Here is a 115343-nt window from a genome sequence, read left to right as displayed (position 1 = left end):
TAAGTACGCAAAAAGTATTTTTTATAAAAAAAGCAACCTAGCTAGGTCGCAATTTTTAATTACTTGATAATATTAAAATATTCACTATCTACCCACTGATTCTTACCTACTTGATAGAAGGTTTTTTTACCAGTATAAGCTTTAGCTGTTACTTTCCATTTTGTTCCATTCATCAGACGTTTACCAGTGAAGTGTTTACCCGCCGGATCAGACCAAACATTAATTCCATAACGCGGTCGATACTTAACAATACCTAAGCCAGAAAATTTAACTTGCTTTGTCTCGTGACTTAAGACAGCATAATCAGCAGAAATCCACTGATCCTTGCCAATATTATAAAATGTCTTAGCGCCATCTACTATTACCTTATATCCAACTTTCCAGCTAGTGCCGTCTGCTAGACGCTTACCAGTAAATTTTTGACCATAAGGGTCAGCCCAAACATTAATTTTATATCCTTTAACATATCTAATAGTTGCGACATCTTTGACATCTACTAAATGAAGTCGATTTTCTGAACTTAAGCTGAAATCATGAATATCAATTGCGGATCCGGGATCTACTACTAGACGGAGTCCATCAATTTTGGAAGCATTGGTATTAAAACTATGGATATAATTATCATCATTAATTGATCCTAACTTTTTCCAAGAATTATTAGTGTGAACAAAAACTTTTCCTTTTACTTTACCAACTAAAACTGCACTACCGATGTTATTAGCTGGTGTTTTTGTTGTTTGCTGGATAATACCAGATTGTGAATTATCTTTCAGTTTGCCAATGAACTCCGTTTTTAGCGACCCATCAAACACCGATTGTAAAGTATTACTGCCAGTGCTCTCAATATTAGTGCTATAAAGGCCTGAATTATGATAAACTGAAAATTCTCGGATTTGCAGCCAGTTGCTGGTATCTTGATCAGCAACGATTCGGACATATTTTGCTTTAACCGGCTGAGCTAAATCAAGCTGGAAATGTCCATTAGATGAAACTGTACCGACATTGGTCCATGTTTTATTATCAGTTGATACCTCTGCATGGGCTCCAACAAAAACATCACCACTATCTACCTGGTCATCAGCTCCTTGTCTTAAAATAATGCGCTGAACGTTGCTTTCTTCCTTTAAAGTCAGCTCAACATACTGACCTTTTTTAACACTATCATTGCTCCAATATCTGGTATCTAACTTACCATCTGCCATTTTGGCAACTGCATTATCTCCATAAACGCCCATTGTTGTTGCAACAGAAGGCGTTGGATCAGCGATTAATTGAGCATCATCGGTTAGAGGGATTAGTTCTGACGCTTGACCAAAAGCTTTATAAGCATCGTCAATTAGTGAATCAAAAGCACCATCACCAACAGTCGGAGTTATTGTTAAATCAGGTTTCCCGGTCCGACTATCTGGCAATAGTTTGGTCTGTGCCAAAGATTTTTCATCTTTCATTGTCTGAATAGTTTTGGTAATTAAATCATCGCCGGCATTACCATATTTCGAAATACCCATCAACATAATTGCTGCTTTATCTGCTTTTGCCCAGTGAGAGGCTGCTTTAATCCAAGGAAGAGCATCATTATAAAAACCTTTGACATCAATATTCTGCATCAAAGTTTCGCCGTTTTCGATTAAGTCTAAACGGTTGGTTAATCTTTCTTCTGCCTTTAAGTATTCCCCTTTATTTGGTTTATCAGACTCAAAATCTTTGATTAATGCTGCAAGTTCTGGTGCATGGCGCGTATTTTCTGGTGCAGCATAATTCCAATACTGATTTAAATCGACAAAAGCATTTAAAGCTTCCGCCGCTTTTTGATCTGAACCAGCAATTTCAGCTAAAACATTTTTCTGGGCAGTTTGAGCATTATAATTTTCTGGATTCCACAAATAATCACCAAATCCGGCAATTGCAATCCAAGAAGCATATGGCTGGATCATTGGATTAGCCGTAATCCCATCAGTTACTGTGTCAAGGTTATTTTGTCTTCCCTCAACCGGGTTTAGAAAAAGGCGATCTTGATTCGAGTCATTAACTGGGAAATTGTCCCAAATAAACATATGATCTGAATGATAGCTTGCTTTTGCCTTACTGATTGAATCAGAAGTGATATTAGCCGAAAATACCCCTTCTCCTGTCCATTGCATCCGGATATCTTTATCTAAAGCAATCCCTTGAGCTTCTTTAAAAGGATCTTGGGCAGAGCCGTTATAATTAGTCGGTACTAACCAAAGGTCAGGCAATTTATTAGCTTTCACATAATCCTTTTGGATCTTATTTAAATATGCTGCTTGAGCGTCTGCCAGCGCACTCCATTTGTTATCTGGATAACTAGGAGTTGCGTGGTTTTTATAAACCGCCTGATCGGCTTCATTAAGTTTAGTTGGAATATCATCTAATGCGATATAAAATTGACTGACTCCAATTGAGCGTAATTGATCAAATTTAGCAACTGTTGCGTCATAATCTGCTTGTTTTGAATAAGTAATATCATTTCCAGGCGACAATGCAAAAGCAAAACTAACATGATTATCATTAGCTGATTTGACAAGAGATTTAAGTTCAGCTAACTTATCGGCTGGATATAAATCGCGCCAATTTTTTCGCAGATAAGTATCATCTTTTGGAGTATAAATGTACGTGTTTAAGCGATGTTCTGCCATAAAAGCAAAAAGATCTTTACGAGCTTGATCAGACCATGGAGCACCATAAAATCCTTCAATCACTCCTCGAATTGGCATTTTAGGTGAATCATAAACGTCAGATTTGGTTAAATCTGCCTTTTTCTGAATTAAATTCACTAATTGATGAACTGCATAAAACAAACCCGTTGCATCTTTTCCTTCTAAGACAATTGTCTTTTTACCATCAATTTGACCTGACTTAACCAAAAATCCATTTGCTTTTAACGCACCAGCATCTTTTGCACCTAGTGTTTTGGCTGCCGTGTCAGATTCCGAATCACCCGCAACTCCTGCAATAATCTGATCAACCTGATTACTTGTTCCTAACAATTTAACAGCTTGGTCAATTAAATCACTAGTAGATGCGTCTACATTTTTTGATTTAACGATATTGATGGGTGAAGTATCAGCCGCTTTAACTGTAACTGGAGTATTTGCAAACGACACAATCGAAGGTATTGCACTAGACCCCAGCAAAATTAACGATCCACCTAAAACAAATACTGACATTTGTTTCCTTTTTCTCATAATTTTCTCCTCCTAATAAAATAGGATATTTTCTGATTTGTTGTTTGGTGAAAACAGAAAATATCCATAATTTTTAATTTACCTCTGCAAACGCTTCGGTCTTACCCAAGACAATAGTAGCGCTTTCATTGCTTTGATTCAAGGAAAAATAATTCGTTATAAACAAAAAACTGACTAATTCGTCAGCTTTTTAAATTATTTGTCTAATGACAAATGTAAAATTGTATATATTTTTTTATCGGTGTTTTGAGGTCGATTTCCAAAAAATGAGAAGGTTACGTATTTCCATTTATCTGGATTATAGATCGTTACTTGACCAAGCAGATCATCATAGCTTTCAGACTTGAATTCAAATCCATTCAATGATGCAGCTTCTGTAATATCGTGATATTCTTCAAGAATATATTTACTCTTGGGAAATGATTCGCTTAAATTAACCGTTTGAGTTACTCCAATTTCAATATTTTGCCAACCAAATGATCCGATGATGTTGTCGAAGAAGCCGTCAAAAATGAATTTAGTCATTCCCTCAGTCTGTTTCCAAACATATAGTGGTGAGTAGCTGTTTTCGAGATCTCCTGCAGATTTGTCATTTATTAAATATGCCTTGAAAAGCAGATCAGTAAATCCATCTGTCTTATTTCCATTGTTGCGGATGCGATTCCTAATAATTTCCATGTCGTAGTCAGCGGGTAATCCCACTTTATATTGCATTGCTTGCATTTGTTGTTCTCCTTTGTTTGGTATGAAGCTAGTATAGATTCGCGTGCACCTATAGCATAATCCTAGTTTGTGATATGCTTATCACTATTAATGATAAGGCAGGTCACAAATGAACTTTAACGATCTAATCGTCTTCAAGACTATTTATGAGAAAAAAACAATTAACAAAGCTGCAAAAGAATTGGGATATACCCAATCTAATTTAACTGCTCGGCTGCATGCCCTTGAAAATGAATGCAATACAAGCTTTTTTGTTCGCAGTTATAATGGCGTCTCGGCGACTGAAAATGGAGAGAAGTTTTACTCTTTTGTACGTCAAACCTTGTCCCAATTTGACGAATTAAAAAATTCTTTTTCCAAAAAAATACCAGAATTACTAACGTCAGAGCTTTTATTTAAGTGCCTCGTCGTTGATGACCAAGAATTCTCGATTGTTTCAACTAAAATTACCTGCAAAAAGACCAGCAAAATCGCCTCTGAATTAAACAAAAATCATTACGATTATGTTGTTACCTTCAACAAGTTAAACCGAAATGATTTTAAATTGGTTGCGACCGAAGACCTTCCTGTCAGTTTTCTTTCGGGCAAAGAAAACATTAATGACTTACCAGTCTTAATTAACAGCGATCATTTATGCCCACTTCGAAAACTCACGATTCAATTAATCGAGGACCCAGCACGCTTGGTCGAAATTGATTCTTTAGAGAACATCTCACAGTTAGTTTTAGATGGTCAAGCCACTGCACTTTTGCCTAATTATTTGACTAAAGATGGATATCGAACAATCGACAATCAATTATTTAGTGTCAATTATTATAGTTATAAGTATTGTGCTTAATCATTCAATTTTATTATTTTGAACTTTTCCTGTCGTTCATTAAATTTTCTACCCGCTTAACTACTAATTCGGCAATTTCTTTTTTGGACAATAATGCCGTTGTTTCTGGCTTTGAATCTTTTGTGATAAAGGTTACTTGATTGGTATCCCCATTAAATCCAACTCCTGGTTTTGACACATCATTTGCCACTACTAAATCTAAACTTTTATCCATTAATTTTTTAGTCGCATTAATGATTATGTTTTCAGTTTCCGCTGCAAAACCAACAATAATTTGGTTGGTTGATTTTATTTTAGCAATTGATTTTAAAATATCTGGAGTTTTTTCTAATTTAATTTCCCAAAGATCATTTCTTGGATCTTTCTTGATTTTTTGCTTGGAAGTTTTAACTGGCTTAAAATCAGCAACTGCTGCAGCCATCACCAATATATCGCAACTTTTAAATCCTAACTCTACTTCTTCTTTTAATTGTTTAACATTCGTAACTGGTACTATATTAATCCCGACGAGCGGATCCAACTTAGTCGGCCCACTAATTAAAGTAACATCTGCTCCTAGTTCATAAAACGCTTTGGCAATTGAATATCCCATTTTACCTGATGAATCGTTTCCAATAAAACGAACTGGATCAATTCTTTCTCGCGTGCCTCCTGCCGTGACAATTACTTTTTTACCCTCAAGTATCGAGTGTTCTACAAACATTGATTCGATTGAATTGATAATCTCATCCGGTTCTGCCATTCTGCCGGTACCTTCATATCCTTCGGCTAAAAAACCAGTTCCAGGGTTAATGATCCTAATCCCATCATCTTGTAAAATTTTTATATTTCGTTGAACTGCTGAATTTGTCCACATTTGATCATTCATTGCCGGTGCAATAATTTTTGGTGCACTAGTTGCAAGTAAAGATGAACTTGCAAAATCATCAGCTAATCCATTAGCAATTTTGCCGATAAAATCAGCAGTTATTGGTGCAATAATTGCTAAATCAGTCCATTGAGCTAACTCTATATGATCGATTTTTGAAAAATTAGATCCAGAATTTTGATCTGTCAGCACAGAATTTTTAGATAAAGTTTGAAAACTTAAGGGCGTGACAAATTTCTGAGCTGATGTAGTCATCACAACTCGAACATTAGCTTTTCGTTTCATTAAAAAACGGGTCAGAATTAAAGCCTTATAAGCTGCAATACTGCCCGTTACATAAAGTGTGATATTTTTACCTTCTAACATTTTAACGGCTCCTTATTCTGAGAACCATTATCGCACATTTAAATTCCATTGTTTTGGATCACTTTGCGATACCAATCAAAATATTTCTTTGGAATTCTTTCCCTGCTCCCGTGTCCTTCATTATCCAAATCAACGTAAATAAAATTTCAATATTCCAAATTTTAGATTATCATCCCTTTTAATTAAAATAGCCGGGATCGTTTGTCTCGGCTTTGTATATCTTATAGAGTAATATTTGCAACTAATTGAAACTTATTAACTTTTTAGATATAGATAATGTTTCTACTTTAAATTTTCAATCTCTTCGACACTTAAATCGGTGACTACACTGATCTCTTCAACTTTCATTCCCATTTTTAGCATCTTTTTCGCTGTATCTATTTTAGTCTGTTTAATACCTTGTTCTAGTCCTTGCTCTAAACCTTCACGTTCGCCTCTTTTTCTGCCTTCTTCTTCGGCATACAACATCTGTGCATCCAGTTTTGATCTTGCTCTCTCTACTGCATCCAACATCTCTCGTTCCTCCATCTCTAAATTCTCATAAGTATCAGATAAATAATATGATTATGAGTCACTTAAGTTATGTCGTGACTTTTAATAAAAGAACAAACAGCTACTTTAATTTTTCAATCTCTTCGACACTTAAATCGGTGACAGCATGGATCTCTTCAACTTTCATTCCCATTTTTAGCATCTTTTTCGCTGTATCTATTTTAGTCTGTTTAACGCCTTGCTCTTCGCCTCTTTTTCTGCCTTCTTCTTCGGCATACAACATCTGTGCATCAAGCTTTGATCTCGCTCTCTCTACTGCATCCAACATCTCTCGTTCCTCCATCTCTAAATTCTCATAACTTGTTACTTTATATGCATCCTGCAGGTATTCCGGTGCTTCTTTGACCTTTTTATTGCTCTTTAGATAATCGTACCAATACGGCATCTCTCCTTCAAGCGTGTCTCGGGGCTTTGTTAAATCAAAATATACCACACTCAACAGCGGTAAGCCATCTTCATTCTTTAACTCTATTTTATTCTTTACATCATACATCGTAAATCGATGATACGCTTTGTTGTCTTCTTTAAATAAATCAAAGTACACGATGTTGATCCCATACACTGGTCTCAATGACCCATATTTATCCTCTTTAATATCATCCTTTAATTTCTCTAGATCTCTTCTCGCATAATTTGACACATATTTCTCTGACAGGTAATGCAGTGAACGTTCGATAAAATGCGCTTCTCTTCTTACCTGCAGTTCGATGGTTACCAGACTCCCGTCATCAAGCCGGGCTAATACATCAACCTCTGTTTCTAAGAATTCCTGCTGATCTTCCGTCACTTTAAAGGTTCTAATATTATATGGATTTTCGATTATTACATCTACAACGTTTAAACCGATCATATCATGAATGAAGCCGATTAAGATATGACGGTTCTTGGGTGAGGCAAATAGTTTCTTAAATAATAAATCATTTGATGGTAAGATTTCTCTTTTGCGCAATTATATATATCCTTCCTTTTTTAGGCTTATATAAAAGATTACGCATAAATTCAAAGAGTGAACTTGAGATATATTTTTTAAAAATGCTTGAAACTAGACGAATAATTAATGACATTTAATTTAGCAGCCAAAGATTTCTTAACTTTGTCTAAACTTTCATCATCATTAACCTGCGTAATCCGATACCCTACAAAATAAGGAGATGTTATGTGACGCAGCATTACTTTAACTGCTATTGTCTTGTCAAATTGATAAAAAAACAAGTTATATGAATCATAACGTCCGTCCATATAATCATCCATTAAATATTGAACAACTATCTGAACGGCATCAGCAAATAGAGCCAAATCTTCTCTATTATCTAATAAAATGTTGAGCTCAAGAAAACCAACCAGCGGTTCAGTCGAAATATTCACTTCAACCTTTTCTCGCTGCCAGACAGTTAATCCAGTAACATTTTGAAATGATACCTGGTCTAAAACATTAATTTGATTGAGACCAACGATCTGCATATGCGGATGAGCTAAACTCCCTCCTGAACGGGGGCCAAAATTCTTAAATAGTAAAACACTCTGATACTTATTGCTGTTAATTACTTCTTGCCATTTATCAATTGCAAAATTAAAAATTTTTCGATTTTGGATCTTCGTGTAATTAATAATATCGCCATCGTGCTGACTTGACTCGATAATAATCGTCTGCCAGGCCTCTTTAATCGTTCGATATTTATTAACCAACCAAATTCGATCATCATCTTGAGCCAAAATATTCTGCAGATTATTAACATCACAAAATGGACAGACACTATTTCGATTAGGTTTTTCTTTAGCAATTTGTGGTTGAAAAACTAAATTCATTTTATCTCCTACTATTCATGTAATTGTTATTTTCAATATATTTTGGTATGATTCTGGTTAGTGATTAATCACTCTCAGAGGAAAGTTATGGATAATCAATTAGTTACAAATATAGATTACTGGTATAAAACTGATAAAATGCCTGCAAGCCAGCGCAAAGTTTTAGCTTCCGCAATTAAATTGTTTTCGACTCAAGGGTATGACAAGACCAGCACTTCATCAATTTCCCAAGATGCTCATGTTAGTCAAGCAATTATCTTTAAATATTTTCATAGTAAAGAAGAATTACTAAAAAGTATCTTAAAGCCAATCATTAATAACGTCGTGCCGGTCTATGCTGAACAATTTTTGGATCATCTCAAAAGCATTAAGTTTAATCAAGAAGAAGCAGAAGACGGAATCTACTACTTATTTCGCGAACGCTTTAATTTTATGTATCAAAACAAGGAAGTCATCATGATTTTAATCTCCCAAGCTCTGATCAATGATGACATTAAAAATGATGTTATTAAAGCTCTAAACAAGAAGCAAGATAAGCTAATGCGGCTCATGTGGCTTAAATTTAAAGATTTAACCGGATCTAAAAACAAAGAGGAATTCAAAAACTTCGTTGAATTATTTGTTACTCAAGTCATGGCATATTTTCTTCAAGTTGTAAAAATCGCCCCTAATGAGAAATATGATTTTGAAAAGGATCTTCGGAGGTTTGCACGTAATGTGTATCTCACGATCTAAAGAAATCAAATTTTACCATTCATTTGAAGATGATGTCGTAACTTTAAAACACCAAGATTATGAACTATCTCCTAAATATAATTATTCCACAGATACACTTCATTATAAACTATTATCCCCACCTGTGAGTTTAATGGCTTGGCTAATTGGATGGTTTTATGGGACCTTCTTCCTTCATTTAAAAATCAAAAACAAAGATTTGTTAAAAGATGTTCGTGATCAAGGATACTTTATTTATGGAAATCACACGATGCCTGAAGGCGACGGATTTACAATTTTTTTATTAGTTCCTTTAACTAAGGTCTCGGCAATCGTTGCTCCTGAAAATCTAGCAATCCCTGTCATTGGCCCATTACTTCCTTACGGCGGTGTAGTCCCAATTCCGACCGACCGACATCGGATCATTGATTTTAACAACGCAATTAAAGATAAAATCAAAAAGAAAAAAGCAATGTTTATCTATCCCGAAGCTCATGTTTGGCCTTACTACACGAAAATTCGCCCGCTTACTTTAGGTTCATTTCACTATCCGGTAGAAACTAATGCTCCTGTCTACTGCAAAACTACCACTTTTCAAAAAAGAAAATTTGGTAAAAAGCCAAAAGTTACGATCTATGTTGACGGTCCAATTGAATGGAATCATGATCAATCAAAAGTAGCGCAAGAAAAAGAAATCCGTGACAAAGTTCAAGCATTAATGGAAAAACGAAGCAAATTAAGCACTTACGAATACATTCAATATAAACCGAGGAATAATAACTGATGAACATTCTGTATTGTGGCGATAACAACATCCGAAGTGGTGTAATGACCTCCATTCTATCACTAGTAAAATACAATAAAGAGGCACTAAATATTTTTGTGCTGACCGCTAAAATTAAATACAAAACTAAGACTTACTATCCAATTGAAGATCAAATCATTAAGATCTTAGAACAAGTTGTTAAAAAAGAAAATCCCGAAAGCTCTGTCACAAAAATAGATATTACTTACCTCTTTAATCGTGAACCGCCAACGATTAATATGGGAACCGTTTTTACGCCTAACTGTATGCTGCGACTTTATGCTGACGAAGTGCCGCAAATTCCTGGTCGAGTTTTGTATTTAGATACTGATGTAATGTGTCACCAAAATATCAGTGATTATTATTATCAGAACCTTGACAGCCACGAAATTGTCGGCACTCTCGATCATTATGGAAAATGGTGGTTTCACCATGAAGTAAAGCCTTTTGATTATTTAAACTCGGGGGTTTTACTTTTAAATCTTGACTTGATTCGAAGAAATGGACTATTCGCTAAATGTCGCAAGATGTGTAGCAAACACTGGATGTTTATGCCAGATCAATCAGCAATTAATAAGCTTTGCCATACCAAAAAAATTGTTGGCGATCGCTACAATGAACAGCATGAACTGCAGCCAGATACCGTTTTTCGTCACTACTCAACCAGTCTCCATCTCTGGCCAGTTTTTCATCTTCAAACCGTTAAACCATGGCAGATTAACTTAATGCACGAAAAATTAAACGATCATCATTATGATGACGTTTTAGAAGAATACTTAAAATTAAAGGAAAAACTTACTAATGAATAAAACAATTCCGATTTTTTATGGCATCAACGACATTTACTCACCTTACTTAGCTGCTGCTATGAATTCTTTGATAAAACACACTACACCCAATCATAACTACGTGATTACTGTTATTCATCAAGATGTATCCGCAGAAAATCAAAGTAAGCTTAAGGAATTAGAGCAAAATAACGTCAAGATCAACTTTAAAAAATTAGAGAATGATTTACGCAGTGATCTTAATGACGATCAAAATCCTCTTCGTGCTGATTTTGTAACTTTTACAATTTATTACCGATTATTTATTGCCGATATGTTTCCAGAATACGATAAGGGAATTTATCTTGATTCTGACACCATTGTTAATGATGATATTGCTAAATTATACGAACAAGAGCTTGATGAGAACTTGATGGGAGCGATTCCTGACGCGTTTATTACCCACGATCCAGTAGGAAGACGTTATTCTAAAGATGCCCTTAACATTCATGAAAACTTTTATGTCAACTCTGGCGTTTTGTTAATGAATCTAAAAGAATTACGCAATCAGCATTTTAGCGAAAAGTTTTTAGACTTGCTTAATCAGTATCACTTCAAGTTAATTGCCCCTGATCAAGATTATATTAATGCTATGTGCTTTGGTAAAACTCTTTACCTTGATCCTCGCTGGAATATTCAGCCGGAAAATATGATTTGTGATGATTTCAAGCCTAAAATTGTCCATTACAATTTATTCGGTAAACCTTGGAATTACGACAATATTCCATTTGAAGAACTATTTTGGAATTCTAGTAAAGAAACTAACTACTATGAATCAGTTCTTAAAAATAAAAAAGAATATACTGCTGAACAGAGAAAGCACGATCAAGAGCGTAAAGATCTTTTAGTTCAGCGAATTATTGACACGCCAGATCTTGATGTTACTTTTAAGAAAATTGAAGACCAAGGGGTTAAAATCCGCGTATGATCATCGGGGGAGATAAGAAACCGGCCATTGATAACATTAAAAAAAATGCTAACAACGGCCTCTACAATGATAAAGTTGAGGTTGCCGACCCCACTTTAAGCACTGAAGAAGAACATCAGCTAATTGACGGATATCTTACTCATCGTCATAAATTTGATTATAAAGTCAAAAATATGCTTGCTCGTTTTTCAATGCGTGCATTAACAGATTATGTGAATTTTCAAACTAAGATTGTACCTACTGATGCGATTAAAGAACTGCCTACGGGGGGTATTATCACCAGCAATCATTTTAATCCGCTTGATAACACGGCAATTAGGAAATTAGTGGCTAAAAAACACAAACGGCTTTTCGTGATTAGCCAGCCAACTAATTTAAAAATGACCGGCAAACTAGGCTTCTTTATGAATTACGATGATATTGTTCCGCTTAGTAAAAGCCTCCATTATCTTGGCAAGACTTTTCCTAAACTTCTGCAGGAAATTTTTGACAAAGGAGATTACGTGTTAATCTATCCGGAACAGGAAATGTGGTTTAACTACCGCAAGCCTCGTCCCCCGATGCGCGGTGCTTATTACTATGCTGCCAAAATGAACGTCCCAATTATTTCTTGTTTTATCGAAATGAAAGACTTAGAAAAAAATGACAACGACCAGTTCAAAAAAGTTCAGTACATCGTTCACGTTCTAGACACAATCTATCCTGATCCTAAGCAGAACATTGAACGAAACACCAATTGGATGATGCAAAAAGATTATGGGCAAAAAATTGAAGCTTACGAAAAAGCTTATGGCAAAAAATTGGATTATAAATTTGAACCAGCTGACATTGCCGGCTGGCTTGGAAACTAAATAATCATTTTTATCTAAAACATTTTACTTATAAAAAAATTGAAACGGCACACTTGTGCCTTTTTTTTTGAAATAAAATCTAAATACCCCCTAAAAAAACCGTTCTCAAGCGCTTTTACCCTCTTACTCTACAATTATGCTTCTCGCCATTTGTATGGTGTAAGCGCTATAACCGATTTAAGATAATAGTCATCAAAATAAGCGAGGAGTTAAATACGTTGAAAAGTATTGGAATTGATATTGGAGGAACTCAATTAAGAGTCGGAATTTTTGATGAAGATTTTAAAATGATCGATAGTTTTAAAACAGAAAATGATAAAGAATTATCAGTAAAAGAAAACTTAAATAAACTGATCGCATACATCCAAAATCATGACTACGAATACCGAAGCATCGGAGTTGGATGTCCTGGACCACTAAATATTCGAGCTGGAAAGATTTTAACTCCACCAAATATGCCAAATTGGTGGAATTTTGACATTGTTGAATATATCGAAAGCAAAACTCATTTAAAAACAACTTTAAACAATGATGCTAATCTAGCTGGACTTGCCGAAGCAAAATTGGGAGCCGGTCGTCTGTATAAAGCTGTCTACTATATTACGATGTCCACAGGAATTGGCGGTGGTTATATTCGAGAAGGCGAGATTGTTAATGGTTCTAATTCAGCGGCTGGTGAAATTTACAACATGATCATTAATGAAAAGTCTCCTGCACGAGAAGGAGTTAATGCTGGAGCTGTAAATGAACAGTGCAGTGGATCAGGAGCCTCTAGAATTGCTAAAACTATCTACACTAAGCCAATTGACTGTAAAGAGCTATTTGACCTAAGGGATACCGGAGATAGTAAAGCAACTGAAATTATAGAAAATTACATTATTGATGGAATGGCAAAGTGTATCGCAAATATTTCAACGGTTTGCGATCCTGATGTATTTGTAATTGGTGGATCGCTAGCTATTTTTCACCCTGATTTATTACAGGATATTGATCGAAAGACGCGTGAATACTTGATATTTCCTGACAATTTAAGAATCTTGCCTGCAACTTTTAAAGATGATGCCGGATTAGTCGGCGCAGCCTTACTTCCGTAAAGGAGTTTTAATTTGGAAAAAACTAAACAAAAGTCATTTTTAGATCATATTATGGATGGAATAGGTTACATGCTGCCTTTAGTTGTTGCCGGCGGAATCTTAATGGGAATCGGCTATATGCTTGATAATCCATCAGTCAATCCTGCTCACTATGGATATAATAACCCCCTAGCTAAATTTTTCAGTACTATTGGAAGTAAAACTTTTGGCTTTATGCTGCCAGTTTTAAGTGCTGGCATTTCTTATAGTATTGCAGGAGTCGCAACTATTCCTGCTGCCTTAATGGCAGGAGCAATTGTAAAAGATGGTACTTCCGGATTTTTAGGAGCTCTTTTTGTTGGATTTATCGCAGGTTATATCACGATTTTAATCCAACGAACTTTTCGTAAGATTCCTGACACCCTCGATGGACTAAGAAGCTTACTGTTAATTCCTTTAATTTCAGTAATGCTAGTTGGATTAATCTCATTATTTGCAGTTGAACCTATTATTGGTCAAATAAATACAATGCTTAATTCATTACTTAAGAGTATGAATGGATCCAGTCAAATTCTACTAGGAAGTATTTTAGGTGGGATGGAATCAGTTGATATGGGCGGTCCTGTTAATAAAACCGCCTATCTATTTGCTACTTCTTCTTTAGCCAACGGACAATACGCTTTAATGTCTGCCGTTTTAGCCGGAGGAATTGTGCCACCTTACGTAACTGCTTTTGCGAGCACCATTTTTAAAAATAAATTTTCTAAAGAAGAGCGTGAACGAGGAATCACCAATTATATTGTCGGATTGGCTGGAATCACCGAGACAGGAATCCCGTTTTTAGTATCCGATCCAATTAGAGTGATGGCCGCATGTATCCCAGGGTCTGCAATTGCCGGAGGACTTTCCATCTATCTTCACTGCTCAGTCATGGCTCCATTTGGCGGAATTTTTATTCTACCTTTAAATTCTAATCCTTTAGGGTTTCTAATCTCAATGATTACAGGAATTGCCGTTGGTACTGTTATTTTAGGATTGTTGAAAAAGCCGATTGAAGAAAAATAATAGTGATAACATCTCCTTTTATTTTAAATTATCGATAATTGTTTAACTTTATAAAAATTAAAGATTTGAAATTTATCTAATATCAATAACTTCATCGTCTAAATTCCAAATGATTAGATTATGTGTCGCTAGAATTATGATTAGTTTCTCAGCTAACAGAGATTTTCCTTTGAAGTTTTGGATCAAAAGCAGCTGAGGTCTCGTCAGTCAAAATAAAGGACTGATTCTTTAACATTACCTTGGCGATTGCAACTCGTTGAGATTCACCACAGACAAAGCAAAAATATTCTGTTTCAGATCAAGATATGATAAAATTACTCTTTCTATGACTTTCTTTTCAAGCAAAATCCTTTCGTTTTTATTTATCTTGTTCCTGATCAGCTCTAAACTAAATATTAATATAAAAACTAGCAAGTAAAGTTTTCTTGCTAGCTTAAGTGGAGTTTTTTTTTATTTTGATGTTTAACGAAAAATTCTTTAAAAGACGGATTCAATTAAGCTCTCGTCAAAACTACAATTTTATTTTCCATTTGGCTTACCTTCTTCCATGATAACTTTCTGTCCATTTTTTTCAGCATTTTTCTTAAACTCCTCGAACTCACCCTCACTCTTAAATTCTAACTTATCTCCCGGTTTTGGATGTTTTATCTTGTCTTCTTGACTACGTGGTCGAAGCGTTGTTACTCCGACAAATATTGCTACCACCAAAATTACAGCCATAATTGCACTAATAATAATTGTTTTTTTACTATTTTTTTTCTTTTTCATTTTATCCTCCAAATAATTGATTTATTTTTAAAATATTTTTCTTAACTCTTCCACAGAAGCCTCAAACATCGATCTTATTTAACTTTTTTCATTTGTCCTTTAAAACCTTATTTAATCAAATCGACAACGTTCTTTTGGGCTGCGTTCTTTGACGGAATATAACTGAACACTAATCCGACTAACATCGAGATGCCCATTGCCAGAACTGCCACAAAAGGGTCGAACGTGAAGTCGATCTCCATAAATCGACTAGTCATAAAGGCGAACAATTCACCAAAGATATAGCCAACAAAACCACCAAATAAGGTTAGAATTAAACCCTCTAGTAAAAACTGACTCTGAATTGATTTGCCCGTTGCCCCGAGAGCCCGGCGAATTCCAATTTCTTTGACCCGTTCGGAAATTGAAGTGTAAACCATATTCATCACACCCACGCCCGAAATGAACAACGAAATTCCCGCAATGAACGAAACAAGCCAAGTTAACATTCGAAGATTAGAACTAATCTTATCAGTCATCGCAGAACTATTAGGAAATTCATACATTCCAAGGTTCTTCATACTTCCCTGTTTGCTCAACTTTTTAACGACATTACCTGCAACGGTCGTGATATTCTCTTCACTGGGAACCGTAATCTGAATATTTTTCTGATTGGCGCCCGGGAAAAAATGATTGTAGGTTGTGTTATTCATTTCAATTTGGGTCATTGTCGTAAAATCAGACGGAAATACTCCTTTAATCAGAAAAGCTTCGTTAGAAATCTCTAGGGTTTTCCCGACAACTTCACTGGTTTTCAAATTAGGAAACTGTTCTTTTGCCAAGCGCTCCGATACAGTCACAACTTTATTGCCCAGATCGGCAGAACTAAGATTCTTTCCGAACTGGACTGCCTCTCCTGCTCCCTTAACAAGGCGAAGCCGTTTACTTTGACCATCAACCGATTGCTCCCGATAAACCCTATCAGGCTTTTCAACCGCATATTTAACTGCACTAACCCCTTTTACACTACGGACCAAATCTAAATCATACTGGTTGAAATAACTAAAACTACTCTTGGCAAAATTATCACTATCTTCTGGCGAAAACTTAATTGCAATCTCATTGTTTTTGATGTCATCGCTATCTAACAACTGCTTCACTGAATATTTCTCATAACCGCGCCCAACCGTCACAATCGTGATAACCGCAGCAATTCCCACAATAATTCCAATAACGGTAAGAAAACTGCGGCGTTTATTCTTTAAGATTGCTTTGATTGCTGTTTCAATGCTAATTGAAATTCTCATCCGATCACCTGCCCGTCTTTCACTTCAATGACTCGTTTACAATATTTGGCGGCTTCTGGATCGTGGGTGACCATTAAGATGGTGACGTCATGTTCCGCGTTTAACTCCTGGAAAAGTGTCATGATCTCATCCGAGGTCATACTGTCAAGCGCACCGGTTGGTTCATCAGCAACAATGAATTTGGGCTTATTAGCTAATGCTCTCGCAATGGCCACCCTTTGCTTCTGTCCGCCTGACAGTTGGCTGGGCAATTGATCTTTCTTTGCAAGGAGTCCGACTTTGTCCAGCTGTTCTAGGACAATCGACTTAGCACTGCGATGCGTGCCGCCTCGATATAGTAATGGCAGTTCCACATTTTCATAAATCGTATCAGTTTCGATCAAATTAAATGACTGAAACACAAAACCGACATTCTGATTTCGCATCGTTGACAGATCATTGTCTTTAAACTCTTTCACGTCTTCATCTGAAAAGTAATATTCACCTTCAAAATCCCGATCGAGAAAGCTAATGATATTAATTAACGTCGACTTCCCTGAACCACTTGGTCCCATAATTGCCGTAAACTCTTTTTCTTCAATGTTAAGATTGATATCTCTCAAGACGTAAAGAGGCGTATCATCATCATTAAAGATATAAGATTTACTAATACTATTTATCTTAATCATTGGCTAGTCCGCATCTTTATAGTTCTTAACAATCGATTCGTTGTTTTTAAGCCCTCCGGTAACCACAAAGTAACTATCTTGCTTTGCCCCTTGAATTTCCTTCTTAGTATACTTGGAACCATTGGCCTTATAGACATAGAACTTCTTGTCTTCTTCCTTCACCGCTGAGTTTGGCACCTTGATCTCTTTCAGCGATACTGTCACTTGGACATGACTGCCGTTTTTAAGTTCTTCGGAGGGCTTAATCTGCGCTGTATAAGTGGAAATCTTACTTGTGGTATTTTCGGGACGAGTTGCAATACTGGTAATTGTTCCTTTAATCTTAGTTCCTGAATCAACAGGAGCCAGTTTCACTTCCTGATCTTGAGAGAGATGACTCAAGTCATATTCACTGACTGAAATTGCAACACTCGCCTCATTACTGCTGATTTCAGCCAATGGCTTCATGCCGTCGCTACTGCTCGTCGACATTGTCAACACCCCATCAAATTGCGCATAGACCTTATTAGGGGCAGCATCACGCATTTTTGTGATTTCTTTATTCAACTGGTTAACTTCATTAGTTAAAGCTGTAATTTTAGCTGAGTTGCTTTGAACATCTTTTTTAAGATTATCAATCTCAGCTTTCTTCTGCCGCACTCGGCTCTGCTTATCAAGGAGAGTGTTGTAATCTTTAAAACTGTAGTAAGTAGCTATCAGTTCACCTTGCATTACTGATTCTCCGTCTTGTTTCTCTAAGTACAAGTTCTCCCCCAGTGCTTGATTGAGGGTGATACTTTGGGTCTTTTTTGACTTGGAAATGCCGTTAAAACTAAGCGGGTCACTCTTTTGAACTTGAATGGTTTGAGTGATCTTTTCTGGGATTTTCGCTTTTGTTTTGTTGCGGCCAGTGAGAATTACCACACCGACTGCCAGTGCTGCTGCTCCAATTAATGCAATTATGATCCAACGTTTTTTCATCATTTACTCCTATTTTTTTAATTATTTTTTCCCATTATCTTGGAGGAGATTTAAAAACTTTTTCTAAAATATAATTTGGTGTCTTTTCATTGTATTTACCTTGTAAATCTAAAAACATTATTCCAGAATCCTTTACTAACATCACCGCATCATAAGGTGCAATAATGTGTTCATTGGTAATTTTTTTTCCTTCCTCTGTGTCGATGTTAACGACATATAATTTGGTGCCAGCTTTACGACAAATTGAAGTAATGTTTTTTAATTCTTTATCAGAATCTTTATTGCCGGGGGTTTCAAAGAAAACGACTTCGTCATTAAACTTGCTGAAGTCGGTGGTCTCTGTCTTTTTCCTGTATTCTTCAGCCGAAATTTTTTTAATTTCAAAATTAGATTTAGATTTTTTGACCTGACCCTTTTTTACTGGTGAGCTTTGGCTATCTTTTGAACTTGTAGTAGAACTAGAACTGTCTTTCTTCTGGCACCCAGCTGTCAGCAATACAACTCCCAGAAGCAAAACTAATCCTTTTAAATTTTTCGCCATTTCTTAGTCATCCTTAAATTTTTTAACGGTTTAACTATACCGGCTTAAAGAGTTCAATTATGCAAATCTGTGCGAATTACCATCTTCGCTACGTGAATTACATTTTTTGAAATTCGTAAATTACGCAAAATAAAAAAGTCAAGTATTAAAACTTAGCTTTTCTTAAATTTTTCTAAGATTGGTTTAAACTTGTTAATTTGCCAGCGCGAGCATGAGATGGTAAAACCGTTTGACATCGTAATCATTTCTTCCTTAACAGAGCATGTCACAACCTCATTTAAGTTTACCAACATATCACGGCGACAGCGGATAAAGTGATTGGGAAGTTCATCTTCAAATTGGCCAAGTGAACCATTACAGTTAAAAACTTGATGTTTGGAAACAATTTCTAGCTTATGATTTCCGACCAATTCCAATGCAATCAGATCTGAAATTAAAATATATTTATCTCCTCGACCAGACGCAAATTTTATTTCTTGTTCATGCTGGTTGACGCTATTTTGAGTTCGCTCACAAATCGTATCGATCGTGGAATTGATCTTAGATTTTAGAAGTTCTGGATCTGCGGTTTTTACGATATAATTCAAAGCCCCAATCTTATATTCAAAGATCAGCATCCCAAATTCAAGATGGGAAGTAATAAAAATAATAAAACCATTGGGATCACTCTCTCTAATTTTGAGTGCCAAATTTAACCCATCGTACTGCTCATCTGATAAATCAATATCCAAAAAATAGACATTTATCTCCTGAGAATTGAATCTTTCCAGCAATTCTGAAGGATTAGTAGTCGCGAGTACTAATTCCATCGAAATTTCTTCAAATGCAATTCTATTTTCAATAATTTGTGTAATTGCCTGGAGGTGGACTTCCTGATCGTCGCAGACATATATTTTAATCATATTTTATAGCCCTTTTATTTTTTGATAAAAATCTTTTGCGTGAAAGTATAGTTAGAACAAGTGGTTTCAAGATCTAAATAATCGGAATTGCGGACAATATCTCTTAAGTTCTGCAACCCAAACCCTCGATTTGCTCCTTTACTCGATTCCCCAACTTTCAAACTGATAGTGGGCTCAACGCAAGAATTAGCCACCATAATTAAGATCTGCTGCTGCTCGTTAAGGATCATTATCTCTATTTTTGGGTGATCTTGCTCGACGCACGCTTCAATTGCATTATCTAAAATTATCCCAATTATCCGCGATAAATCAAAAGGATCGACTTTATTAATCTCAATATCCTCGCTACATTTTATTTTCACGTCAATTCCTGCCTGAACGGCTTCAATTATTTTGGTCGATAATAATCCTTTAACCGCTGGCAAATTGATGCCTTTCAGTTGATTCAAAGTGCCAGATTTGAGCTGAACTTCATTATGGATTAACTGATTTTTCACCAAGAAATCTTCCAACCCTTCGGTATCAACCCCTTCTTTATTCATGAACCCTCTAATTCCCAACAAGATGTTTTTATAATCGTGCTGATTTTTCTGGATTTCCAACTGCATTTTCTCTAAGGTGTCAATGTAGCCTTCCATCATCATTTTCTCCGTTGCCAGTTGAGTTTGCCTCCGATTGCGCTTTACCTCATAGTTTACATAAATGCCGATTGCAAAAACAAAAATTACCAAAAGGGTAAAAACTTGGTTACCAATTTGAACTTTTTGATTAATATCGTCTAAAGTAGGCTTTAGCCTCACGCTTTCCTGTTTTTGGGGACTATCCTCGTAATAGACGGTTACCTTTTTTCTAGACATTTCTGTATTTTGCCAAATAAAAAATAACCCTAAAATAAGTGCGAGGACCCCCGTTATTACAATGGTTTCCCGCTTGGAATTAAAAAAAAGTGAAATTGTTTTCTTGAATTTCGAACGCATTATTAAAGTCAAAAAAATCTGAAAAATAAAATTAATTATCCCAATATATGAATCCATTTTTAAAGGGAATAATAATGCCCCCAAAATTATTCTCATTAAGATATTTTCCAGCACAAAAAATAAAAGCAGCGGCAGAAAATCTCGCATTTTGGGCAAGAAAATAAGATAAAATAGTCCAATTACCAAAGCGGTCAGATAGAAATAATGATCATCCCTCGACATCATTAATGATCCGCTTACTTTCCTTGAAATAAAGTAAAACGCGATGCTCACCAATAAATCGATGAAAAGAATGACAATTTTGCTTTTCCAAATAAAAAGCTGTTTGAAATACAAAAACATATTTAACATTAAAGTAAGCGAAAAAATAAAGGTGGGAATTAATAAAATAGCAATCAAAACGAAAATCCTTTTTTAAATCAGTTTAGCATATTTTTTAACTATCTCAGAAAATGTGTAATAACTAAGAAAAGCAAAATTATCCATTATTATACTTTACAGAATAATTTTGCTTTTAGGTTAATAATTACGCGAATTGCATGATTCTTTACGCGAATTACAAAATTTAGCAAAGAAAAAACAGCTGCTCTATAAGCAACTGCCTTTTTATTCAAGTCCGCTCACGATTGCTGTAATATGCTGTGATTCAAAGTAATCATGGATATTGTCAACTTCTTCTTGGGTTAAAAGCGGTGTATCTTCCATTGTATAATTTCGACCAAGGTATTTGTATTTCTGACTTCCATATTGGTGGAATGGCAGAATATGAACTTCCTTAACTCCAATTTCATTAACGTAAGCTGCAATTTGCCGGATATTTTCGGGCTTTGTCGTATATCCGGGGATTAGCGGAATTCTCGGAGTTACCTCAACTGTTGGAGTGTTGAGAAATGCTTCAAAACTTGCCTTAACCATTCTCACGTCATCTCCAATCACTTGTCTAGCCTGAAGAGGAGCCATAATCTTTAGATCAAATAAAGCATGATCTACATACGGTAAAACCTTTTTGATTTCACGCATCGGGACTGCCCCAGTGGTTTCAATTGCCGTATTAATTCCTAAGGTTTTGACCTCATGCATTAAATTGGCTGCAAAATCTGCTTGAACTAAACATTCACCCCCAGATAAAGTCAGTCCGCCGCCAGACGAACGATAAAAAATATCATCTTTCTCAACTTCTTTGACTACTTCATCAACGGTGTACCATTTAGTAATGGTTTCTTTCTTCCATTTTTCACCCACGTTAGCGGGACTACTGCTCCCTGTGATTCAGGATTACTGCACCAAGGACAGCGAAGTGGACAGCCTTGAAGAAATACAATTGTCCGAATACCAGGTCCATCATGAATGGAGTAACGCTGGATATTAAAAATTAATCCTTGATCCCCTTTTGCCACTTTTATCTCCTACAATACGTGTTCTGCTCGGCGAATAATATCGTCTTGAATTTGTTTATTCAAATCGACAAAGAATGCACTGTAGCCCGCAACTCTAACTACTAAACCAGCATAGTTCTCTGGGTGCTTTTGAGCGTCGATTAAAGTTTCTCTTGATTGAACATTAAATTGGACGTGACGAATTTTTAACTGCGTGAAAGCCATTAAGAAATCTGCAAATTTTTTAATTCCATTTTCACCTTTTAAAGTGTTCGGCGAAAACTTAACGTTTAACAAACTGCCATTGACGGCCAAAGTATTATCAATCTTACTAACTGATTTCAATACAGCAGTCGGTCCTAAATGATCGCGTCCAACCATTGGCGATAATCCACCGTCAGCTAATTGATCGTGATCTTTACGGCCATCCGGCGTTGCCCCAACATCTTCACCCAATGGAATATGAGCCGAAACTGTATAAGCACCAGCAATAAATTCACCGCCACGAATGTTTTTATATTTGCCCAATTCTAACGCGTAGTGACGGAAAATCTTTGCACATTCTAAATCAATTTCTTCGTTATCATTACCATACTTGTCAAAGTCGTGAATTAAATGCTGACGTAAAGCTTCTCCATCTTCGCCAGCAAAATTATCAGCAAGATGTTCAACTAAAGCTTTAAAAGTCATTTCGTGATTTTCAAATACCAACTTTTTAATTGCATAAAGTGAATCTGCCAGATTTGGCTCCCCGATGCCTTGAACGCCAGAAAAGTTATAGCGTGCTCCTCCTTGAGTTACGTCTTTTCCGTTTTCAATACAATCTTCAACAAGTGCAGATAGGAATGGGATTGGCGCAAATTCACGGTGTCCAAGATCAACAATGTCTGATCCTTTAGTCACAATCTCAACATAGTCATCAATCTTATTTAAAATGTGCTGTCGAAGTTTTTCGTACGTAACATTTGGATCATCTTTAAAGTCATACAATGATATTTCCATGATCTTCATCAAATTGAATAAGGCAATATCATGAAGGCCGTAAGTCCTTCCTGGAATCGTTGTTTCAACACAGCCAACTACTGCATAATCACGAGCATCATCGAGTGATACTCCTTTACTTAGAAATCCTGGCTCGCAAACGTCATCGTTAAATAACATTGGAATCCCTGTTCCTAAACGAATGGTTTCACAAGTCTTATTTAAAAATGTCCGAGGAATCTTCTCATTGATCCGCACTGAAAGATTTGGCTGTGGCAGCTGAATTTCGTGATAAATGTCTAACATTTTATAGGACAATTCATTCACCGCATACTGACCATATTTATCGTCTCCACCAAGTGAGATTGTGTAACCCGTTGGAAAACCTGCAAAGCACTTTGCACTGTCAGCACTTCTTAAGAGAACTACATCATTAGTTTTTAAGTAAAAGTCGCCTAATACTTCGTGCATGAATTCTTCTGGCACGCCAGCCTCTTTAGAAGCCTCATAAAAAGGAGCTGTATATTGATCCATCCGGCCTAAAGATAAAGAAGACGCATTAGATTCATACTGTCCGACAATACTGGTCATCCAAATCAATTGCAAAGCTTCATAAAAGCTTGTTGGTGCTTCGGTTTCTAACCGTCTGCACATTGCGCTGATCTCTTTCAATTCAATTTTACGATAAGCGGGCGTATCCTCATTTTCTGCCATTTCGTCAGCCAGTTCAGCATAACGTTCAAAATGGCGCTGCATCCCTTCAAAAATAATCAAAGCCGCTTCATAAAAATCATTATCTGGATGAATCGCAGCTTGTTCTTTAAGTAATGATACATATAATCCAACACCACGATTTAAAATTGCTGGGAAGTCCATAATAATATGGCCTTGCCCCTTATCAGTTTGATTTAACTTAATTACCTTTTCATTCATTGCCGCTTTAACTTCAGGCGTAATCTTAGCGTTAATAAAATCTTTCATTGAACGATCAGTCCAATATGGGAGTAATTCTTCTTGATAAATCTTTTTATCTTCTTCAGTAAATTCAAATTGATCTTGCGGCCTTGTCGCAATCGTATCAATTTCGTTCATAATCCAATAAGGATCCATTTCAGGTGATAAAATTCCGCTGCGGGGACGAACTGTTCGATTTCCAACTAATAATTCTCCCGGTCTAATACTAATCTTTACATGGTCAAGAATATGCGCCGTTGCTTTTGCTCGACGGATAATTGTTGGTTCATTTTCTGTTGATTGATAACTTTCAGTATAAAGCAAAGCTCTTTCTAACGAGATTCTTCTCTTAGTCTTAAACAAATTGAGTTTCATATTCTGAATTTGTGAAGCAGGTCTTGCTGTCATATAAGTGTCTGTAATTTCTGCATTAATCATGATTTAAACCCCTTTCTTTTTCTTAAGTGTATCTGCTTACAAAGACGAATTCAACAAAAAACTTGGATTTAATTTGTTTTAAATTGGAATTGCACAAAGATTCAAACTTTTTTAATTGTTTTTTTGGAATTAAGTTAGTATAGTAGTATCAGAGGGTTAAAATGAAAGCAGTTGAAATCCAACAAAGACGTGAAAAAATTCTTTCGTTACTAAAACAGCAGCAAAAAATAACAGTCCAATCACTGGTTGAACTGTTAAATGTTTCTGACGAAACCATTCGAAAAGACTTAGCAATTTTGACTGAACAAGGAATGATCAAAAAAAGCTATGGTGTTGCCGAATTAATTCCTACTACCCCAGTTATTCCAGTTGGCTATCGTGACAAAAAAGAGGCTGACGCAAAATCAGCCATTGCCAAAAAAGCCCTATCTTTAATCAAACCGACGATGAGAACAATCGGCCTTGATCAAGGGAGTACAATTGCCAAATTAGCAGAGTATATCAAGGAGCTTCACCATAAAACAATCATCACCCGTTCACTGCCTTCACTTATCGCTCTTAAAGACGGAGATAACGAGTTTTTCACTCCGGGAGGATATTACAACGCAAACGACATGTCTTTTCAAGGTCAAGGTGAAGATAATACTTTAGCTAATATTCATTTGGATATTAGCTTCTTTGGATCTAGTGGCCTTAAATCTAGACATGGTATTTGTTCATCAAGTTTTACTGATGCTGAGTTCAAAAAACAAATGAACTTACAATCAAGTATTTCAGTTGCTTTAATCGATCACACAAAATTTACCCAAACTTCCTTGGTAATGGTTCTTCCTTGGACTGAATTTGACCTTTTAATCACTGACGATCAGACTCCTGAAAATATAATTGATGATCTTAAAAAACAAGTAGAAGTAATCGTAGCAAATTAATTTCTGCACAAACGTGCAATCTATGGACAAATGTTATTAATTTTCAGCTTCTGAGGTTTACAATAACAAGATTAAGCGTTATCTCTCAAAATTACACGCTTACCATTTCTATTGTTGAAGCAAAAACTACTCGTTATTATAAATTTGGCTTATTTGAGAAAATTGAGTAAAGTAAATCAGCACTGATAAGAGAGGATCGTGCAATGAAAAATCATCAGCTATTAGTAAGAGTGGCATATCAATATTACATTCAAAATAAAACTCAAAGCGAAATTGCTAAAAGTCTTGATCTTGGTCGTTCAACAATCAGTCGAATCTTGACTCAAGCGAAAAGAGAAAATATCGTCAATATTCAAATTAATGGTTTGGATCTTGATCTGATGGATCTTGAAAATAAAATTAAAAACTATTATCAACTGCGAAATGTAATTATTGTCCCCACTACATCTTCTGATAAATCTTCTGCACTTGCTCTGGAAGCTGCTCTCTACCTCAAACAAATCATTAAGCCAAATAATCGAGTGGGTGTTGCCTGGGGCTCAACCCTGGCTAAAATGGTTGGACAGCTTCATCATCCTAAATCGACTAATGCAACATTTATTCCGTTAGTCGGCGGGCCTAGTGCAGCCAATGCGAAATACAATGTCAACACTATCGTTTATGATCTAGCCAAAAAGTTTGTTGGCAGCAGTGAATTTATTAACGCTACTGCTGTTCAAGAGACTGCGGCTCTTCGTAATGGAATTATTGGTTCTAAGTACTTTCGTGAACTGACTAATGACTGGCAGCATCTTGATATTGCTTTAGTCGGGGTAGGAGGACCATTAACGACAAAGACAACTAGTCATTGGCGGGACCTACTTACCCACGATGACCTAGTGTTGCTTAAAGATCAGCATGCAATTGGAGATTGCTGCTGTACCTTTTTCGATAAAAATGGTAAAACTTTAGCTCCTTCGTTACAAAAACGAACAATTGCAATCTCTTTAGAAACTTTAAGTAAAGTCCCAATTAGTGTCGCTGTTGCCCATTCATTAGTCAAAGTGCCTTCGATCAAAGCTCTTTTATCAATGGGGATCGTTAATACTTTGATTACTGATAAGGAAACCGCATCCCACTTGCTCGATTAAAACTAATTTAATAATAGATAAGGAAGGTATATCATGGAATTTCTCTTAGATACAATTCATCTTGCGGATATTGAACGTTTTGCCCAAAGTATTCCCTTAGCAGGAGTTACATCTAATCCAACAATTGTTAAAAAGGAGGGAAAAGTCGACTTCTTCAATCATATGAAACAAATTCGCGAATTATTGCCGCATAACGCAACTTTACATGTTCAAGTTGTTGGTCATAGTGTTGAAGAAATGCTTGATGATGCTAATACCGTTTTAGATCAAATCGGTCCAGATACTTACATTAAAGTCCCAACCAGTGAAGATGGTCTTAAAGTAATTAAAAAGTTAAAAGCCAAAAATGTTAATGTAACTGCAACTGCTATTTATACCAAATTTCAAGGTTACCTCGCTATTGCTGCTGGTGCTGACTACATTGCTCCATATTATAACCGGATGCAAAACATGAATATTGATGCTCCTGATGCAATCGCAAATTTTGCTAATATGATTGCTGAAAATAATTCAAAAACCAAAATTTTGGCTGCTAGTTTTCATAATGTTAATCAAGTTACGGAAGCTTTTGAAAATGGAGCCCAAGCCGCAACCATGGGGCCTGACATTTTAGAATCAGCACTTGGCATGCCAGCTATTGCTCAAGCAGTCCATGATTTCACTGGCGATTGGGAGAGCGTTTTTGGAACAGGCAGCACCGTTGCCTCTCTTAAATGATAATTTCCACAAAAAAGAATTCTCACGAATTCTTTTTTATTTATTAAGCGATTGGCGATAACTATTCATTTCTTTGACATTTTGGGCTGGAAACTTCCATTTTTTCACTAACTCTTGATTGCTAGGAACATAAGCAAAATTATCATACATATGTTTTAATGCAATATTCCACGTTTTAAAGTGACGTCGATTATCGTGGGTCGGTTCTTGAACTGGGTGGGTTAAAAATCCATCATCACCATAAACCATTAAAATATCGTCATCTGGCTTTCCCTTTTTAATAGTTTGATTCGTTTTATAAGTTATTTCACAATATTTTACATCATTAACTTTCTCCTTAGAAGTTTCGAAATCATCACTACCTAAAAATTTCCTTCTCTTTAAAACGATCTTTTTCCAATGGTTATAATCTTCTTTCGTAGTGACTTCAAACTCATAGAAATTCGGAAATAGTTCTAGACCAACTGCTTGACTATAACGAACATCGACTTTAATTTGCTTAGACCGGGGCACCAAAGTACTTAATTCTTGGTATGCTTTTGCTTCAGCTGTTTTATATTGAATCATCCTCACACCTTCCATAACTAAGTAAACAGCAATTAATATTAAAATTGGTGACGAAAATATTAAAATCTTTTTTGTGATTTTCATAGTTATACCTCATTATGTAACCGGTTGTATTGTTACATTAATTTATTTAGCATAAACAAGCAATAATTATTCGGATTATTTTAATTTTATTAATTATTTTTTATAAAAATATTAATAATCTTTGTTCAGAAAAAACAGCTAACTGCATTTTATCTGCTGTTAGCTGCTTAATTTTATATATTTAATATTACTGACTAGGTTACCAAGTTTCCAATTGAAAGCCTACAAACTCCACTCACTATCTAACATTTCCTCTCCGTCTGTTACATCTATCTGGTTTAAATCCTCATTAAACCAATCCCCTTCAAACGGATTTTGATGAATATGATTTTGTTTACTTTTAATTCTTGTTTTTACTTTCTTTGTAAAACTTCCACTATTCATAATGACTCCATATAAACAATTTGATTAACTTCATCAACTGCTGACCATTAATTCTTCTAGAATATAGCACTTACTTACCGGCTGAAGTTTTTCAAATGATTGTGTTGCCTTAAATAGATTCTCTTTTAAAGTTTCTACTACTTCCATAAAACTATTTTTAAGATTGGTTTTTATTTTAACCACATAACTATTTATCCCAATCAACATCGTCAAAATCGGAAAATCCACTATCATCATCCATTCTTTGAGAGACTTTTGCTAAAGTCCCAGTACCTTCTAAGTATATAGTTTCGACAATCGAATCCCAATCCTTTTTGCTAATAACGACTACTGCTTCATTTTGATTGCCGTTTGCTGGAATGATCGATATCGGTTTTTTTTGAATATTAACATTTTTTATTATTTGGTATAAGTTTTGTCTTGCTTTTGTCGGTATAATTTTTCATAAAAATGTCCTTCTCTACGGATTTAATCTACTTACATTATTATAGATTAGTTTTCTACCATTAATGAGAAATATCTTAATTAAGGTGTATTATTAACATAAAAAACGGAGATAACCGATGTGTGGCAGATATACTTTTGAACTCAATCAAGTTAAAGAAATCGATCGAATCTATGAATTAGCCCAAAAGAACGGTTATCGTCCGGACATTAGTGTCGTAACTCCAGGAACTAGTCCCGCAACTGTGATTAGTAAAAGTAATCAAATTGAAGTTGTCACGACGAAATGGGGATTTCCCGGATTTAAGCCAAATCAGTTAATCATTAATGCCCGCAGCGAAACAGTACTTGAAAAGAAAATGTTCGCCAGCGCTTTTCAGAAAAATCGCTGTGTTTTCCCAACCACTGGCTTCTTTGAATGGAGTGCTGAGCATCAAAAATATTGGTTCAATTATTCTAGCAATCCTCAAGCTCTTTATATTGCAGGATTCTATGATTATTTTGATCAGACTCCTCAAAGTATTATTCTGACAACTGCTCCCAATTCTTCAGTCTCAGAAATTCATGACCGCATGCCTTTAATTCTACAAAAAAACCAGATCAAGCCTTGGCTGACTGATCTGGATTATGCCAAAAATTTATTACAAAATCCGATGCCCGAACTCTTCAAAACTATTCAGTAGGAAAGTCTTCCATCATTTTCTGATAAAGATCTGTCGTAAAATTATATGCCTTTGTAAACGACGGAGCGGGGAAACTTCGATTACTCATCGCAATTACTGCATTATGTCCATCATTTGTGATATACATTTCGCTTTCGTACCCTACGATCAGCCCATGCGCAAAAAAGTGATCGCTAAAATTATAAACTCCGCCGCCATAATAGCCATCAGCTGAATCTCTTAAAGCGTTTAAATCATCTTTTGAAATAATTTTTCCTTGAAGAATTCCTAACTGAGTTTCTAAAAGTGTCTGAGCGGTGGAATAGATATTACCCGTTCCTAATTCTTTAATAAACGAATCTGGTGAAATTGTAACTGGATTTGCGTAAGAATCAAGATCGTTGAGTGGACTACGGTAGCTTACCATCTTATTCATTTTGCTATTAGGGGATAATGTGTTAAAACCAAAATGCTTAACATGAAGCGGGGTAAAAATCTTATCTTTTAAATACTCATAATAATTCTCCTGATTAACTTTTTGAAGAATCCCTGCTAATAATACATAATTTACGGATTGGTATTCTGAATTTCCAATCTTATCTGGATCCACAAAAGCATTCTCAATATCAAAGGTAAGTATATCTTGATTATCTTTAGTTGATAGTGGTCTCTTTAATTTTAGCCCCGACTTCATATCTAACATTTGCCTTAAAGTAATTGACGAACTGCCCAGAATCGAAGGATAATACTTGCTTAAAGGATCATCTAGCCTTAGCTTACCCTCTTCAGCACATTTCATTATTAAAACTGCCGTCAGTGACTTTTGTAATGAAGCCCACTGATAAAGCGAATCGGGATTATTCCACTTCTTTGCTTGATAATCGGCATACCCATACCCTCTTTGAAAGATAATCCGATCATTCTTATACAGAAGAACAGTCCCGATAAAATGATTGCTTTTTAAAAAATTTTCAATAACAGCTTCCTGATTGGCAGAAAGAAGATCGACACTGCTCGTGCCCATCTTCTCCCTCATTTTTTTAGCCGCTTGGGCTTTTTTTAGTTCTTTCTCATATTGATCTTGTAAATCTTTGAGCTTTTTCTCATAACGCTCATGTTCTTGGGGCTGAATGACTCGTTGATAGTATAAATAACTACCACCCAGACCGATTACAGTTCCAACAACTAATAAGAGAATAACTAAGCAAATCCGCCGAAATACTTTCATAGAAAATTCACCTTACAATGTTGTTAAAGTTAACTGATCAAGCTTTAAATTTGCCAGTAAAGTTTTATTATATTCTAAAATATGTTCAAAGTCTCAGTTAGGCTCAGAAGCAATGATTTGTAAATCACCATCTAGTTTCCATGACTTAATTTGTGCAGGAATAATAAAATGATCACTTTTACTAATTGAGTATTCTTTCCCATCAGCCTTCAATGTTCCTTTGCCGTCAATTACTGATACTAAGGTATAAGGAGCATTTTGGTGGGTAATTTCTTGTTCATCTTTAATCCGCCATTGCCATACGCTAAAGAATGGCGAAACTGGTGGTTCAATATAACTAGTAAAAGTTGAAGCACCTTTTTGTTCAGTTTTGATCTCTAACTTTGGATCGGTACTAGGTACAGTCGTTACATCAATAGATTGCTGCAGATGCAAGTCTCGTTTTTGACCTGTTTTCTCATCAACTCGGTCATAGTCATATAAACGGTAAGTTGTGTCACTAGACTGCTGGGTTTCTAAAACCATTATTCCCTTATTAAGAGCATGGATCGTGCCACTTGGAACATAAATAAAATCGCCCGTTTTAACTGGATATTTACGCAATAAATGGTCCCACTCACCTGAATCAATCATCTCTGCTAGTTCTGCTCTAGTTTTTGCGTGATGTCCGTAAATCAGATAAGAATCAGGATCAGCTTGAATTACGTACCAGCATTCAGTTTTTCCTAACTCATGTTCGTGTTCTTCAGCATAGGCGTCATCCGGATGAACTTGAACTGAAAGCGAAGCATCAGCGTCTAAAATTTTAGTAAGAAGCGGAAATACTTCTTGCGTCGGATTACCGAAATATTCAGGCTGGGACTTATAAGCCTCGTTTAACTCCATTCCTGCTAATGGGCCATTTTTGATGCGGCTAGGTCCATGGGGATGCGCTGAAATTGCCCAGCATTCCCCAATCTTTCCATCTGGAATCTGGTAATCGAAAACTGTCTCTAACTTTCGTCCACCCCAAATTTTGGGCTGAAAATAAGGTTCTAAAAATAATGGTTCAGTAGTAATGACTCCGTACCTCCTAAGTTTTATTGATGGTCATAATTTTGTTCAAAATCTTCAAGCGTTAAATCTTGTTTAACCAAATTAAAAATTCTCCGTTCCTATTATAGTTACTTTTTTAAATAATTTCCTTAATTAAAATAATAAACTCATTATTAACGTATCTTGATGTTGACTAACCTTTTGAAATCCTGCTTTTTCATAAATCGAAAGCGCTGGTTTATTTCGTTCATCAACACTTAATGATAAACCTGTAAAATTATGATCTTTAGCTAATTTTAGAAAATTTTCCAGTAATATAGTCCCATAGCCGTGTCCATGATATTCTTCTTTAATTGCAATCGCAAGTTCAGGAATATCTGATCTAAAGAAGCCATATCCATGAATTAAGCGGCACCAAATCATCCCAATGCGAGCACCGCTGTTAGTGGTCATTACTTGTCCGTAATCATAAACTCCGGTGCCAAAATCCTGATAATATACCTTTAGTTCTGGTTCTAATAAAACCTTGGGATCAGTTGTTTCATCCGGATTATAAATTGCTGTCAACAGCATTTCTTTTAAAAAATCTGCATCATCATTACGATAATTTCTAATTTTCAATTAGCTATTCCTTAATAAACTGTTCTATCATTTTTTGATTCACTCTGATACTTTCGGGCCATTCCCAATTACTAACATTAAAGACATGACCTAAATGCGGTCCTTCATCAAATTCAATTAAATTGGCAGTAAAACGATAATTATGATCTTTGAGAAGTTTTATTAATAACTCGGTTTGGCTGATAAAACGATCTTGACCACCACCTATCACCATTACTTCTGGCATTTTTGTGCCATCACTAATAACTTCTGAAAAGTTAAATGGGATATTTCCTTCCTTAATGAAAAGTTGATGATAAACATCTTTAGCTTGTGCCATCAATGAATCTTTTACTGACTTAAGCTGATCTGGTTCAACTACCCCACAAGTAATAGCAACCAAAGAAAACGAAAAATTAACAGGTTTCACTCCATAAATCTGCTGTAATTTTTCATTTGATTGAATCTCCATTACTAAAGCAGCAAGATGTCCCCCTGCTGAATCGCCTGTTAATAAAACTTTGCTGAGGTCAAACTCATCCGAGCGATAATCTTCTAACCAATGTAAACTCGAAAAAATATCCTGCACCATACTTTTAATTCCGACTTTTGGAAAAAGTCGATAACTCATCGCCATTACTGCATATCCAAGAGATGCTAGATACAAGCAATAATTGTTATTCAAGTTACGATCGCCATACATCCATCCGCCACCATGAATATCAATAATTGTTGGTAGTTTTTTGGGCATCGCACTTTCAGGAAAATATAAATTTAAAGTTTGCTCATTATCACCATGAGCGACATATTTATAATCTGTTTCAATGCGAGCTCCCGCTGGTCTTGGCTGTAATGCAAATTTTTCTAAATCTTGCGTGCGGTTTTGCTGCCAATGATCTTGAAGACTTTTAATAATTTGATCCATTTTTACCCCGAATTTATTCTATATATTATGTTATCTTATTATTAATAACGTAGAAAGAGGAAAACAATTTTTATGTCCCAAACTATTTATTTAATGCGTCATGGACAAACTTTATTTAATTCTCAACACCGAATTCAAGGTTGGTCAGATTCACCTTTAACTGAAAAAGGAGTTAATCAGGCGAAAATTGCCAGTCAATATTTTCCTGAAAATCAAATCAAACTTGAAAGTGCGTACTGTTCAACTTTGGAAAGAACTGAAGACACACTTTTGCAAATAACCGATCTGCCATACAAACGCTTAAAAGGGTTAAAAGAATGGAACTATGGCGTTTTTGAAGCTGAATCAGATTATCTTTACCCTTTTAATAATGATGCGAATTTCTTTCCGCTTTTCGGCGGTGAAAGCGACCTTGACGTTCAAAAAAGAATGAGCACTACTATTAAAGATATTGTAACTCAGGATCATTCATCTAATATTCTGATTGTTTCTCATGGCGGTGCGATTAGAAGTTTTGCCCGCGCTTGGCGTAAGTACGAAGCCAACAGCAATTACTTACCTTATGAAAACTGCTGCGTACTCAAATTTATCTATGAAAATGATGTATTTTCATTTCAAAATATGTATAATCATGACTTTAGTTCGCTGGAATCATGATTAAGGTTTTAAAAAACTGGAAAGGTGAAAAAAAGTGAAATTAACAGAACTAGAATCCAGTTTTTCTTCAATTCAAGAAGACGAAAAATTTATTATCGATACGATGGCAGAATTATATTCTGAACGAATCAAAAAAGGTATCTCACAAAAAGAGCTGTCAAAAAGAATCGGAATGCCTCAACCGCAATTAGCAAAATTAGAAGCACTAGATTCACTGCCAACTTTAAAAACTTTAAATAGATACGCTAAAGGATTAGGATTTGAATTAAGCATCGAATTAATTTCCGCTTAAGTTTACTAAGAACTTATTTTCAAAAAAAAGAAGTATTCATTAAATACTTCTCAGACTAAAGGCAAAAGAAATTTTGTCTTTTTTGTTACATTTCCATGTGCATCTTATGATACGAATCCATCCCAGGAAGCCAAAGTTCATCTTCCGGAATTCCTCTCTCTTCAGAAAATGCCTTCATCAATTTATCCATGGTCATCAGTTCATAATGCTTGCGTGGTTCACCCGGAACGTAAGTTTCAATTTGTGCCATCATGCCGCCATCTTCATGCTCTAAAATATGGCAGTGATACATGTAAAGTCCTGCTAGATCAAAACGAACCAGAATGCGAACCGTCTCACTTGGATTAACTGCAACAGTATCTTTATAACCATATTCATTAGCATATGGCTCATGCCCATTACGAGAAATCACCAAAAAACTCATTCCGTGACAATGGAACGGATGAATCATTCCGCCTTTACGACCATTTGTATTCGTCACATCCCAGTATTGAGCAAGACCTACTGGCTGTTCAGCATCAATTCGATCCATTTTAAACTTTTTATGATCCATCATGACTGCTTCATCCATGCCAGACATTGAAACTTTACGAACTGGCGTTTCGGGATCAACTTCTGGTGCCTTGATATCAATTAAGTTTTCCGGCACTTCTGTATGTCGATCATTAGTAAATTCTTTAATTCTAAATGTTAAAATCGGAGTGTCGTCAGAGTATAAAATAACTTCATCACCAGCTTGATATTTACTAAAATCGACCACAATATCAGCTCTTTCAGCACATGATAACATCAGTTTTGTAAAATGAACTGGATGCGGCAGTAAACTACCATCGCCTGAAATCTGATCGAATTCAAGATCATCATCAAAATGTAAGCGCCATTCGCGCCGGTTTGCTCCATTTAATAGACGCAATCTAATTTTAGGTGCTGTAACGTCAAAATAAGCATTGACCGTTCCATTAATCAACGGAGTAACACCTAAAACCCCATCAGGATCATAGTCTGCGCGATAATCAAGCTGATTATGTTCATGAAATGTCCGATCCTGCAAAACCACTGGGATATCATCTACTCCATAAGTACGAGGCAAGTTCAAACTCGCTTCATGTTCATCAGTCACAATTACCATTGTTGCTAAACCGTTATAAACTTGCTCAGCTGTGGCTGGACAAGGGTGAGCATGAAGCCAATTAGTAGCTGCCGGTTGATTTAAAGTAAAATCAATTTGCTTATCTTCTCCTGGATAAACAGGTGCATGACAGCCCCCATCAACATAAGGTCCAGATACATTTAAACCATGCCAATGAAAAGTTGTAACTTCTGGCAGACGATTCTGCAAAGTCACATGGATATGTTTCCCCACAGGAAACACGATTGTTTTACCTAAAATCGAATTATTATAACCCCATGTTTTGGTTTTTTCTCCAGGTAAAATTTGGGTTTCGCCAGTCTGTGCACAAACTGTATAGTAGATATCTGTATCCGTTTCTTGATCAGGCTTCAACAAATTTAGAATATCAATTGGGTTTGGCTCTACATCCGGCGTTTCAAGCTCTTTGTAACCACCATCTTGCGTATCAAACCCCGTTGCGTCATAAAAATATTCCTTATATACTTTTTCGTCCATAAAATTGCCTCCTGCCTATATCATATATCCTTCTCAACAAAAAGTCTTTAATATTATTTCATCATTTGGTTGTAAAGTGAACTAATAAAGGAATATGATTTCTTCAAATCTGGATACGGAATACTGCGGTTGCTCATTAAAATTATTGCGTTAGTACCATCATTTGTGATGTACATACTAGTTTCATATCCGGCAATTAAGCCGTGAGAATAAAAATGATCGTCGTAGTTATACACACCGCCTGCATAATAGCCCCCTGTAGTATTGCGTAAAGTCCTCAGGTCATCTTTAGAAATGATTTTTCCAGCAACAATAGATAATTGCGTTTCTAAAAGCGTTTGAGCTGTTGAATAAACATTCCCTGTTCCTAATTCTTTAGTGTAAGTAAGCGGATTGGTCGGAATCGTCTTTAAATAGGGTGCAGTCTTAGGTGTCGGAGTTTGATAACTAAACATCTGAATCGGCTTCCAATCAACAGCTGAAGTAAATCCAACATTTTTAAGCTTTAGCGGTTTAAAAATCTTATCTTGAATTAACTGATAATAATTTGTGTCATTCACCTTTTCTAAAATTCCTGCCATTAATACATAGTTAACAGGCGAATACATGGCATGATTCCACTTTTTTTGATCAAAAGTTGTTCGCGAAATATTATCTTTAATGACGTCCTTAGCCGGAATGATTGGTTTACCGTCTTTAACAGATAAACCAGAAGTCATATTTAACATTTGGCGGATTGTAATCTTTTGGCTCCCAGGAACTGTGGGATAAAATTTACTTAAGTGGTCTGTTAATTTAAGGTTCCCCTCTTCAACTGATTTCATGATTAGAACAGCAGTGATCGACTTTTGAAGTGATGCCCACTGATAAAGGGAATTTGACGTGTTTTTCTTTTTGGTTTGATAATCTGAATACCCAAATCCCTTTTTATAAACAATTTGTCCATCCTTAAAAAGCAAGGCCGAACCAATATAGTAATTTTTATCCATCAGCTTATCAATGGATTGACTCTTAGACGGTGACAAGCGATCAATAACTTCTTTATTTTCATCCTCCAACAGTCCTCTCATTGCTAATTGATGATTGACCTCCTGCAGATGATCAATTTTTTGTTGATCTTGCTTACGAACAGTGTAAACTTGCTGTTGTTGGGCTATTAAATGACGAGGACGAACTCGTTTAACATAGTAAACATAGCTAAAGCCTCCACCAATCATAATTCCTAGCGCAATAAACGCAAAAATTTTAATATTTTTAAATTTCATTTGGCTTTCCCAATTAATAAAAAAGAACTAATTCACAGCTGCAATTAGTTCTTTTAAAGCAACTAACTTCATTAATTATTTTTCATAAAAATTCTGATGTAACTTTTGAGGATTATTTTTGGCCAAATCATGATCCCAAGTCAACTGAAAAGCAATTTTTGTTTCTTTTTCAGGATCAAGCTTGTGATAATAGATTAAGTTTTGAATTGCCAAAATTTGCTGTCCATCTGATGCTGGTAAAACAAATTCGCCTGTGTCACTATACACGGGATGATCGAGCTCTTGACCGCCAAACAAATCAAGATAAATAAACCGAGCTTGGGGGGTATAAATTTTAATTAAAGTTCGATAATTCTGATCTTCATAATGTTTACGGATCTTTTGCGCAATGGTCAGCTGTTCACTCAAAGGCAGCATTGGTAATTTTAAATCATGAACATTAGGAAGCTCATCATGTGCTTGTTCTTTATTCTCTAGATCTTGCAATTCTTTAAGTCCTTGACGCGCTGCTTCATCCCAAGGTGTTATATTTTGTTTTGCCATTTTATCCTTATATTATAAATTGATTAAAAGTTTTTATTTTCTTAATTATATTCTATTATAGATATTATATCTAAAACTCTGACTTTGAGGAAATCTCAGAAAGAAAGGTTCATTTAAAATGCTAATCGGTTCAGTTCAGCCATTTTCTGGCAGTAATATGCTGGTATCATCAGTCGAAGGTGCGATTAATGACAAAGAAACAACTCTCATGATTTATACAGGAGCTCCGCAAAATACTCGGCGTTCCCCTCTTGATCTGCCAAAAATTGAAGAAGGCAAAGAGATGATGAAAGAGCACGGACTTTCTAAAATGGTTGTCCATGCTCCTTACGTTATTAATCTCGCTAATTCTGTTAAGAAAAACGTTTTTGATTTTGGCGTTGAATTTTTAAAAGAAGAAGTAAAACGATCAGAAGCTCTTGGTGCCACTCAAATCGTTCTTCATCCGGGAGCCCATGTCGGAGCTGGCGTTGATGTTGGAATTGAAAGCCTAATTAAAGGGCTCAATGAAGTAATTACTAAAGAACAAAAAATTCAGATTGCAATTGAAACAATGGCTGGAAAAGGCAGCGAGATCGGAACAACTTTTGAGCAGCTTGCCTACATCATTGAACACGTTACTTTAAATGATAAATTATCGGTAACTTTTGATACCTGTCACACTAATGACGCAGGATATGATGTCAAAAATAATTTCGATGGTGTCCTTGAAGAATTCGACCAAGTAATTGGGTTAGATCGCTTAAAAGTTCTCCATTTAAACGACTCAAAAAATCCTGTTGGCTCTCATAAAGACCGCCATGAAAATATCGGATTTGGAACAATCGGATTTGATGCACTAAACAATATTGCCCACGACCCAAAGTTAGAATCGATTCCTAAAATTTTAGAAACCCCTAGCATTGAAGGAAAATCACCTTATAAGTGTGAAGTTGCAATGCTTAAAGAAGGAAAATTCAATCCAGATTTAATAGAAAAAATAAAAGAATCCAACTAAAATGATCAATCTTGTTGTATGATATAAATATTGATTTTTGGCTCCTTAGCGCAATTGGATAGAGCACCGGTCTTCGAAACCGTAGGTTGTGAGTTCGACTCTCACAGGGGCCATTGAAACATCGTGTTAGCGATGCTTTTTTTGTAAACAAATTTTATTCAGGAGTAAGAAGTGGAAAATAGTAAATTTATTAAGTATCTTAGTATCGTTGCAACCGCAATGTCTGTGATGATGTATGTTTCTTATATCCCTCAGATTATGAATAATTTGTCAGGTTCAAAAGGAAATCCGATTCAACCTCTTGTTGCAGCAATTAATTGTACTTTATGGGTGACATATGGATTAAAGAAAAAGCCAAGAGATCTTCCGATTGCTTTAGCTAATTTCCCCGGAATTATCTTTGGGCTTATTACATTTTTTACAGCGCTATAATTATTATGAATAAAGAATTTGTTGTATATCAAAGTAAACTGAAACAGACCTTTTTATCTATTGTATGCTTACTAATGTTACTAGTAAGTTTATTTTTGCTGATATTTGGAATCATTGAAAAAAGTTTTTCCTATGTATTGATCGGATTGTTCATCGTTGCATTTTTTGGTGCTGGCGAATTTTTCATTGTCAAACAACTCTTTGGCGGAAAAAGCTCGTGATCCTTAACAAAGACTGATTTTACGATTACAGTAGTGCGATCGCAACCAAAAACATCCTCATTCCATGGAGTGAAGTTAACAAAATTGAAGAACAAAGGTCTGTAAATCAAAAACTTGTTTCTGTCTACTTAAAAGAACCTGATAACATTTTATCTAAACTGTCGTCAATTCAACGAAAGGGAATTAAAGCTAACATGAAATTAGGTTATGGAGAAATAAATATAACCCTGCAAAATGCAAAAAATTGTTCCGATCGTCAACTAATTGAACAGATGAACCAATTCTTGAACGATGAAAAAACCAATTAGGTCATTTTAGATCTAACTGGTTTTTTGATTTTTAACATCAATATACTATTTAACTCTTTGAAGATACCATCCAGGCACCCATTGGTTTTTGCCAAGCTTAAAAAATCCATTAGAATATCCGGAAACATGCCAGATTGTTCCATGCTTGAGAAGCTGTTTTGTTGGCTGAGCAAAACTTGGTGTTTTATACACTCGGACTCCGTAGCCTGGATGATAATTAATTTTTGTCCGTTCAGACCTTGCTTCTATTATCGGCTGAAATGAGATATCCTCGCCCTTAACCCATTTATTTCTAAAACGATTATTATCAGAAGCACTATCAAAGAATCCGTAGTCCGTTTTTTCAATTTGATACCATATCTCGCCATCAATAACTGCTTTATGGGTAAAAATCACATCCATCGTGTTCCAAAGCGTAACTTCCCGTGAAACATCCCCCCTAGGATCATTATATACGTCCACGCCATAATATGGTTTGCCTTTTACATAGCCCCTTGATCTAAAACTTTCAGCGGGATAAATTGATGTAGCCAATACTGGAATCCACTGATCTTTACCAACGTTATAATAATTATTTTGGATTCCAAAAATCTTCCAATATGTATTCTTCTTAAGATATTTAGCAGTGGGTGCCGTTTCATCAGGTTTACTATAAACGCGAACTCCTTCTGTTAGATCTGAGGTTTGGACTTCACCTTTTAAAGGTGCCATCGAGGTCGTTGGACTAAACAAAAATTCCTTCCCATTAACCCATTTACCATTAGTCAATTGATACCATATATTTCCACTAACTGTCGTTTTGTAAGTAACTTTATGAACCTCCCAATAAACTAAACTTTCAGCTTTTTTCCCGTTAGGAGCATCATATGAATAAACACTCTTATTTGTAATATCACAAACTACGCCCTCACAGCTTTCAATTGCTGGATCGGTGACACTAGTATCTGCTGCTTTCACGTTTTGAATATTAGGCTGAACAACACCAACAACAGACAGCAATGAGATTGCCACAAGTCCAATTCCAATTTTTTTGATCTTCATAATTTTCTCCTATTATACTTTCCAAATAAATTATAGTCTTTAAATTTTAAGAAAAGAAGCAATCAGCTAATATATTTAAAATCAAGCTATAATTAAATTATGAAGACAGAAGAAAACATCAATATTCTTGGAAATTTTTGTGGAATCAGAGACATTAAGGACTTAAACTCCGATGAGCTTCAAAATAAGTACAACATTAATCAAGCTGACATCATGGTACTTTTTGGCGGCAGCATCATATGCGGCGGTGACTTATTTGCCAAAAGCATTAAAAATAAAATAGCAAAAAAGTACATCATTGTTGGTGGCGTTGGGCACACAACTGAAAGCCTTAGACAACAAGTTAAAAAAGTTATGCCGTCTATTAAAACGAACGGGCTCTGTGAAGCCGAAATTTTTGATCAATACATTAAAGAACGATACGGAGTTAAGTCCGATTATCTTGAATGTAAATCTACTAATTGCGGTAACAATATTACTAATCTTTTATCGTTGATGAAAAATCACGACATAAAGGGGAAAAATATTATTATTTGCCAAGATGCAACGATGCAGAGAAGAATGGATGCGTGTTTACATAAGTACTCAGATATGCAAATTATCAATTTTGCTGCTTATTTTACAAATGTGATCTCAGAAAATGGGAAATTAAAGTATTCCAATTTAATTCCTGGAATGTGGTCAATTCACGATTATATAAATCTGCTAATGGGTGAAATTCCTCGTCTTACTGATGACCAATACGGATACGGTCCAAAAGGAAGAGGTTTTATCTCACATGTTGACATACCATCAGAAGTCCAAGCTTCTTTTGAAGAACTCAAAAAAACTTTTGGCGAAAAGATCAGACCTGCTAATCCAGATTTTGCTACAAAATAAAAAGCACCTTAAGGTAAATTACTTAAAGTGCAGATCTTATGACAGATAATTATGCTAATGTCCACTTACCTTCCCAACGGTCTTTGGAAGCATTGTAAGGTCTTTGATACAATCGACCTTTTTTAATTTTATAATACATTACAATGATATCTCTTCTCGTAGTTATTTCGGTTGCTTGAACCTCAGTTGAGTAACTATTCATTGTTGTTGATAACATTGGTAACACTAAAACTGCTGATAATAAAACTGTTAACTTTTTATTCATTATAATTTCTAATCCTTTTAACTGGTAATTGTTTAATAATCGGAGATTTAATTTTATTTAAATTTCTAACACTTCCGACTTTTTTTCCTTTAACTATTAATTCGTATCTATTTTCTTTCTTTAAAATATAAGTATCTGTATCATTAGGATCAATTTTGAAGGCGTTTTGAACTTTATTATTATTAACCGTATATGGTTCAATAATAATAGATGTAAGTAACAACGGCATCACAACTAAAATAACTACTAAAGGCCATTTTGTCCGCTTAATAGAATATTCTTCTAAAAGAAAACTTTCTCTTTTTTTAAGAGTACTTCCCTCATCAATAACAAAATTTGAAAAATATGCCCTCTGCTTGACTTTTGTCTTTGAACATGATGAAAATTCAGCAATGTTAATCAAACTTCTAATATAATCAAAGTATGATTTTTTAGACAGATCCTTTACTATCCGACAGTCAACGTTCATTTCCAATATTAAAGTAACCTGATCTTTAAAAACATAAATTAAAGGAAACCACCAATATAAACAGACCAATACTTCTAAAAAAAACTTCTTTAGTGCATCATAGCTACTGATATGTGCCAATTCATGCATGATAATATTCTTCTGATCAACTTCATCAAATTGATATAAAGGCATTGCAATCATTGGTCTAACAATACCCCAGGCAAATGGTGATTCCTTTGAAGAAATAGATTTGACTTTTATCTTAGAAGGAATCATTTTTTGAACATTTGGAGCCAGATAGCCGGGTGGCAAATCTTTCAATGGTTTTAGAAACTTCCTAATCTGAAAAAAATTAACCATCAACCTTATCAGCATAACAGAAGTTCCTAAAAGCCAGACAAAAATTAAAATTCCACTAATCTGAAAACTACTATATACAAAGCAGATGTTAATTTTACCAACTGAATAAATTGCTGGTAATAAATTACGTGAAGCTATTGTATGAGTATTAATAAATTCAAAAGGGAAAAATAGCCTTAAAGAAATAATGATGCTGAATATTGATAAAAAACTAATCCTAAATTTCTTATAAACTCTTTTGTCATTTAATAAAAAATGTAAAACAATAATTAAAACTGTAGCTAATGATAAAGAAATCAAAATTGAAGAAACTGAAAGGCGCAATTATTTTCACCTCTCTTGACTATCAAGTTCCTTGAGCTTTTTTTCCATCATTTCAGTCATTTCTTTCAGTTCTTCTTTACTACTGTCTTGAGAGACAAAATGAGCAAACAATTTCTTAAAAGTGCTTTTAGAAACCACAAAAGAATAATAATCTTCTTCTGAGATTGCTGGCTCATATTGTCTAGTTAAAACTGTTCGACTGTAAGTTATCCCACTTACCTTTACAAATTTTTTTGCCACTAATTTTCTCAACACCGCTTGAACTAAATTTTGATTAATTCCTGATTTTGAGCGGGCAACTTCTCGGGCCGATAAAGGTTGATTTGAATCCCAAAAGATCCGCATAATCTTTTCTTCCCCATTAGTTAACTTCTGAATAGCGTTCACCCCCATCTTCACTAATAATTATAAAGAAATAAATTAAATCAATCGGTAATTAAATGTTAAAGAAAAAACTTATATCCATCATTTAACCCAAGACGATAAATTTTTGCTTAAATAAATCGTCTTGAATTAAAGTTTAAATATTAATTTTAAAAAAATCAATCATTTTATATTTATTGTTAATAAAAATTATTTTAGATATATGTATATTATACTTTTTGATCTATGTAATGAAAATATTAGTATTTTTTTCTATTAAAACCAAAAAATATCCATTAAGAATTTAATAACAAATAAAGGCATCCTAAGTTATTTTTCAACTTAGGATGCCTCATCTGTTAATTAGGTCATTTTTACTTGATTGAGGTACATCAATATACCTCAAAATTATTCTAACCTTTTTTTAAAATAAATAATACTTAATTTTTTCTAGATGTAGTATGATTAGGAAAACTTAATATTTAATTTTTATTCAGCATAATGTCTAATAATTTCAACTAACAGTTTTACTGAATCTTTGTCGGTTCGATTATTATAATATTGAGCAAACCGTTCATCAGCTAGATACACTTCTGCCATTTCGCAATGGTATTCTTTAGTATACGAAGGATTAATAATCTTCAGCCACTTTTGGTGACTTTCAAATGCGTCTTTAGCAATTGAACTATCTAAATCTATATTTTCTTTTTTTAAAAGCAGGTTTAAATCCTCAAATAGCTGAGCTTCTGCTTTTTTTAATTTCTCAAATTTGCTCTCACTCATCTGGCTAAAGTTTTCGTTATATTCGCGAATTTCATCTTCATCATATTTTTCTCGTAATTCATCTCCATATTTTTCTTCATTTTGTTTAAGCCATTCATCTTTAAAAGTCTGAAATTTTTCAGGGTCGCTCATTTCTTTTTCTCCTTGATAATAACTGATTGCAAGGTCTATGCTATCTGCCAGGAGTTTTAACTTATTAGCTTCTTCCCGTACAAAAATCTGCTGAATTTTTAAATTCTCAACAACATCATAATCAGGTTTTTCCAGCAATTCCTTTATTTGAGCGAGTTTGAAACCAAAATTTCGGAAATAAAGAATCTGCTGCAGTCGATCAACTTCACGATTAGTGTAAATGCGATAATCGTTTTCTCTGATTTCTGCTGGTTCTAAAAGTCCAATTTCACCATAATAACGAATTGTTCGCGCTGTTACTCCTGAAATTTTAGCAAGTTCTGAAACTGTATAATAAGTCATTTTCCCTCCTGACAAATTTAGCTTAAGCGTTGACGTAACGGGAACGTCAAATTTTTTATTTAGTTAAAACGCTATCTCAATCTCTAATGGGTAAAAACTGGTAGAATATTTAATTAGATTAATGGGAAGGTTCTTTATAAGAATGGTAGAAATTAACGGATTAACTAATGAAGATGCCGCCGCTAAATTAAAAAGCGAGGGCTACAACGAGGTACCAGAAGCACCTTTTAGTCTTAGTAAACAAATTTTAAAAAGGCTCTGGGAACCAAATGCTTGGATTTTAGAAGCAGCACTTTTTGTGGAAATAATCCTCGGCAAACCGTTTCAAGCAGCTTTTATCATTGTTTTGTTATTATTTGCTGCTACTAATGGAGCTTTTCAAGCTCGAAAAGCGCACCGTAATTTGAGTTCTCTTTCACAAGACTTGACGATTAAAGTATCGGTTAAAAGATCAGGAAAGTGGATTTCAATTCCTTCACGTGAATTAGTTCTGGGAGATATTGTCAACCTGCAGCAGGGAAATATTATCCCCGCTGATATGAAAATCATTGACGGCAGTATTGAAACCAATGAAAGCAGTATTACCGGAGAAGCTAATTCAATCAGTCACCATGAAGGAGATACCATCTTTTCTGGCACCGAAATTCTTGAAGGTCAATCAATCGCTGAAGTTACTGCAGTAGGATTAAACAGCCGCGCAGGTAAAACCACCAGTTTATTAACTAATACTACTGCTCCCGGGCATCTACAAACCCTGCTTAGCAAAATCATCGGTTACTTAGCAATCATTGATGTTGTTTTGACAGTGATTATTCTGGGTGTTGCTCTAATTAGACACCAAAATATACTGAATTTGATTCCTTTTATCGCAATGCTGTTTATTTCGACGATCCCGATTACCATGCCTTCAAGTTTTTCAGTGGCTAATTCAATTGAAGCTAAAATTTTGAGTAAGAAAAATATTTTAGTTAGTGATTTAGCAGGAATTCAAGACGCTGCAAACTTAAATGTTTTACTATCTGATAAAACTGGCACTATAACTAACAATCGGCCCGAAGTTGTTGAATTCCACAACTATTCTCAGCTACCCGATGAATATATTTGGTCATTGGCTGAATCTGCTACTAACGAACGCCAACCAAGTGTTGTTGATAAAGCGGTCCAAGTTTTCGTCAAACAAAAAAACGTTGCGTCTGATCAGTTTAAAATTGATGAGGTAACAGCTTTTAATCCCAAATTTGGATATTCCCAATCATCAATTACAAATAATCAAGGTCAACAAACTGTTCGTTTAGGTTCATTTAGTATTTTAGCTGAAAAAACAAATTTCACTGACGAGACTCATGCAGATATGGGAGCAGGTCGTTCAGTTGCAGTCAGCCTTGACGACAAGTTAGTTGGACTATTTATCCTTGAAGATCAGCCCAGAAGCGATAGCCCTGCTGCAATTAAATCAATTAAAGATCGTGGCGTCAGAATTATTATGATGACTGGCGACAACAAAATAACTGCTCAAACAGTTGCTGATCAAGTAGATTTAGGCGGCAAAGTTGTTAGTTACGATGAATTTCAAAAGTTAGATAATTACGACAATATTGCAGGAGTTGCCGAAGTTTTACCGGAACATAAACTTGCAATTGTTAAAAAATTCCAAAAATCCGGTTATATTGTTGGAATGACGGGTGACGGTGTTAACGATGCTCCTGCTTTAAAACAAGCGGAAGTTGGAATCGCCGTAAATAATGCCGTTGACCTTGCCAAACGCTCGGCACGATTCATTTTGATGACACCGGGACTTGGAAGCATTGTTGAAATTCTTGATAGCGGGCATCGAGTTTATCAGAGAATGATGACTTGGACTATCACGAAACTTGCAAGAGCAGCTGAATTAATGATTCTTTTAACTCTCGGCTTCCTAACTTGGGGTGTTGAACCATTAACCTTAAATGCAATGATCCTACTCACGCTTTTCAACAATTTAGTTACAATTGTCCTCGGAACCGATCGAACAACTATCACTTACCACCCAGAAACTTGGGATCTCAAGCGTCTTAATAAATTAGCGGGCGTTTTTGCCATTGGCTGGAGTATTGTTGGTTATGCTTTGATGTGGTATGTGAACAACCTTTATCCACACCAAAACGAGAAAAAAAGTACAATCATTTACCTATTTTTAATTCTCAGTGCCCTCATGATGATTCTAATGACTAGAACTAAGAAACCCGTCTGGCGTGATTACCCCAGCAAATGGGTAGCAATTGCAATTGGCGGAGATATGCTTGTTTCATTTATCCTTGCCTACTTCGGCATTATGATCGCAAAAGTATCGATCGGCTGGATGGCAGTTGTCTTAATCGGGGTAATTATTTTCGGAATTTTATTGGATCTATTTAAACTGTTATTTTATAAAGTTGAAAAAGTTGGTTAATTAATTACTTCAACCCAATTCTATTACATATCGTCATTGATTATTTTATTAATTTATGATAACTTACAGTTGCAGGTTATATCACGCTGTATACTCGTGGAATCGAACTAGCGTTTAAGCGATATGTAATATCGTCGACCCATGAGGCCACTACCTTCGGGTGGTGGTTTTTTTTTGGAGAAAATTATGAACATTTATGTGTATTCAGACGAATCTGGCGTTTTTGATAAAAATCATAATGAATTTTTTGTTTACGGTGGAATAGTAATTTTTACAACAAAAAATCATGAAGACTGGAAAAGAAAATATAAAAAGGCCGAACAAACTATTAGAAAAATAGAGAAATTGGACAAGGACACTGAAGTTAAGGCAACGAATATTAGCAATAAATCTAAAAACAAACTTTTTCGTTCGTTAAATAAGATTGAGAAATTTGGAGGAATAATTTATCAACCAAAAGTTCTTGATAATATTTTCGAAAATAAAAAATCAAAGCAGCGTTATCTTGATTATATTTTTAAAATTTGTGTAAACGCAAATTTGAAGATCTTATAAATAAAGAAATGTTGAACCCTGAAAATGTTGAAAACATTTATTTTTTTGCCGATGAGCATTCTACTGCAACAAATGGAAAATACGAATTAACAGAAGGCCTTGAACAAGAATTCAAGTTTGGAACGAACAATTGGAACTACTCGAAATTTTTTCCTCCAATTTTTCCCTCAATGAGCTCTATTTCCTTAGACTATTGCAATTCTCAAAGAAAAATATTAATCAGATCTGCTGATATTATTGCAAATAAATTGCTTTATAGCGCTAAGCAAAAAACAATTCCTGATCTACAGAAGGAAAATTTTATAATAACGACATTTCCAAATAATTAACTTTATTGTTTGTTTTATTCTCAGTTCTTGAATTATAAACAGAGTAATCGTTATTTACTTCATCAACTGCACACTATTTCAGAGTAAGTCCTCAAGCTGCTGCAATCAGGTCACAAGAACTCCATTTAGTGAAAACTGCTAATGATCTTAATCCACAAAAAGAAATTAGAGTAAAAGTTACGAAAGATCAACGACTTAACATCTATAATACTGTTTTAGGACTAAATAATAAAAGATTTATGAGTACTGTTACGTATGCACAAAAAAAACGGTGACCTTAGATCAACGGACACCGCCTCATTAATTGGTATTAGCTTAAAAATGCTGGATAAAACGATCGATAAATTTAGAACGCCATTATCCTAGAAGCATTTTTCCAAGTATTTGGAATTTATTTGAAAATAACGTTTCACGAATTTTAATGATCGATCGTGTTTACGAAGAAATTATTAAAAAAATGATAATATTAGCACTTGGGCAAAAAATCATTACAAAAAATTATTTAATAACTGCCGATACATACTCATAAAGAATATGGTGATGTAGTAAATTGTGTTAGTGATAGTATACGATGGAAATCTGATGGCTTTGAACAATGGACGAAAGATAACGAAAAAGCATATCCATGATTGATAGCATGATCCTTACATTATAATTACACAATTATAACAGAGGAACGAAATACTGGACCAAATGGGTCACCCTCAGGTGATGAACCAAAAATTCCTTTTGTAGTTAATTTTTTGAATATTAAATCACTGAAATTTACCGATTTTTTAAAAAAAGAAGGATTTGTTGCTAAATAATTCGCTTATTTCAATTAAATAAATTTTTATTGAAATTAATTAATATTTCCATTTTTATGCACTAAATCAAATTTTCTCATCTAGATAGTACCAAAAAGGCAATTTACTTCTTGAAATAATATTTTTCAAAATGAATTGCTTATTTATTTTGAAAAATAATTGTACAAATGTTATTCAACATCAGATAATTTAGATTCTTCTCGAAGAATCCCGTATTTCACGCTATCCCAATACTGATCTTGCCAGTATCGAACTTTTCTAATACAGGCTTCTTGTTTCATTCCTAAACTTTCGGCTAAATGGATCATCCGGGTATTGCCTGACCAAGTAGTAAGTCCCAAGTGCGGCAGATCGGTCGTTGTCCACAATTGATTTATCCACTTACTTAAAGCAGCCTTCCCGATTCCTTTTTGCCACTGATTGCTTTGATAAATTACAATCCCGATCTCAAGCCATTTTTTTAAATCGCCGTCTTCATAATAAGCTGTCACACATCCGACCATCTGATCATCAACCATAATTACTTGAAATAATGGATTTTCATAATAATAATCATCGTTTGAAAATTCTTCTAAACTTGGAAACCGATCGTTAAAATATGGTCCATCCCACTTTTTCCATTCAGGAGTTGGATTACTAAATGCCAGCTGCCAGAATTCGGCTGCCTGTTCTTTTTTTAATTGTTCAATGTTTATTTTCATTGGAAAATCATATCATTAGGGTTTAAAAAAATCACTCTTTCGAGTGATCATTTTAAAATTAGTCTTTAAAGATCTCTTTAGCCAAACTAAATGCTGACCACGCTTTCGGCCAACCAGCATAAAAGGCAAGATGAGTAATTAGTTCTACCATCTCATCTTTAGTGACACCATTTTGTTTTGCAATTTTCATGTGAGATTCTAATTGAGGAAACAAGCCCTGCGACATTAAACTAGCGCAAGTAATCATGCTTCGGTCACGAGCAGATAACTTGTCTTCTCTTGACCATACTTCCCCAAATAAAACATCATCATTTAGTTCAGCAAATTTTGGGGCAAAATCTCCCAACTGTTCATGCCCTGCAGTTTGTTTTTTCACTATGCATCTCCTTCAACAGCTGCATACTGTTCATCAGTTACTGGTTCTAACCATTCTGGTGTTCCTGCAGTAATTGCGATATGTTCAAACCAACTGTCAATAGTTGCTCCGTGCCAATGCTTAACACCGTCATGAGTTACTACTACATCCCCTGGTTTTAAGTGACGTGCTGGCTGACCCCATTCTTGATACCAGCCTTCGCCGCCAGTAACTAGAAGAAGTTGAAAACCATCGTGGTGAATATGCCAATTGTTTCGACATCCTGGTTCAAAAGTAACATTTCCTACTCCTACACTAACTTCTGGATCCTTAATTAAATTTGCTAAATAGCTTTGTCCAATAAAATATTGAGCAAACGCATCATTTTTTTCACCTACTGGAAAAATAACTCCATTTTTTACATCTTCATTTTTGGCCATAACATCCTCCTTGATTATCTAAATTGACTCAAATAACGTTCGAAGTCTTCATCATCGGGAATTTGACCGTCAAGTTTACCCGCATACCAATCCATCTTGTGATTTAAAACAGCAAGATTTTCTTGAACTTGAGCAATCTCATCAAGACATTTTTGTTTAACTTCTCCCAGCAGCTCTAGACGCTCTGGGATCGTCTCATCACCCATCGCTCGAAGTTCAACGTAACGTTTAAGCTGACCAATGGACATTCCAGTTCCTTTTAAATGAAGTAAAAATCTTACCCACCTAACATCCATTTCATCATAATAACGCCTGTCAGCTTCATCACGCTTAGGTTTAACCAACCCTTCATTTTCGTAATAACGCAAAGTGTAAGCTGATAAACCAACAACTTGAGCAAATTGCCCAATTGATAATTTTTGTCCCGTTATTTCGTCCATATTATGTTCCTTTCATAAGCGAGTTTACTTCTTAGAGCATACTCTAAGTCAAGAAAAAAATAACTATTATGCTTTACAAACTAGTTAAAAAGTTTAAAGGTCTTCTTCGTAAGTGATCTTAGATCAAAAGATCGATTACGATTATGATATCAAAAAAAGCTCAATTATTATTGATTAAACAATGTTTCTTTTTAATTGACAAAATTAGTACTTCGATTTTAGTTTTCAAATTACTTGTTTTGTTAGCCTCATAATTTTTTCGATGGTTGAAAAATAATTCTAGAAAAATTAGTAAATGAACGGTTAATTCGCTAAAATAAAGAAAAATGAAAATCAGGTGAAAATATTGAAGCAATTACAAATTCACAATCTTTATAAAAATTTCGACCAACAAGTAATTTTTGAAAATGCTTCGTTTGATTTTATTCAAGGAAAAATCTATGGTCTCCTAGGTCGTAACGGTTCAGGTAAATCAACGTTATTTAACCTGATTGCTCGTAACATTCCATTAGATGGTGGAGAAATCTTGATTGACTCTGACCAAGGAGTTGGTTTGACTGACAATTATCCTGATCTTGATGTAGAGATGGTGTATACTCAGCCTCATCTTCCATCGTTTATGACTGGCAGAGAATTTGTTAAATTTTTTATCGAAATTAACGGTGAGCGTCTATCAGGTGTTCATTCATCACAAAAACCCGACGATTACTTAGAAATGGCAGGACTAAGTGTTGATGATTCCAACAAGCTTTTGCGCGATTATTCTCAAGGAATGTTAAATAAACTACAGCTTGTTGTCGCTTTGATGCTAAAGCCACCCGTTCTGTTACTAGACGAACCCCTAACAACTGTTGATGTTGTTGCGGCCCACGAAATGCAAAATCTCATTATTAGTATGAAGCAGGATTCAGTTGTCATTTTTTCAACTCATATCATGCAGCTGGCTCAAGATATTTGTGACGAAGTCGTGCTACTGCATGACCATCATCTTGTTGAGTTAACGGGCCTTGATATTCATTCAAAAGCCTTTGAAGATGCTGTTATTGATAAATTATCTAATGAGGTTGTCGATCATGAATAATGTCTTTAAAATCAATCTATTTGCTTATCGGGTTAAAAATACCGAACGAGTTAATGGACTACTATATTTTTTTCGGCGAATTCCCTTAATCGGTAAAAATATTACACCTCATATTTACCAAGTACGCGGTTTAAAAACTTTTCTAACAATTATCCATGGAATCTACCGCTTCATTGTGAATTTATTTTTTGGTGCTTTAGTATTTTTAATTGCTGGTATAGGAACTGCGGTTTACCTAGACAATATCATTCATCAAAACAAAGATATAATTATTTTTACTGTTACCATTTGGATTATCATTTTAGGAATCGTCCATTCAATCCCCCTAAATTTTTTAATTGTTGATGATGACGCCCTCAAATTAACAGACAAATTTAATCTCAGTAAACAAAACTCTTTGCGAATTCTTTCTTTTGGCAAATTTTTAAGGCAAAATTTAACAGCTTCTATGCTGCCGCTTTTAATATTATCCATTATTCAAAATAACATTTGGATTTTCTTAGCTGGAAGCGGTTTTTATGCTGTAACCTTGAGTTGGTTTCAATTTATCTGCCGATTACGGTGGCGTTATAAGATGGCTGGTAACATTTCCATTGTTGGATATTTATTAATTTTTGCAGTCATGCCGCTAATTTTATTTGCGAGCGGTAAATTAGAAATTTTAAGCAAGTTGATATTTAACCCCATTGCTGCAATTGTTAGCTGGTTAATTACTGCTGCTTTTGTTTATTACTGGTTAAAATTCCCTCTAGAAGGCGAATTCATTAAGAATATGATTTGGAAGCTTCAAAAGTCTACTGATGCTTTAAAAATGAAAAAATCTGGTACTGATGAATACCTTGGTCAAGGAATTTCACTCGAAAAGAAAATATCAGCAAATAATGAAATCAAAGTACCACCTAAAGCTACCGGATCAAATTATTTGAATGCTTTATTATTTGCTCGCTACCAACCACAATTGAAAAAAATGCTGCGAAATCGGCTTTTATTGATCGCAGCTGCTGGACTTATAGGTCTTATTGGAATTAAGGTTTTGATGCCCCATAATTTAATAACTGAAAAAGAAATAACAAAAGTTTATGGAATTCTATTTTTTGTCTTTTATAATTGCTCATTTGGCAAAACAATTGTTCAAGTTCTCTTTGTTAACTGTGACTCAGCAATGTTATACTATCCATTTTACCGACAGCCAAAAGCAATTGTAAAAGGTTTTAATTATCGATTTATCCAAACTATAAAGTTTAACAGCATCATTGCTGCTCTTATTTTAGTCCTTTTTATGGGGTTCCCTCTGGTTTCCCCACTTAAAATTCCGTTAATGTTTTATCTGATATTGATTTTAGAACTCTTCGCTCTAACTTTATTCTTTTCTTTTCATGAATTATTCATCTATTATCTTATTCAACCTTTTACCAGTGATCTAAGAGTCGTCAGTCCACTTTACAAAATCATTACTGTACTTATGTGGATTATCTCTTATAACTTTTTTGAAGGAAAACTTTCTGGTTATGGCTATGCAATTACTATTGGAGTATTCACTTTAATTTATGTTGCCATTGGAACAATTATTATCTATTGGTTTGCTCCCAAAACTTTTCGGATCCGTACTTAACAAAAAACTTATAGTTTTAATAATCGAACAATTAATTTTAAAATTAGTTAACTGTTTTAGGCTTTTAGAGTCAAAAATCAAAAAATTATTTAAACTAAATGATTTGATTTTTTTTTACTTTTGGACGATAATACAATCATAAGAAAGAAGGGAGCTTTTTAAAATGAGTTTAGAAGATAAATTTAATAATGCAAAAGACAAAGTATCTGGTAAGGCCAAAGAGGTTGAAGGCAAAGTTACTGGTGACAAAGCTCGTGAAGCCCAAGGTAAAGGCGAAGGTCTAATGGGAAAAGCTAAAGACAAATTATCTGAGGCTAAAGATAAAGTCGAAGATGTAGTTGATGATGTAAAAGACAAGTTCGAAAAAAAATCTGAAGATAAATAATTACTTATAAAAAATGCCCTGCGGGTTAAATAAACTTGCGGGGTATTTTTATAGTTTCAAACTTATAAATAAATTAAATCTAAACAATATAATCTGGACATTACGTCTATAAGTAATAATTTCAGCAACTGAAAACCATATTTTTCTGTAAACTAAATTATTTTTCTTGATTTTTTTCATTATAATACAAGTTTAAGACTTGATTGATGCTTTAAATACTATGAAAACTTTTCATAATATTATTTTTTTTCAGAAAAAGCTTACGAAAAGTTAAATTTTTTGTTAAGGTAACCTTCTGTGGAAAAAAATCAATGGAAGTAGGTCTTATTTTTTATGAATGAAACAGCAGCAATGAGTGCTGATAAACCACGAGTTTCTATTAAACATCCATCTCTCGCAATGGCAGGAATGCTAATTGGAGTATTTGTCGGAATGTTTAGTGAAACTTCACTTAATATCGCATTACCTCAATTAATGAAACATTTGAATGTTTCAAACGGAACTGTTCAATGGTTGGTAACCGGATATATGCTGGTAATTGGCGTAATTTTGCCTTTAAACAGTCTTTTAACTAAATGGTTCACAACCCGGCAAATAGTTATTTTTGGTCTCTGTGACTTCATTGTGGGATCAGTAATATCTGCACTATCATCAACATTTAGTATTTTATTAGTCGGGCGAATGATTCAAGGAATTGCCACTGGATTGCTTTTGCCGTTGATGTTTACTGTTGCCATGCAGGTATTCCCTCCATCAAAATTGGGAACTGCCATGGGAATGTGTGCTCTTGTAATCATGTTTGCTCCTGCAATTGGTCCAACTTTAACTGGATTAATTTTAGCTAAATTATCTTGGAACTGGATTTTCTGGTCATTTGTTCCATTTTTAGCAATTGCTTTAATTTTTTCTTTAACTTCATTGGAAAATGTTGGTGAATTAACCCATCAAAAAGTCGATGTTCTTTCTGTTTTTACTAGTGTTGTCGGTTTTGCCGGCATCGTTATGGCAGTGAGCTTTGCCAGTGATAAAGGTTGGACTTCACCATTAGTTTTAGGCTTATTCGTTGTTGCAATTGTTGCTTTAGCTATTTATGTTTATCGGCAAGTTCATATTGCAGAACCAATTTTAAATTTGAAAATTTTCGCTAATCCAGCATTTCGTGATGGTGCTTTAATGGTAATGCTTGATTTTGGGATCATTCTGTCAGCAATGTACATTTTACCGATGTATTTACAAAACGGTCTTGGAATTGTAGTTGCAATGACCGGTATCATCATGCTGCCAGGTGGATTAATGAATGCCATTGTTTCAGTAGTTGCAGGTCGTCTATTTGATAACTTTGGTGCGAAATGGCTGACCCGTCTTGGATTTTTCATTTCATTAATCGGTGCTTTTATGCTCTTAATGAGTAATGCTAATACTAACGTTGGAATAATTATTGCAGCTCACGTTATTATGATGATTGGCTGTCCGCTTGCAATGACTCCCGCTCAAACACATGCATTAAATGCGTTAAAAGGGCCTGAATCAGGAGACGGAAGTACAATTTTAAATACAATGGAACAAATTGTCGGCGCAATTTCGACAGCTCTTGCGACAAGTTTATTAGTAATTGGCAGAACTAACAGTCATGCCGCTTCTGCTCATGCAGTTTTCACAGACGGTGTTCACACTGCGTTATTATTACCAATTGTCTTTTTAATCATCGCATTACTGATTTCAATATTTACTAAATCGTATAGAAAAGAAAACTAATTAAAATTCTGAAATATTCTGGTACCTCCAGAGGTTTAAATAAACTTCTGGGGGTTTTTATTTTTGTTTATAAAAAAAGACTGATCACTGTAATCAGTCTCTAACAATATAAAAAATAAATTATGATGATATTTTAAAATGGATTAAGTTTCTATTTTAATTTTTCAATCTCTTCGACACTTAAATCGGTGACAGCATGGATCTCTTCAACTTTCATTCCCATTTTTAGCATCTTTTTCGCTGTATCTATTTTAGTCTGTTTAATACCTCGTTCTAGTCCTCGCTCTAATCCTTGTTCTAAACCCTGCTCTAATCCTTGCTCTAAGCCCTGTTCTAAGCCCTGCTCTAAACCTTCACGTTCGCCTCTTTTTCTGCCTTCTTCTTCGGCATACAACATCTGTGCATCCAGCTTTGATCTCGCTCTCTCTACTGCATCCAACATCTCTCGTTCCTCCATCTCTAAATTCTCATAACTTGTTACTTTATATGCATCCTGCAGGTATTCCGGTGCTTCTTTGACCTTTTTATTGCTCTTTAGATAATCGTACCAATACGGCATCTCTCCTTCAAGCGTGTCTCGGGGCTTTGTTAAATCAAAATATACCACACTCAACAGCGGTAAGCCATCTTCATTCTTTAACTCGATTTTATTCTTTACATCATACATCGTAAATCGATGATACGCTTTGTCGTCTTCTTTAAATAAATCAAAGTACACGATGTTAATCCCATACACTGGTCTCAATGACCCATATTTATCCTCTTTAATATCATCCTTTAATTTCTCTAGATCTCTTCTCGCATAATTCGACACATATTTCTCTGACAGGTAATGCAGTGAACGTTCGATAAAATGCGCTTCTCTTCTTACCTGCAGTTCGATGGTTACCAGACTTCCGTCATCAAGCCGGGCTAATACATCAACCTCTGTTTCTAAGAATTCCTGCTGATCTTCCGTCACTTTAAAGGTTCTAATATTATATGGATTTTCGATTATTACATCTACAACGTTTAAACCGATCATATCATGAATGAAGCCGATTAAAATATGACGGTTCTTGGGTGAGGCAAATAGTTTCTTAAATAATAAATCATTTGATGGTAAAATTTCTCTTTTGCGCAATTATATATATCCTTCCTTTTTTAGGCTTATATAAAAGATTACGCAAACAAGATCCAATTCTTAAATTCATCAAATTATTGTTTAATTGTACTAAAATTTTCCTTTTAGAACAAAAAAAAGAGCCTGACCCTTAAATCAGACTCCTCCTTCGATAATGGATAATGATTCCACTGAAGATTTGTCATGTTACAGATTATGCTTTTGTTCATACTTATTGTTTGATTGGAAGGAAAAATTATGAAATTTTATCTGCTTTAATCTTCAGTGAATCCGACATATAGCCCTTCGAGCCATTGATCTTTGCCTACTCGGTAAAAACCATTCTGCTTGCCGGTCACTTTCCATTTACTTCCGTGCATCATCTTGCGCCCTGGATAGTATCCCCCCGTTGTGCTTGCGCTCTTCCAGAGGTTTACCCCATAGCCTTTCTTATACACGATCACTGCTTTGCCTTTAAGCGGTATTACACTTTTAATTGGACTGAAACTTACATATTTACCGCTGACCCATTGGTTCTTACCTACTCGGTAAGATATTTCACCTTTTGAATTAACGGCTTTCTGACTGATCTTCCAAGCCGTTCCATGCTTCAGGCGGTTTCCCGTAAATTTACCTGCCGGAGCATTATAAACTGAAATCCCGTATCCTGGGACATAGTTAATATAACCAACGGCCTTATAGTCTGTCGTCTGCCACTCATTAGCTGAACTTCCGTTCTTTGCCAGCACTGTGATATTTCTAACCATTGTCGTCACTGCCCCGCTAGTGCTGGTCGCTCGATATGTTAACTGATAGATACCGGGAGTATTAGTATCCACAATACCGCTTACGGTTACCTGCGGAGTTCCGTCAACATTCTTGGCGATTCCTTCATAGTTAGGCAATTTATCGTAATCACCTTTGTAATTATTAAAAATCGACCAGGATCCGACAACCTTATATTCCGTCGGCTTAAATGCTTCGCCAACACTAATCGTCTGATCAGTCATCCCTTTAAAAACAAATACTGGCGCTGATGAATCTTTCACGGTGATTGGGACGGTAATGCTTGCGCTGTTCTTCGAGTTCTTAGGATCAGTATACGTATAAACAACTGGGTAGATCCCGGCTTTGCTTAAATCGACCTTACTTGTATCTGCTTTTAACGCTGACATTGGGATTCCCTCAATTATACTGCTGCCTGCTGTCTTTAATTCCCTGCCTCCTCGGTAAAAGTCACCTGAGAAGTGAGCAACTGCATTCTGATACTCCCCGCTGTTATCCGTATATCCTTTTGGCCACTGCATGTATGAGTGCTTGGTATCTGAATTACTGATCCCAAAGCCCCCATACAGATACAACGGCGAACTAACTCCTAAAGCTCCGTCCGTTTGTTTAAAGCTGCCGTCATTTTGCTGCCAGCTGTCTAAAAATGCACTGACTAATATCTGCTGCAGCTTATTATCACTGCCTATTAAATCTGGATTTCCTGCTACTAAAACTGGACTTAGGAGATTCTTAAATGTTTCCGGCACTTCTCCGGCCTTTAGAACCGCTCCATCATCATATGTTGTCGTATATGGTCTAAACTTAACATTAAATGGATCATTACCGCTGCTGATATCTGTTGTTGAGAACGATGGCTTTGTCGTTTCCTTACTTGGTGCAGAAACTGCTGCCTTGTCATAAGTTACAACATTGATTCTAACATGACCGTTTGAGGTATTTCTTCTTAAACGCGGTAAGGTTGCTTCAACCCATTTCGTTCTTTTCACCCAATCTACATCTTTGTGGGTTACTCTTGATAGTTCTGTTGCGAGTTCATCTTCATTGATTTCTTGCTTCTTGGCTGCTTCAGCTACACTTATTAACTTGTAGCCGGTACCGTCATTACTTTCATAATCGTTGCCGTCAGTCCCTTTGTCGGTGAATTCTGGGATTACGTCACCATTTTTTGCGTTCTGCTTTGGATTATTATGCTTAACGGATAATTCAAGAATCTTCGCTGCATTGTCTTCGGCGCTTTTACCTTTAGGATCGTTCTTGCCATATGGATAATAAACTCCATCAATCGTTACGCCTGATCCTTCAGGACCAGCATCGCTGATCATATCACTGGATACTGGACCAACTGAGAAGTCTTGTGATACGAAGAAGCGGCTGTTGTTTTTATGAGAACCATTTTTAGAAAACTCGCCTTTAGGATTGTTGTAAAGGTTGGAGTTAAAATACGCACGTTTAGATTCATTAACCTGAGTAAGACGATGCGTTACAATTACTTTTTGAATTGTATTATTTCTATTATCAACTTTAACGCTTCCCACCATGTAGTACTTACTTTCAAAGTTTGGAGAATCTACTTGACCTAACGTACCTTCTGAAAAGTCAGATGTACTATTAGGCAAAATATTTTTATTATAAATCAAAGGTTGCGGATTAGAGATAAAGTTACCATCTTTATCTTTTACTCTCGTATTCTTGTCCCAAGTCTGAACAAAATAATCACTTCTTCGCCACATCTTTAACTTATCGTATGGGACACTTAAGTAGGTTGTAGAGGTATCGGAATTCCACACCGGTTTTGCAAAAGGATTATTAAAATCATTAAAATAAATATTATCGACTTTCCGACTGATATCTGCATTGCCATCATACAGTATCATTGATCTAGTGAAATCCAACGGCATTCCACTGATGCTTTTATCATAGTTGGTGCCAACGCCACCAAATACATTTATTACACTTCCAAGAGCAGGAAACATTTCAATAGTTTTTTGAGTTCCAGGAATATTTATTTTTAAATTAGAAGTACTAGGCTTCCCGTTGACTGAATCGAGAGGCTTAGTCCCTGCTGGATAAACACCGGTAAAAACATATGTTTTAGAGTTTTGATCCTCTTCAACTAGTTTAGCTTCAGTTTCCGACTTCAAATCTATAATGTTTGATCCTTCCTTTTGAGTCGGATTTGGATCATCAGGATTATTAAGATCCAACTTCTCCTGCGGCTGAATTGTTGAATTCGATTTGTGATTTACTTCATCATATTCTACTTTCTTTCCATCAATTGAAGAAGCTCCGCCACTGCTCATTACAGTGGAATAAGGATTGTTATACGATTTATACATCCAATATGATACCGGTGCATCATATGAGAAACTCTTTTGAAGCTTTCCATCGTTGGTGAAACTTCCATTATTAGAAATCTGAGATACTATTTCATCATAGCTATTATTTTCTATTTTGGGATCGTTAACTACAAAATGGTTAGCGTCATACGCTTCCTTAAAATATGATGAGGGCTGAAATAGATGTTTCACCTTCCCAACATTGGTAGCCTTGTTCGGAAAAGCTTTCTTCGGTGCATCCACATCACCAAAGGAGAATTTTTGACCTGGAATTGCAGCCGGATTGCTGTCCAATGGGGTTCCATCAGACTTTTTTAAATTTTCAGCATTCTTTGAAGCAGCTGGATCTTGATCATACGGTGTCCCTTCTGATTCTTCAACATTAGGAATTGAATCGGCAGATTTCGAAGCTGTATTAGCTTGATAACTATTTTTAAAAAGATCATTTGTATCGATCATATGAAGATCACGACTACCGCCTCCAAACCATGCATCAGTTGTCGGATTTTTTTTAGGGCCTGTTACATCTGGAAATTTATATTTGTAGTATAACGATGGAGAAGAAACTAAATCTTTATCAAAATCGTCAATCGTTCTATTGAAACCCTCTTTTGAATTAAAGACATTATTATACTCGCGATACTGAAAAAAATTATCATTCCCTTTCTGATCTGGACCATTTAATCCATAAAGTGCAGGTGCATGATTATATTGACCTGCCAGAGTATCATTCCCCAAGTTTGAAAGACCCATATTAGGCTTGTCATGCTCACTGTTATGAGAAGATCTTGTCTCTTGATACTGATGACTATAAGAAACATCATGCCAAGTTTTTTCGGTCCCGACAATCTTGTTACCTGCACCCGCATCGCCTGAAGCTTTAGCCGCCTGAACTGCTTTCATCGGTACGGTTTCTTCAAAAGAATTATTACTTGCCAACTTCCTTTTCGTGATCAGATTCGCTATCTCTTTGGCTGTAGTTCCTCTTGGAACCACTATTGTCCCTGCTCCATCTGCCCCCTCGACCCAGAAAGTACTATTGTTCTTAAACTTTATGCTGTCAATCACGGACTGCGGTGCTGTGGTCATATTAAGTCCCGCAACGTTCTTTACTCCATCACCGTCCATTGCATAGAAACTGTGATCAACATAATTATTGAACTTACTGTTCTTAATCGGCTTCGGCAGCGTCTTGTTATTCAGTTTAAAGATCGCTGTAGCTTTCTTACCAGTCTGCTTGCTTTGAGCAACCAGCGTAATACTGCTGGTCGTCTCTCTAATCATATTGGCTTCGTTCTGCGCTACATTATCATAACCATTCACGTAGATCTGAGCATAACCATCATCTGCATCACCAAAGAACGCCTTGCCTAAGACATCAGAAATATTCTTTCCTTCTCCCGGTTTCGGTCTCTCTACTACTCGATCATGAAAAACGTTTGACCCTTGACTATTTACTGGATCGTCATTTGGGTCCTCTGCTCTTTGGGCACCTTGTTTCAAGTATGCTCCTGTTCCAGGTTTGGCATTGTTAAAATCAAGAATTTGAGCAATCAACCCAAAAGCAAGACTATACTTGTCATAGACCTCTTTGTATTTGTCATTTGACCCTGTTGTATCGTTAAACAGCGCTTTTCTTGCTTCTGAATCTTTATCATTCGTTGCGATTGATAAATCGATTAACTGTTTGACGACTTCCTGGGCGCTCGCATTTGTGCTCGCTCCATTTTTCGCTGGATACCAATCTACCGTACCATCACTTGGTCCGGCGTTTTGTAGTAATTTATCATAATCTCCCAAGCCTGGACTTTCAACATCATAATCCCAATTTACATCTGCTTTCACTACCTGTGTTGATGTTACTGCTGAAGTTATCGGGGACAGCATCAGAAGTGCTGAGCTAACTACATTAGTTAGTTTGTGCTTCATTCGTTTCTCCTTAATTTCTTTTCTTTCCCTTTCGATTCTCCTCCGTTCACGGTGGACGGGGAAAATTAACTAGTATCTTCATCATTAAGGGGTTGCATTAATTAAGGTATACGTTACGGTGCCGCTGTATCTGCCTTCCTTAGGAATACTGCTGGAACTTGTTTCAAATAACAGTTCCCATGGCTGTTCCCAGATATCTTCATAAATGACACCTGGAATATTCTTTTCTGCCAAAAGCGTGGCTACTGAATTAAGATTCTTCTTGCCGTTAGAATCTTTGTAGAATAGAGGATTTCCAGCTATTCTCTTTGTGCCGTTTGTTAACGGGGTTGTTTCCCCGTAAATCTGCCATTTCTTGTTCTTACGAGAATTTCGATTATCTGTCACTTTGAGTGTTTGAGCTCCACTCGTATAAGTATGATTTCTGATTGAGCCCCGATGCGTACCAAAATTAATCGCAGTCGGTACTTCTAACAACACGCGTCCACGCTGATCCCAAACGTAAGTTCTGACATCATTGCGAGTTGCAGACTCACTCATAATCTGGGCTGCTGTCTTAACAGCTCCTTTTGGTTCATGATCGCTTCCTCCAACCCCAACCTCTCGCCATTGAGCATCGGTTGCAAAATAATCCGTTGAAGTATCAACCAAATCTTTAATTTTCGTTCCTGGTGTTGGATCTTCCAATCCAACCGAACTCACAAATCCATCAACGGTTATATCAGGAAATTTAGTGTTTGGTCCAAGCTTTAACTTCCAGAGACTGTATTCTGCATACAGAATGCCATCATAGCCTCCAACAATCATAATTCCGTCCGAGGTCGTAGTAATATTAGTGAGATCAAAACTACTTAAATCAAGCTCTGTTAATTCTATGCAACGAAGAAACATTCTATACATATTAGTAACCTTGTTGGTGTCAAAATTACTCACGTCAAGGGTCTTGAGCTTGTAACAATGCGAAAACATTTCTGACATATTAGTAACGTTTCCGGTCTTAAAGTCAGACACATTTATGCTTGGCAACGCCATACATGATGAAAACATATATGACATATCAGTAACGTTTCTAGTGTCAAAGTTACTTACATCAAGACTTGTTAGTGATGAACACCAATCAAACATATCTGACATATTTGTAACCTTACTTGTATCAAAATTAGTAACATCAAGACTTGTTAGCGATCCGCAATGCATAAACATTCTATGCATATCAGTAACATTACTGGTGTCAAAGTTACTTACGTCAAGGCTTGCTAATGATGAACACCACTCAAACATATTTGACATATCTGTAACCCTACTTGTATCAAAATGCGTCACATCAAGGTTTGTTAGTGATTTACATTTAGAAAACATCGAATCCATGTCCACAACATTAATGGTATTAAAGTGCGTCACATCAATACTCAAAAGCGACTCGCAATCTGAAAACATTGAACCCATAGATACCACCTTACTCGTATCAAAATGTGTGACATCAAGATTTATTAGAGACTTACATTTAGAAAACATTCTTGGCATATTTTCAACGTTGCTAGTATTAAAATTAATGACATCTAAAGATGTTAACGACTCACATCCACTAAACATATAACTCATATTGGTTACTTTGCTTGTATCAAAATTATTCGCTCCAAGATTTGTTAAAGCCCCGCAACCACTAAACATCCAACTCATATCAGTTACTTTACTAGTGTTAAAATTTGATACATTTAAATCAGTTAACAGTTTACACTCATTAAACATCGAACCCATATTGATTACTTGACTAGTATCGAGACCTTCTAAACCTTCAATTGTTGTAAGTGAAGGTATAAAAGCAAATAACCCGTATAGACTGTTTCTTGCTGTTACTCCCGGTTTAATCACTGCTTTGGTTATCTGACGTTTGTAAGGATTCCACGGCCAATCCCGATAAGAGGTACTGTTAGGATTTGGGAAAGGTTTCCAATCGGCACTAGCATTCAACTCATGTGGATAGATCGTCAGAACTTTAGTCGTTTCATTAAAGTCCCACCAGCCCAGATCATTTACTGTCACTGAATCAGTTGTCGGAACGTAATTGGCTGTATTGTACACTGTTTCAGTACTAGCTAAAGGTGCATTAGCGTTAGCAGCATTATAGAAATATGACCCGTAAATTGGATTACCGCTATCATCAATCAACTGATTGGATTGATCGTAGATTGATACCTTTGAGACAATAGTTGACGTTTTGGCTGCTCCCGGTGTTGCAGGATTATTAGTGATCGTAATTTGTCCCGCATCGTTAGCAGTAAGGCTGGCTTTTTCGACTCCCTGATACTTCATCTTGACCGTATTAGTACCAGTCTCGCCAGCTCTAATATCATTAATTGCTCCCACATTTATCGGAACATAAAGTAAGCCGGCTTTTTGAGTTACGCCTGCAGGCAACGTGCCTGTTGGTGTAAACAAGCCGCCTAACGACTGAACCGCTGTGACTTTATGCCAAATCGGCAAAGTATTGTTTTTCGCTGTATATTTAAATGTGACTTCGTCTCCCGGATGAATGTTGGCGGTTTTAGAGAATGTTGTCCCGTCAGTACTTAACTGTAAATCCGATGTCACATCGGTACTGCCTGCAGGAAGTTCTTGGCGGTAAACATAGTTAACAAATATTATATTGCCAAAATTAGTTGTAACATTCACATTACCGCCGCTCGTATCAACAGTTGAGCCGCTCCCAGGTGCTCCTAAACGCTTATTGGTCCGAGTATTGTTATCGAAGAAGGTTCCGTTAACTTGCGATCTGCGATAAGTTTTCCCATTCTTTACAATTGTGGCTGGACTTGTAGAATCCGTAAATTGAGTCGAACCCGGGTGAGTTACCTGCCAATTCGCTTCCAAAGTCGAAACAGGCGGCTGTAAATCATTCCCATTTTCATCAATATAACGAGTTGTAATTACCGGGTCTCCGGGAGTAAATGTCCCGCGAATATTTTTGATTGTGTTTCCTTCAACTCCAGCTCCAGTAGAACCTAAAATTGAAAATGCCCAGCTCGGCTTACTGGCAATTATTGCCTGTTCGTTAGCATTTAAAATTTTGGTCCAGCTGACCTGACCTCCCGTTGCTGCATCACCGATTGTAACTTTTAACGTATGACTTGCTGCTGTATAGAAAATCTGCATCGGCCGCCACGTATTATCTGGAACCACAATTGAATCTCCGCTGACACCACCAAAAGCATCGCTTTTCGGAGTCACCGCAAGACCATTTAAAGGTGCTGAATATTGAGAAGCCGAAGAAAATCCGGTGTTGTCGGTCGTTACAAAAGAACCGTTAGATACTCCTCCAGCTGCTGTACCAGCATAATAATCATCAGGATGACGATCAATATCTAAACGATGACTTGTACTGCCATAAGGCGTATTAGGAGTTCGAGTTCCAATAATGCCATTATAATTTGTATCAATTTTAAAACTGATTGCATTCATAATGTCGCTGATTCCCAGGTCTCCCCCGTTAATCCCGATCGAATGAATATTTTGACCAAGATCAGGATCCGCAGCAGTAGTTACAGGTGTCGTATCAGAGTGACGCCCAAATACCGCTGGTAAAACGTAGGGTGCACCACCATTTAAATCGGTGATTGTTTCACCTGGACTATACATGGGATGAAAAATAAATCCCAACCCATCAGCAAGAAAGGCAACTGAAGAACGTTCAATTTTCAAATTCCAACTGAAATTAAAATCCTGGGTCATATCGACCGTTGCATTAAGCGTAACGGCTCCAACTTGATAATATTTAGGTTCGTTAATTGAAATGGTATCCCAAGTACCATCATCGTTGACTTTAGCTACTGCACTACCGACGGTAGCAAAAAAATTCTGGCTGTCTCCTGGCCCAATACTTACCGGAGTTAAATCACCAGAACCACGCGATTGAATTTTAGATTGTGACTTGATCTTAGGGAGTGAATCTTTTTCAAAAGGATCTACAAAACTAGATCCAACATTGTTAGCTAAACGCCCCCCCCTGAAATCGCTACCATTATTTTCACTGGTTAAATTATGCTTAAAATCTGCTGCTTTACTGCCTTCTTTAATGTTTAATCCAAAAACAATCGTTGTAATACTTACAATTGCAATTAATAAAGATCCTAATAACTTGATATATTTGTTCATTAAATTCATTACTCCCGTCTGATTTGATGAATGTTTTCTAAGTATAACAAAAATCGAATAGATTTAATATTTAATTTTATAAAATTTTTTTATAAAAAAACAGCTAATTACCATTATGCTTGGTATTAGCTGCTTTTCGCGTTTTCCAACTATGTAGCATTCACAAATATATAGATATAATTTCGTTACAGATTGTTAAATTAATTACTGATAAGTATTTAAAGTAACTTTTAGAGAACTCTACCAATTTTATTTTGCGAGACCTTCAGCAATTTTATCAAGATTCCATTTCATCATCGAATAATAGCTATCCCCATTAGCCCCTTTCTTGGCAATAGAGTCGGTAAAAATGGTGGTGTAAATTGGAATACTGGTATCTTTTGAGACAGTCTTCATTGGTCGTTCATCTACGCTGCTCTCAACAAATAACGAAGGAACTTTAGTGGAACGCAATTTCGTGACTAAATCTTTAATCTGATCAGGAGTGCCTTCTTCTTCAGTATTAATTTCCCATATATAAGCAGCCGGAACATGATAAGCTTTAGAAAAATACTTGAAACATCCTTCACTGGTGACAATTAGCTTTTTATTCTTTGGTATTTTGGCAAATTTTGATTTTGCTTCCTTATCTAAAGCCCCCAGTTTCTCAACATATTTATTTAAATTTTTCTTATAATAAGACTTATTTTTGGGATCTTTTTTGGATAATTGCTTTTCGATATTTTTGGCATAAATGATTCCGTTCTCTAAATTAAGCCAAGCATGGGGATCTTCCTTACCTTTTCCCTCTTGACCTTCTAAATAAATTACATCAATACCATCACTGGCAGCAAAATAATCAACATTGTCTTTTTTGTTGGCATTTTTGACCAATTTTATAAACCAAGCATTTCCACCGGTTTCTAGATTAATCCCATTATAAAAAATTAAATCCGCTCGTGATGTTTTTTGAACATCTTCTGTCAACGGTTCATACTCATGCGGATCTTTGCCCACTGGTACGATACTATGCAAGTCAACTTTATCATGAGCAATATTTTTAGTAATATCGGCTAGGATCGAATTGGTAACAACAACCTTTAATTTCTGATTAGAATCTTTTGTTTGTTTTTTGCTAGTAGAACACCCCACTAATAAAAACATTGAAAGTATTCCCAAAACTATAATTTTCCATTTTTTCATGCAGTCTTTTTAGCTCCTTTTCTTAAAAATTTTTGCTTCGGTGAAATCAAAAAACTAACAGCAAAAATTACTGCAGAAGTTAACACAATACTTGAACCAGCTGCAATATTAAATGTGTATCCAATAAATAGTCCCAGAATTGATGAACACGCTCCTAGAATTGAAGAAATAAAAATCATCATCTTTAGACTATTTGCATATAAATAAGCTGTGGCTGCAGGCGTAATCAGCATTGCAACAATCAAGATTGTTCCAACACTCTGCATTGCAGTTACTGCTACTAAGGTTAATAAAATCATCAATAAATAATGATAGAAATTGACTTTCATTCCCATTGCTTTTGCCATTGTTGGATCAAAAGACGTAATCAGCAACTCTTTAAAGAATAAGATCACGATCAACAAAACAACTACTGAAACACCAATTGTGATCCACTTATCAACATCCTGAACCGCTAGAATATTTCCGAACAAAATATGAAATAAATCAGTTGAGCTATTTGCTACTCCAATCAGAATAACCCCTAGAGCCAGAAATGAACTGAACGTTATTCCAATCGCGGTATCTCCTTTAATAACACTATTATTCTGAATAAAAGTGATAATCACCGAAGCTAATAGACCAAATAAAATTGCGCCGATGAAAAAATTAATTCCCAAAATGTAAGATATTGCAACTCCTGGAAGTACGGCATGAGAGATTGCATCTCCCATTAAAGACATTCCTCGGAGAATAATAAAACATCCAACGGTTCCCGAAACAATTCCAATAACCACTGCGGTAATCAAAGCATTCTGTAAAAAATGAAACTCATACAAACCATTAATAAAATTTTGGATCATTTGATCCCTCCCCTTTATACAAAAATACTATCCCCATAGGCTACTTTAAGATTTTTTTCATTGAAAACTTCTTTAACCGGTCCAAAATCAATCGTTCTTTTATTGAGAATAATGACATCATCAAAATAATCTCTAACTTTACTTAGATCATGATGGACGATCAAAATTGTTTTCCCTTGTGCTTTTAAATCCATCAAAGTTTCCATAATAATTTTTTCACTGATTGAATCAATCCCAACAAAAGGTTCATCCAAAAAAATATACTTTGCATCTTGAACTAAACACCTTGCTAATAGTACTCGCTGGAATTGACCGCCCGATAATTCACCTATTTGACGTTCTGAATATTCTGATAGATTTACTTTGTCTATAGCTTGAGAGACCTTTTCCCACTCCTTATTTTTAACTTTCTGAAAAAGTTTTAAATTAGCATAAGTTCCGAGTGAAACACATTCCTTTACTTTGATCGGAAAAGTATGATCAATATCAGCTTTTTGTTCAACATATGCAATTTGGTCTAAACTGCTTTTACTATCTTTGCCATCGATTAATGTTTTCCCTTCGTGTGGGATAATATTTAAAATTGATTTAAGCATTGTGGATTTTCCAGCTCCATTGGGGCCGATAATCCCTGTTATAACTTTGTCTTCCACTTCTAGTGAAACATCATCCAATGCTAAAACATCGTTGTAGTAGACACTAAGGTTATTTACTTTTAACACAGTTCACTCCTTCCAACTTGAGAATATATAATCCGAGTTTAGTAAATGAACTTTTGCGAATGAAATTAACTTTATTTTTACTTCTAGACTGTAAATTCAAGCTTGAACTTTATATTCTAGAGGACAAAATAATTGCAATCTTAATATTCTGTAATAATCTTTAATTAATAAACAAAAAGTTTAAACAGCTTTAGTCATTTCCACTAACAAAAATTTTCATAAAAAAACTCGTCATCTGTCAAAGGCATCCTAATTTAAGATGCCTTTGACAAACAGCGAGTTAAAATATTTTATAATTGAATCTGATTTATTTTCTATTTTGGGCCTCTTTCTATTATTACGAGAAGTCTAAAGTTAAGAAATATCCTCCACTTTTAATGTGTTGTTTTACTTATCTTAGCCTAAAGGTTTAATAGATAAATTACAATTAAACTTGTAAAGCAAACAATAACTTTAGGAAAGCTTTATAATTATAGTAAAAAACTGATCGAGAAAAATGGCAAGACTATACTCAAATAACCGAACAGGTTCGAAACATACATATCGATTTTATAAGGAACGTCGTGATGATCCTAGATGGCACGACGATTTTATTGAGGTCAGAAGTTTACGCAGAAAAGAAAGACTTTTTGCTTCACTTGTTTTTCTGCTTGTATTATTGATTGGCATTGGTCTTTTTGGTGATCAAATTTCTCCTGTAAATTATACTTTTAGTGACTTCAAAGGTTCAGATAAAACGTCAAAAAAATCATCTTTTAGTGCACCTGCAAGCAGCAGTTCAAGTGAAAAACCAGCCGAAGAATCAAGTGAACCAACAAAAAAAGACGAAACTGATTCGTCTAATGAGCAAAGTAACAAAGAAATAGTTAAAAAATATCTGATCGGAAATGGTTTTAGAATTAATCCCATTCTTTTCGATGGTGAAGATACTGATCAAGCGATGAACGAAAATAAAGCACCTCAAAATTTAGCTCACGACGGAATTGAACTTCTACTTTTTAAAGATGAATCTACAGTAACTGTTAAAGGTGTCCCAGCATACTTTTTCCCAAGTGATACAAAATATAATATTTCTGATAAATTTCTGACAATTGGCTCTCAACTTGAACAAATTCCTTATTCGATCGTCGATGGGAAAGTTGAATTTCATACATGGACTTCATCTGACAATTTTGATGGACAAACTCACTCGATCACTTGGCAAATAAGTCCTGATGATTCAGTCCAAAGTTTAATAGATCAATCTCTTAAGTTTAAAGCAGAAGAAGAGGCTAACCTTAAAAACAAATAATCTAATTTAAATATTCACTAATAAAATTACTAATTTCATCACAATTTCTTCATTTTTACCATCTAATATAAAGAGTGTAGAAATTAGTTAATTCCTCCCAAAGAAATGAAGCAAATCTCTACAATAACTTACAAACTCCCAAAGCTACTCGATGAGCCTCCCTTGTCGGGTATTTATTTTGCCTTAAAATAGTTATTAACTAATTTACCGCTAAGCGTTCGATAATTTGAGAATATTTAGGATATTCTTTTAACAAATCACCCTTATGCATCAATTCAAAATCGTGATAATCAAAACCCGGAGAAACCACGCAGCTGACTAAACAAAAAGATTCTGGTTCATTAACCTCAGAAGCAAAAATTGTGTTTTTCGGAACTTTAAATTGCAAAACTTCACCATTTTGGACGTCTTTCCCTAACTTCACCGCATAATATTCGCCTGATTGGGAAATGCAATGAATTGTAATCGGTGCTCCATCATGGTAATACCAAAGTTCATCATGATTAAGCCGATGAAAATGAGAACAGTTATTATCATCTAGTAAAAAGTAAATCGAAGTGTAATAATATCGCTGATCGTTACTGGCAGAATCAAAGAATTGTTCATCGCTCGCATAAATTTGGCGAAACCAGCCTCCTTCTTGATGAGGTTCCAATTTTAATTGATTAATATAATCTTCTTTTTTCATTTTTTCCTCCGCCTTTATTTTAATATTCTGGTTTAATATATGGTACGGTTTTTATCGTAACGCCAATCGAACTATTCTCAATCCAATCAGCGTTTTCAATTTGCTTAAAGTTTTCGCTCTTTCCCGTTATAATAACCCCCTCAAATTTAGCATCAGATAACTTTGGATACTTCTTTGCATAATCCTTAGCAAATTTAGATCCATTAAAATTACTATGTTTACCGAGCAAAGAAGCTGGAGCTTCTAATAAATATTTACAAAACCACTTGTAATAATCTGATTTTAAAACTCCATTATCCGCTTGAAATCCTATATATTGATCACTTTGATTTGATCCTGCACCTGTGCCACTCATTCCAATCCAGTACCATTCAGTTCGCAAGTTCTTAGGGAAAAGCTTCTTAATTTCATCATAAGTCATTGGCTTCTTGAAGGTGATTGCAAGTTCTGCAACATAACCCTTCATTTGATTTAATTTAGAAATTTCATTAACTTTAGTTTGGGTAAAACTATTACTTGATTTTACATACTTACGATTATAAAATGTGGGGATTTTGTTTTGCGTCACCCGATCAAAAACTTGCTCACCATTCATACTATCACTGTCAGTTGTAGAATCATCTAATATTCGCCTTCTAAATAAGCCATATCTTCCTTCAAAATTACTCCAGGGAACTCGATAACCGTCAATTTTTTTGTACCGATGACTCACGATTTTACCTTTTAAGTTCGTATCATCTGCTAATAATTGGTCACTTATCTCAATATTAGGAGACATGATCTGCGATTGAATGCTCATTTCTTCAAAAAGATGTGATGATTGATTTCTAACTAAACCTTTCATCACTTGATAAGTAATTAAAAGCACTGCCAACGCTGTTACAATCGATAGCCCAATCATTGCTAACCAGCGTTTAACTTTCACTTTGCGGGCTAAGCGTTCAAATTTTTGTTCTTCATTCATTAATTTTATCTCCCATTATTTTCTTAACTTTATGTCGAAGTCGATATAGTCTCATTTTTACCGCTGAGGTCGGAATCTTTAACTGCTCTGAAATATCTTCAATTGATTGATGATTAATATATTTCATATTTAGCAGCTCCCGATTTTCAGATGATAATTGATTCATGGCTTTTTCAAGCCGTTCTTCTCTTGGATCAATATCATCCGGCGGCCTTTGAAGTTCTGGCACCAAATATTTTTCTAAAAGATTCTCAAGTCTCTTATCTCGGCGATACTGATCGATGTATTTATTTTTCACCATTTGATACATATACGGCCGTAGTTTGTCAGGCGGTAAGATTAAATCCAGCTCCAAGATTTTGACAAAAACGTCTTGAATTACATCTTCGGCAAGATGAGAACTTGCTCCCTGACTAATTAGATAGTTACGCAGTTCGATTGACAAGTCTTTGATTATTTCTTCATAACTATCTAATTTCACAAGTTTCCCTCCTTTTCATATTATTAACGAATGACAATTTAAAAAGTAACGAAAAAACATCTACCGTTAAGCAGATGTTTTAATTAAGCCAGCCATAATTTGTTTTTTAAATGCTAGAACTTTTATTCTAAATACATTGATTCCATCTTTTTCTTGAAATCTTTTGGCAAATCAAGACCTTCTTCAAGATAATGATCAAAACTATCATAATGCTTGTCAATTGTGGAAAAGTACCGTTTTAAATAATCTGGTTTAACGCATAGCGCTGTTTCCACCCCTTTTAACTGTTCAGGAGTTAACTTATCTTCCAGCTCAGTTAAAATTTCTTGATTAGCACTTTTGCGCATTACATTCGTTTTCAAATAATCATCGAAAATTTGATCATCGCTAACACCCAAACTCTTGAGAATCAAGGCAGCACCTACTCCTGTTCGGTCCTTACCAGCGTAACAGTGAAAAATTACTGGTTCAGGCTCTTCTATTAAAGAAAGAAGAAAGTGATGATAACTTTGACGTGAGGAATCACATAAAGCCATTTCTTCATAAGTTTTCAGCATATTCTCATCGACTTGACCATCACCAGAAACTATTTCTTCAACACTTGCTTGATTGGTTACTGCATCTTTTAAAACATCCAAAACTACATATTCAGCACCAGACCATAGATCATCTGGAAACCTTTTTCGTTCATCAGTTCCGCGAAAATCAAAGATTTTCTTGATCTTAAGTTCATCGCTTAAATAGTGGAGCTGGGAATCGGATAATTCAAATAATTGTCCACTGCGAAAAAAGAAACCTTCTTTCACTCTGCCGTTAGTTCCGCTATAGCCTCCTAGGGAACGCAAATTAGTAATTTCTTCTGTCATCCTTTACCTCAATCTTCTCGTTTTATTTCAATTACGTTAGGGTCTTGGGAAATTTTCCACAAAACGTCATCAATATTATAATTTTGATCTAAAATTCCGTCTACTTCGAGATTTACGGTTTTATCCGTAATTTTATGAATTCTTATATCAGTTTTCTTAAATCCTTGTTCTTCCAGTCCATTGCAAACTTGATCAGAATTCATTTTCTCATTTTTTAAAATTAATTGACAGTGAAAATGCCTCTTGCGAAAAAGATAAGTTAACAGAAAATCTTGCCGTACGACATACTGTACTAAAACCATAATAGCCGATGATACAATTCCCACTACGTAAAGTCCTGCCCCAATGGCAAGACCAACTGCGGCAGTTGCCCAAACACCAGCTGCCGTTGTTAGTCCATTAACTCCACTGCCTCTAATTAAAATTGTGCCAGCTCCAATAAAACTGATCCCGCTAATAACTTGTGCTGCTATTCGTGATGGATCAAGGTCAACTCCTGAATGTCCAATAACATCTACAAAGCCATACTTGGATACGATCATCGTTAAAGCAGCACCAATTGCTACAATAATATGAGTCCGGATCCCTGCACTTTTCAGCTTTATAGCTCTTTCATAACCAATTAAGGCACCACAGCAAGCGGCTAGCACAATTCTAAGTAACCATTCAATATTCAATAAACTAGCCTCCTTCTACTAAAAATATGTAAGTGAATATTGTAGTCCTTTTTAGGTTAAATGTTAAATTAGATAAAATTGGTGTCAGAAAAAGATGCCTAATGTATAATTGTTTATATTAATTTAGAATGGATATTTAAATGAAGAAAGTTTGGTTCTTTATTGATGACTCTGGGGTTCTACATCATAATGCTCCTAATGATATTTTTGTGTATGCCGGATATTCGTTTATAAACAATGAAAAAAAGAAGACGCTAAACGTAGATATAAGTTTTTATCGAAAAAAATCCACGATTGCGCTTGTATACATGGCGAAGTAAAAGCATCAAAATTAAAAGCAAATAATAAAGCTAAACTTTTTCGTGTAATGAGACGGGAGAACAGCCTTTCTGCTACTGTAAATATCAGAAAAGTATATAGTAATATTCTTGGTGATAAGAATTCAATTCATCGATACAAAGACTATGTTTTAAAACGATTAATAAAAAAACAAATTCAAAAATATATTCTTGATGGTTCTTTAACAGAAACTGATGACTTGTATATAACAATTTGTTTAGATGAACAAGCTACTGCAACTAACGGGATCTACAATTTAAAAGATTCAATTTATGAAGAATTGGTTGAAGGAATTCATAACTTTGATTATGGCACATTTCATAATCCAGTGATGCACTCTAAAGTTAAAGTAGATGTTCAGTTTTGTGATTCTTCTCAAAATTATTTAATTCAATCTGCAGATATTTTAGCAAATAGGGTTTGGAATTCTTATATGAGGAATAAGCCTGAATTAAGAGAATTTACCAATCATGTTAGTTTGCATTTGTCTTAGTATCTGATATAATCACTTCGCAGGTATTTAATACACTGGCCACAGCAGTGAATCGATAGATAATATTAAGCGTAATTTTAAGTACGCCGACTCTGCTGGTATTCTCCTCATTAGAGGGGAATATTTTTTTGCGGATTTATTTAATATTTCAAATAATTATCTTTACTTTCTTCTTACACTAAGGCCTTGGATCGCATAATCATACGTCCAATTTTTTATTTCTGTCATCTCATTAGTTCGATAAAAATCACTTATTAGCTGATTCCACATCTCCCATTTATCAAGTGCTACATTAATTAACCCCACTCCATGATCAATCATTATTTTGTTCGCCACTAACATTGCAGTTCTCTTATTCCCGTCCCAAAACATTGATTACGCATATTGTGATACATTAAAGTTAATGCCTGATCAGCAGCACTACAGTTACTATTTAGTAATTGATTTAAAAATTCAATTTCCGCTTTTTCATTAACCTTTGGTGGTTTAAAATTCTCACCATTTCCTAAATCAACACCTCCTTGACCACTTCTTAACTCACCAGGAATTAAAGCATCTTCCATTGCCACAATTGCATTAACCTTTTTCTCAAAATTTAAATCTAATATTTCTTTGCTTTCTGTAAAAAATTGCCAAGCTTTTTTAAGGTTAACAATGGTTAAGACATCAGAAATTGGAACTCCTTGAACACTCATTCCATCCATAATCGTTTGAGTTTGAGACAAAGTCGTATTAACCCCTTCAAATCGAGCTTCGGTATGCACTAGTAAGACAAAATTACTTCGGGCAAAGCGTTTGTTTTCTTCTTTAGTAAATCGTACTGGTCAGTAATTTTCATTTAATTTGGCCACTCATCAGTGACCGCTTTAATTAATGGCAGAACCTTTTTTCGATCTTGCTTTAAATAGCTTACATATATTGGCATCTGAGCACTTTCATCACTAATTGGAATGGATACTCGATCATCGTAATCTAGGCGTTTCACCCAAAATGAACTCAGCTTAGATAAATTAGTCGTAAAATATGGAAAATTTGAATACTTCGTTAGTTTAGCTAACGCATTTTGCTCTTCTTGGTACATAAAAGTCGCATCAGGAATTGATTCCTGAATCATTTGACTCCACGGCCCAATTGCCCGTAAAACGATAAAACTTAACCCTTTAAGCTCTTTAAAAGTAATCGTCTCTTGATTCGCATGATACATAAATTGATCAAGATTAACAATCAGCCGTTCAATCCCAACACAGCGTGATTCAATGTCTTTGGTCATTAATTCTTGATTTGAAAAAATTGCCGTAAACATATGATCTTTTAATAGCCGTTCAACCGCATCGTTACTTTGCAAATTTTGTTCAATCTCAATTTTAGTAGTTAGTTTCACTTGTTCTAACGCGAGCATGGGGCCCGGAATTGTCATTCCAATTCGAAATACTTCCTTGCTCCTAGCAAAATTTTGGACCGTATTGACTAGATCTTGATTGGCTTTTAAAGCTTTCTTTGCCTCTTTAGCTGCCACTTCGCCAATTTCAGTCAAAGTAATTCGGTTGGGCTGACGGTCAAAAAGCTGGACTCCCAGAACAGATTCCAATTTCTGCATTCCACGTGTAACCGAAGGTTGAGTTAAATTAAGCTTCTCTGCTGTTGCAGCAAGCGTTTTGGTTTCTTTAAATGTGACTAGTTCTTCTAAAAGATAATTATCAATCATTGTTGATCCTCAGCATACATCATTTGTATACTACCATGTTTATTTAGTAATTTTCAAATTGTTCTTTTCTGATTAAGATAAATAAAAAAGGAGGATAACAAAATGAAGCAAATTCCAACTATTAAACTAAACAACGGGGTCGAAATGCCCCAACTAGGATTTGGAGTTTTTCAAGTCCCCGATCTAAACGAAGCTGAACAAGCAGTAAGTGATGCATTATCTGTCGGTTACCGTCTAATTGATACAGCTGCCGCATATCAAAACGAAGAAGCGGTTGGTGCCGCAATTAAAAAAAGCGGGATTTCTCGAAATGAAATTTTTGTCACATCAAAGCTTTGGGTTTCCGACTTTTCTTACGAAAAAGCAAAAAAAGGAATTGAAACTTCACTTGAAAAACTAAATCTTGACTACTTGGATCTTTATCTTCTTCATCAACCATATGGCGATACAATGGGAGCTTGGAGGGCTCTCGAAGAAGCAGTTCAAGAACATAAGATCCGGGCAATCGGAGTTTCTAATTTTTACGCCGATCAGCTAAAAAATCTTGAACTAACGATGAACATTAAACCAGCCGTAAACCAAATTGAAATTAACCCTTGGTATCAACAAAATTCAGAAGTAACATTCAATCAAAGAGATGATGTTGCGGTAGAAGCATGGGCACCATTTGCTGAAGGTAAACATCAAATTTTCCAAAACGAAACGCTTGCTGAAATTGCTCAAAAATACAATAAATCAAATGGGCAAGTAATTCTGCGCTGGCTTCTTCAGCGCAACATAATTGTGATTCCTAAATCAGTGCACAAAGAAAGAATGATTGAAAACTTTAATGTTTTCGACTTTTCGTTGACTGATGAAGAAATGAAAACTATCGCAAGTCTTGACCGCAATGAAAGTCAATTTTTTGATCATCGCGATCCAATTACAATTGAACAAATTTTTGGTTCCAGCTTAAAACAAATTAATAATAAGGAGTAAATACATGACAATTCCAAATATTGAGCTAAATGATGGTAATAAAATCCCAGCAATTGGCTTTGGCGTTTTTCAAATTCCTAATGACGGCTCAACTTATAAAGCCGTTAAAGAGGCGCTAAATTTTGGCTATCGCCATATTGATACTGCTGTCGCATATTTTAACGAAGAAGAAGTTGGACAGGCAATTAAGGATTCTGGGATTCCTCGCAGCGATCTCTGGATCACCAGTAAGCTTTGGCTGCAGGATTACGACTATGAAGATGCAAAAAAATCAATCGATAAATCTTTAACAAAATTAGGACTTGACTACCTTGACCTTTATTTAATTCATCAACCTTACGGAGATGTTCCTAGTGCTTGGCGGGCTTTAGAAGATGCCAAAAAAGCAGGCAAAATCAGATCAATTGGCGTTTCAAATATGACTCCTAAAATTTGGCAACAGTTCGTGCCCCAATTTGATACAATACCTGCTGTTGATCAGGTTGAATTTAACCCCTATTTTCAGCAAAAAGAACTTCAAAAACTCTTAGCTTCAGAAAATGTCAAAATTGAAGCTTGGGCTCCACTAGGCCAAGGAAATCAGGAGCTCCTAAACGATCCTGTCATTGACAAATTAGCCGATAAATATGATAAAGACGCTGGACAAATTATTTTGCGTTTTGAACATCAAGAAGGAATTATTATTTTTCCAAAATCAGTTCATCCGGCAAGAATTAAAAGTAATCTTGAAATTTTTGATTTCCAACTAACTGATGATGAAATGGAAGAAATTAGAGCATTGGACAAAGGACATGGTCGACACGATCCTGATGCACCAGGCGTAGGAGAGATGCTTTTGGCTAACTTTGATGTTCATGCTGACGATTAATCTAAAAAATAAAAAAGTAGTGATGATTAATTTTATTCACTACTTTTTTTATTGTATTACGGTGTGTCATTAATTAACGTGAAGGTTACTGTTGCGTTGTATCTCCCAGCACGTGGTATATCACTTGGTTGTGCTTTAAAGCTTAAAGTCCACGGATAGTTCTTGACATCTTGATAACCACTCGTTGCTGTCCCACTATGTAATGTTTGAGCTGTTGGAAGAAGGTGCGTTACCACCCCAGTTGTTGTATTGCGATGATATAGCGGATTTCCTCTAATGACTTTTGTAGAATTCGTACTCAACTTAAACGGACTCGTTACCGCCGCTTCCACATGCCACCTCTTACCCGTTTTGACATTACGGTTATCCGTTACTTTTAAATTCTGTGATGCACTCTTGTATTCCTTATTTTTTAAATATCCTGCATGAGTCCCAAAGTTAATGTTTCCTGGCGCTGCTGCTAACGTTTGCGTCCCATTCTGATCCCAGACATAAGTGTGAGCAGACGTATTTGTTAAAGAATCTGTTGCAATCTGAGCTGCAGTTTTTGCTGCTCCCGTTGGAGCATGAACCGTTGTCGGCGTTAATGCCTCCCGCCATTGCGCATTGGTCGCATAATATTGTGGATTTGGCGGAACTGGATTCGCTATATCATTAATTGCCGTTCCAGGTTTCGGATTAGGGAGTAAAGTTTGACTTCCTAACTTAGTTCCCGATCCCAATGTCAACTTCCACAGCGCTGAGATTCGATTAGGTTCAGTTACACTAGGTGGAGCTAGATTAAACATATTCAAGGTATTAGCTGTTGGCTTAATGTTGAAACTTGATAGATCAAGTTCTGTTAAACCTGAACTTTTTTCAAATAAGTACGACATATCTGTCACATTTGAAACGTCAAACTTACTAAGATCCAAATGAGTGATCAATGGACAATCGGAGAACATTGACTGCATATTGGTTAAACTGGAAGTTACGAAATTAGAAGTGTCGAGTTCTTTAAGTTTTAGGCAATGCAGAAACATCCAATTTGCATTTGTCACATGGCTCATATCGAAATGACTGACGTCAATTGCTTCTAGCGATTCACACATCGAAAACATCGCATATGTGTTCTCTGCCTTACTTGTATCAAAGTGGCTGACATCGAGATCAGTTAAACTTTTATCTCCTTCAAACATTCCTGAAAAGTCATCAACATTACTGGTAATGAAATTTGGACCGAATGTTACTCTCTTTAAATTTGTACACTTTTGAACTAATCGATACATTATCGTTACATTCGGTGTATTAAAAATCGAGAGGTCTAAAGATTCAATGCTTGAACATCCAGCAAACAAACTATTTAAGTCGGTCGCATTCGTTAAATCAAGGTTATTTAACCCCACAAATTCAGTTACTGCACTTAGACCGTTAAACAAATGAGAAACTGAACCGCTGGATGTTACCCCTGGATTAATCACTACTTTGGTAATATCTGCTGAGTACTGTTTCCAAGGCCAGTCTACATCTGGAAAGTTGGGAATATTTGTTGGAGTTACGACCGCATCATTATAAGCATTTAATCTATGCGGATAAATATTCAGAACTTTACTTGTTGGATTATAGTCCCACCAACCTTGATCGTTGACCGTCACTGAATCAGTTGTCGGGATGTAGTTGGCCGTATTGTAACGCGTATCGGTATTAGCTAAAGGTGCTTGTGTGTTTGCAGCGTTATAGAAATATGATCCGTAGATAGGGGCTCCATTATCATCGATCAACTGATTAGACTGATCATAGATCGACACTTTTGATACAACAGTGGATGCTTTTGCCGTACCAGGTGTTGCCGGGTTACTAGTTACGGTAATCTGGCCCGTATCATTGGCAGTTAAATTGACTTTTTCAACCCCCTGATACTTCATCTTAATCGTATTTGTTCCTGTTTCTCCCGGCCTTAGGTCATTTATTGACCCAAAGTTTAACGGAATGTATAATAAACCTCCGTTTTGCGTTACCCCGTTTGGCAGCGGGCTTACTGGTGCAAACAGTCCCCCTAACGACTGAACTGCTGTTACTTTCGACCAGACTCCCGGGAGGTTATTATTCTTAGCGCTATACTTAAACGTAATGTCCTGTCCAGGATGAAGATTTACTGTCTTCGCATAGTTAATTCCATCGGTACTTACCTGTAAATCTGATGTTACGTCTGTACTCCCTGCTGATAACTCCTGCCGGTAGATATAATTAATAAAAATTATATTTCCAAAACTAGTCGTAACTGATACATTACTACCAATATTATTAACTGTTGTTCCAGTTCCAGGTGCCCCTAAACGCTTATTAGTACGGGTATTGTTATCAAAGAAAGTCCCGTTAACCTGAGATCTCCGATAAGTTTTTCCATTTTTCACAATCGTCGCTGGACTCGTTGAATCCGTAAACCGTGTTGACCCAGGATGACTCACCTGCCAATTTGCTTCCAGCGTCGAAACAGGAGATTGCAAATCATTACCATTTTCGTCAATATAACGAGTTGTAATTACCGAATCCCCTGGTGTAAATGAGCCACGGATATTTTTGATTGTGTTGCCTTCAACTCCCGCTCCGGTGGAACCTAAAATTGAAAACGCCCAACTAGGCTTTCTAGCAATTATCGCTTGTTCATTAGCATTTAAAATTTTGTTCCAAGTGACTTGTCCTGTCGATCCATCACCAATCGTAACTTTTAGGGTATGTGTCGCCGCAGTATAGAAAATTTGCATTGGACGCCAAGTGCTGTCTGGAACTACAATTGCAGCTCCGCTAACACTACCAAACGCGTCACTTTTAGGAGTCACTGTAAGCCCATTTAGCGGTGCTGAATATTGTGATGCCGAAGAAAATCCAGTGTTATCGGTCGTTACAAATGAACCGTTAGTTGAACCGCCCGCTGTAGTACCCGCATAATAATCATCAGGATATCGATCTATATCTAAGTAATGACGAGGACTACCGTATGGCGTATTTGGTGTTCTAGTTCCCATAACTCCGTTATATGCTGTGTCAATCTTAAAGCTGATGGCGTTCATAATGTCACTGATTCCAAGATCTCCACCATTGATCCCAATGGAATGAATATTTTGACCATTATCTGGATCAGTTGCACTAGTGACCGCAGTTGTGTCCGAGTGGCGCCCAAATATTCCCGGTAAAACATAAGATGTCCCGCCTTGTAAATCAGTGATCGTTTCACCCGGACTATATAATGGATGGAAGATAAAACCCAATCCATCAGCTAAAAAAGCAACCGAAGATCGATCAATTTTTAAATTCCAGCTAAAATTGAAATCTTTGGTCATATCAACCGTCGCATTAAGTGTAACTGCTCCTACTTGGTAATATTTAGGCTCGTTAATCGAGATAGTATCCCAAGTGCCGTCGTCATTGACCTTGGCCACCGCACTACCGACAGTGGCAAAGAAATTCTGACTATCTCCTGGTCCCATGCTAACCGGGGTTTGACCAGCACCGCGTGATTGAATTTTAGATTGTGACTGAATTTTAGGCAGTGAATCATTTAGCTGCAGAGGATCTGTCAAAAAAGAATTAACTTGGTTTTTACCAATTTGATTATTATTCTTTGTAAGGACAGTACTTTGAGAAACATTTGATGCTTTACTATATTGTTTATTATTTAAGTTCAACCCAATGGCTGCAATACCTAGCAGCACCACTACTAAATAACCTAATCTCTTTACTACCTTATTCATAAATCCACTTTCTAAATCAACTTATCTACGCAAAACTACATTAATTGTAACAAAAAGTCAAATTTATAAATTTTATTTTAAACAAAATTTTTATAAAAAAATAATTAACCGTTGTCTAATTGACTTAAGATTAATTATTTTTAAATATTTTATTTGCTATTAAGGCGTGTCATTCACCAAAGAAAATGTTACGGTTGCACTATATCTCCCAGCCTTGGGGATATCACTAGGACTCGCCTTAAAGCTTAACGTCCATGGATAGTTTTTCGTGTCCGGCTGATTATTGCTTCTGGTCCCGCTGTAAATGGTCTGCCCTGTTGGTGTTAAATGTGTCGTTGTCCCTGCTGTTGTATCGTGATAATATAACGGATTCCCCCTAATCACCTTCGTTGAGTCTGTCGTTAACGTGAACGGCTTCGTTACTGCTGCTTCAATATGCCACTGCTTTGAAATATTGCTGTTGCGGTTGTCGGTTTTCCTTATATTCTGGGCCGTACTCACATACTCCTGATTCTTCAAATACCCCGCATGTGTCCCGAGATCTATGCTCCCAGGAGTCGCTGCTAAAGTCTGAGTTCCTACCTGATCCCACACGTAGGTTCTCGTATCAGTTCTTATTGACGATTCATTCATCATTTTAGTTACTGTTGCTTCCGCTCCTTTTGGTTCGTGCGGTGAACCTGCTCCAACCTCCCGCCACTGCGGATTAGTTACATAATATACTGGGGTCGGATTATCAACATCATTGATCGCAGCACCAACAGACGGGTTTGATAACATATCCGTGCTGACATAATCTTCAAGAATAAAGTTTGGGCCAAATGTGAGCTTCCACAGCTTCGGCGTATTCGTTAACATCCCCTTGCGGTAGCTGCTGTACACCCGCTTCGTGTTGAATTTCGTTAAGTCCAAACTCGTTAACTTGCTGCACCCACTGAACATTGAATTAAAGTTCGCAACTTTTTCGGTGTCAAAATTGCTTACGTTTAACCTTGTGATCTCAGCACAGGACCCAAACATCCCATTCATATTCGTTACATTACCTGTCTTAAAGAAACTGACATCAATAACTGGCAGTACAGTACAGCGATTGAACATATTATCCATTGCCGTTACCTGACTTGTATCAAACTTCACTGGATCCATCTTGAGATCTGTTAATGACCGGCAGTAGTAAAACATCCCTGACATACTGGTGACCTTACTTGTATCGAAATTCTTTAGATCTAGTGACGTTAAAGCTGTACTAAACCCAAACATCGAATGCATATCTAACACATTGCTGGTAACGAAACTGCTCAAATTTATTGTTGGAAGCAGACTGCATTCAAAGAACATTAAACTCATATCTGTTACCTGAGTTGTATTGAAGTGGGTCACATCTAAACTGGTCAGCTTCTTACAGCTCGTAAACATTGCTGCCATATTAGTTACTTTGCTAGTATCAAAGTTAGTCACATCTAGATTTGTTAAGTTATTGCATTCCTTAAACATTGCTGACATGGTTTCTACTTTACTGGTGTCAAAGTGAGTCACATCTAAATTAGGCAGCTGGCTGCAGTAGGAAAACATACTTGACATATCTGTCACTTTGCTGGTATTAAAGTGAGTTACGTCTACTGCCGGCAATGATGAACATTGTGAAAACATTGAACCCATGTTGGTTACTTGACTGGTATCAAGCTGAGTTAGTCCTTCAATTGAGGTCATTGCACTCATTCTGCTGAAAAGTCCAAAAAGTGAATTCTTGGCTGTTACCCCAGGAGAAATAACTGTTTTGACGATCTGACTGTCCTTTTGATACCAAGGCCAATCAGATACAACTTTTCCATCGACGTCAACGTAACTAACATGATCTACATCAAAGTTCAGTTCATGTGGATAGATTGTCAATACATTGTTACTGTCAACATTCCACCAAAAGTAATCAGAAAGATTTACAGTTTTGACCGCAGAGACGTTATTTTCCTTGTCCACAGCTACAATGTGTAAATATTTTCCTACCGCAGCACTTCGGTTAAGTGTAATTGTCCCCTGATTATTAGTAGATGATACAGGGTTAAGATTAATATTTGTAATATTTCCCGTGTTAGGATCTCGATTTATAACTGGAGAGCCTGTAGGATTACTATCCATTTGATAAACATATCCTTTGAACCCGCTCAAAACTGATGATTTAATTACATCAGAATATTGGGTAGAAGAAGCCGTTCTAGCCTTAACACGATAAAAGTAATCAGTTGGATTGTCCTGAGCATTCAAAGTTAAACTCACTTGATCTCCAGTAGAACTATTACCAGCCACAACTGGTGTTGTTGGAGCAGTAACATCCTTAACCGTGTAATCGTCACCAGGAGAGTTCATTGTTAAAGTAGTCGTATAATAAATCATATTAGCAATAATTTTTGCTTCATCCGGCGAACAAGAACCAGTCGTATGCCCGGTCTGAATTTGAGCATAGTTATTTTTCGTAACTAAGTACGAATTATTGTCGCCAACTAAAGTTCCGTTATTGTATAAGTGATTATAATCACTATATATTTGATCCCCCATCCCGTTTTGGCTTATTGGCGGGGCAAATTGCATCCAACGTTTACCACCGCTATTATAAATATAAAATTGCCCAACAGTATGAGCTGGCTGTATATTATAAATTGCATTAGGGTCAAGTTTATACGGAAATTGATTTAAAGTACCCGTCATTGTGAACTTAACTTTATTAGAACCAATGTTATTGACCACTCCGTCAGTAGTGTAACCGGCTGGAATTGCATTCTTTAAAATAATCCCCAAACTGCCAGCAAACGTATTAAAGTAAGGATGTCCTTCACCCATGATTGTATCATGTCCAAAAATTACTGAACGTCCAGTCGCACCAAAAGCCGCAACAACGGGTTGAGATGATGCCGTTAAATCATGCTCTCCGGGTGTATATCCACCATTAACGTCTTCGGATCCAAAATAAATTCCATCATACTGATAGCTGGATGTTCCTTTTTTAAGATAATAATCAGGATTTTTGTTAAATTCTGTCAAAGAAACTGCATCAACTGAAATTAGGCCCATCGAAACAGGTTGACCCGTATTCGGGTCAATTTGATCCATCCAAGACTTTAAATAATTACTGTTGTTAGGATAAATATTCAAAATTGTGACGTGTTTACCATAATTGACTGGCGGATTATCCCAAACGGTTGCCGATGAATTTAAAGTTCGTTCTACTACATAACCATCTAAAAGGTCAGGAACTGCTGCCCACTCTAGATGGACGGAATTTTTCCCATTCACATCTTGACGGCTGTCTCCAGTTAATCTAAACGATCCATACTGAACTAATTGAGCTCCGATACGGGGAGTTATCCCATAATTTTGATTTTTCGGGAGACCTGTTTCCTGTTTGAAAGGATCAAAAAATAATTGATTATTTTTATCTTTTTGTTCGTCCTTGGTTTTCAATAAAATATCTGGAGTAAAATCAGCAGCTTTACTGTCCTGTTTTCGAGTCGCTGCTAACACAACTGTTATCGAACAAAGTGTTAATAATATAAAAATTACAATTTTTTTAATATTTTTCAACGTGAATAATCCTTCAGAGAGCTAATTTTTTATATACCAAATAAATTTTAGCAACAAGATAAATGAAATAGTACTCAAACTTTGAAAAAATTTTATATTTATATAAACTGTTATATTCTTTATGCTAAAATTTGATCATTGGAGGGGTTTTATGCAAAAAGAAAAAACTACATATTCAATTAGTGAAGCAGCCCAAATGCTTAATGTATCTCCATCAACTTTACGTTATTACGATCAAGAGGGAATTATTCCTGACCTTCATAAAAATAAGTCTGGCATCCGGAAATTTACTTCTCAAAACATTGAAACACTTAATCTAATTGGCTGTCTAAAGTGTGCGGGGATGTCTATTAAAGACATCAAAGTTTTTATGGAGTGGTGCAATCTAGGTGATTCTACTTTAACTAAACGACTTGAGATGTTTCAAAATCTAAAAAATAAAACTTTAGCTCAAATGCAAGAATTGCAGAACACCCTAGATACAATTGAGTATAAATGTGACTATTATACTCAGGCAGTTCAAGATGGAACTGAAAAAAATGTTCATCACGAACATTTAAATCAAAATAAAAAACGCTAAGCTTCCACCTAACGTTTATAGACAACTCTTCGATTCCCAATCGTAAAAATTATCGTTCTGATTTTGCAATTATTTAATTGCCTGTTTGGAATAGATAACTGAATAATTCAAAGGCCAAATTCCTTCATGACTTCAGCGTGACTAAGATGTTCTCCTTCATCTTCTAACATCGCCTGTCTCAATTCTTTTAAATCATATTCGTCTTCAATTTTTTCGAACATTGCTTCACGTGCAAAATCGGAAAAAGTTAGATTATGAACTTTAACAAATTTCTTTATCAACTTCATATCTTCGTCGTTAATTATCAAGCTCACTGTTGTCATTAAGTCACCTTCTGAAACATTTTTATTTACAGTAAATGGATGCCGTTACTTTCACACTTATCAATCATTTCATCCGGCCAAATTGAAGCTTGAACTTCTCCAACGTGAGCTTTACCTAAAAGAAGCATACATAGTCTTGATTGACCGATCCCACCACCAATCGTAAATGGCACTTCTTCATTCAAGACTATTTGATGATATGGTAAATTCAATCGATCTTCAGCCCCAGCAATTTTTAGCTGGCGTTTTAAAGACTCGGCATCAACGCGAATTCCCATACTTGAAACTTCAAGCTTACGGTTGAGCGGTTCATACCAGAAGATAATATCTCCATTTAAGTCCCAATCATCATAATCAGGTGCTCGACCATCATGCCGTTCACCACTCTTTAAAGCACCGCCAATTTTCATTACAAAAACTGCGCCAAGTTCTTTAGCAATTTCGTTTTCTCTTTCATCCGGGCTAAGATCTGGATAGCGGTCTTCTAATTCCTGCGTTGTAATAAAATGGATTTCATCCGGCAGATGATGAACGGACTGGGGATACTTATACCAAACTTCATGTTCCATATGCTTAATTACTTTAAAAATTTCTTTTACCGTCGATTGCAAGGTATCTAAATTACGTTCATCTTTTGAGATCACTTTTTCCCAATCCCATTGATCAACATATGCTGAATGATAATTATCAAGGTCCTCGTCTTTACGAATCGCATTCATATTCGTATACAACCCTTCATGCAGCCCAAAGCCGTAACGCTTTAAAGCTACTCGTTTCCATTTTGCCAAAGAATGAACAATTTCGATCTGTTCATCACCCATATCAGCCATCGTGAAAGAAACAGGTTTCTCAATGCCGTTTAAGTTGTCATTAAGGCCTGTTTTCTTTTCGACAAACATTGGCGCCGAAAGACGAGATAAATTCATTTCTTTACCAAATTCATTTTGAAAAGTTTCTCGTATATAGCGAATTGCTTCTTCTGTTTCACGAACTGATAATTTTGATTCATATGAATCTGGAATAATTAAATGCATAGTTTTTTCTCCTTGCTTTTTTTTGATAAAAGAAAAAAGCCTTTCATCTCTATCAAAGGGACGAAAAGCTTTCGCGGTACCACCCAAGTTGTCTAAAAAAGACCAGCTCAATTAGAGGACTAACATCCTCTTCCGATGATAACATTTCGGTCAACGGCGAGACCTACTCCAACTAAATGTTTCAGTCTGCAACTGGGAAAGTGTTATTCGGTAGTGACAATTCTGATTGGGTTTCCACTAAGCCCCAACTCACTGGCAGTTTATCAAAACTTACTTGTCTTTCCTGCGTCTTTTATCTTGGGGAATATTATAAGCGCTTAAGTTTAAAAAGTAAATAATTTTTTGAAAAATTATCATTAGCCAACCAAACCGCCTTTACTAATTCCCTGAATAATATATTTCTGTAAGATAATATACAGAATAATCATTGGAATAATGACGAATGTTGCAGCTGCCATCATAAATGGATAATTAGTTCCAACATCGTTGGTGAAACTTGAAACCGCTACGGGCAGCGTCCGCATATTTGGTTCATTAGTCACAATCATCGGCCAAAGAAAATCATTCCAACTGGCAATAACTTCCAAAATCGTCAATGCCACAATACTTGAACGACAGATGGGCACCAAAACTGTCCATAAATATTTCCAATCAGTTGCCCCATCAATTTTGGCCGCATAGTAAACTTGCGGCGGAACTGAATTAAATGCTTGCCGCAGTGTAAATACGGTAAAGAAGCTCGCTGCCCACGGTAAAATTAAGGCAAAGTAGGTGTTCATTAAATGAGCTTCTGACAGCGTCACATAGTTGGGAATAATTAACATTTCAATCGGCACCATCATCGTTGAAAGAAAAATCATAAAAATGATATTTTTACCCCAGAACTTCAACTTACTAAAAGCAAATGCTGCCAAAATACTGGTAAACATCTGCGCCACTGTTGTGAGAACTGTCACAATAACACTGTTTAACAAGTAGCGGGCAAAAGGTGCGCTATTAAAGGCACTGACAAAATTACCCCAATGAGGATGTTTTGGCCACATAATCGGCGGTACAGTTGCCGCTTCGCTTGGTGTTTTAACTGCGGTGGAGATCATCCAGAAAAATGGGAACACCATGATAAAAGCCCCAGTACCAAAATTAAAAAGAATAAAATATTAGCCGCTTTTTTCTTTGTCATGCCAACTCCTAATAGTGCACATAATGCTTAGAAACATAATTTTGCAATAGCGTCGCAATAATGATAATCACAAATAGGACCACTCCCGCTGCTGATGCAACTGTATAATTATTTTCCACGTAAAATTTTTGATATAAATAATACACAATCGTGATGCCTGAATTATTGGGTCCTGCAGTATTATGATAAAAAACATAAATCTGATCAAAAACCTTGAAGCTGGCAATCATCGCATTAATTGTTACCAAGAAAGTTGTCGGCGAAATTAACGGCAGTGTAATATTAGTAAACTGCTGCCAGGAATTGGCTCCATCCAGACTAGCGCTCAAATAATATTGTTTTGGCACACTATTAAGAGCTACTAGAAAGAGAATAATGTTAAGGCCTAAATTTTTCCAGATGCTAAAGATAATTAAGGTTAGCATCGTATAGTGCGGATTAGTCAGCCAACCGATCGGTTTAATATGGAAAAGGCCTAAAATGAAGTTCAAAACTCCGTAATCACTGTGATAAATCCAGACCCAAACCATTGCGATTGCGACGGTACTCGTGACGTAAGGAAGGAAATATAAAGTCTGGAAAAATCCCCGCACTTTTTTAAAACGATTGAGAAGCATTGAAATGCCCAGCGAAATAATAATCGATGCTGGGACCACTCCAAGTACAAAGACAAAAGTATTTAAAACGGCCTTATGAAAAAGCGGATCGCGCCAAAGATAAATAAAATTCGTAAATCCAACGCCATCTCCAACATTGGTGTAAAAGTTATATTTTTTAAAGGCACTCAGTAAGAAAGTTGAAATGATTGGATATAAAAAGAAAATAGATAGCAAAATCATCATTGGTGCTAAATAAATCAGTGCATGAAGCGTCTGTTTCCAGCCAGTTTTCTGATTAATCATGGCGTGGCTCCAAACTTAAATTATCACCTTTTTCATCAAACAAAAAGAAGCCTTGTTTTTGAAAATAAATGGTTACATCCTCATTCGTATCATGGATTTCTGTTAAGCCGGTCGCATCAAGCTCAACTCCTTTAAAAGAATAAAGACGCGTCGATATTAAGCCATAACGATCACTCTTAAGCAGTTTACACTTTAATCCGTGCTCAAACGTCTCGTCGCTCTTCGTTAAGACAATGTTTTCAGCTCTAACTCCTACTTTCACTGCCTTATCATATGAACTTCCCAAGTCTTCTTTAAGACCGGTATCATCTAGTAATGAGCGATCAAAAATATTGAGCGGATTATCACCAATAAAGCTCGCAACAAATTCGTTTGCCGGATGATCGTAAAGATCATTTGGCTTACTATACTGCTGAATTTGGGCATTATGGAGAACCATCACTGAGTCAGAAATGTGCATTGCTTCACTTTGATCGTGAGTAACAAAAATAGTCGTAATTTTTGTTTCCTGCTGAATTCTCCTAATTTCATCACGCATTTCCATTCTAAGACGCGCATCAAGGTTTGATAATGGTTCATCTAACAGTAAAATATTAGGATCTTTTGCCAAGGCTCTCGCAATTGCTACTCGCTGCTGCTGACCACCAGAAAGCTCATTGACGCTTTTTTTCAACTGGTCTTCAACATGAACTAACTTTGCGAGCTCAGCTGCTCGTTCAAGTCTCTTTTGTTTGTTCCAATGAGCTATTTTCAAAGGAAATGCAATATTATTTTCAACGCTCAAATGAGGATACAGGGAATAATTTTGAAAAACCATGCCAATTTTGCGATCCAAGGGACTCATTTGGGTCACATCTTGATCATCGAAAAATATCTCACCAGCAGTTGGGACTAATAAGCCGCTGATTAAATTTAAAGTAGTTGATTTCCCGCCGCCGGATGGACCTAAAAGACAGACTAGCTCACCATCATTAATCGTAAAGTTTAGGTCATGAAGAGTATCTTTTCCAGGGGTGAAAGCGAGTGAAACATGACTAAAACGGACTTGCATTATTTTCTCCTTAAAATAAACATTATAATCATACCCTAAATAGCAGAAAATTTTAAGGATTCACTGCGTTATCAGATGAAAAAAAATTCAAAAAAAAAGAGCTACGAATGTAGTTCAATTTTATTCATTGCTGCCGACTAATTCACTTAATTCTTGCAGGCGGTCATCCTGACCTTGAGATTCCGCAAAAATATAATCACCAGATACAAACCAATCAGCTCCTGCATCATAACAATCGATGATATTATCAGCTGTTATATTGCCATCAACTTCAATTCTATATTTGTAATTATTAGCCTGACGCCGATGAGCTAAATCTTGAATTTTATCAAGTGCTGGCGCCCAGAAATTTTGATCACTAGTTCCCGGATTATTTGTCATTACTAAGACGCTATCAACAATATTTAAAACAGGTTCTAGATTTGCAACAGAAGTTGCTGGAGTTAATGCAACTCCCGCATCTTTACCATAAGAACGAATTTTCTTAATGATATCTAAGGCTTGACTGGTAGATTCGATATGAAAAGTTATTCCATCAGCTCCTGCTTTTAAAAAACGTTCTACTAAACATTCAGGTTGATCAGTCATTAGATGAACATCAAGATAAAAATCAGTGTCTGCTCTCAAATTTTCAACTAAACTCGGCCCAAAAGCCATATCTGGTACAAAGTGTCCGTCCATAACATCTAAGTGTAATTGTTCTGTGTTATTTCTTTGAAGTGTCTGAAAAGTACTTGGCCATTGACCAACATCTGAACTATACAATGACGGTAAAATTTTGGTATCTATCATTTATTATTCCTCCAGATAAATAAAAATTACGAATTTTATCTTTGGCTTCTCGTCCAATCTGAAAAATTTTACCTAAAAAGTATTATCAAAATGAAAAGAAAATGAAAATATTTCATGAAAACTATATGATTTTTTCATGAAAGAATACTTACAAAAAGAAAGTGATTGTTTAAAATTAACGTTTAAAAACTGATTTTTCGTGACCCTTAAGAAGCCGATCTTGCCCAAAAACATTAATCTGACAGTCATCATCAGCAATTACCTGTACTTGGTCGGAACTTATTTCAAAATTATAACTAACCTCTTTAAAATTAGTTTCTAACTGTACTTTGTCCCACTTTGGAGGAAGCTGTGGCTGAACTTTTAGAATTTCGCCCATAATATTAATTCCTGCAAAGCAGCTCGTAATAACTTCTAAAGTTTCACCCATCACCCCAATGTGAATTCCTTCTGCTGTTGTACCGCCTTGAATATCATAATAATCAGAACCAATTGCCGTTTCTAAAAATTCTTCCGCCTTTTCTTTTTGACCTAAATCTGCCAATGAAATTGCAAATACAGGTCTAGAAGTAGTGGACCCGTGAGTGGTTCGCTCTAAATAGTATTTAGTATTCTTCTCTAACCAATCATCTGGCAAGTCATATCCCAGCTGATTAATAATCCGTTTTGTCTCTGATGAACCAAGATTATAAATTGTCATCAAAACATCTGCTTGTTTGGCTACTTGATAGTCATCAGGCGACTTCCCTTCTGCTTTTAAAATCCGGTCAATTCGATGAATATCACCATATTTCTTCTCATATTCAGCAAAATCGAGGCGTTTTAAATTAAAATATCCAGCGAATTGAGCAATGATACCGTCTTTGATTTCTAAGTTTAATTTTCGGCTGACTTCCTGACCTTTTTTCATTAAATCAGAACTAAAACCAATTTCTTTGCTGATACGCCCAAATGAAACTTTTGGATCTTCAGCAAGCTTGTTGACCCAATCCAAAATCCAAGCCAACATAATATTAGTATAGGCATTGTTTGTAAAACCACCGTTCTTAGCACCGGGATACTTTTCATGAAATTCATCCGGCCCCATTACGCCGTTAATATCGTAACGTCCCTGGTCATCAAGAATTGCTTTATGCAGCCAAAACTTACAGATTTCAAGAATCATCTCCAATGCGCCTTCATTAAGAATTGTCGCATCTCCAGTCACGTGATAGTAATACCAAACATCATAAGCAATCGCTAAAGAAATATGGCGCTGCAGCCGGGAATTATCAGGGTCCCACTTATTATCAACTGGGTTTAAATGGATAACCTGAGCCTGTTCATCACCATACATACCTGACTGCCATGAGTACATAGCTCCTGCCTCATCGTCTAATCTAGCATTTTGCTTGGCAGCCGCTAACCGGCGAATTCGATAATGAATTAAATCACGTGCTGTTGCGGGATCGTTTTTGGCATAATAAGGAATAAAGAAAATTTCATCCCAAAAAATATGACCGCGATAACCTTCACCAGTCAGTGCTCTTGAAGAAACGGAAGCGTCAAGGTATTGATTGGCATTATGATTAGCAGCTTGCTGTAAGTGAAAAATATTCAGTCGAATTAAAGTCTGTAATTCTGAATTGTCACTTTCTACTATTAGATCATGAAACTTCCAAAACTGACTCCAGTAAAGATCTGCCCGTGCGAAAATTTGATCTAAATTAGTATCCTGAACTTGTTCTGCAACTTTTTGCGGTTCATAATTTAATTCATTAGATGTTGTTAACCCGATTACTTTTGAAAAATGATTAGTGACGTCAGATTTGCCGTCAAACTTGAATCTTTCGATCAACTCCTGATCATTTTGAATTAAAATTGCATCAAGATTTTCTTCACTAGTCGTATTTACAAACAAATGAATCTTAATCTCACTTTGACGGGTCTGGGCCATCACACTTTTATTTTCAATTGATTTAACATCAAATTCCCGTGAATCAAAATCTCGATAGCGTTCTACATTTTGATTTAAAATTGCCGTATCTACAATTGAATCAACTTGAATTGGGGCATCGAATTCGGGCGTCAAGCTAAGCTCAAGACCAAAAAGATGATAATTAACGGGATCTACAATTTTAACTGTTTGTAAATGTAGAATCCCTTTTTCAGTTTGAAAATCATATTCGTCGAATTCTTGACCCTGTTTTAAATCTAAACGGCTGAAACGACGAATAATTTTTTGATAGTCAATCTCTTTTTGCTCAACATAAATTTTAAAAAGCTGGGGATTAGGTAAATTTACAAAATCTTCATTAATTACATCCCGTCCTGCCATGGGTGTTTTTGTTTGGTTAAAAACTCCCGCTGCATATAATCCAGGATAATGGTCATCATTATATTGGCTAAAAACTGGTGCCCCCGCCAGCCAAGATAGCCATTACCAAGCGTTAAAATTGCTTCTTCTCCATAAGATTTTTTCCCTTGAGAAGTGTGATTATATTCAACGTGCCAAATATTTTCAGTTGTCAAAACTTTCCTTTCCAATAAAAAAGCTCTTCGTCTGAAGAGCCATTAATCTTTTAAGCAACAGCGTCTTTGAAGACGTTCTTCTTTTCAGCTTTTTTAACTTTATCAATGTCAGAGTCCTTGAATCCCCATAGGTAAACACAGCCAAAGGAAACAATTGTCGTAATTGCCGCAGTGGCAACAAACAGCCAAGTATTGCCAGTTCCGCCAGCAAAGTAACTTGGTAAACCAATCCAAGATCCAGTAAATCCAAACATATCAATCTTGAAAAATCCACCAATCGCAGCCCCAATAGCACTTCCGATATTACTCATCCAGAAGACTTTACCGTACTTCAGGTTAACCCCGTACATCGCTGGTTCAGTAACTCCTGCAAACCCTGAAAGGCCACCAGCAATCGACAGTGAACGCAAGTTTTTGTTCTTAGTCTTAACTGCAACGGCAAATGCTCCGGCAGCTTGAGCAATCATGGTATAACTGATCAAAGCATTAAGAACTGAATGCCCGCTGCTAGCAATATCATTTGCTACAAGCGGTACAACCATCCAGTGAAGGCCAAAAATTACTAAACTCTGGTAGAATCCGCCGATAATAAGGCCAGCAACAGCTTCATTTAAGGTCAGCAGCCAATTTAGGAAGGTTGCAAATCCTTGTGAAATCAAGGTTATAACTGGGCCAAATACGACAATAATTAAAGTTCCAACGATAAAAATGGTAAATAATGGTTGGAAAATTGAACGTAAACTAAGCGGTAAAACTTTTTTCAGCCAGTTTCCAATTGGTCGTGCCAGCCAAGCAGCAACTATAATTGGAAAAATTGAATAAGTATATTGAGGAATCTTGACCGGAATCCCAAAGAAATTGGCATTAAATTGAACCCCTAAAATATTAGTTAATGCAAATTTTGACGTTCCCTCATAAATTGCGGTAATTGTAGGATGAACCAATAAACCGCCAATTGCAGCAACTGTAATTGGATCTGATTTTAACTGTTTCGCCGCCGTAAAACCAACAAGAATTGGTAAGAAGTAGAACACTGCATCGCCCATCGCATTAATAATAACGTACGTCGACGAATTAGCCTGAACCCACTTCAATTCAGTAATTAACGTTAAGATCCCTTTTAAAATACCACTAGCGGCCAGCAGACCAACGACTGGGATCATTGAGCCGGTAATTGTGCCGATCAAAGTCTGAAAAGCATGAGTTACATTTTCCCAAGCAGTTCTATTTGTTTTTGGCTGAGCACCGCCAGTTTCTTCCAATGCTTTTTCAGTTGCCTCTTGATCGACAACTTCGCTGCCAAGTTTAGCAACCACCGCGTCGTATACGTCATTAACTGCTGGTCCGATTACTACCTGATATTGTCCTAAAGCTGCATTGTATACTGCTCCGGCAATCCCCGGTAAATTAGAAATTTTTTCGGTATCAGCTTTTTTCTCATCTTTTAAATAAAACCGTAAACGCGTAATACAGTGAATAACTTTATCTACGTTGTCCGCTCCGCCAACGCCTGCAATAATATCATCAGCGAGCTTATTATAATCTTGTGCCATTTATCCCCCTATTTAGCAGTTGCTAAGCCCAGCTCTGCTCCTGCCTTTGTATCTCCATAATTAATTGTAAATTGATCCAGTTGGTCCTTTGAATTAGTGATTAAAACCATTACGACTGGATCGAGATTAGCATCTTTAATCTGCTGCCAATCGACTGTTACCAGCGGATCTCCGCCAGCTACGTTATCATCAATTTTAACGTGCTGAGTAAAAGGTGCCCCTTTTAATGAAACCGTGTCAATTCCAATATGAATTAAAACTTCAAGTCCATCGCTTCTTCTAATTCCTACTGCATGTCCTTGATTAACAGTAATAGTCCCAGCTACTGGAGCTACAATATCTCCGCCGCTTGGAGTAACTGCAAAACCTTCGCCCATCATTTTTTGGGCAAAAACCGGATCAGATACGGTAGTAATCTCAACTGCTTCTCCATCAACTGGGGCATAAATATTCTGATCTGCCTCTACTTCTTTCTTTTTTCCAAAACCAAACATTAAATTCTCCTTAATTAATAAACATGACGCCGCGCAAATACAACACTTGAAAAGCGGTCTGCCCGATGCCGTGACTCTGTATAAGAAATGATTGAGTTATCAACCAAATGGGTTCGACTGCGAATCACCACCATTGACATTTCTTTTGAAACTTCGAGATGCTCTTGATCAAAAGCATTTGCTTTTTCAACTGTTAATTCCTTAACCGCATAATCAATTTTAAATTTTCGGATTCCCTCTAAGTACTTAAAAAGCGATAGTTCAGCCCATTCCCGCGGAATTGATAAAACTTTTGCTTTTAAAACATAATCATGGTCGATGATTAAAGGTTCTCCATTAATAACTCGCTTCCGGGAAATCTTTGTTGCCGCCACATGATCATTAACTGGCGAAAAAACTTCTGGCACAATCGCATCACAAATATCCAAAACCTCATTTTTAGAATCAAGGCCGTCACCTTTAACAATTTCTGAATAGCTCTCAATTTGAGAAAGTGGAAATTGAAAATGCCTTCGATCAATAACTATTGATCCCTTACCTTGTAAGCGTTGAATATACCCATCACTGGCTAAGAGTTTCATTGCTTTACGAACGGTTTCCCGCGAGACTTGATATTTCATCGAATAACGTTTGTCACTTGGTAAAAGATCTCCCGGTTGATATTTATGATTATTTAACGCTTTAAGAATATCTAGATATATTAAACGATACTTCTCCATTTAACCTTCAACTAAATCGTAATTACCTTTTCATTATATTTACTACAGTTAACGCTTTCAACGCTTTTAAAGCGCTACTTACAGCATTTGACTAGTCATGTTGAATAAAAGATTACTCCCATCTGAATGAAACGGCTAGACAACTTTTTTATATTTAATTTTAACAACACAAAAACCGCTGCGACAAATTGCAGCGGCTTCTTTTTTATAGGGGAGAAATAATAATACGAAAAATATTATTAATCTGTAGAATTTATTCTACAATGATATATTATCTTGAATTTGTGAACTAATAGTGAAGAAAAGGTTAAGAAATAGTTACGCTGATAAAATTCAATGTCATAAAAGCTAACAAGAAAAGAGCGAAAATATTTTTTTTATGGTAATCTTTTAAACAAAGGAGTGAGGACTATGAAAAAGAAATTATCTATTTTTACTGTAATAATGCTGGCTTTCATTGGAATTATTATCCCAACGAGCACGCCAACTCAGGCAGCAGATTCCAAGCCCCATTATTCAATTGTTACAGATACTACTTATCCGCCGTTTGAATTTCAAAACAAAAATGAGAAGTATGTCGGCATTGATATGGACTTATTGAAAAGAATTTCTGAAATTGAAAACTTCACTTATTCTGTGAAGCCGATGTCTTTCAATGTAGCGGCCCAAGCTGTTGCCAACAGTCAATCTGATGGTATTATTGCCGGAATGACAATTACCCCCGAGCGGGAAAAAATATACGATGCCAGCACTCCCTACTATAAAACGGGAGCTGTTTTTGCTGTCGCTAAAGACTCTAAGATTAAAAAGGTCTCTGACCTAAAAGGCAAAAAAATTGCAGCCAAGACCGGGACTGCTTCTGCAACTTATGCTGCATCTCTCAGCAAAAAATATGGTTTTAAGATCAGTTATTTTAATGACTCTAATATCATGTATAATGACGTAACTGCTGGTAACTCTGATGCCTGCTTTGAGGATATTCCGGTCATGCAGTATGCCATTAAAAACGGCGTTAAATTAACAATTCCAAAGCAAAAACCTGCTAATGCTGGATATTATGGCTTTTTTGTTAAAAAAGGCAAAAATGCTGAACTAATGAGCAAGTTTAACGATGGTCTCAAGAAGCTGAAAGCTAGCGGCGAGTACCAGAAAATCGTTGATAATTATTTGAGCACTTCATCGGGTGAGAAAAAGGGTTCTAAAATTCTCAAGAACAACCCTCATTATACAATTGTGACCGACACAACTTTTCCACCATTTGAAATCCAAGCCAAAAATGGTAAATATGTCGGAATCGATATGGAAATTTTAAAACAAATTTCAGTTAATGAAGGATTCACCTATACCTTAAAACCAATGTCATTTAATTCAGAAACTCAAGCTGTAGCCAATGGTCAAGCTGATGCTATTATTTCGGGTTTCACAATTACTGATGAACGGAAGAAACTATTTGACTTTTCAGAGCCATATTTTGAAAGTGGATTTATCTGGGCTGTTAGGAAAGATTCTTCTATTAAAGGACTAAAGGACTTAAAAGGTAAAACCGTTGCTTTAAAGACAGGTACTGGTAGTGCTGACTATGCTAAATCAATTCAGAAAAAGTATGGTTTTGACATTAAATACTTTAATGATTCCAACACAATGTATAACGATGTAGTGGTTGGTAACTCAGTTGCCTGTTTTGAAGACCAGCCGGTCATGCAGTATGCCATTAAAAATGGCATTAAGCTTACAATTCCGAAGCAAAAACCAGCCAATACTGGACATTATGGTTTTGCTGTTCAAAAGGGTAAAAACAATGATTTACTACAAGCTTTCAATCATGGATTAAAAGAACTCAAAGATAATGGGACTTTTGATCAAATTAGAAATAAGTATTTAGGCGGTGATCAAAAGAAGATCACGGGAAACACCAAAGAAGATACGTCTTTTTGGGGTCTTATTTCTTCTAACCGCAACATGTTCATCTCAGGGCTCGGAAATACCTTAGCTCTGACAGTTTTTGCAATCTTAATTGCTTCGATTTGGGGAATTATTCTCGGAGTAATGGGCGTTTCAGAGCATAAATTTGTCCGGGGAATTTACTCCACTGTCATTTACATCTTCCGTGGTTTGCCGCTTCTAGTTTTAGCATTCTTCGTTTATATCGGGCTTCCTAATGTAACTGGTGTAAAAATTTCTACTTTTGCAGCTGGCCTTCTAACCCTGGTGCTAAACGAGGGAGCGTATACTGCAGCATTTGTTAAAGGAGGATTTGATGCAGTCGATCCAGGGCAAATGGAAGCTGCCCGTGCTCTAGGAGTACCATATGGTAAAGCCATGCGGGGAATCATTATGCCGCAAGGTCTTAAAATCATGATTCCATCTTTTATCAACCAATTTATTATTACGTTAAAAGATACTTCAATTATTTCTGCGATTGGTTTTGTCGAACTTACCCAAACCGGACAATTATTAGTTGCAAGAACTCAGCAAGGTTTCATCGTTTACGGAATCGTTGCTCTAATCTACTTAATTGTTATTACACTTTTGACTTGGTTATCTAAATTTATCGAAAAGAGGTTAGGCTACTAATGGAAGAAAAACAACTTAAAATTCATGCTGAAAATGTTCATAAATCTTTCGGCAGCCATGAAGTTCTCAAAGGGATCTCACTTGACGTCCATGAAAACGAAGTTGTCGTTATGATCGGCCCCTCTGGCTCTGGAAAATCAACATTTCTTCGAGCTATCAATCAGCTGGAAGAAATTAATGAAGGGACGATTATCGTCGATGGCGTAAACGTTGCTGATCCAAAAAGTGATATTAATGCTGTTCGTCAGCGTATTGGGATGGTATTTCAGAACTTTAACCTTTTCAATAACAAAAATGTCATTGAAAATATCACTTATGCGCCACTGACGCTTAAAACCATGACGCCAGACGAAGCAAACGCCAAAGCTCGCAAGTTGCTTGATACAGTAGGTCTCGCCGAAAAGGAAACCTCACCGGTTGCTCAATTATCCGGTGGTCAAAAACAGCGTTTGGCGATCGCTAGAGCTCTTGAAATGAATCCAGATATCATGCTTTTCGATGAACCAACTTCCGCTCTTGATCCTGAAATGGTTGGTGACGTATTAAACGTTATGCGTAAATTGGCTAAACAGGGGATGACCATGATCATCGTTACTCACGAAATGGGATTTGCGAAGCAAGTTGCCGATCGTGTGGTGTTCTTCGATGATGGGGTTATCTTAGAAGATGATGCGCCAGATACTATTTTTGAGCATCCAACCAGTGATCGGGCAAAAGAATTTATTAATAAAATTATCAATGCTTAAGACGAAAGCGCCGATTGGCGCTTTTTTGCTGCGACAACATTTTCTTAATTAGAGAACTTTGATAATTGTACGTTCAAAACTAATATTTTATTCTTAAGTATCTCATCTTTTTCCACCATAAATAAGAAATATCTACTTAATGATTAATCCAGAATATTTTAAGAAATATTCAAACAAAACACCTCGGAATAAAGGAAGAGATCATCTCGGTAAATGGAGCAAGCAGCAGTCCAATAGGAAGGCTGGCAAGAGTTATTAATTAACAACAATTTTGCTTCCAAAATCAACTTTCAACGTAAAGTTCATCCTTGGAGCAAGATAAATTACTGCAGATAATTATTTAAATTAAAAAGAATATTCAAATTAGATTAATGGCTACCGAGAACAACTTGACACATACAAGTTGTTGGTTCGATTTGACTTTTTAGATGGTATAGAATAATATAATCTATATCAATTATGAAGGTCTTAAAATCTCCTCGCAATGATACCTCTAATATTGTTGCCAAATGATTAGTGTTATATAACAAACTCTGGTGTAAGTCATTTTTTTAATAAAAAATGACTCCAGGGTTTTTTTATTAAAAAAGCAAGTACCTCTAATACTTGCTTTTTAGTCTCGTGATACTACCGCTTTTTGAGCTTGTTCTGGTGACGTTCTTTAATCCAATCATACAGAATATCAAATAAAAATTTGACAACGGCTGTCACTACTATTTTGACTATATCAATTATGAAGGTCATAAAAAATAGTGTTCTCTCCTCACCTCCTCCGATTTTCAAGAAAGTTCAGATCTCCCCTGAAGTGCAAATTGGGGAGGTATGGTCATTTTACAATATTTTCAAGTAGGTACCAAATTTACCTACAATTAAAGGGAGTAAAGATCAAAATCTTGTACTTGTATAGTGGAAGAAACTAATTTTAAATTAGATGTAAATTTTTAAAAATGTGTTGATATACGTAGAAAAATTTGACTTTTGAAAACATGAAATATATCGTAATTGTAAAAAGTAATTTTTTAGGAGTTATCTTCTAAAATAGAAAAGTTGGACTTGTAGCGGAGATCAAGCTTTTTTAATTAAAAAAAAGATAGGAATTAGCGTATCCCCCCCTCATTAGAATATCCTTTTTTGCTGCAACAAAAAAGCGCTCAGTTTATGAACGCTGACTGTTATTTGTATTCTGTAAATTTTACATCTCATTATAATTTAAAAACAGAGAGCGATTCAGATTATGTATGATCGTATTTTACATCTGTAATTTCAATAGTTCTTACATCAAAACATTCCAAAAGGCTTTCATCAAAAACAGCCACATTATAACCTTTCGATCTTAAAGTACTTGCGTATTTTACTCCGTCATACCCTTTGCTCTTGATAAATTCGGTTATATATTGGGTCGGTAGGTACTCTAACGGACTATCGTTTCTTCTTAATGGCTTTGCAATTTCCAAAGCGATATCTTTAAGAACTTTACTGTTAACGGCAAACTCTTCCAAGGAATCTTCAAAGAAAGTAAAACTTATTTCAGAAAACTTTGTCAAATCAATAATTTTTATATCCTTCTTCGATTTAAAACTACCAACGCTTACGAAATCTAATGAAGAAGCTCTTGTCTCATTCAGTACTGTTTCGGAATCAAGCGAAAGATATAAAACTCCGATCCCTTCCGGATTTACACGCCCTGATATTCGTTTATCAATTGGGGGAGCCCCCATTTTTGTCTTTTTAAAACCTTCTTTTTGAGGGCAAATTCTTGCTCTATACATTATAGTATTTTTATAAATTTTTTCTTGAGCTTTACTGATGTAAAAGCCAAACTTTTCTGCATTAAATATATTTGCGTGAAATCTATTTTCTCTCTTGATATATTCTGAAAAGTCACGCCAAGATTTATCTCCAATAATAGAGTGCTTTTTCAAAAAATTTTTACTGGTTAAATTGAAAATCTCAACATTTTCTTTAAATTTATTGTTGCTTACAGGATCAGACGAACATAATTCTTTAACGAGTGAAAGCGTGGATTCTTCATTCGGTTTAAAAATATCCCAGTCTTCACTTAGAGCCTTCCTTAACGGTTTAGAATAATTACTGGTTGATATATTATAAATATCAATTACTCCGATTATTAGATCAGCAATCGGATTTTCTTTGCTATTAACATCATAAATTGACACATCATCTGAACCGCAAAAATCACATTTTCCTACGTTTCTATAACTGTCGATTATTGAGCGAATTTCACTGTCTTTAAAGCAATTTACACAACAGTTCATCCTTTTTTGCTCCCACCTAAGTATTTACCAATTAATTCCATATGGTGCATCATAGATAGTTTTTTAATTGTCGGTAACCCTGGATAAGTCCCTTCTTCTGCATGATTTAATAACAGTTGTAAAGCGTAGGTCAATTGAATTTCTGATTGTGAACTATACCATTTTTGCAGCTTTAAGACCGCTTCGTTAAATTTCCCAGCAACATCAGAAATATCGAAGTTTGAATCAGAAACAAAATGATGGATCCTTAGTTCATTATTTTTGGCAAAGTAAACTATGTGAATAGCCACTGCTCTAGGTGCAAAACCTCCCTCATTGTATTCATTACCAATTATTGAATAATCACCGAAACCTTCAAAACCTTCCTCACTGTAATATAAATGATCTTCGGAAAAAAATTCATCATCTTCTTTTAAGTAATCTGCATTCTTCTCACGTTTACTAAATTTATCATCAAAAAGAACCTTTGGACTTTTCGCTTTACGAAGTATTTGACGATCTTTACTTGCTATCGTATATTTAGGAGAATCAGTGTCAAATAAAGTCTGATAAGTTTCGATAAAATCTCTTTTATTCAGCACTGCTAAAATATCTTTTTCTTGTATTCCTTGACTTTTGAGTGCAGCAACAGTACTAATGGCGGATTTATTAACTAAAATGGAAGGAATTACGCAATTGTTATCCATTAGCTCAATCCCATCAGAGCTATCTGACAGGTCTCCGACCTCGGGATTATAAACTATAGCCAGTTTATGATCAGCAGCGTCAAACGTGGTCAATAAGTTATTAAAAGTTGATGTGAGTTTTATAGGTTCAATAATAGGGATAATCGAATTACTTAATTTACCATCAGCAACTAGTTCTTTTAAAGCAAGAAGCTCGTACATTCTTCCTCTGAAATAGGGAAAATACATTATTTTTCCTCCGCATAATTTGTTTGAAGTAATTCCTGTAATTGGGGTAATTTTCGATACATTTGAGAAAAATAAACAACCGATCTCAATTCTGTTGGAATGTCGTTAAACATAACTCTTGTTATTTTATTTCGTTTCTTAAGCTCTTGAACAAGATAATTCTGAGCTTCTAGTATTGGAATCTCTTCAAATTTTTTAAGACAAGCTTTGAAATGAAATACTGGTTTCACATCTGGTATTTCTCCAAAATGGTCTAATATTATATTTTCGTATTCTTTCTTTCGCAAAATCTTAAACATATTTGTGTGACTTAAATATTCATTATACTGTTGGGGTTCCTTGCTGCGTGATTTACTGAAAATCGTATCATCCTCAGAAAGAACGTATATGCCGACAGCTTCGCCCATGTCACCAAAATCTTTAAGAAGCTTCTGAACTCTGTCATATTCATGTATTGAAGCCAAAACTGAAACCTTACTAAATGCCGAAAAGTAATCCTGAATTTGATCATGTAATCGATCAAAATTGTCAAGATCAGATTTTATTTCATAAACTTTTCCTTCACCATTCAGCATTACAAAATCTGCTATATGTTGACCTATGTGTAATTGTGAAAGGGCAGTTGTTGTATGAACACTATGTATCCCTACCAAAAGTTTATTCAGTAAAGTATTCATATAATAATATTCATTACGATTATCTTCACCTAATGAATGATAAATTTCACTAAATATCTGCCCATGTGTTTTATCTTGAGGGTCATTTACGTAACGCTGAACAACGTAATTAAATACTTCGCTTGTTCCATTAACTAATAAATCATTCAATACCCTACGGGTGAAAATCAAATTGATGGCTCTATTATTATTCGTCATATAAAATTCACCCCCCTACGCTTTAAGCGGATAACTTACACTGAAAGTGTATCGTAATTTATTGTTTAAATCTATACTTTCAATATTTTGTAAAGTCGTAGTTACTAGAATTTTTATCATAATCAATAAAACAAAAAACGCCAAACCTTAAGTTTGACGAATATTTGTTATTTGAGATGTAAACCATCTTTAATATCTTTTGCTGTTAAGTCTTTACTGTTATGATTCTTCAACGCAGCATTGATTACATTAACAACATCCGGATCACTGCAATTTTGAGCTTTAATTCCATCAACATTTAACTGATCAATCTGCTGACGCGCTTTAACAATATCTTGCTGCGTAACTTGCTTGCCATTTGTTAACTTCGGCGGTGTACTTTGTTGAGTATTATTTTGGCTCTGAGTATTTTGAGAACTAATCTTGTATTGAGCTTCGGTCGCAGTTACTAACAACTTATTAACATTCGCAAATATTTCAGTATATTCCTTATTTTTGATTGCTGGATCCTGTAAAAGTGCATTTAACTGTTTAATTGCCTCTGGATAATTCTTCCCTTTGTAACTGGTCTCTGCTTGTTGATAACCTTTATTATATTTATTAATATTTCCCACAACCGTAGTTAGATCAGAAATCTTTAAATCTAAAATCCGGTTAAAGCCCTTATTACTAGTTTTAGGGATTGCCTTAAATTTATTTAAAGCTTCCTTATAGTTACCGACAGTTTCGAAGTCCGTTGCTTTCTTCCATGCACTTAGATCGTCTTGCAGTGAATTAGAGGTTTTACCCTCATCTTCAGCTAAATTGTAATATACCGAAGCTTCAGTAATCTTTCCTTTGGTAAGAGATTCATTAGCCTCTTTTTCGTATTTATTTGCGAGCTCAGTTTTATACTTATTAACTGCGTCCTTGTCAGAAGTATCTGCTTTTTTATTATCTCCACATCCTACTAAAAGTGTCGGAGTTAAAAGAAGCGTTAACGCAGCTACTGTAAATTTTTATTTTTTTTCATAGCAATAGTATAAACCGATTTAAGGTAAAAAAAAATATCCAACCATGCGATTGGATATTATAAATTGATTAAGTTTTATTTGTTTTGTTTTAAGATATCTTCGGTGTCTTTCTGTAAAGAAGTGAACGCTTTTTGAGCTGTGGTGTTAGTGGTCAAAGTAGAATCAACCGCACTTAACATTTTAGTTCTAAAGTTATCATAGCCGGCAAATTGATTAGAAGCATAAGCACTTTCAATCGATTCTTCTACTGCTTTATAACTTGGATTAGCAGCAACATAATCTTGATAAACTTTTTCTTTCATTGCTGACTTAGTTGTTGGCACATAACCAGATTTCTTTGCCCAATAAGCTGCAACTTCCGGCTTAAGCATATAATTAAAGAATGCTTTGGCACCTTTCTTTTGATCAGCTGATGAACTCTTGAATAAAACTAAGTTATTAGCAGAAATTACATCGCCATTCTTTCCTTTATAAGCAGGAATCGCAGCCGTTGAGAAAGTCTGACCTTTCTTAGCCCGATTAGTAAATTCGCCAATGTTAGCTGAAGATCCAATGCCATAGACTGCTTTGTTATTAAGCATTGCAACACTGCCGTATTGATCTTCTTCTGCTGTCTTTAAAAATCCTTCTTTTTTTAAATCAAGAATTGTCTTCGCAGCATCAATAACTTCAGGTTTACTAAGGTTAGCTTTTCCATTTTTTGTAACAAAAGGATAACCTGCTTCATTAGCCATACTTTCAAGAACCATGTCATATGACTGATCAAGACTCATTGCGTAAACGCCGTCCTTCTTCAATTGAGCACCGATCGTTTTAAGATCATCCCAACTTGTCGGAGTTTTTAAATTATACTTTTTAGCTAATTGATCGTTAATAAAAAGTAACTGGGTTGAATCAGCAAACGGAACTGAATAATTGTCTCCTTTATATTCTGTTGATGACAAAATTGCGGGATACATATCACTCTTCTGATCTGCTGTAAAGCTGACTTTTTCTAAAAGTCCTTGAGTAATGTAGTCAGGAATACTCGTATAAGGTAATTGAGTGATCGTTGGCAGCGTCTTCGAACGAGCTGCGGCCATAACTTTTTGTTTTAGCTGATCAATCGAACCTTGAGTGATCCCTTTAACTTCATATTTATCCTGTGATTTATTAAAATCATCGATAACTTTATCAAGTGAAGTCTTCCAGGTTCCCGTCATCCGATGCCAGAAAACAATCTGAACTTTCTTAGATGACGTTGCATCTTTCGATGCCGAAGAACTATCACTCTTACTGCTTGAACTCTTAGAACAACCTACAAAAATAAATAATAAACTAAAGATGGCAGCAACAGTGAACCATCTGCGCCAACTCTTCTTTAATCTAAACATAATACTCCTTTTGCCTTTAGGCATTAATCTTTTACGTCATTTATTGTAGTCGAGTTAAATCGCATTTACCATATTTTGTTAAATGTTTACTTATGGTAAAATGAAGAATTACAAGGAGGTTCTCAAATGACAAATTTTGCAGTTTATTGCAGTGCATCACCAGAAAGCACTGCTTTTAATCCCGCCGGCAAAGAAATTGCCGAGTTTATCACCGCCCATCATGGTAATTTGGTTTATGGCGGCTCAAGCGCTGGATTAATGCAGGTAACCGCGCAAAATGTTCATGACCTTGGCGGCAAAGTAATTGGAGTGATTCCTGAATTTATGAAAAATGAAGGACTCGTGTCTGAGTTAAACGACCAAACTTACGTTGTTGATACAATGGATGAACGTAAAGCCAAAATGGCCGAACTTGCTGACGTGTGCATCGCTTTACCAGGCGGCGTTGGAACCCTAGAAGAAATCACTGAAATTATGAGCTGGGATCGAATCGGCGAAATTCAAACTCCTTACTTTTTTTACAACTTTAATCACTTTTTTGAACCATTAAAAGAATTCATCGACAGCATGGTTGAGCACGATTTGTTAAGTAAAACTGACCGCAAAAGAATTCACTTTATAACTGATTTAAAAGAAGCTGATGAATATTTGAAAAATTATCGGCCAACTAATTTTCATCTTTTTTCAAAAGAAAATAATTAAGCAGCGCAAGCTGTTTTTTTAAACTACAGCAATGTATAAAATACAATGGAATTTCCCGTCTCTACTAACTGAAGGCGTTAAACTAACCTCATAATCTTGAGTAAAACTACGCTTGATTACTCCGTTTTTGCTATCTTCCCAAACTTTACCCCAAGCCTGTCTAGCAGAAGTTCCAGTATTTTCAGCAACAGCATCATATTTTTGATAAGATCCAGCGTCTAATTTTTTAAGAAACTCCGAAGTAACTGCCATAATGCTCAGATCATAATCTTCTGTTTCGTCACTTGCATAATTACTGTATCTTGAAATCGGAAAAACACCGTACTGCACTTCGTGGTTTTGGTCAAAAATCAGCGGCAGCTTACCGTTCATCACATCCTGCCACAATTCATCAATTTCAGTCATCCGATCATTATTCGTCCTAAGGGTAACACTTTTTAAATGATATGCCATTTGTTTTCCTCCGTTAACATTATAAAACAAAAAAACAGGACTTATTGTCCCGCAAAATTACAATTCTTCGCCATTCGTTGCGATAACTTTCTGGTACCAATCAAAAGAATCTTTCTTAGATCGCTTAAACGAACCCTTGCCATTATCATCGACATCAACATAAATCATGCCGTAACGTTTCTTCATCTCACCAGTGGTAAATGAAACCAGATCGATACAACCCCAAACGGTATATCCTAACACCTCAGCGCCATCTTCTTCGATGGCTTTTTTCATTTGAATAATATGTTCTTTTAAATAGTTGATCCGATCATCATCATGGATTTTACCATCTGCTGAAATATGATCTTTGGCGCCATAGCCATTTTCCACAATAAACAGCGGCAAATGATAACGATCAGTCATTTCGTTTAGATAATACCTTAATCCTAATGGGTCAATCGTCCAGCCCCAGGCACTTTTTTTAAGATATGGATTTAAAACGGTATCAGTGCCGGCTGCATTGCCGCTGCCGATTTTTTCAAGTTTCGGATCACTGCTGACCGTACTCGTTAGATAATAACTAAATCCGATGTAGTCGACGGTCTCAGCTGCAATTGTCTTTAAATCATCGTCAGTGATATCTAATTTAATCCCCGACTTCTCCCAGTGTTTTAAGATATACTTCGGATAATAGCCCCACGCCTGAACATCAGAGAAGAAATACTGCCCCCGATTCATCGCCTGGGCTTTTAAAATGTCCTCTGGATTACAAGTATTAGGATAATAAGGCGAAGCTGCAACCATGCATCCTACCATTAAATTAGAATTTAGCTGATGAGCAAATTGAACTACTTTGGCGGCGGCCACAAATTCATAGTGCGCCGCTTGATACATTAATTGGTCTCGCTTATCGCCATCTTTAAAAATTAAACCCGAATTAGTGAAAGCAAAAATCGGATTTTCCGTTAAAGATTGGTTATTAATTTCATTAAACGTCAGCCAGTACTTTACAAGATTTTGATAACGCTCGATAACAACTTTTGCAAAACGGGTGAAAAATTCGATCATCCTACGATTGCGCCAGCCACCGTAATGTTCCACCAAATAATAAGGCATTTCAAAATGAGATAATGTCACCACTGGCTCAATTTGTCTTTCTTTCATGTAGGCAAAAAGCTGGTCATAAAATTCTAATCCGGCTTCATTTGGCTCAGTTTCATCGCCATTTGGAAAAATTCGACTCCAGGCAATACTGATTCTCAAGCACTTAAAATTCATTTCAGCAAATAAATCAACGTCTTCTTGATAGTGATGATAAAAATCAATTGCCTGATGATTGGGGTAATACTTGGTAGGCAGAACGCCATCAGTGATTTCGCGAGGGGTGTCAACGTCTCCTTTAGTCATCACATCAGCAATACTTAATCCCTTGCCGGCTTCATCATAAGCGCCTTCAACTTGGTGCGCGGCAATTGCCCCACCCCATAAAAAGTCTTTTTGCATTTTTACTCCTTATTTGACTAACATAATTTGACTTGAATTATCGATACTTTGATCTTTTTCAACTATAACTTCAACTGAATGATCTTGATAGTTAGTAACAATAACTGGCGTCTGTATCGAATAACCCTGCTTTTTAATTTCTTCTAAATCGAATGTCAAAAGTAGATCTCCTTGAGAAATCTTCTGCCCATCTTCAACCATTAAGTTATATCCTTGACCGTTTAAATTAACCGTATTTAAACCAATATGAATTAATAATTCTACGTCAGTATCTGAGCGCAGACCAATTGCATGTTTGGTTGGAAAAATGGTAATAACTTGTCCGTTAAATGGTGATTTCACCTCGCCTTTGGCCGGAATTATCGCAATCCCTTGACCGACACTTTCACTCGCAAAAACTTCATCGTCTACATCTTTTAAAGAAATGGCCTGCCCAACAATCGGAGCATAAACTTTAATCTCTTTATCCGATGGTTCTGGAACCTTTTCAACTGATTTGTTGACTGGAAAATAATCGGCATCGTCTTTAGTGACCCCAAAGAAATACGTTAAGACAGCTCCTAAGATTAAGGATACTGAAACTCCTAAAATCATAAACGGCATTGGCTTGTAGCTCATGAAAATTAAAGAGAATAAATTATGAAATACATATGACGTCATCTGAACGTGGAACAAGCCGTTGATTGCCCCGCCGACACCACCTGAAATTGCCACAATTGCCAATAATCGTTTTGAGCGCATAATAATTCCGTAAAGAATCGGTTCAGTAACTCCTGCTAAAAGTCCAGTCAAAACAGTCGGACCCGCAATTCCCCTCATCTTAGAGTTTTTCTTACTTCTCAAATATGCACCGATGGCAATTCCAATTTGAGCGTAGACGGTTGCTACGGCAGTTCCTTCAAGTACATCGCCGCCAAATTGGTGTAGATTTTGTAATGTTATTGGCGTAAATCCCCAGTGAAGTCCTAACATTGTCAAAAATGGATACGTCGCTCCCATTACAAGGCCTGCCAAGACATGACTAACACTAAAGAGCCACGCAATGAACGCTGAAACGGCGTTCCCGATCACCGTGCCAAAAGGTCCAAAAACAATTACTGCTGCGGGAACTAAGATTAACAGACAAATCATCGGATTTAAGAATAACTGCAATTGCTGCGGGATTATCTTCTTTAACAGCTTATTTAATCCCGCATAAACGATCGCGATTAAGAAAATCGGGAAGACGGTCGTTGCATAATCAACGGGAGTTAAGCTGATGTTAAAAAGATTGAGTCCTTTTTTGCCGATTAGGGCTGTAAAATTAGGCTCTAATAGAGCTGCTCCTAAAGCACCTCCGACAAACATATCAGCCTTAAACTGCTTAGCAAGCGTCATCCCTAAGAATATTGGCAGAAAATAAAAGATACTATTTCCCGCTGCTGACCAAACTGCATAGAGCGTACTTTTATCTGAAAGCCAGTTGAGAGTGGTCAAAACGGTTAATAACGCCTTGACCATCCCCGCGCCTGCTAAAATTGGAATTAATGGCGTAAATGCACCGGAAATTACCTTCAACAACGAAAACTTCTCATGTTTGTCTTCAGTTGTTGAATTGAGCTGAGAAATAATCACATCGTAGTAATCCGCCACTTTCGGTCCAATCACCACCTGAAATTGTCCCCCACTGATTACCACACTCAAGACGTACGGCAACTCCTCAATTTTACTCTTATCGGCTTTAGCATTGTCTTTTAACGAAAACCTTAATCGCGTTGCACAATGCACCAAGCTGTTAACGTTTCTAGTGCCGCCAACTAACGACAAAATATTTAATGATTCTTCTTTAACCACAATTTTCCTCCTAAAAATAAAAAAACCTGCCCAAAAGGTCCAGCAGTCCTGCTGCCAAACAATTTGTCAGGTTTCGCCTTAATCTAATAAGTCACGATCCATTAAAATTTGTTGATAAACGATTTAAATGAAGGGTTAAGTATAACAATTCATTATCTTTCACATCCCAATGATAACTGGTTTCCAGAAATTTCTTAATCTTCAGCGCACAATTATAGTCATCCGGGTACTTTTGCTGAATAAAATTTAAAATCGAACTCGAATCTTCGGTGTTCTCTCCGTGCAGCTGACGCAGCACAAAATACCTAATATGAGTCACAAAACGTGAAAAACTATACGAAGACTGATCAATCTGCCGCCCATAATGATAGTTAACAATATCAATCACCTTTTGAATTATTTTAGTGCTCATCAATGTCTCTTCCATATCTTTGACATCATAATGAGCATTAATGAAATGAAGAGCAATAAAAGCTGCTTCTTGATCTGGAATGTTTAATTGGGTTCGCTCTTCAATCTTTTTTACTGCCCTAAAAGCATATTGATATTCTTTGGGATAAATTGCCTTTAAATCCCATTGCAGCGGCGTTGAAAAAAACGTCTTCTCCCGCACCCTTTTTAGCATCACATTGATATGGTCAGCTAAAGCAAATAAAATGCTGTTAGATAATTTATAGCCTAAAGCCTGCTCTCCCTCATTGATAATATCACTAGCGATTTCAATATCAGTAATATCAATTCTTTCAGCAAGTTCTTGAAAATTCTTTACGGTGGCTTGATCTTTGATGATAAAAGTCTTATCGATCTTCTGATCATTCTCATCTACTGTTTCTCCACTATGCCTATGAAAACCTAAACCTTTGCCCATGATAATTTCTTCGCGATTGTTCTCATTAACAACAAATAAAACGTTGTTATTGAACACTTTCTTTATCACACGCAAAGCATCACCTCCTTTAAGACGACAAAAAAACGTAACCAACAATCCAAAACACCAATTTGAACTGTTATGGTTACGCCTTTACTAACTGAAATATAAAGTCACGTTCCTAATAATGAAACTAGTTTCTAAAACTGTAACATCTCTAAAAACATCTGTCAATGAGAATAATTCTAATTTTAATCAAAAATTTAAGCTTATTTACTGGGTTTAAAGTGTTCTGCAAAAAGCTCGTCATGAAGTTTTATTTCATTTTTTTAATTTCAAAAATACTCCAAATCATCATAAGCACCAGTCCGGCGATACTCATGAATAGACCAGCTTTTAAAAATGGGGTCTGATAAGTTAGAACATAATTACTCTGTCCTTTTTTAAGCTTAATTCCGACAAATGCATCATTAATCTTAATTATCCTGCCCTGATTAATATGCCAGCCCGTCGAATAGGGGATTGTCGTTGCCACAACCTTTTTAACTGGGTGTTTGATTTTAAGATCGATTCGGTCATGACCCATTTTAAACTTCAGATTTTGGCGGCTTTCATGCCTGACTTTTTTAGCAGCGCGATTAATAGCTGCACCTGTTGGAACTGCGACTAGATTAAGTTTAAAAGCATAATGAGCCAAGCTATTCGTATTTAGTCTAATCCATTGTTCGCGATCAGTTTGATCAGCAGAACCCAAATTAAGGGTTACATTTTTTAAAACCTCATAGCCTGAAAGGCGGGACGGCGAAAGTTGAGTAAAGCTGTTCGTGCGGTCTAAATAATCAGCACTTAAGGTATAACCGGGTTTCGTTCTGCCCAGCTTCAAATAATTACGCGCCAACCAGCGGTATTTAAACATCGATGGATCATAATTTTGAAAATCGTCTAAACCTTCTAAGCTGTTGTTGTTGTGTTCAGCCTGATAATCAGCTAAATTAGCCTGCCATAACTCACCGAAATTAAAAGGCTGATACTGAATGTTTTGAAATTCCAAATGCAATTCTTGATCGGCTAGTTCTTTATTGGGAGAAATCATCAATACCACTTGTCCGGAAGGTGAAATAAGCTTCAGCTCTTCATCAGTATTTGATTTAAAACTAACTTGTTCTCCTTTAGAATGGAGAATTGTCTGATTGTAAAAAGGCACTTGCTGAACCTTTTGAGCCATCTTAGATTTCTCATGCCCAGAGTGAGTTGCGACCGAGTCCAGTAAACTGGCTTCTTTTTCATCTGATGTCATTTTATGGAAATCTTTAGTACTGATCACATAGGACGGGAAATAAAAGAGCGGAAACGAAGAATCGGATAAATAAGTCTGCTGACCGTTATAAATAGTAGAATCATAACTTTGATAAGATGCAGGAATCATCTTCGATTTTTGATTCAAAGAGAGTTGACCGACGCCTAGATAATTAAGCAAAATATTGCGTAAATCAGCATTCCCGGTAACGTCATTTTGAATTGCATTACTCACGCCCAGTTCTTTCATAAACATATAAACATCACTATTTTCTAAGGACCAATAGCTTTCAATTGAATGAATGGGACTTAGAATCGGCAGGCTCGGAGAATATGTATAATCTGGTAATTGGGTATCGATGTAGGAGCGAGTAAACGTTGGCTGATCCTTGTCACCTGTCTTAGGATCAACTTGATAATCATTAACCACTTGTTTGACATAACCTTGCTGACGCTCGGCTAACTGCTGCACTGCCGATTTACTTAACAAATGATTAGTTGCTTTAAGATTATAGGGTTCGATACTTAAGAAAATCGTCGCTGCATTTATGATTGTAAACACGCTAAAAAGCAGCTTGGAGTTAGCATTCCATTGTTGACTAAAAAACAATGCCCCGATGATTAACAAATATTGAAACGAAATCATCCCCAAATCACCGTCATAGCGCCCAAAGCTTGATGAGATCAAAAGTGAAATGACCGCTACGACGCCAAAAATAGTAAATGCTATTAAATCTTTTTTGGTGAGCTTGGCATCAAGCAAAATGACCGCCGAAAATGCTAGCGGGAGGAGCATCAAAAGAAGCCAACGGTTAGAAGGCGACGAAAAACCATTGAGAATTCCGCCTAAAACGGGAAGCAAAAGACAAACTAGCGCCACTAAATAAGTGATTGATAAAACGCGATAAGTGCGAAAACGCCGGATGACAAAGATCATGCCCAAAAGTCCTAAAACCATAAAGCCGCCCATTAACCAGAATTCCGGTTTTATTTTAGGAACTAGTAACGAGCCTGGAATACTTAAATAGTAGGACAAGGAATATGTTTTTAGACCGTTTGCGATTTTGCCGCCCGAACGAGCTGAATTTAGCAGGAAATATAATGAAGGAACAAATAAAACGGCACTGATTAAAAAGCCGATGATGGCCCCCATGACGATTCTGCCAAAATTGCGCCAACTGCGATATTTTCGATGCACGAAAAGCTCAATCAGCCAGTACACTACGGCACCAGAGGCCAAAATATAAGCAAAATAAAAATTAACGAAAAGTGTTAAGGCAACCATGCCAATGAAGGGCAAAAGCGACTTTTTGTCTAAGGCGTGGTGAAGCGAAACGATTAAAAGCGGAAATAAAATCAGCGGATTAAGGAAAAATGGATGGGCAAACGAACTGTAGGCGGTATAACCTGAAAAAACATATATTAGCCCGCCTAAAGACTTAGAGAAATCTTTTGAACTAGGCATTAGGCGGCATGCTGCAAAAATAAACGCTAGTCCCGCACAGTAAAGGCGCACAATAATGGCGATTGAATAATAGTCTGGCAGAAAAGAAGCGGGAAAGAAAACAGATGGATATAAAAATGGATCGCCAATCACATAGTAGGAGAAAGTCTGCAGATAATCCTGCCCTAAGCCAACCTGCCACTGCCACATTTCGGGTGCTTTCCCGTGAAATAACAGATTTTGTAAATCATGATGAAAGTGAACTAAAGCAGGATAGTGCTGCGAAATTCCGTCCCCATTCCAAATTAAAGTCCCGCCGCCAATGAGGTGGGGACCAAATACAACGAGAGCCGTAATTAGAAACAATAAAGTATAAAAAAGATATGGATGCTTGGTTAATTTATGAAAATATACCTTCATATTCATATAATACAAGATTTTTCCACAAAAAAAAGCAGTCCCTTTTTAAAAAGACTGCTTAAAAATTATGCTTGGCCAAAGCTTCACGAATACTTTCAAATGCGCCAGTAACCGTTGAACGCGGGCAAGCCAGATTAAAGCGCATAAATCCGCTGCCTTCAGGACCAAACCAAGTTCCAGCATCCATTGCAACCAGTGCTTCGTGAAAAATCACATCTTCAAGTTCTTGATCTGTTAGTTTCAATTCTCTAAAATCAAGCCACAAAAGATAAGTTGCTTCGTGATTATAGACTTTTACCTGCGGTAAATTCTTGCTCAAGTAATCTTTCACCCAATTAAGATTTCCCTCTATATAATCTAAAACTTCCTTAAGCCACTCATCACCCTCATTGTAAGCAGTTGTTGTAGCAACGATCGCAAAAGGGTTAGGATTGCCAATGCCGACGTTGTTAATCGCGCGATCTAAGTCATAACGCTTTGCATCATTTTCAATAATTACATTAGAAAACTGTAAGCCTGCGAGGTTGAAGGTCTTGCTGGGAGCGGTACAAGTCATGATGTTTTGGGCATATTTAGGATCAAGATTGGCGGCAACATAATGAGTATGCCCTGGCATCACCAAGTCGCTGTGAATTTCATCTGCAACTACAAAAACGTGATACTTGTCACAAATTTCAAGCATTTTTAACAGCTCATTTTTGGTCCAAAGACGCCCAATTGGATTGTGCGGTGAACATAAAATAAACATTTTGGTATTCGGATCGGCACATTTTGCTTCAAAGTCAGCAATATTAATTTCATAATGTCCATTTTTGAAAACTAACGAGTTAGATACTAATTTGCGGCCGTTGTCTTCGACCGCATCACTAAAGGG

Annotated in this window: 105 protein-coding genes, 1 tRNA gene and 3 pseudogenes (1 of these 109 only partly in view); 35 read left to right on the top strand and 74 right to left on the bottom strand. The window is 36.0% G+C overall.

All coding sequences use genetic code 11. The annotated features are described in order from the left end of the window. Window positions 1-59: 59 nt before the first annotated feature. Window positions 60-3206: a glycoside hydrolase family 84 protein gene (locus R8749_RS00675; RefSeq protein ID WP_317697011.1), complete on the bottom strand. Its 3147-nt coding sequence runs from the start codon at window positions 3204-3206 to the stop codon at window positions 60-62. Between the two features lie 195 nt (window positions 3207-3401). After that, the gene (locus tag R8749_RS00670) at window positions 3402-3929 is read right to left on the bottom strand and encodes a DUF4865 family protein (protein ID WP_317697008.1); all 528 of its coding nucleotides are present in this window, start codon (window positions 3927-3929) and stop codon (window positions 3402-3404) included. 109 nt (window positions 3930-4038) lie between these two features. On the opposite strand from R8749_RS00670, the gene R8749_RS00665 reads away from it, so the two are divergent. Beyond that, window positions 4039-4767: a LysR family transcriptional regulator gene (locus R8749_RS00665; protein ID WP_317697006.1), complete on the top strand. Its 729-nt coding sequence runs from the start codon at window positions 4039-4041 to the stop codon at window positions 4765-4767. 13 nt (window positions 4768-4780) lie between these two features. Here the strand turns inward: R8749_RS00665 and coaBC are convergent, their stop codons facing one another. From coaBC to R8749_RS00640, 5 genes and pseudogenes are all read right to left on the bottom strand, one after another. After that, window positions 4781-6001 (bottom strand): bifunctional phosphopantothenoylcysteine decarboxylase/phosphopantothenate--cysteine ligase CoaBC, encoded by a 1221-nt coding sequence (gene coaBC, locus R8749_RS00660; protein WP_317697004.1) that lies wholly within the window; start codon window positions 5999-6001, stop codon window positions 4781-4783. Between the two features lie 38 nt (window positions 6002-6039). Beyond that, window positions 6040-6144 (bottom strand): annotated as a pseudogene (locus R8749_RS00655) (family 1 glycosylhydrolase); the annotation flags it as partial. A gap of 139 nt (window positions 6145-6283) precedes the next feature. Then, entirely contained in the window at window positions 6284-6514 is a 231-nt protein-coding gene (locus R8749_RS00650) for a hypothetical protein (protein WP_317697002.1), read from the bottom strand. Window positions 6515-6614: 100 nt separating this feature from the next. Beyond that, entirely contained in the window at window positions 6615-7502 is an 888-nt protein-coding gene (locus R8749_RS00645) for an Rpn family recombination-promoting nuclease/putative transposase (protein ID WP_317696135.1), read from the bottom strand. Between the two features lie 77 nt (window positions 7503-7579). Then, entirely contained in the window at window positions 7580-8359 is a 780-nt protein-coding gene (locus tag R8749_RS00640) for a DUF4931 domain-containing protein (protein ID WP_317697000.1), read from the bottom strand. A gap of 87 nt (window positions 8360-8446) precedes the next feature. On the opposite strand from R8749_RS00640, the gene R8749_RS00635 reads away from it, so the two are divergent. The 7 genes from R8749_RS00635 (at window position 8447) to R8749_RS00605 (ending at window position 14622) form a co-directional block, all read left to right on the top strand. Then, entirely contained in the window at window positions 8447-9094 is a 648-nt protein-coding gene (locus R8749_RS00635) for a TetR/AcrR family transcriptional regulator (protein WP_317696998.1), read from the top strand. Beyond that, on the top strand, window positions 9075-9857 hold the full coding sequence (locus tag R8749_RS00630) for a lysophospholipid acyltransferase family protein (protein WP_317696996.1): 783 nt from the start codon (window positions 9075-9077) through the stop codon (window positions 9855-9857). Before R8749_RS00635 ends, R8749_RS00630 begins: the two co-directional genes overlap by 20 nt. Further along, on the top strand, window positions 9857-10687 hold the full coding sequence (locus tag R8749_RS00625) for a glycosyltransferase (RefSeq protein WP_317696994.1): 831 nt from the start codon (window positions 9857-9859) through the stop codon (window positions 10685-10687). The genes R8749_RS00630 and R8749_RS00625 overlap by 1 nt, the downstream gene beginning before the upstream one ends. Then, window positions 10680-11633 (top strand): glycosyltransferase family 8 protein, encoded by a 954-nt coding sequence (locus R8749_RS00620; protein ID WP_317696992.1) that lies wholly within the window; start codon window positions 10680-10682, stop codon window positions 11631-11633. The genes R8749_RS00625 and R8749_RS00620 overlap by 8 nt, the downstream gene beginning before the upstream one ends. Further along, on the top strand, window positions 11630-12484 hold the full coding sequence (locus R8749_RS00615; RefSeq protein ID WP_317696990.1) for a 1-acyl-sn-glycerol-3-phosphate acyltransferase: 855 nt from the start codon (window positions 11630-11632) through the stop codon (window positions 12482-12484). The genes R8749_RS00620 and R8749_RS00615 overlap by 4 nt, the downstream gene beginning before the upstream one ends. A 218-nt stretch (window positions 12485-12702) precedes the next feature. Beyond that, window positions 12703-13578: an ROK family protein gene (locus R8749_RS00610; RefSeq protein ID WP_317696988.1), complete on the top strand. Its 876-nt coding sequence runs from the start codon at window positions 12703-12705 to the stop codon at window positions 13576-13578. Between the two features lie 12 nt (window positions 13579-13590). Next, window positions 13591-14622 carry a PTS fructose transporter subunit IIC gene (locus tag R8749_RS00605; RefSeq protein WP_317696986.1) on the top strand — a complete coding sequence of 344 codons (1032 nt, stop codon included), beginning with the start codon at window positions 13591-13593 and terminating at the stop codon, window positions 14620-14622. A 519-nt stretch (window positions 14623-15141) separates the two neighbouring features. Here the strand turns inward: R8749_RS00605 and R8749_RS00600 are convergent. The 10 genes from R8749_RS00600 to R8749_RS00555 form a co-directional block, all read right to left on the bottom strand. Beyond that, complete coding sequence (locus R8749_RS00600; protein ID WP_317696984.1) at window positions 15142-15390, bottom strand: hypothetical protein; 249 nt, start codon at window positions 15388-15390, stop codon at window positions 15142-15144. A gap of 107 nt (window positions 15391-15497) precedes the next feature. Continuing rightward, window positions 15498-16676 carry an ABC transporter permease gene (locus R8749_RS00595; RefSeq protein ID WP_317696982.1) on the bottom strand — a complete coding sequence of 393 codons (1179 nt, stop codon included), beginning with the start codon at window positions 16674-16676 and terminating at the stop codon, window positions 15498-15500. Continuing rightward, window positions 16673-17344 (bottom strand): ABC transporter ATP-binding protein, encoded by a 672-nt coding sequence (locus R8749_RS00590; protein ID WP_317696980.1) that lies wholly within the window; start codon window positions 17342-17344, stop codon window positions 16673-16675. The genes R8749_RS00595 and R8749_RS00590 overlap by 4 nt, the downstream gene beginning before the upstream one ends. 3 nt (window positions 17345-17347) lie before the next feature. Further along, window positions 17348-18304, bottom strand: coding sequence for an efflux RND transporter periplasmic adaptor subunit (locus tag R8749_RS00585; RefSeq protein WP_317696977.1), 957 nt, complete (start codon window positions 18302-18304; stop codon window positions 17348-17350). 34 nt (window positions 18305-18338) lie between these two features. After that, complete coding sequence (locus tag R8749_RS00580; protein WP_317696974.1) at window positions 18339-18845, bottom strand: hypothetical protein; 507 nt, start codon at window positions 18843-18845, stop codon at window positions 18339-18341. Window positions 18846-18997: 152 nt separating this feature from the next. Further along, entirely contained in the window at window positions 18998-19747 is a 750-nt protein-coding gene (locus R8749_RS00575) for a LytR/AlgR family response regulator transcription factor (RefSeq protein WP_317696972.1), read from the bottom strand. 14 nt (window positions 19748-19761) lie between these two features. After that, a complete protein-coding gene (locus R8749_RS00570; protein WP_317696969.1) occupies window positions 19762-20604 on the bottom strand; it encodes a sensor histidine kinase in 843 nt (280 codons plus the stop codon). A 726-nt stretch (window positions 20605-21330) separates the two neighbouring features. After that, a complete protein-coding gene (locus R8749_RS00565; RefSeq protein WP_317696967.1) occupies window positions 21331-21966 on the bottom strand; it encodes a glycyl-radical enzyme activating protein in 636 nt (211 codons plus the stop codon). Continuing rightward, entirely contained in the window at window positions 21909-22121 is a 213-nt protein-coding gene (locus R8749_RS00560) for a 4Fe-4S cluster-binding domain-containing protein (protein WP_317696965.1), read from the bottom strand. The genes R8749_RS00565 and R8749_RS00560 overlap by 58 nt, the downstream gene beginning before the upstream one ends. 9 nt (window positions 22122-22130) lie before the next feature. Then, window positions 22131-24473, bottom strand: a complete 2343-nt coding sequence (locus tag R8749_RS00555) for a formate C-acetyltransferase (protein WP_317696962.1) — start codon at window positions 24471-24473, stop codon at window positions 22131-22133. 161 nt (window positions 24474-24634) lie between these two features. Here R8749_RS00555 and R8749_RS00550 point away from each other — a divergent pair, with 161 nt between their 5' ends. From R8749_RS00550 to R8749_RS00540, 3 genes are all read left to right on the top strand, one after another. After that, on the top strand, window positions 24635-25402 hold the full coding sequence (locus R8749_RS00550; RefSeq protein ID WP_317696960.1) for a DeoR/GlpR family DNA-binding transcription regulator: 768 nt from the start codon (window positions 24635-24637) through the stop codon (window positions 25400-25402). Window positions 25403-25605: 203 nt separating this feature from the next. After that, window positions 25606-26532, top strand: coding sequence for a sugar-binding transcriptional regulator (locus R8749_RS00545; protein ID WP_317696958.1), 927 nt, complete (start codon window positions 25606-25608; stop codon window positions 26530-26532). Between the two features lie 33 nt (window positions 26533-26565). Further along, window positions 26566-27249, top strand: a complete 684-nt coding sequence (locus R8749_RS00540) for a fructose-6-phosphate aldolase (protein ID WP_317696956.1) — start codon at window positions 26566-26568, stop codon at window positions 27247-27249. A gap of 36 nt (window positions 27250-27285) precedes the next feature. Here R8749_RS00540 and R8749_RS00535 read toward each other — a convergent pair whose 3' ends face one another. The 4 genes from R8749_RS00535 to R8749_RS00520 all read right to left on the bottom strand — a co-directional run bounded on the left by R8749_RS00535 (window position 27286) and on the right by R8749_RS00520 (window position 28654). Further along, window positions 27286-27900 carry a hypothetical protein gene (locus tag R8749_RS00535; protein ID WP_317696953.1) on the bottom strand — a complete coding sequence of 205 codons (615 nt, stop codon included), beginning with the start codon at window positions 27898-27900 and terminating at the stop codon, window positions 27286-27288. 222 nt (window positions 27901-28122) lie between these two features. Further along, the gene (locus R8749_RS00530) at window positions 28123-28284 is read right to left on the bottom strand and encodes a hypothetical protein (protein WP_317696951.1); all 162 of its coding nucleotides are present in this window, start codon (window positions 28282-28284) and stop codon (window positions 28123-28125) included. Between the two features lie 33 nt (window positions 28285-28317). After that, window positions 28318-28512 carry a hypothetical protein gene (locus tag R8749_RS00525; protein WP_317696947.1) on the bottom strand — a complete coding sequence of 65 codons (195 nt, stop codon included), beginning with the start codon at window positions 28510-28512 and terminating at the stop codon, window positions 28318-28320. Next, window positions 28472-28654: a hypothetical protein gene (locus tag R8749_RS00520; RefSeq protein ID WP_425613235.1), complete on the bottom strand. Its 183-nt coding sequence runs from the start codon at window positions 28652-28654 to the stop codon at window positions 28472-28474. The genes R8749_RS00525 and R8749_RS00520 overlap by 41 nt, the downstream gene beginning before the upstream one ends. Window positions 28655-28847: 193 nt before the next feature. Between R8749_RS00520 and R8749_RS00515 the strand changes: the two genes are divergently transcribed. Then, window positions 28848-29411, top strand: a complete 564-nt coding sequence (locus R8749_RS00515) for an SOS response-associated peptidase family protein (protein ID WP_317696945.1) — start codon at window positions 28848-28850, stop codon at window positions 29409-29411. Here R8749_RS00515 and R8749_RS00510 read toward each other — a convergent pair. The 4 genes from R8749_RS00510 to R8749_RS00495 all read right to left on the bottom strand — a co-directional run bounded on the left by R8749_RS00510 (window position 29401) and on the right by R8749_RS00495 (window position 33178). Then, complete coding sequence (locus R8749_RS00510) at window positions 29401-30618, bottom strand: serine hydrolase (RefSeq protein ID WP_317696943.1); 1218 nt, start codon at window positions 30616-30618, stop codon at window positions 29401-29403. The genes R8749_RS00515 and R8749_RS00510 overlap by 11 nt on opposite strands. Before the next feature lie 93 nt (window positions 30619-30711). Next, window positions 30712-31677 carry a mannose-6-phosphate isomerase, class I gene (gene manA, locus R8749_RS00505; protein WP_317698566.1) on the bottom strand — a complete coding sequence of 322 codons (966 nt, stop codon included), beginning with the start codon at window positions 31675-31677 and terminating at the stop codon, window positions 30712-30714. A 129-nt stretch (window positions 31678-31806) separates the two neighbouring features. Then, a complete protein-coding gene (locus tag R8749_RS00500; RefSeq protein WP_317696941.1) occupies window positions 31807-32274 on the bottom strand; it encodes a GNAT family N-acetyltransferase in 468 nt (155 codons plus the stop codon). 4 nt (window positions 32275-32278) lie between these two features. Further along, window positions 32279-33178, bottom strand: a complete 900-nt coding sequence (locus tag R8749_RS00495; protein ID WP_317696939.1) for an alpha/beta hydrolase — start codon at window positions 33176-33178, stop codon at window positions 32279-32281. 72 nt (window positions 33179-33250) lie between these two features. Between R8749_RS00495 and R8749_RS00490 the strand changes: the two genes are divergently transcribed. Together R8749_RS00490 and R8749_RS00485 are read left to right on the top strand one after the other, a co-directional pair. After that, window positions 33251-33835 carry a histidine phosphatase family protein gene (locus R8749_RS00490; RefSeq protein WP_317696937.1) on the top strand — a complete coding sequence of 195 codons (585 nt, stop codon included), beginning with the start codon at window positions 33251-33253 and terminating at the stop codon, window positions 33833-33835. Window positions 33836-33869: 34 nt separating this feature from the next. Next, entirely contained in the window at window positions 33870-34127 is a 258-nt protein-coding gene (locus tag R8749_RS00485) for a helix-turn-helix domain-containing protein (RefSeq protein WP_317696935.1), read from the top strand. 85 nt (window positions 34128-34212) lie between these two features. Here the strand turns inward: R8749_RS00485 and R8749_RS00480 are convergent, their stop codons facing one another. The 3 genes from R8749_RS00480 to R8749_RS00470 all read right to left on the bottom strand — a co-directional run bounded on the left by R8749_RS00480 (window position 34213) and on the right by R8749_RS00470 (window position 37562). Beyond that, window positions 34213-35754, bottom strand: a complete 1542-nt coding sequence (locus R8749_RS00480; RefSeq protein WP_317696932.1) for a multicopper oxidase family protein — start codon at window positions 35752-35754, stop codon at window positions 34213-34215. Window positions 35755-35807: 53 nt separating this feature from the next. Then, on the bottom strand, window positions 35808-37019 hold the full coding sequence (locus tag R8749_RS00475; protein ID WP_317696930.1) for a serine hydrolase domain-containing protein: 1212 nt from the start codon (window positions 37017-37019) through the stop codon (window positions 35808-35810). Window positions 37020-37094: 75 nt separating this feature from the next. Beyond that, on the bottom strand, window positions 37095-37562 hold the full coding sequence (locus tag R8749_RS00470; protein WP_317696927.1) for a hypothetical protein: 468 nt from the start codon (window positions 37560-37562) through the stop codon (window positions 37095-37097). A gap of 118 nt (window positions 37563-37680) precedes the next feature. Between R8749_RS00470 and R8749_RS00465 the strand changes: the two genes are divergently transcribed. The 4 genes from R8749_RS00465 to R8749_RS10770 all read left to right on the top strand — a co-directional run bounded on the left by R8749_RS00465 (window position 37681) and on the right by R8749_RS10770 (window position 39520). After that, window positions 37681-38559: a deoxyribonuclease IV gene (locus R8749_RS00465; protein WP_317696925.1), complete on the top strand. Its 879-nt coding sequence runs from the start codon at window positions 37681-37683 to the stop codon at window positions 38557-38559. A gap of 39 nt (window positions 38560-38598) precedes the next feature. Beyond that, window positions 38599-38672 (top strand) — tRNA-Arg (locus R8749_RS00460). Window positions 38673-38730: 58 nt separating this feature from the next. Then, entirely contained in the window at window positions 38731-38991 is a 261-nt protein-coding gene (locus R8749_RS00455; protein ID WP_317696922.1) for a SemiSWEET family transporter, read from the top strand. Window positions 38992-39250: 259 nt separating this feature from the next. Continuing rightward, the gene (locus tag R8749_RS10770; protein WP_425613234.1) at window positions 39251-39520 is read left to right on the top strand and encodes an STM3941 family protein; all 270 of its coding nucleotides are present in this window, start codon (window positions 39251-39253) and stop codon (window positions 39518-39520) included. Between the two features lie 45 nt (window positions 39521-39565). On the opposite strand, the gene R8749_RS00450 is transcribed toward R8749_RS10770, so the two are convergent. Beyond that, the gene (locus R8749_RS00450) at window positions 39566-40561 is read right to left on the bottom strand and encodes a hypothetical protein (protein WP_317696920.1); all 996 of its coding nucleotides are present in this window, start codon (window positions 40559-40561) and stop codon (window positions 39566-39568) included. Between the two features lie 99 nt (window positions 40562-40660). Between R8749_RS00450 and R8749_RS00445 the strand changes: the two genes are divergently transcribed. Next, window positions 40661-41440 (top strand): ElyC/SanA/YdcF family protein, encoded by a 780-nt coding sequence (locus R8749_RS00445; protein ID WP_317696918.1) that lies wholly within the window; start codon window positions 40661-40663, stop codon window positions 41438-41440. A gap of 49 nt (window positions 41441-41489) precedes the next feature. Here the strand turns inward: R8749_RS00445 and R8749_RS00440 are convergent, their stop codons facing one another. From R8749_RS00440 to R8749_RS00425, 4 genes are all read right to left on the bottom strand, one after another. Further along, window positions 41490-41705 (bottom strand): hypothetical protein, encoded by a 216-nt coding sequence (locus R8749_RS00440; RefSeq protein ID WP_317696916.1) that lies wholly within the window; start codon window positions 41703-41705, stop codon window positions 41490-41492. After that, entirely contained in the window at window positions 41698-42840 is a 1143-nt protein-coding gene (locus tag R8749_RS00435) for a M56 family metallopeptidase (RefSeq protein ID WP_317696914.1), read from the bottom strand. The genes R8749_RS00440 and R8749_RS00435 overlap by 8 nt, the downstream gene beginning before the upstream one ends. Before the next feature lie 6 nt (window positions 42841-42846). Beyond that, entirely contained in the window at window positions 42847-43227 is a 381-nt protein-coding gene (locus tag R8749_RS00430; RefSeq protein ID WP_317696912.1) for a BlaI/MecI/CopY family transcriptional regulator, read from the bottom strand. Window positions 43228-43692: 465 nt separating this feature from the next. Further along, a complete protein-coding gene (locus R8749_RS00425) occupies window positions 43693-44460 on the bottom strand; it encodes a MerR family transcriptional regulator (RefSeq protein ID WP_317696910.1) in 768 nt (255 codons plus the stop codon). A 142-nt stretch (window positions 44461-44602) separates the two neighbouring features. Here R8749_RS00425 and R8749_RS00420 point away from each other — a divergent pair, with 142 nt between their 5' ends. The 3 genes from R8749_RS00420 (at window position 44603) to R8749_RS10765 (ending at window position 47772) form a co-directional block, all read left to right on the top strand. After that, window positions 44603-46888, top strand: a complete 2286-nt coding sequence (locus tag R8749_RS00420) for an HAD-IC family P-type ATPase (RefSeq protein ID WP_317696908.1) — start codon at window positions 44603-44605, stop codon at window positions 46886-46888. A gap of 186 nt (window positions 46889-47074) precedes the next feature. Further along, complete coding sequence (locus tag R8749_RS00415; RefSeq protein ID WP_317696906.1) at window positions 47075-47443, top strand: DUF3800 domain-containing protein; 369 nt, start codon at window positions 47075-47077, stop codon at window positions 47441-47443. Between the two features lie 8 nt (window positions 47444-47451). Then, entirely contained in the window at window positions 47452-47772 is a 321-nt protein-coding gene (locus R8749_RS10765; protein WP_425613201.1) for a hypothetical protein, read from the top strand. Window positions 47773-48748: 976 nt separating this feature from the next. Here the strand turns inward: R8749_RS10765 and R8749_RS00410 are convergent. From R8749_RS00410 to R8749_RS00395, 4 genes are read right to left on the bottom strand one after another with little or no spacing between them, the layout of a single operon-like run. After that, entirely contained in the window at window positions 48749-49279 is a 531-nt protein-coding gene (locus R8749_RS00410) for a GNAT family N-acetyltransferase (RefSeq protein ID WP_317696904.1), read from the bottom strand. A gap of 58 nt (window positions 49280-49337) precedes the next feature. Continuing rightward, the gene (locus R8749_RS00405) at window positions 49338-49658 is read right to left on the bottom strand and encodes a carboxymuconolactone decarboxylase family protein (protein ID WP_317698565.1); all 321 of its coding nucleotides are present in this window, start codon (window positions 49656-49658) and stop codon (window positions 49338-49340) included. Further along, window positions 49655-50074 carry a cupin domain-containing protein gene (locus tag R8749_RS00400; protein WP_317696902.1) on the bottom strand — a complete coding sequence of 140 codons (420 nt, stop codon included), beginning with the start codon at window positions 50072-50074 and terminating at the stop codon, window positions 49655-49657. Before R8749_RS00400 ends, R8749_RS00405 begins: the two co-directional genes overlap by 4 nt. A gap of 14 nt (window positions 50075-50088) precedes the next feature. Next, the gene (locus R8749_RS00395; protein WP_317696900.1) at window positions 50089-50514 is read right to left on the bottom strand and encodes a MerR family transcriptional regulator; all 426 of its coding nucleotides are present in this window, start codon (window positions 50512-50514) and stop codon (window positions 50089-50091) included. Window positions 50515-50860: 346 nt separating this feature from the next. Between R8749_RS00395 and R8749_RS00390 the strand changes: the two genes are divergently transcribed. The 4 genes from R8749_RS00390 (at window position 50861) to R8749_RS00375 (ending at window position 55347) form a co-directional block, all read left to right on the top strand. Further along, window positions 50861-51595, top strand: coding sequence for an ABC transporter ATP-binding protein (locus tag R8749_RS00390; RefSeq protein WP_317696898.1), 735 nt, complete (start codon window positions 50861-50863; stop codon window positions 51593-51595). Next, window positions 51588-53207 (top strand): hypothetical protein, encoded by a 1620-nt coding sequence (locus R8749_RS00385; protein WP_317696895.1) that lies wholly within the window; start codon window positions 51588-51590, stop codon window positions 53205-53207. Before R8749_RS00390 ends, R8749_RS00385 begins: the two co-directional genes overlap by 8 nt. 163 nt (window positions 53208-53370) lie before the next feature. After that, window positions 53371-53592 (top strand): CsbD family protein, encoded by a 222-nt coding sequence (locus R8749_RS00380; protein WP_317696893.1) that lies wholly within the window; start codon window positions 53371-53373, stop codon window positions 53590-53592. 333 nt (window positions 53593-53925) lie between these two features. Continuing rightward, on the top strand, window positions 53926-55347 hold the full coding sequence (locus R8749_RS00375) for a DHA2 family efflux MFS transporter permease subunit (RefSeq protein WP_317696889.1): 1422 nt from the start codon (window positions 53926-53928) through the stop codon (window positions 55345-55347). A 151-nt stretch (window positions 55348-55498) separates the two neighbouring features. Here R8749_RS00375 and R8749_RS00370 read toward each other — a convergent pair whose 3' ends face one another. The 6 genes from R8749_RS00370 to R8749_RS00345 form a co-directional block, all read right to left on the bottom strand. Next, window positions 55499-56470: an Rpn family recombination-promoting nuclease/putative transposase gene (locus R8749_RS00370; protein WP_317696888.1), complete on the bottom strand. Its 972-nt coding sequence runs from the start codon at window positions 56468-56470 to the stop codon at window positions 55499-55501. 254 nt (window positions 56471-56724) lie between these two features. Further along, window positions 56725-61503, bottom strand: coding sequence for an immunoglobulin-like domain-containing protein (locus R8749_RS00365; protein ID WP_317696886.1), 4779 nt, complete (start codon window positions 61501-61503; stop codon window positions 56725-56727). 84 nt (window positions 61504-61587) lie between these two features. After that, the gene (locus R8749_RS00360) at window positions 61588-65655 is read right to left on the bottom strand and encodes a BspA family leucine-rich repeat surface protein (protein ID WP_317696884.1); all 4068 of its coding nucleotides are present in this window, start codon (window positions 65653-65655) and stop codon (window positions 61588-61590) included. A 249-nt stretch (window positions 65656-65904) separates the two neighbouring features. Beyond that, the gene (locus tag R8749_RS00355; RefSeq protein ID WP_317696882.1) at window positions 65905-66837 is read right to left on the bottom strand and encodes a metal ABC transporter substrate-binding protein; all 933 of its coding nucleotides are present in this window, start codon (window positions 66835-66837) and stop codon (window positions 65905-65907) included. Continuing rightward, window positions 66834-67679, bottom strand: a complete 846-nt coding sequence (locus R8749_RS00350) for a metal ABC transporter permease (protein WP_317696880.1) — start codon at window positions 67677-67679, stop codon at window positions 66834-66836. The genes R8749_RS00355 and R8749_RS00350 overlap by 4 nt, the downstream gene beginning before the upstream one ends. 14 nt (window positions 67680-67693) lie before the next feature. Next, window positions 67694-68401, bottom strand: coding sequence for a metal ABC transporter ATP-binding protein (locus R8749_RS00345; protein WP_317696878.1), 708 nt, complete (start codon window positions 68399-68401; stop codon window positions 67694-67696). A 496-nt stretch (window positions 68402-68897) separates the two neighbouring features. Here R8749_RS00345 and R8749_RS00340 point away from each other — a divergent pair, with 496 nt between their 5' ends. Continuing rightward, window positions 68898-69692 carry a hypothetical protein gene (locus R8749_RS00340; protein ID WP_317696876.1) on the top strand — a complete coding sequence of 265 codons (795 nt, stop codon included), beginning with the start codon at window positions 68898-68900 and terminating at the stop codon, window positions 69690-69692. A gap of 199 nt (window positions 69693-69891) precedes the next feature. Here R8749_RS00340 and R8749_RS00335 read toward each other — a convergent pair whose 3' ends face one another. From R8749_RS00335 to R8749_RS00315, 5 genes are all read right to left on the bottom strand, one after another. Further along, complete coding sequence (locus R8749_RS00335) at window positions 69892-70380, bottom strand: cupin domain-containing protein (RefSeq protein ID WP_317696874.1); 489 nt, start codon at window positions 70378-70380, stop codon at window positions 69892-69894. A gap of 19 nt (window positions 70381-70399) precedes the next feature. Next, window positions 70400-71344, bottom strand: a complete 945-nt coding sequence (locus tag R8749_RS00330; RefSeq protein WP_317696872.1) for an anti sigma factor C-terminal domain-containing protein — start codon at window positions 71342-71344, stop codon at window positions 70400-70402. Beyond that, window positions 71337-71825 (bottom strand): RNA polymerase sigma factor, encoded by a 489-nt coding sequence (locus tag R8749_RS00325; RefSeq protein ID WP_317696869.1) that lies wholly within the window; start codon window positions 71823-71825, stop codon window positions 71337-71339. The genes R8749_RS00330 and R8749_RS00325 overlap by 8 nt, the downstream gene beginning before the upstream one ends. Window positions 71826-71947: 122 nt before the next feature. Then, window positions 71948-72691, bottom strand: coding sequence for a tyrosine-protein phosphatase (locus tag R8749_RS00320; protein ID WP_317696866.1), 744 nt, complete (start codon window positions 72689-72691; stop codon window positions 71948-71950). An 8-nt stretch (window positions 72692-72699) separates the two neighbouring features. Next, complete coding sequence (locus R8749_RS00315; RefSeq protein ID WP_317696864.1) at window positions 72700-73368, bottom strand: MgtC/SapB family protein; 669 nt, start codon at window positions 73366-73368, stop codon at window positions 72700-72702. Window positions 73369-73508: 140 nt separating this feature from the next. Here R8749_RS00315 and R8749_RS00310 point away from each other — a divergent pair, with 140 nt between their 5' ends. Together R8749_RS00310 and R8749_RS00305 are read left to right on the top strand one after the other, a co-directional pair. Further along, the gene (locus tag R8749_RS00310) at window positions 73509-73688 is read left to right on the top strand and encodes a hypothetical protein (protein WP_317696861.1); all 180 of its coding nucleotides are present in this window, start codon (window positions 73509-73511) and stop codon (window positions 73686-73688) included. A 47-nt stretch (window positions 73689-73735) separates the two neighbouring features. Beyond that, window positions 73736-74200, top strand: coding sequence for a DUF3800 domain-containing protein (locus tag R8749_RS00305; RefSeq protein WP_317696858.1), 465 nt, complete (start codon window positions 73736-73738; stop codon window positions 74198-74200). Between the two features lie 162 nt (window positions 74201-74362). On the opposite strand, the pseudogene R8749_RS00300 reads toward R8749_RS00305, so the two are convergent. Then, window positions 74363-75018, bottom strand: a pseudogene (locus tag R8749_RS00300) (Fic family protein); the annotation flags it as partial. A gap of 20 nt (window positions 75019-75038) precedes the next feature. Continuing rightward, the gene (locus R8749_RS00295) at window positions 75039-75905 is read right to left on the bottom strand and encodes a LysR family transcriptional regulator (protein WP_317696856.1); all 867 of its coding nucleotides are present in this window, start codon (window positions 75903-75905) and stop codon (window positions 75039-75041) included. Window positions 75906-76007: 102 nt separating this feature from the next. Between R8749_RS00295 and R8749_RS00290 the strand changes: the two genes are divergently transcribed. Both R8749_RS00290 and R8749_RS00285 read left to right on the top strand, forming a co-directional pair. Next, window positions 76008-76883, top strand: a complete 876-nt coding sequence (locus R8749_RS00290) for an aldo/keto reductase (RefSeq protein WP_317696854.1) — start codon at window positions 76008-76010, stop codon at window positions 76881-76883. A gap of 4 nt (window positions 76884-76887) precedes the next feature. Further along, window positions 76888-77751 (top strand): aldo/keto reductase, encoded by an 864-nt coding sequence (locus R8749_RS00285; RefSeq protein WP_317696852.1) that lies wholly within the window; start codon window positions 76888-76890, stop codon window positions 77749-77751. A 56-nt stretch (window positions 77752-77807) separates the two neighbouring features. On the opposite strand, the gene R8749_RS00280 is transcribed toward R8749_RS00285, so the two are convergent. Together R8749_RS00280 and R8749_RS00275 are read right to left on the bottom strand one after the other, a co-directional pair. Beyond that, window positions 77808-81482: a BspA family leucine-rich repeat surface protein gene (locus R8749_RS00280; RefSeq protein ID WP_317696850.1), complete on the bottom strand. Its 3675-nt coding sequence runs from the start codon at window positions 81480-81482 to the stop codon at window positions 77808-77810. A gap of 159 nt (window positions 81483-81641) precedes the next feature. Then, on the bottom strand, window positions 81642-85058 hold the full coding sequence (locus tag R8749_RS00275) for a BspA family leucine-rich repeat surface protein (protein ID WP_317696848.1): 3417 nt from the start codon (window positions 85056-85058) through the stop codon (window positions 81642-81644). A gap of 151 nt (window positions 85059-85209) precedes the next feature. On the opposite strand from R8749_RS00275, the gene R8749_RS00270 reads away from it, so the two are divergent. Next, window positions 85210-85638, top strand: a complete 429-nt coding sequence (locus R8749_RS00270) for a MerR family transcriptional regulator (protein ID WP_317696845.1) — start codon at window positions 85210-85212, stop codon at window positions 85636-85638. Between the two features lie 107 nt (window positions 85639-85745). On the opposite strand, the gene relB is transcribed toward R8749_RS00270, so the two are convergent. The 11 genes and pseudogenes from relB to treR all read right to left on the bottom strand — a co-directional run bounded on the left by relB (window position 85746) and on the right by treR (window position 96197). Further along, a complete protein-coding gene (gene relB / locus R8749_RS00265) occupies window positions 85746-85961 on the bottom strand; it encodes a type II toxin-antitoxin system RelB family antitoxin (RefSeq protein ID WP_317696842.1) in 216 nt (71 codons plus the stop codon). Window positions 85962-85987: 26 nt separating this feature from the next. Beyond that, on the bottom strand, window positions 85988-86995 hold the full coding sequence (gene asnA / locus R8749_RS00260; RefSeq protein WP_317696839.1) for an aspartate--ammonia ligase: 1008 nt from the start codon (window positions 86993-86995) through the stop codon (window positions 85988-85990). Between the two features lie 356 nt (window positions 86996-87351). After that, a pseudogene (locus R8749_RS00255) lies at window positions 87352-88175 on the bottom strand (carbohydrate ABC transporter permease). Between the two features lie 8 nt (window positions 88176-88183). Continuing rightward, complete coding sequence (locus R8749_RS00250; protein ID WP_317696836.1) at window positions 88184-89077, bottom strand: carbohydrate ABC transporter permease; 894 nt, start codon at window positions 89075-89077, stop codon at window positions 88184-88186. Continuing rightward, window positions 89070-90128, bottom strand: coding sequence for an ABC transporter ATP-binding protein (locus R8749_RS00245; RefSeq protein WP_317696833.1), 1059 nt, complete (start codon window positions 90126-90128; stop codon window positions 89070-89072). Before R8749_RS00245 ends, R8749_RS00250 begins: the two co-directional genes overlap by 8 nt. A 120-nt stretch (window positions 90129-90248) precedes the next feature. Then, complete coding sequence (locus R8749_RS00240; RefSeq protein ID WP_317696831.1) at window positions 90249-90920, bottom strand: ribulose-phosphate 3-epimerase; 672 nt, start codon at window positions 90918-90920, stop codon at window positions 90249-90251. 175 nt (window positions 90921-91095) lie between these two features. Further along, a complete protein-coding gene (locus R8749_RS00235; RefSeq protein ID WP_331678477.1) occupies window positions 91096-93327 on the bottom strand; it encodes a glycoside hydrolase family 65 protein in 2232 nt (743 codons plus the stop codon). Further along, the gene (locus R8749_RS00230) at window positions 93219-93446 is read right to left on the bottom strand and encodes a hypothetical protein (protein ID WP_317696827.1); all 228 of its coding nucleotides are present in this window, start codon (window positions 93444-93446) and stop codon (window positions 93219-93221) included. The genes R8749_RS00235 and R8749_RS00230 overlap by 109 nt, the downstream gene beginning before the upstream one ends. Window positions 93447-93481: 35 nt before the next feature. After that, window positions 93482-94984, bottom strand: a complete 1503-nt coding sequence (locus R8749_RS00225; protein WP_317696825.1) for a PTS transporter subunit EIIC — start codon at window positions 94982-94984, stop codon at window positions 93482-93484. A gap of 8 nt (window positions 94985-94992) precedes the next feature. Continuing rightward, window positions 94993-95478: a PTS sugar transporter subunit IIA gene (locus tag R8749_RS00220; RefSeq protein ID WP_317696822.1), complete on the bottom strand. Its 486-nt coding sequence runs from the start codon at window positions 95476-95478 to the stop codon at window positions 94993-94995. Between the two features lie 14 nt (window positions 95479-95492). Next, the gene (gene treR, locus R8749_RS00215) at window positions 95493-96197 is read right to left on the bottom strand and encodes a trehalose operon repressor (RefSeq protein ID WP_317696820.1); all 705 of its coding nucleotides are present in this window, start codon (window positions 96195-96197) and stop codon (window positions 95493-95495) included. A 411-nt stretch (window positions 96198-96608) separates the two neighbouring features. On the opposite strand from treR, the gene R8749_RS00210 reads away from it, so the two are divergent. Then, entirely contained in the window at window positions 96609-98771 is a 2163-nt protein-coding gene (locus R8749_RS00210) for an ABC transporter substrate-binding protein/permease (protein WP_317696818.1), read from the top strand. Continuing rightward, window positions 98771-99517, top strand: a complete 747-nt coding sequence (locus R8749_RS00205; protein WP_317696815.1) for an amino acid ABC transporter ATP-binding protein — start codon at window positions 98771-98773, stop codon at window positions 99515-99517. Before R8749_RS00210 ends, R8749_RS00205 begins: the two co-directional genes overlap by 1 nt. A 1232-nt stretch (window positions 99518-100749) precedes the next feature. Here the strand turns inward: R8749_RS00205 and R8749_RS00200 are convergent. The 5 genes from R8749_RS00200 to R8749_RS00180 form a co-directional block, all read right to left on the bottom strand. Then, a complete protein-coding gene (locus R8749_RS00200; protein WP_317696813.1) occupies window positions 100750-101694 on the bottom strand; it encodes an RES family NAD+ phosphorylase in 945 nt (314 codons plus the stop codon). Between the two features lie 95 nt (window positions 101695-101789). Continuing rightward, window positions 101790-102707, bottom strand: a complete 918-nt coding sequence (locus R8749_RS00195; protein WP_317696811.1) for a sce7725 family protein — start codon at window positions 102705-102707, stop codon at window positions 101790-101792. Continuing rightward, the gene (locus tag R8749_RS00190; RefSeq protein ID WP_317696808.1) at window positions 102707-103582 is read right to left on the bottom strand and encodes a sce7726 family protein; all 876 of its coding nucleotides are present in this window, start codon (window positions 103580-103582) and stop codon (window positions 102707-102709) included. Before R8749_RS00190 ends, R8749_RS00195 begins: the two co-directional genes overlap by 1 nt. Before the next feature lie 167 nt (window positions 103583-103749). Then, window positions 103750-104196: a hypothetical protein gene (locus tag R8749_RS00185; RefSeq protein WP_317696806.1), complete on the bottom strand. Its 447-nt coding sequence runs from the start codon at window positions 104194-104196 to the stop codon at window positions 103750-103752. Window positions 104197-104669: 473 nt separating this feature from the next. Then, complete coding sequence (locus R8749_RS00180; RefSeq protein ID WP_317696804.1) at window positions 104670-105968, bottom strand: extracellular solute-binding protein; 1299 nt, start codon at window positions 105966-105968, stop codon at window positions 104670-104672. Window positions 105969-106094: 126 nt separating this feature from the next. On the opposite strand from R8749_RS00180, the gene R8749_RS00175 reads away from it, so the two are divergent. Next, on the top strand, window positions 106095-106670 hold the full coding sequence (locus tag R8749_RS00175) for an LOG family protein (RefSeq protein WP_317696801.1): 576 nt from the start codon (window positions 106095-106097) through the stop codon (window positions 106668-106670). Window positions 106671-106688: 18 nt separating this feature from the next. On the opposite strand, the gene R8749_RS00170 is transcribed toward R8749_RS00175, so the two are convergent. The 6 genes from R8749_RS00170 to R8749_RS00145 all read right to left on the bottom strand — a co-directional run. Further along, complete coding sequence (locus R8749_RS00170) at window positions 106689-107123, bottom strand: hypothetical protein (protein WP_317696798.1); 435 nt, start codon at window positions 107121-107123, stop codon at window positions 106689-106691. A 57-nt stretch (window positions 107124-107180) separates the two neighbouring features. Next, on the bottom strand, window positions 107181-108608 hold the full coding sequence (locus tag R8749_RS00165; RefSeq protein ID WP_317696795.1) for a 6-phospho-beta-glucosidase: 1428 nt from the start codon (window positions 108606-108608) through the stop codon (window positions 107181-107183). A gap of 9 nt (window positions 108609-108617) precedes the next feature. Next, window positions 108618-110441 carry a glucose PTS transporter subunit IIA gene (locus tag R8749_RS00160; protein WP_317696792.1) on the bottom strand — a complete coding sequence of 608 codons (1824 nt, stop codon included), beginning with the start codon at window positions 110439-110441 and terminating at the stop codon, window positions 108618-108620. A gap of 91 nt (window positions 110442-110532) precedes the next feature. Next, window positions 110533-111378, bottom strand: coding sequence for a PRD domain-containing protein (locus tag R8749_RS00155; protein ID WP_317696789.1), 846 nt, complete (start codon window positions 111376-111378; stop codon window positions 110533-110535). Between the two features lie 247 nt (window positions 111379-111625). Then, window positions 111626-114475 carry a YfhO family protein gene (locus R8749_RS00150; protein WP_317698564.1) on the bottom strand — a complete coding sequence of 950 codons (2850 nt, stop codon included), beginning with the start codon at window positions 114473-114475 and terminating at the stop codon, window positions 111626-111628. A gap of 52 nt (window positions 114476-114527) precedes the next feature. Next, window positions 114528-115343, bottom strand: the 3' portion of a protein-coding gene (locus tag R8749_RS00145; RefSeq protein WP_317696786.1) for a MalY/PatB family protein. The gene runs 378 nt beyond the window's last position; the window shows 816 of its 1194 coding nt (coding positions 379-1194); its start codon lies beyond the right edge, outside the window; it ends in the stop codon at window positions 114528-114530.

The sequence above is a fragment of the Xylocopilactobacillus apis genome, from assembly GCF_033095965.1.
In the GTDB taxonomy this organism is placed as follows: domain Bacteria; phylum Bacillota; class Bacilli; order Lactobacillales; family Lactobacillaceae; genus Xylocopilactobacillus; species Xylocopilactobacillus apis.
The sequence above is the reverse complement of the archived record's forward strand: the minus strand, read 5'-3'. Positions and strand labels throughout refer to the sequence as shown.

Coding starts and splice junctions, on each gene's coding strand:
- R8749_RS00675 (WP_317697011.1), bottom strand. CDS start 3,206: ATGAGAAAAAGGAAACAAATGTCAGTATTTGTTTTAGGTGGATCGTTA.
- R8749_RS00670 (WP_317697008.1), bottom strand. CDS start 3,929: ATGCAAGCAATGCAATATAAAGTGGGATTACCCGCTGACTACGACATG.
- R8749_RS00665 (WP_317697006.1), top strand. CDS start 4,039: ATGAACTTTAACGATCTAATCGTCTTCAAGACTATTTATGAGAAAAAA.
- coaBC (WP_317697004.1), bottom strand. CDS start 6,001: ATGTTAGAAGGTAAAAATATCACACTTTATGTAACGGGCAGTATTGCA.
- R8749_RS00650 (WP_317697002.1), bottom strand. CDS start 6,514: ATGTTGGATGCAGTAGAGAGAGCAAGATCAAAACTGGATGCACAGATG.
- R8749_RS00640 (WP_317697000.1), bottom strand. CDS start 8,359: ATGAATTTAGTTTTTCAACCACAAATTGCTAAAGAAAAACCTAATCGA.
- R8749_RS00635 (WP_317696998.1), top strand. CDS start 8,447: ATGGATAATCAATTAGTTACAAATATAGATTACTGGTATAAAACTGAT.
- R8749_RS00630 (WP_317696996.1), top strand. CDS start 9,075: ATGTGTATCTCACGATCTAAAGAAATCAAATTTTACCATTCATTTGAA.
- R8749_RS00625 (WP_317696994.1), top strand. CDS start 9,857: ATGAACATTCTGTATTGTGGCGATAACAACATCCGAAGTGGTGTAATG.
- R8749_RS00620 (WP_317696992.1), top strand. CDS start 10,680: ATGAATAAAACAATTCCGATTTTTTATGGCATCAACGACATTTACTCA.
- R8749_RS00615 (WP_317696990.1), top strand. CDS start 11,630: ATGATCATCGGGGGAGATAAGAAACCGGCCATTGATAACATTAAAAAA.
- R8749_RS00600 (WP_317696984.1), bottom strand. CDS start 15,390: ATGAAAAAGAAAAAAAATAGTAAAAAAACAATTATTATTAGTGCAATT.
- R8749_RS00595 (WP_317696982.1), bottom strand. CDS start 16,676: ATGAGAATTTCAATTAGCATTGAAACAGCAATCAAAGCAATCTTAAAG.
- R8749_RS00590 (WP_317696980.1), bottom strand. CDS start 17,344: ATGATTAAGATAAATAGTATTAGTAAATCTTATATCTTTAATGATGAT.
- R8749_RS00585 (WP_317696977.1), bottom strand. CDS start 18,304: ATGAAAAAACGTTGGATCATAATTGCATTAATTGGAGCAGCAGCACTG.
- R8749_RS00580 (WP_317696974.1), bottom strand. CDS start 18,845: ATGGCGAAAAATTTAAAAGGATTAGTTTTGCTTCTGGGAGTTGTATTG.
- R8749_RS00575 (WP_317696972.1), bottom strand. CDS start 19,747: ATGATTAAAATATATGTCTGCGACGATCAGGAAGTCCACCTCCAGGCA.
- R8749_RS00570 (WP_317696969.1), bottom strand. CDS start 20,604: ATGTCTAGAAAAAAGGTAACCGTCTATTACGAGGATAGTCCCCAAAAA.
- R8749_RS00555 (WP_317696962.1), bottom strand. CDS start 24,473: ATGATTAATGCAGAAATTACAGACACTTATATGACAGCAAGACCTGCT.
- R8749_RS00550 (WP_317696960.1), top strand. CDS start 24,635: ATGAAAGCAGTTGAAATCCAACAAAGACGTGAAAAAATTCTTTCGTTA.
- R8749_RS00545 (WP_317696958.1), top strand. CDS start 25,606: ATGAAAAATCATCAGCTATTAGTAAGAGTGGCATATCAATATTACATT.
- R8749_RS00540 (WP_317696956.1), top strand. CDS start 26,566: ATGGAATTTCTCTTAGATACAATTCATCTTGCGGATATTGAACGTTTT.
- R8749_RS00535 (WP_317696953.1), bottom strand. CDS start 27,900: ATGAAAATCACAAAAAAGATTTTAATATTTTCGTCACCAATTTTAATA.
- R8749_RS00530 (WP_317696951.1), bottom strand. CDS start 28,284: ATGAATAGTGGAAGTTTTACAAAGAAAGTAAAAACAAGAATTAAAAGT.
- R8749_RS00515 (WP_317696945.1), top strand. CDS start 28,848: ATGTGTGGCAGATATACTTTTGAACTCAATCAAGTTAAAGAAATCGAT.
- R8749_RS00510 (WP_317696943.1), bottom strand. CDS start 30,618: ATGAAAGTATTTCGGCGGATTTGCTTAGTTATTCTCTTATTAGTTGTT.
- R8749_RS00495 (WP_317696939.1), bottom strand. CDS start 33,178: ATGGATCAAATTATTAAAAGTCTTCAAGATCATTGGCAGCAAAACCGC.
- R8749_RS00490 (WP_317696937.1), top strand. CDS start 33,251: ATGTCCCAAACTATTTATTTAATGCGTCATGGACAAACTTTATTTAAT.
- R8749_RS00480 (WP_317696932.1), bottom strand. CDS start 35,754: ATGGACGAAAAAGTATATAAGGAATATTTTTATGACGCAACGGGGTTT.
- R8749_RS00475 (WP_317696930.1), bottom strand. CDS start 37,019: ATGAAATTTAAAAATATTAAAATTTTTGCGTTTATTGCGCTAGGAATT.
- R8749_RS00470 (WP_317696927.1), bottom strand. CDS start 37,562: ATGGCAAAACAAAATATAACACCTTGGGATGAAGCAGCGCGTCAAGGA.
- R8749_RS00465 (WP_317696925.1), top strand. CDS start 37,681: ATGCTAATCGGTTCAGTTCAGCCATTTTCTGGCAGTAATATGCTGGTA.
- R8749_RS00450 (WP_317696920.1), bottom strand. CDS start 40,561: ATGAAGATCAAAAAAATTGGAATTGGACTTGTGGCAATCTCATTGCTG.
- R8749_RS00445 (WP_317696918.1), top strand. CDS start 40,661: ATGAAGACAGAAGAAAACATCAATATTCTTGGAAATTTTTGTGGAATC.
- R8749_RS00440 (WP_317696916.1), bottom strand. CDS start 41,705: ATGAATAAAAAGTTAACAGTTTTATTATCAGCAGTTTTAGTGTTACCA.
- R8749_RS00425 (WP_317696910.1), bottom strand. CDS start 44,460: ATGACTTATTATACAGTTTCAGAACTTGCTAAAATTTCAGGAGTAACA.
- R8749_RS00420 (WP_317696908.1), top strand. CDS start 44,603: ATGGTAGAAATTAACGGATTAACTAATGAAGATGCCGCCGCTAAATTA.
- R8749_RS00415 (WP_317696906.1), top strand. CDS start 47,075: ATGAACATTTATGTGTATTCAGACGAATCTGGCGTTTTTGATAAAAAT.
- R8749_RS10765 (WP_425613201.1), top strand. CDS start 47,452: ATGTTGAACCCTGAAAATGTTGAAAACATTTATTTTTTTGCCGATGAG.
- R8749_RS00410 (WP_317696904.1), bottom strand. CDS start 49,279: ATGAAAATAAACATTGAACAATTAAAAAAAGAACAGGCAGCCGAATTC.
- R8749_RS00400 (WP_317696902.1), bottom strand. CDS start 50,074: ATGGCCAAAAATGAAGATGTAAAAAATGGAGTTATTTTTCCAGTAGGT.
- R8749_RS00395 (WP_317696900.1), bottom strand. CDS start 50,514: ATGGACGAAATAACGGGACAAAAATTATCAATTGGGCAATTTGCTCAA.
- R8749_RS00385 (WP_317696895.1), top strand. CDS start 51,588: ATGAATAATGTCTTTAAAATCAATCTATTTGCTTATCGGGTTAAAAAT.
- R8749_RS00380 (WP_317696893.1), top strand. CDS start 53,371: ATGAGTTTAGAAGATAAATTTAATAATGCAAAAGACAAAGTATCTGGT.
- R8749_RS00375 (WP_317696889.1), top strand. CDS start 53,926: ATGAATGAAACAGCAGCAATGAGTGCTGATAAACCACGAGTTTCTATT.
- R8749_RS00365 (WP_317696886.1), bottom strand. CDS start 61,503: ATGAAGCACAAACTAACTAATGTAGTTAGCTCAGCACTTCTGATGCTG.
- R8749_RS00360 (WP_317696884.1), bottom strand. CDS start 65,655: ATGAACAAATATATCAAGTTATTAGGATCTTTATTAATTGCAATTGTA.
- R8749_RS00355 (WP_317696882.1), bottom strand. CDS start 66,837: ATGAAAAAATGGAAAATTATAGTTTTGGGAATACTTTCAATGTTTTTA.
- R8749_RS00350 (WP_317696880.1), bottom strand. CDS start 67,679: ATGATCCAAAATTTTATTAATGGTTTGTATGAGTTTCATTTTTTACAG.
- R8749_RS00340 (WP_317696876.1), top strand. CDS start 68,898: ATGGCAAGACTATACTCAAATAACCGAACAGGTTCGAAACATACATAT.
- R8749_RS00335 (WP_317696874.1), bottom strand. CDS start 70,380: ATGAAAAAAGAAGATTATATTAATCAATTAAAATTGGAACCTCATCAA.
- R8749_RS00330 (WP_317696872.1), bottom strand. CDS start 71,344: ATGAATGAAGAACAAAAATTTGAACGCTTAGCCCGCAAAGTGAAAGTT.
- R8749_RS00320 (WP_317696866.1), bottom strand. CDS start 72,691: ATGACAGAAGAAATTACTAATTTGCGTTCCCTAGGAGGCTATAGCGGA.
- R8749_RS00310 (WP_317696861.1), top strand. CDS start 73,509: ATGAAGAAAGTTTGGTTCTTTATTGATGACTCTGGGGTTCTACATCAT.
- R8749_RS00305 (WP_317696858.1), top strand. CDS start 73,736: ATGAGACGGGAGAACAGCCTTTCTGCTACTGTAAATATCAGAAAAGTA.
- R8749_RS00295 (WP_317696856.1), bottom strand. CDS start 75,905: ATGATTGATAATTATCTTTTAGAAGAACTAGTCACATTTAAAGAAACC.
- R8749_RS00290 (WP_317696854.1), top strand. CDS start 76,008: ATGAAGCAAATTCCAACTATTAAACTAAACAACGGGGTCGAAATGCCC.
- R8749_RS00285 (WP_317696852.1), top strand. CDS start 76,888: ATGACAATTCCAAATATTGAGCTAAATGATGGTAATAAAATCCCAGCA.
- R8749_RS00280 (WP_317696850.1), bottom strand. CDS start 81,482: ATGAATAAGGTAGTAAAGAGATTAGGTTATTTAGTAGTGGTGCTGCTA.
- R8749_RS00270 (WP_317696845.1), top strand. CDS start 85,210: ATGCAAAAAGAAAAAACTACATATTCAATTAGTGAAGCAGCCCAAATG.
- relB (WP_317696842.1), bottom strand. CDS start 85,961: ATGACAACAGTGAGCTTGATAATTAACGACGAAGATATGAAGTTGATA.
- asnA (WP_317696839.1), bottom strand. CDS start 86,995: ATGCATTTAATTATTCCAGATTCATATGAATCAAAATTATCAGTTCGT.
- R8749_RS00250 (WP_317696836.1), bottom strand. CDS start 89,077: ATGATTAATCAGAAAACTGGCTGGAAACAGACGCTTCATGCACTGATT.
- R8749_RS00245 (WP_317696833.1), bottom strand. CDS start 90,128: ATGCAAGTCCGTTTTAGTCATGTTTCACTCGCTTTCACCCCTGGAAAA.
- R8749_RS00240 (WP_317696831.1), bottom strand. CDS start 90,920: ATGATAGATACCAAAATTTTACCGTCATTGTATAGTTCAGATGTTGGT.
- R8749_RS00225 (WP_317696825.1), bottom strand. CDS start 94,984: ATGGCACAAGATTATAATAAGCTCGCTGATGATATTATTGCAGGCGTT.
- R8749_RS00220 (WP_317696822.1), bottom strand. CDS start 95,478: ATGTTTGGTTTTGGAAAAAAGAAAGAAGTAGAGGCAGATCAGAATATT.
- treR (WP_317696820.1), bottom strand. CDS start 96,197: ATGGAGAAGTATCGTTTAATATATCTAGATATTCTTAAAGCGTTAAAT.
- R8749_RS00210 (WP_317696818.1), top strand. CDS start 96,609: ATGAAAAAGAAATTATCTATTTTTACTGTAATAATGCTGGCTTTCATT.
- R8749_RS00205 (WP_317696815.1), top strand. CDS start 98,771: ATGGAAGAAAAACAACTTAAAATTCATGCTGAAAATGTTCATAAATCT.
- R8749_RS00195 (WP_317696811.1), bottom strand. CDS start 102,707: ATGTATTTTCCCTATTTCAGAGGAAGAATGTACGAGCTTCTTGCTTTA.
- R8749_RS00190 (WP_317696808.1), bottom strand. CDS start 103,582: ATGACGAATAATAATAGAGCCATCAATTTGATTTTCACCCGTAGGGTA.
- R8749_RS00180 (WP_317696804.1), bottom strand. CDS start 105,968: ATGTTTAGATTAAAGAAGAGTTGGCGCAGATGGTTCACTGTTGCTGCC.
- R8749_RS00175 (WP_317696801.1), top strand. CDS start 106,095: ATGACAAATTTTGCAGTTTATTGCAGTGCATCACCAGAAAGCACTGCT.
- R8749_RS00170 (WP_317696798.1), bottom strand. CDS start 107,123: ATGGCATATCATTTAAAAAGTGTTACCCTTAGGACGAATAATGATCGG.
- R8749_RS00165 (WP_317696795.1), bottom strand. CDS start 108,608: ATGCAAAAAGACTTTTTATGGGGTGGGGCAATTGCCGCGCACCAAGTT.
- R8749_RS00150 (WP_317698564.1), bottom strand. CDS start 114,475: ATGAATATGAAGGTATATTTTCATAAATTAACCAAGCATCCATATCTT.